General features: G+C 71.1%; 92 protein-coding genes and 5 pseudogenes (2 of these 97 cut by a window edge). 37 read left to right on the top strand and 60 right to left on the bottom strand.

The window, feature by feature from the left end; genetic code table 11:
- On the top strand, positions 1–630 hold the 3' portion of the coding sequence (locus ACFYZ3_RS09515; RefSeq protein WP_388515022.1) for a lipase maturation factor family protein. The gene continues 783 nt to the left of window position 1, outside the view; only the last 630 of its 1,413 coding nucleotides appear in the window; its start codon lies off the left edge, out of view; its stop codon occupies positions 628–630.
- Positions 631–655: 25 nt separating this feature from the next.
- Here ACFYZ3_RS09515 and ACFYZ3_RS09510 read toward each other — a convergent pair whose 3' ends face one another.
- The 5 genes from ACFYZ3_RS09510 to ACFYZ3_RS09490 form a co-directional block, all read right to left on the bottom strand.
- Positions 656–3,679, bottom strand: a complete 3,024-nt coding sequence (locus tag ACFYZ3_RS09510) for an alpha-mannosidase (RefSeq protein WP_388515021.1) — start codon at positions 3,677–3,679, stop codon at positions 656–658.
- Positions 3,680–3,817: 138 nt separating this feature from the next.
- On the bottom strand, positions 3,818–5,065 hold the full coding sequence (locus ACFYZ3_RS09505) for a glycosyl hydrolase (RefSeq protein ID WP_388515019.1): 1,248 nt from the start codon (positions 5,063–5,065) through the stop codon (positions 3,818–3,820).
- A gap of 31 nt (positions 5,066–5,096) precedes the next feature.
- Positions 5,097–6,017, bottom strand: coding sequence for a carbohydrate ABC transporter permease (locus ACFYZ3_RS09500; RefSeq protein WP_388515018.1), 921 nt, complete (start codon positions 6,015–6,017; stop codon positions 5,097–5,099).
- A complete protein-coding gene (locus tag ACFYZ3_RS09495) occupies positions 6,014–6,946 on the bottom strand; it encodes a carbohydrate ABC transporter permease (RefSeq protein ID WP_388515017.1) in 933 nt (310 codons plus the stop codon). Before ACFYZ3_RS09495 ends, ACFYZ3_RS09500 begins: the two co-directional genes overlap by 4 nt.
- A gap of 6 nt (positions 6,947–6,952) precedes the next feature.
- Positions 6,953–8,245, bottom strand: coding sequence for an ABC transporter substrate-binding protein (locus tag ACFYZ3_RS09490; protein ID WP_388515016.1), 1,293 nt, complete (start codon positions 8,243–8,245; stop codon positions 6,953–6,955).
- 233 nt (positions 8,246–8,478) lie between these two features.
- Between ACFYZ3_RS09490 and ACFYZ3_RS09485 the strand changes: the two genes are divergently transcribed.
- Together ACFYZ3_RS09485 and ACFYZ3_RS09480 are read left to right on the top strand one after the other, a co-directional pair.
- A complete protein-coding gene (locus ACFYZ3_RS09485) occupies positions 8,479–9,528 on the top strand; it encodes a LacI family DNA-binding transcriptional regulator (protein WP_388515014.1) in 1,050 nt (349 codons plus the stop codon).
- A 102-nt stretch (positions 9,529–9,630) separates the two neighbouring features.
- The gene (locus tag ACFYZ3_RS09480) at positions 9,631–10,974 is read left to right on the top strand and encodes an amidase (RefSeq protein WP_388515013.1); all 1,344 of its coding nucleotides are present in this window, start codon (positions 9,631–9,633) and stop codon (positions 10,972–10,974) included.
- 7 nt (positions 10,975–10,981) lie between these two features.
- Here the strand turns inward: ACFYZ3_RS09480 and ACFYZ3_RS09475 are convergent, their stop codons facing one another.
- Both ACFYZ3_RS09475 and ACFYZ3_RS09470 read right to left on the bottom strand, forming a co-directional pair.
- Positions 10,982–11,464 carry a GNAT family N-acetyltransferase gene (locus ACFYZ3_RS09475; RefSeq protein ID WP_388515012.1) on the bottom strand — a complete coding sequence of 161 codons (483 nt, stop codon included), beginning with the start codon at positions 11,462–11,464 and terminating at the stop codon, positions 10,982–10,984.
- A 55-nt stretch (positions 11,465–11,519) separates the two neighbouring features.
- Positions 11,520–11,696: a hypothetical protein gene (locus ACFYZ3_RS09470; RefSeq protein ID WP_087805276.1), complete on the bottom strand. Its 177-nt coding sequence runs from the start codon at positions 11,694–11,696 to the stop codon at positions 11,520–11,522.
- 474 nt (positions 11,697–12,170) lie between these two features.
- Between ACFYZ3_RS09470 and ACFYZ3_RS09465 the strand changes: the two genes are divergently transcribed.
- The gene (locus ACFYZ3_RS09465) at positions 12,171–12,614 is read left to right on the top strand and encodes a hypothetical protein (RefSeq protein ID WP_388515011.1); all 444 of its coding nucleotides are present in this window, start codon (positions 12,171–12,173) and stop codon (positions 12,612–12,614) included.
- Positions 12,615–12,663: 49 nt separating this feature from the next.
- On the opposite strand, the gene ACFYZ3_RS09460 is transcribed toward ACFYZ3_RS09465, so the two are convergent.
- From ACFYZ3_RS09460 to ACFYZ3_RS09395, 14 genes are all read right to left on the bottom strand, one after another.
- Positions 12,664–14,166: an SDR family NAD(P)-dependent oxidoreductase gene (locus ACFYZ3_RS09460; protein WP_388515010.1), complete on the bottom strand. Its 1,503-nt coding sequence runs from the start codon at positions 14,164–14,166 to the stop codon at positions 12,664–12,666.
- Positions 14,167–14,267: 101 nt separating this feature from the next.
- Positions 14,268–15,608 (bottom strand): wax ester/triacylglycerol synthase family O-acyltransferase, encoded by a 1,341-nt coding sequence (locus tag ACFYZ3_RS09455; protein ID WP_388515009.1) that lies wholly within the window; start codon positions 15,606–15,608, stop codon positions 14,268–14,270.
- 198 nt (positions 15,609–15,806) lie between these two features.
- Positions 15,807–18,125 (bottom strand): GH92 family glycosyl hydrolase, encoded by a 2,319-nt coding sequence (locus tag ACFYZ3_RS09450; protein ID WP_388515008.1) that lies wholly within the window; start codon positions 18,123–18,125, stop codon positions 15,807–15,809.
- A gap of 58 nt (positions 18,126–18,183) precedes the next feature.
- Positions 18,184–20,799 carry a PA14 domain-containing protein gene (locus tag ACFYZ3_RS09445; protein ID WP_388515007.1) on the bottom strand — a complete coding sequence of 872 codons (2,616 nt, stop codon included), beginning with the start codon at positions 20,797–20,799 and terminating at the stop codon, positions 18,184–18,186.
- Between the two features lie 199 nt (positions 20,800–20,998).
- Positions 20,999–22,219: a glucose-1-phosphate adenylyltransferase gene (glgC, locus tag ACFYZ3_RS09440; protein ID WP_388515006.1), complete on the bottom strand. Its 1,221-nt coding sequence runs from the start codon at positions 22,217–22,219 to the stop codon at positions 20,999–21,001.
- 50 nt (positions 22,220–22,269) lie between these two features.
- Entirely contained in the window at positions 22,270–23,433 is a 1,164-nt protein-coding gene (glgA, locus tag ACFYZ3_RS09435; RefSeq protein WP_388515005.1) for a glycogen synthase, read from the bottom strand.
- Between the two features lie 37 nt (positions 23,434–23,470).
- On the bottom strand, positions 23,471–24,568 hold the full coding sequence (locus tag ACFYZ3_RS09430) for a (2Fe-2S)-binding protein (protein WP_388515004.1): 1,098 nt from the start codon (positions 24,566–24,568) through the stop codon (positions 23,471–23,473).
- Positions 24,569–24,676: 108 nt separating this feature from the next.
- The gene (locus ACFYZ3_RS09425; RefSeq protein ID WP_388515003.1) at positions 24,677–25,810 is read right to left on the bottom strand and encodes an epoxide hydrolase family protein; all 1,134 of its coding nucleotides are present in this window, start codon (positions 25,808–25,810) and stop codon (positions 24,677–24,679) included.
- Positions 25,811–25,829: 19 nt separating this feature from the next.
- Positions 25,830–26,522: an NADPH-dependent F420 reductase gene (locus ACFYZ3_RS09420; RefSeq protein ID WP_388515969.1), complete on the bottom strand. Its 693-nt coding sequence runs from the start codon at positions 26,520–26,522 to the stop codon at positions 25,830–25,832.
- A 42-nt stretch (positions 26,523–26,564) separates the two neighbouring features.
- Positions 26,565–27,575 carry an SDR family oxidoreductase gene (locus tag ACFYZ3_RS09415; protein WP_388515001.1) on the bottom strand — a complete coding sequence of 337 codons (1,011 nt, stop codon included), beginning with the start codon at positions 27,573–27,575 and terminating at the stop codon, positions 26,565–26,567.
- 67 nt (positions 27,576–27,642) lie between these two features.
- The gene (locus ACFYZ3_RS09410) at positions 27,643–28,266 is read right to left on the bottom strand and encodes an NADPH-dependent F420 reductase (protein ID WP_388514999.1); all 624 of its coding nucleotides are present in this window, start codon (positions 28,264–28,266) and stop codon (positions 27,643–27,645) included.
- Positions 28,267–28,321: 55 nt separating this feature from the next.
- A complete protein-coding gene (locus ACFYZ3_RS09405; RefSeq protein WP_388514998.1) occupies positions 28,322–29,224 on the bottom strand; it encodes a TIGR03619 family F420-dependent LLM class oxidoreductase in 903 nt (300 codons plus the stop codon).
- Between the two features lie 110 nt (positions 29,225–29,334).
- Positions 29,335–29,958 (bottom strand): NADPH-dependent F420 reductase, encoded by a 624-nt coding sequence (locus ACFYZ3_RS09400; protein WP_388514996.1) that lies wholly within the window; start codon positions 29,956–29,958, stop codon positions 29,335–29,337.
- Positions 29,959–30,024: 66 nt separating this feature from the next.
- The gene (locus tag ACFYZ3_RS09395) at positions 30,025–30,759 is read right to left on the bottom strand and encodes an SDR family NAD(P)-dependent oxidoreductase (protein WP_388514995.1); all 735 of its coding nucleotides are present in this window, start codon (positions 30,757–30,759) and stop codon (positions 30,025–30,027) included.
- 219 nt (positions 30,760–30,978) lie between these two features.
- Here ACFYZ3_RS09395 and ACFYZ3_RS09390 point away from each other — a divergent pair, with 219 nt between their 5' ends.
- Both ACFYZ3_RS09390 and ACFYZ3_RS09385 read left to right on the top strand, forming a co-directional pair.
- Positions 30,979–31,890, top strand: coding sequence for a LysR substrate-binding domain-containing protein (locus ACFYZ3_RS09390; protein ID WP_388514994.1), 912 nt, complete (start codon positions 30,979–30,981; stop codon positions 31,888–31,890).
- 453 nt (positions 31,891–32,343) lie between these two features.
- Complete coding sequence (locus ACFYZ3_RS09385) at positions 32,344–33,576, top strand: DMT family transporter (RefSeq protein WP_388514992.1); 1,233 nt, start codon at positions 32,344–32,346, stop codon at positions 33,574–33,576.
- Here the strand turns inward: ACFYZ3_RS09385 and ACFYZ3_RS09380 are convergent.
- A complete protein-coding gene (locus ACFYZ3_RS09380) occupies positions 33,566–34,849 on the bottom strand; it encodes a transglycosylase family protein (protein WP_388514991.1) in 1,284 nt (427 codons plus the stop codon). The two genes, ACFYZ3_RS09385 and ACFYZ3_RS09380, sit on opposite strands and share 11 nt — an antisense overlap.
- Positions 34,850–35,166: 317 nt before the next feature.
- On the opposite strand from ACFYZ3_RS09380, the gene gndA reads away from it, so the two are divergent.
- Positions 35,167–36,606, top strand: coding sequence for an NADP-dependent phosphogluconate dehydrogenase (gndA, locus tag ACFYZ3_RS09375; protein ID WP_388514989.1), 1,440 nt, complete (start codon positions 35,167–35,169; stop codon positions 36,604–36,606).
- A gap of 439 nt (positions 36,607–37,045) precedes the next feature.
- Here gndA and ACFYZ3_RS09370 read toward each other — a convergent pair whose 3' ends face one another.
- The 3 genes from ACFYZ3_RS09370 to panD are packed head-to-tail and all read right to left on the bottom strand — an operon-like array spanning position 37,046 to position 38,561.
- On the bottom strand, positions 37,046–37,714 hold the full coding sequence (locus ACFYZ3_RS09370; RefSeq protein WP_388514988.1) for an aspartate/glutamate racemase family protein: 669 nt from the start codon (positions 37,712–37,714) through the stop codon (positions 37,046–37,048).
- A gap of 30 nt (positions 37,715–37,744) precedes the next feature.
- The gene (locus ACFYZ3_RS09365) at positions 37,745–38,089 is read right to left on the bottom strand and encodes a GNAT family N-acetyltransferase (RefSeq protein WP_361015104.1); all 345 of its coding nucleotides are present in this window, start codon (positions 38,087–38,089) and stop codon (positions 37,745–37,747) included.
- 52 nt (positions 38,090–38,141) lie between these two features.
- Complete coding sequence (panD, locus tag ACFYZ3_RS09360; protein ID WP_388514986.1) at positions 38,142–38,561, bottom strand: aspartate 1-decarboxylase; 420 nt, start codon at positions 38,559–38,561, stop codon at positions 38,142–38,144.
- 550 nt (positions 38,562–39,111) lie between these two features.
- Between panD and ACFYZ3_RS09355 the strand changes: the two genes are divergently transcribed.
- From ACFYZ3_RS09355 to ACFYZ3_RS09335, 5 genes are all read left to right on the top strand, one after another.
- On the top strand, positions 39,112–39,630 hold the full coding sequence (locus ACFYZ3_RS09355; protein ID WP_388514985.1) for a hypothetical protein: 519 nt from the start codon (positions 39,112–39,114) through the stop codon (positions 39,628–39,630).
- A gap of 42 nt (positions 39,631–39,672) precedes the next feature.
- Positions 39,673–40,332, top strand: coding sequence for a Crp/Fnr family transcriptional regulator (locus ACFYZ3_RS09350; protein ID WP_381731655.1), 660 nt, complete (start codon positions 39,673–39,675; stop codon positions 40,330–40,332).
- Positions 40,333–40,437: 105 nt separating this feature from the next.
- Entirely contained in the window at positions 40,438–41,241 is an 804-nt protein-coding gene (locus ACFYZ3_RS09345; protein WP_381731653.1) for a hypothetical protein, read from the top strand.
- A gap of 50 nt (positions 41,242–41,291) precedes the next feature.
- A complete protein-coding gene (locus ACFYZ3_RS09340) occupies positions 41,292–43,508 on the top strand; it encodes a hypothetical protein (protein ID WP_388514984.1) in 2,217 nt (738 codons plus the stop codon).
- Positions 43,505–44,194, top strand: a complete 690-nt coding sequence (locus ACFYZ3_RS09335; protein ID WP_388514982.1) for a hypothetical protein — start codon at positions 43,505–43,507, stop codon at positions 44,192–44,194. The genes ACFYZ3_RS09340 and ACFYZ3_RS09335 overlap by 4 nt, the downstream gene beginning before the upstream one ends.
- Positions 44,195–44,565: 371 nt before the next feature.
- On the opposite strand, the gene ACFYZ3_RS09330 is transcribed toward ACFYZ3_RS09335, so the two are convergent.
- Both ACFYZ3_RS09330 and ACFYZ3_RS09325 read right to left on the bottom strand, forming a co-directional pair.
- Positions 44,566–46,053: a UvrD-helicase domain-containing protein gene (locus ACFYZ3_RS09330; protein ID WP_388514981.1), complete on the bottom strand. Its 1,488-nt coding sequence runs from the start codon at positions 46,051–46,053 to the stop codon at positions 44,566–44,568.
- Positions 46,040–48,211 (bottom strand): ATP-dependent endonuclease, encoded by a 2,172-nt coding sequence (locus ACFYZ3_RS09325; RefSeq protein WP_388514979.1) that lies wholly within the window; start codon positions 48,209–48,211, stop codon positions 46,040–46,042. Before ACFYZ3_RS09325 ends, ACFYZ3_RS09330 begins: the two co-directional genes overlap by 14 nt.
- A 32-nt stretch (positions 48,212–48,243) precedes the next feature.
- Here ACFYZ3_RS09325 and ACFYZ3_RS09320 point away from each other — a divergent pair.
- A pseudogene (locus tag ACFYZ3_RS09320) lies at positions 48,244–48,594 on the top strand (transposase); the annotation flags it as partial.
- Positions 48,595–48,638: 44 nt separating this feature from the next.
- Here ACFYZ3_RS09320 and ACFYZ3_RS09315 read toward each other — a convergent pair.
- Complete coding sequence (locus ACFYZ3_RS09315) at positions 48,639–49,850, bottom strand: IS256 family transposase (RefSeq protein ID WP_388514978.1); 1,212 nt, start codon at positions 49,848–49,850, stop codon at positions 48,639–48,641.
- Between the two features lie 132 nt (positions 49,851–49,982).
- Between ACFYZ3_RS09315 and ACFYZ3_RS09310 the strand changes: the two are divergent.
- Positions 49,983–50,415: pseudogene (locus tag ACFYZ3_RS09310) on the top strand (transposase); the annotation flags it as partial.
- A gap of 8 nt (positions 50,416–50,423) precedes the next feature.
- Here ACFYZ3_RS09310 and ACFYZ3_RS09305 read toward each other — a convergent pair.
- The 3 genes from ACFYZ3_RS09305 to ACFYZ3_RS09295 all read right to left on the bottom strand — a co-directional run bounded on the left by ACFYZ3_RS09305 (position 50,424) and on the right by ACFYZ3_RS09295 (position 55,901).
- Positions 50,424–54,020, bottom strand: coding sequence for a hypothetical protein (locus ACFYZ3_RS09305; RefSeq protein WP_388514977.1), 3,597 nt, complete (start codon positions 54,018–54,020; stop codon positions 50,424–50,426).
- A gap of 48 nt (positions 54,021–54,068) precedes the next feature.
- Positions 54,069–54,506 carry a hypothetical protein gene (locus ACFYZ3_RS09300; RefSeq protein ID WP_388514976.1) on the bottom strand — a complete coding sequence of 146 codons (438 nt, stop codon included), beginning with the start codon at positions 54,504–54,506 and terminating at the stop codon, positions 54,069–54,071.
- Between the two features lie 765 nt (positions 54,507–55,271).
- Complete coding sequence (locus ACFYZ3_RS09295) at positions 55,272–55,901, bottom strand: pyridoxamine 5'-phosphate oxidase family protein (RefSeq protein ID WP_388514975.1); 630 nt, start codon at positions 55,899–55,901, stop codon at positions 55,272–55,274.
- 441 nt (positions 55,902–56,342) lie between these two features.
- Here ACFYZ3_RS09295 and ACFYZ3_RS09290 point away from each other — a divergent pair, with 441 nt between their 5' ends.
- The 3 genes from ACFYZ3_RS09290 to ACFYZ3_RS09280 all read left to right on the top strand — a co-directional run bounded on the left by ACFYZ3_RS09290 (position 56,343) and on the right by ACFYZ3_RS09280 (position 60,610).
- Positions 56,343–57,335, top strand: coding sequence for an Acg family FMN-binding oxidoreductase (locus ACFYZ3_RS09290; protein WP_388514974.1), 993 nt, complete (start codon positions 56,343–56,345; stop codon positions 57,333–57,335).
- A gap of 183 nt (positions 57,336–57,518) precedes the next feature.
- Positions 57,519–59,045 carry an AAA family ATPase gene (locus tag ACFYZ3_RS09285; protein WP_388514973.1) on the top strand — a complete coding sequence of 509 codons (1,527 nt, stop codon included), beginning with the start codon at positions 57,519–57,521 and terminating at the stop codon, positions 59,043–59,045.
- 119 nt (positions 59,046–59,164) lie between these two features.
- The gene (locus ACFYZ3_RS09280) at positions 59,165–60,610 is read left to right on the top strand and encodes an HAD-IC family P-type ATPase (protein ID WP_388514971.1); all 1,446 of its coding nucleotides are present in this window, start codon (positions 59,165–59,167) and stop codon (positions 60,608–60,610) included.
- Here the strand turns inward: ACFYZ3_RS09280 and ACFYZ3_RS09275 are convergent.
- Both ACFYZ3_RS09275 and ACFYZ3_RS09270 read right to left on the bottom strand, forming a co-directional pair.
- Positions 60,587–60,985: a DUF302 domain-containing protein gene (locus tag ACFYZ3_RS09275; RefSeq protein ID WP_388514970.1), complete on the bottom strand. Its 399-nt coding sequence runs from the start codon at positions 60,983–60,985 to the stop codon at positions 60,587–60,589. The two genes, ACFYZ3_RS09280 and ACFYZ3_RS09275, sit on opposite strands and share 24 nt — an antisense overlap.
- A 255-nt stretch (positions 60,986–61,240) precedes the next feature.
- Entirely contained in the window at positions 61,241–62,125 is an 885-nt protein-coding gene (locus ACFYZ3_RS09270; RefSeq protein WP_142201480.1) for a universal stress protein, read from the bottom strand.
- 946 nt (positions 62,126–63,071) lie between these two features.
- Between ACFYZ3_RS09270 and ACFYZ3_RS09265 the strand changes: the two genes are divergently transcribed.
- Positions 63,072–63,530: a cyclic nucleotide-binding domain-containing protein gene (locus tag ACFYZ3_RS09265; protein WP_388514968.1), complete on the top strand. Its 459-nt coding sequence runs from the start codon at positions 63,072–63,074 to the stop codon at positions 63,528–63,530.
- Between the two features lie 34 nt (positions 63,531–63,564).
- Positions 63,565–64,227, top strand: coding sequence for a CBS domain-containing protein (locus ACFYZ3_RS09260; protein ID WP_385929501.1), 663 nt, complete (start codon positions 63,565–63,567; stop codon positions 64,225–64,227).
- 215 nt (positions 64,228–64,442) lie between these two features.
- Here the strand turns inward: ACFYZ3_RS09260 and ACFYZ3_RS09255 are convergent, their stop codons facing one another.
- Positions 64,443–65,120 carry a CBS domain-containing protein gene (locus tag ACFYZ3_RS09255; RefSeq protein ID WP_385954952.1) on the bottom strand — a complete coding sequence of 226 codons (678 nt, stop codon included), beginning with the start codon at positions 65,118–65,120 and terminating at the stop codon, positions 64,443–64,445.
- A 209-nt stretch (positions 65,121–65,329) separates the two neighbouring features.
- On the opposite strand from ACFYZ3_RS09255, the gene ACFYZ3_RS09250 reads away from it, so the two are divergent.
- Together ACFYZ3_RS09250 and ACFYZ3_RS09245 are read left to right on the top strand one after the other, a co-directional pair.
- Positions 65,330–66,649: a nicotinate phosphoribosyltransferase gene (locus ACFYZ3_RS09250; protein ID WP_388514966.1), complete on the top strand. Its 1,320-nt coding sequence runs from the start codon at positions 65,330–65,332 to the stop codon at positions 66,647–66,649.
- Between the two features lie 120 nt (positions 66,650–66,769).
- Positions 66,770–67,228, top strand: coding sequence for a universal stress protein (locus ACFYZ3_RS09245; protein ID WP_388514964.1), 459 nt, complete (start codon positions 66,770–66,772; stop codon positions 67,226–67,228).
- 119 nt (positions 67,229–67,347) lie between these two features.
- Here the strand turns inward: ACFYZ3_RS09245 and ACFYZ3_RS09240 are convergent, their stop codons facing one another.
- Together ACFYZ3_RS09240 and ACFYZ3_RS09235 are read right to left on the bottom strand one after the other, a co-directional pair.
- The gene (locus ACFYZ3_RS09240; protein ID WP_388514962.1) at positions 67,348–67,932 is read right to left on the bottom strand and encodes an OsmC family protein; all 585 of its coding nucleotides are present in this window, start codon (positions 67,930–67,932) and stop codon (positions 67,348–67,350) included.
- Between the two features lie 209 nt (positions 67,933–68,141).
- Positions 68,142–69,050, bottom strand: coding sequence for a pyridoxamine 5'-phosphate oxidase family protein (locus ACFYZ3_RS09235; protein WP_388514961.1), 909 nt, complete (start codon positions 69,048–69,050; stop codon positions 68,142–68,144).
- Positions 69,051–69,208: 158 nt separating this feature from the next.
- On the opposite strand from ACFYZ3_RS09235, the pseudogene ACFYZ3_RS09230 reads away from it, so the two are divergent.
- The 3 genes and pseudogenes from ACFYZ3_RS09230 to ACFYZ3_RS09220 all read left to right on the top strand — a co-directional run.
- A pseudogene (locus ACFYZ3_RS09230) lies at positions 69,209–69,304 on the top strand (inosine-5'-monophosphate dehydrogenase); the annotation flags it as partial.
- A 574-nt stretch (positions 69,305–69,878) separates the two neighbouring features.
- Positions 69,879–70,460, top strand: coding sequence for a hypothetical protein (locus ACFYZ3_RS09225; RefSeq protein ID WP_161381647.1), 582 nt, complete (start codon positions 69,879–69,881; stop codon positions 70,458–70,460).
- Positions 70,461–71,021: 561 nt separating this feature from the next.
- A pseudogene (locus tag ACFYZ3_RS09220) lies at positions 71,022–71,283 on the top strand (universal stress protein).
- Positions 71,284–71,717: 434 nt separating this feature from the next.
- Here the strand turns inward: ACFYZ3_RS09220 and ACFYZ3_RS09215 are convergent.
- From ACFYZ3_RS09215 to ACFYZ3_RS09205, 3 genes are all read right to left on the bottom strand, one after another.
- Entirely contained in the window at positions 71,718–72,788 is a 1,071-nt protein-coding gene (locus ACFYZ3_RS09215; protein WP_061441021.1) for a zinc-dependent alcohol dehydrogenase family protein, read from the bottom strand.
- Positions 72,789–72,979: 191 nt separating this feature from the next.
- Positions 72,980–73,831 (bottom strand): universal stress protein, encoded by an 852-nt coding sequence (locus ACFYZ3_RS09210; protein WP_388514960.1) that lies wholly within the window; start codon positions 73,829–73,831, stop codon positions 72,980–72,982.
- A 26-nt stretch (positions 73,832–73,857) separates the two neighbouring features.
- Positions 73,858–74,760 carry a universal stress protein gene (locus ACFYZ3_RS09205; RefSeq protein WP_388514959.1) on the bottom strand — a complete coding sequence of 301 codons (903 nt, stop codon included), beginning with the start codon at positions 74,758–74,760 and terminating at the stop codon, positions 73,858–73,860.
- Between the two features lie 418 nt (positions 74,761–75,178).
- Between ACFYZ3_RS09205 and ACFYZ3_RS09200 the strand changes: the two genes are divergently transcribed.
- A complete protein-coding gene (locus ACFYZ3_RS09200; RefSeq protein WP_161380922.1) occupies positions 75,179–75,712 on the top strand; it encodes an ester cyclase in 534 nt (177 codons plus the stop codon).
- Between the two features lie 39 nt (positions 75,713–75,751).
- On the opposite strand, the gene ACFYZ3_RS09195 is transcribed toward ACFYZ3_RS09200, so the two are convergent.
- Complete coding sequence (locus ACFYZ3_RS09195) at positions 75,752–76,354, bottom strand: DUF4383 domain-containing protein (RefSeq protein WP_210914330.1); 603 nt, start codon at positions 76,352–76,354, stop codon at positions 75,752–75,754.
- A 165-nt stretch (positions 76,355–76,519) separates the two neighbouring features.
- Between ACFYZ3_RS09195 and ACFYZ3_RS09190 the strand changes: the two genes are divergently transcribed.
- The 8 genes from ACFYZ3_RS09190 (at position 76,520) to ACFYZ3_RS09155 (ending at position 86,832) form a co-directional block, all read left to right on the top strand.
- Positions 76,520–77,458: a hypothetical protein gene (locus tag ACFYZ3_RS09190; protein WP_210914328.1), complete on the top strand. Its 939-nt coding sequence runs from the start codon at positions 76,520–76,522 to the stop codon at positions 77,456–77,458.
- 14 nt (positions 77,459–77,472) lie between these two features.
- Positions 77,473–79,077 (top strand): SDR family oxidoreductase, encoded by a 1,605-nt coding sequence (locus ACFYZ3_RS09185; RefSeq protein WP_388515968.1) that lies wholly within the window; start codon positions 77,473–77,475, stop codon positions 79,075–79,077.
- 37 nt (positions 79,078–79,114) lie between these two features.
- Entirely contained in the window at positions 79,115–80,488 is a 1,374-nt protein-coding gene (locus ACFYZ3_RS09180; RefSeq protein WP_388514957.1) for a cryptochrome/photolyase family protein, read from the top strand.
- Positions 80,489–80,499: 11 nt separating this feature from the next.
- Complete coding sequence (locus ACFYZ3_RS09175) at positions 80,500–81,996, top strand: cryptochrome/photolyase family protein (RefSeq protein ID WP_383253424.1); 1,497 nt, start codon at positions 80,500–80,502, stop codon at positions 81,994–81,996.
- 136 nt (positions 81,997–82,132) lie between these two features.
- Positions 82,133–83,275 carry a polyprenyl synthetase family protein gene (locus ACFYZ3_RS09170; protein ID WP_383253422.1) on the top strand — a complete coding sequence of 381 codons (1,143 nt, stop codon included), beginning with the start codon at positions 82,133–82,135 and terminating at the stop codon, positions 83,273–83,275.
- Entirely contained in the window at positions 83,272–84,843 is a 1,572-nt protein-coding gene (locus ACFYZ3_RS09165; RefSeq protein ID WP_164457512.1) for a phytoene desaturase, read from the top strand. Before ACFYZ3_RS09170 ends, ACFYZ3_RS09165 begins: the two co-directional genes overlap by 4 nt.
- The gene (locus ACFYZ3_RS09160) at positions 84,830–85,825 is read left to right on the top strand and encodes a phytoene/squalene synthase family protein (RefSeq protein WP_388514955.1); all 996 of its coding nucleotides are present in this window, start codon (positions 84,830–84,832) and stop codon (positions 85,823–85,825) included. Before ACFYZ3_RS09165 ends, ACFYZ3_RS09160 begins: the two co-directional genes overlap by 14 nt.
- On the top strand, positions 85,822–86,832 hold the full coding sequence (locus ACFYZ3_RS09155; protein ID WP_385952393.1) for a DUF5914 domain-containing protein: 1,011 nt from the start codon (positions 85,822–85,824) through the stop codon (positions 86,830–86,832). Before ACFYZ3_RS09160 ends, ACFYZ3_RS09155 begins: the two co-directional genes overlap by 4 nt.
- A gap of 13 nt (positions 86,833–86,845) precedes the next feature.
- On the opposite strand, the gene ACFYZ3_RS09150 is transcribed toward ACFYZ3_RS09155, so the two are convergent.
- The 5 genes from ACFYZ3_RS09150 to ACFYZ3_RS09130 form a co-directional block, all read right to left on the bottom strand.
- Complete coding sequence (locus ACFYZ3_RS09150) at positions 86,846–88,414, bottom strand: FAD-dependent oxidoreductase (RefSeq protein WP_388514954.1); 1,569 nt, start codon at positions 88,412–88,414, stop codon at positions 86,846–86,848.
- Positions 88,411–89,151: a class I SAM-dependent methyltransferase gene (locus ACFYZ3_RS09145; RefSeq protein ID WP_383253415.1), complete on the bottom strand. Its 741-nt coding sequence runs from the start codon at positions 89,149–89,151 to the stop codon at positions 88,411–88,413. The genes ACFYZ3_RS09150 and ACFYZ3_RS09145 overlap by 4 nt, the downstream gene beginning before the upstream one ends.
- Positions 89,148–90,365: a lycopene cyclase family protein gene (locus ACFYZ3_RS09140; protein WP_388515966.1), complete on the bottom strand. Its 1,218-nt coding sequence runs from the start codon at positions 90,363–90,365 to the stop codon at positions 89,148–89,150. Before ACFYZ3_RS09140 ends, ACFYZ3_RS09145 begins: the two co-directional genes overlap by 4 nt.
- A gap of 239 nt (positions 90,366–90,604) precedes the next feature.
- Positions 90,605–91,864 carry an NAD(P)/FAD-dependent oxidoreductase gene (locus ACFYZ3_RS09135; RefSeq protein WP_388514953.1) on the bottom strand — a complete coding sequence of 420 codons (1,260 nt, stop codon included), beginning with the start codon at positions 91,862–91,864 and terminating at the stop codon, positions 90,605–90,607.
- A 226-nt stretch (positions 91,865–92,090) separates the two neighbouring features.
- Positions 92,091–93,098, bottom strand: a complete 1,008-nt coding sequence (locus ACFYZ3_RS09130) for a MerR family transcriptional regulator (protein WP_388514951.1) — start codon at positions 93,096–93,098, stop codon at positions 92,091–92,093.
- 161 nt (positions 93,099–93,259) lie between these two features.
- Between ACFYZ3_RS09130 and ACFYZ3_RS09125 the strand changes: the two genes are divergently transcribed.
- Together ACFYZ3_RS09125 and ACFYZ3_RS09120 are read left to right on the top strand one after the other, a co-directional pair.
- Positions 93,260–93,868: a sigma-70 family RNA polymerase sigma factor gene (locus ACFYZ3_RS09125; protein WP_383253410.1), complete on the top strand. Its 609-nt coding sequence runs from the start codon at positions 93,260–93,262 to the stop codon at positions 93,866–93,868.
- A gap of 105 nt (positions 93,869–93,973) precedes the next feature.
- A pseudogene (locus ACFYZ3_RS09120) lies at positions 93,974–94,830 on the top strand (DUF4397 domain-containing protein).
- An 881-nt stretch (positions 94,831–95,711) separates the two neighbouring features.
- Here the strand turns inward: ACFYZ3_RS09120 and ACFYZ3_RS09115 are convergent.
- The 8 genes from ACFYZ3_RS09115 to ACFYZ3_RS09080 all read right to left on the bottom strand — a co-directional run bounded on the left by ACFYZ3_RS09115 (position 95,712) and on the right by ACFYZ3_RS09080 (position 104,061).
- Positions 95,712–96,152 (bottom strand): pyridoxamine 5'-phosphate oxidase family protein, encoded by a 441-nt coding sequence (locus ACFYZ3_RS09115; protein WP_388514949.1) that lies wholly within the window; start codon positions 96,150–96,152, stop codon positions 95,712–95,714.
- Between the two features lie 177 nt (positions 96,153–96,329).
- Entirely contained in the window at positions 96,330–96,848 is a 519-nt protein-coding gene (locus tag ACFYZ3_RS09110) for a flavodoxin domain-containing protein (RefSeq protein ID WP_142201463.1), read from the bottom strand.
- Positions 96,849–96,864: 16 nt separating this feature from the next.
- Positions 96,865–97,596, bottom strand: coding sequence for a CBS domain-containing protein (locus tag ACFYZ3_RS09105; protein ID WP_388514948.1), 732 nt, complete (start codon positions 97,594–97,596; stop codon positions 96,865–96,867).
- Between the two features lie 12 nt (positions 97,597–97,608).
- Positions 97,609–100,305, bottom strand: coding sequence for a GNAT family N-acetyltransferase (locus tag ACFYZ3_RS09100; RefSeq protein ID WP_388514947.1), 2,697 nt, complete (start codon positions 100,303–100,305; stop codon positions 97,609–97,611).
- A 148-nt stretch (positions 100,306–100,453) separates the two neighbouring features.
- The gene (locus tag ACFYZ3_RS09095; protein ID WP_164457501.1) at positions 100,454–101,317 is read right to left on the bottom strand and encodes a universal stress protein; all 864 of its coding nucleotides are present in this window, start codon (positions 101,315–101,317) and stop codon (positions 100,454–100,456) included.
- Positions 101,318–101,322: 5 nt separating this feature from the next.
- Positions 101,323–102,345, bottom strand: coding sequence for an alcohol dehydrogenase AdhP (gene adhP, locus ACFYZ3_RS09090; RefSeq protein WP_388514946.1), 1,023 nt, complete (start codon positions 102,343–102,345; stop codon positions 101,323–101,325).
- A 38-nt stretch (positions 102,346–102,383) separates the two neighbouring features.
- Complete coding sequence (locus ACFYZ3_RS09085) at positions 102,384–103,289, bottom strand: universal stress protein (RefSeq protein ID WP_164457499.1); 906 nt, start codon at positions 103,287–103,289, stop codon at positions 102,384–102,386.
- 151 nt (positions 103,290–103,440) lie between these two features.
- Entirely contained in the window at positions 103,441–104,061 is a 621-nt protein-coding gene (locus tag ACFYZ3_RS09080) for a DoxX family membrane protein (protein ID WP_167307126.1), read from the bottom strand.
- A gap of 271 nt (positions 104,062–104,332) precedes the next feature.
- On the opposite strand from ACFYZ3_RS09080, the gene ACFYZ3_RS09075 reads away from it, so the two are divergent.
- A complete protein-coding gene (locus tag ACFYZ3_RS09075; RefSeq protein WP_388514943.1) occupies positions 104,333–105,316 on the top strand; it encodes an Acg family FMN-binding oxidoreductase in 984 nt (327 codons plus the stop codon).
- 94 nt (positions 105,317–105,410) lie between these two features.
- Here ACFYZ3_RS09075 and ACFYZ3_RS09070 read toward each other — a convergent pair whose 3' ends face one another.
- From ACFYZ3_RS09070 to ACFYZ3_RS09040, 7 genes are all read right to left on the bottom strand, one after another.
- Positions 105,411–106,079: an OsmC family protein gene (locus tag ACFYZ3_RS09070; RefSeq protein WP_388514942.1), complete on the bottom strand. Its 669-nt coding sequence runs from the start codon at positions 106,077–106,079 to the stop codon at positions 105,411–105,413.
- 245 nt (positions 106,080–106,324) lie between these two features.
- On the bottom strand, positions 106,325–108,082 hold the full coding sequence (locus ACFYZ3_RS09065; protein WP_388514940.1) for a GAF domain-containing protein: 1,758 nt from the start codon (positions 108,080–108,082) through the stop codon (positions 106,325–106,327).
- Positions 108,083–108,203: 121 nt separating this feature from the next.
- Positions 108,204–109,229 (bottom strand): type I glyceraldehyde-3-phosphate dehydrogenase, encoded by a 1,026-nt coding sequence (gap, locus tag ACFYZ3_RS09060; RefSeq protein ID WP_383253391.1) that lies wholly within the window; start codon positions 109,227–109,229, stop codon positions 108,204–108,206.
- A gap of 163 nt (positions 109,230–109,392) precedes the next feature.
- Positions 109,393–110,091, bottom strand: coding sequence for a response regulator (locus tag ACFYZ3_RS09055; protein ID WP_383253389.1), 699 nt, complete (start codon positions 110,089–110,091; stop codon positions 109,393–109,395).
- 92 nt (positions 110,092–110,183) lie between these two features.
- Positions 110,184–110,936 carry a pyruvate formate-lyase-activating protein gene (gene pflA, locus ACFYZ3_RS09050; protein ID WP_383253730.1) on the bottom strand — a complete coding sequence of 251 codons (753 nt, stop codon included), beginning with the start codon at positions 110,934–110,936 and terminating at the stop codon, positions 110,184–110,186.
- A 5-nt stretch (positions 110,937–110,941) separates the two neighbouring features.
- Positions 110,942–113,200 carry a formate C-acetyltransferase gene (gene pflB / locus ACFYZ3_RS09045; protein ID WP_388514939.1) on the bottom strand — a complete coding sequence of 753 codons (2,259 nt, stop codon included), beginning with the start codon at positions 113,198–113,200 and terminating at the stop codon, positions 110,942–110,944.
- Positions 113,201–113,342: 142 nt separating this feature from the next.
- The gene (locus tag ACFYZ3_RS09040; RefSeq protein WP_388514937.1) at positions 113,343–114,287 is read right to left on the bottom strand and encodes a universal stress protein; all 945 of its coding nucleotides are present in this window, start codon (positions 114,285–114,287) and stop codon (positions 113,343–113,345) included.
- 232 nt (positions 114,288–114,519) lie between these two features.
- Between ACFYZ3_RS09040 and ppdK the strand changes: the two genes are divergently transcribed.
- Positions 114,520–115,066 carry the start of a pyruvate, phosphate dikinase gene (gene ppdK / locus ACFYZ3_RS09035; RefSeq protein WP_388514936.1) on the top strand. Its footprint extends 2,156 nt past the window's final position, so 547 of the gene's 2,703 nt are visible here — the first part of the coding sequence; it begins with the start codon at positions 114,520–114,522; its stop codon lies off the right edge, out of view.

The following is a 115,066-nucleotide window of genomic DNA, read 5'->3' as shown; positions in this document are numbered from 1 at the left end:
CTGGCCCTGTCGGTGGTCCGCTTCCCGGCCGATGCCCCGGCCGTGGCCGCCGCGCCGCTCTGGTACGAGGCCGTGGTCCTGGCGGTGGCGGCGCTGCTGGTGTTCCTGAGCCATCGGCCGGTGCGCAACATGATCTCCCGCCGCCAGGTGATGAACCGCTCCTTCGACTCGCTCCACCTGGTCAACACCTACGGCGCCTTCGGCTCCGTCAGCCGGGTCCGCTACGAGGTGGTGATCGAGGGCACCGCCGACGAGGTCGCCCGGAAGGACGGCGACTGGCGGGAGTACGAGTTCAAGGGCAAACCCGGCGACCCGCGACGCTGGCCGCGCCAGTTCGCGCCGTACCACCTGCGGCTGGACTGGCTGATGTGGTTCGCCGCGCTGTCGCCGTCGTACGCCGGGTCGTGGTTCGGCACGCTGGTGGAACGGCTGCTGGAGAACGACCGCGCCACGCTGCGGCTGCTGCGCCGCTCCCCTTTCCCGCCGGACGCGCCGCCGCGCTTCGTGCGCGCCCGGCTGTTCCGCTACCGGTACACGACCTGGCGGGAGCTGCGGGAGACGGGCGCGTGCTGGGAGCGGACGTATGTGCGGGAGTACCTGCCGCCGACCCGGCTCACCCCTTTCCGGTGAGCCGGGCCCGTCGGAGGCGGCGGCGCTAGGCGCGCTTGAGCCGCAGGGTCATCAGCTGGAACGGACGCAGGCCTACGGCGATCCGGTCGCCGTCCGCCCGGGGGGCCTCCGTGTCCGCGAGCGGGCGTTCCAGCAGGTCGGTCACCTGCACGTCCGTGACCGCGAAGCCGGCCGTCAGCGTGGCGCGGGCCCGGCCGCCGTGGGCCTCGTGGAAGCGGACCACGACGTCGCCGCTGCCGTCGTCGGCGAGCTTGACGGCGGTGACGACGACCGCGTCCCGGTCGACCGTGACGAGCGGGGCGACCTCCGGGGCGCCGCCCGTGACGCGCCGCTCGGGCAGGTTGATCCGCCAGCCCTCGCGCACGGCGTCGCCGATGCCCGCGCCCGGCACCAGCGCGTGCCGGAAGCGGTGCACGCCCTGGTCGGTCTCGGGGTCGGGGAAACGCGGGGCGCGCAGCAGGGAGAGCCGGACCGTGGTGGTCGTACCGGCGTCGGCGTCGCCGCGGACGGTACGGGTGACGTCGTGGCCGTACGTCGAGTCGTTGACGAGTGCGACGCCCCAGCCGGGCTCCTCCAGGTGGATGAAGCGGTGGTTGCACGCCTCGAACTTGGCGGCCTCCCAGCTGGTGTTGGTGTGGGTGGGCCGGTGGAAGTGCCCGAACTGGGTCTCCGACGCGTACCGTTCGGCGTGCACGTCGAGCGGGAAGGCGAGCTTGAGGAACTTCTCCGTCTCGTGCCAGTCGACCTCGGTGTCCACCTCGAGACGCCGCTCCCCCGGCGCCAGGGTCAGCACCTGGGTGACGCGGGAGGAACCGAAGGAGCGGACGATCCGCACCGAGGCACCGTCGTCGCCGGGGACGACCTCGTCGGCGTCGGTGAGGTCGGTGACCGTGTTGCGGTAGAACTCGTCGACGTCCCAGGCGTCCCACATGTTCGGGAAGTCGGGGTGGAGCTGGAGCAGGTTGCCCGCCCCGCCCGGCGCGATCGTCTCGCGGTCGGCGGCGAGGTCGTACGCCGACACCACCAGGCCCCGCTCGTCGATCTCGACCCGCAGCAGGCCGTTGTCCAGGACGTGGCCGCCGCCGGGCCGGGGGCTCAGGTCCGTGCGTCCCTCGGTCGCGGGGGACGTGGCGGCGCCCGCCGGTACCCCGGCCCGCGCGTGCGGTGCGGAGTTGAAGACCAGCGAGGTGTCGCCCTCGCCGGCCAGGGCGCGCTGGGCGGCGTCGATGATGCCGTTCAGTTCGGTGGCGACCTTGTCGTAGGTGGCGCGGGCCTCGCGGTGCACCCAGGCGATGGAGGAGCCGGGCAGGATGTCGTGGAACTGGTGCAGCAGGACCGTCTTCCAGATCCGGTCCAGGTCGTCGTACGGGTAGGGGAACCCGGCGCGCACGGCGGCCGTGGCCGCCCACAGCTCGGCCTCCCGCAGCAGGTGTTCGCTGCGGCGGTTGCCCTGCTTGGTCTTGGCCTGGCTGGTGAGGGTGGCGCGGTGCAGTTCGAGGTACAGCTCGCCGACCCAGACCGGCGGCGCCGGGTTCTCGGCCTCGGCCTTCTCGAAGAAGGCGTGCGGGGTCTCCCACTCGACCGTCGCCGAGCCTTCGAGGTTCCGCAGCCGGGCCGCCTTGGCGACCATCTCGCGGGTGGTGCCGCCGCCACCGTCGCCCCAGCCGGTGGGGGCCAGGGAGTGCCGGGCGACGCCCTTGTCCTTGAAGTTCTTCGCCGCGTGGGCGATCTCGCTGCCCTTCATCGAGCAGTTGTAGGTGTCGACGGGCGGGAAGTGGGTGAAGATTCGGGTGCCGTCGATGCCTTCCCAGCGGAAGGTGTGGTGCGGGAACTTGTTCGTCTGCGACCAGGAGATCTTCTGCGTCAGCAGGTACTTGGCCCCCGCGGCCTTGATGATCTGCGGCAGGCCCGCCGCGAAGCCGAAGGTGTCCGGCAGCCACGCCTCGTCGTTCTCGACGCCGAACTCGTCGAGGAAGAAGCGCTTGCCGTGCACGAACTGCCGGGCCATCGCCTCCGAGCCGGGCATGTTGGTGTCGGACTCCACCCACATGCCGCCGGCCGGCACGAACCGCCCGTCGGCCACGGCCTTCTTGACCCGCGCCCACACCTCGGGCCGGTGGTCGCGCACCCACGCCCACTGCTGGGCCTGGGACATGGCGAAGACGAAGTCCGGCTCGTCCTCCAGGAGGGCGGTCATGTTGGAGGTGGTGCGGGCCACCTTGCGCACGGTCTCGCGCAGCGGCCACAGCCACGCCGAGTCGATGTGCGCGTGCCCGACGGCGCTGATGCGGTGCGCGGAGGGCACGGCGGGGGCGGCCAGCACTTCGGTGAGGCGGGAACGGGCCTGCTCGGCCGTGCCGCCCACGTCCTGGAGGTCGATGGCGTCCAGTGCCTTGTCGACGGCGCGCAGGATCTCCCAGCGGCGCGGAGAGTCCACCGGCAGTTCGGCCATCAGCTCGCCGAGGACCTCCAGGTCGAGCACCAGGTTCCACACGGTCTCGTCGAGGACGGCGAGGTCCATGCGGGTGAGGGTGTACTGCGGTTCGCTGCCCGCGGTGTCCTTGTCGCCGAGCCGGGTCGGCACGAAGGGGTGGTAGTCGAGGATGACGGGGTTGGAGGCCGCCTCGACGTGCAGGCGCACCTGCTCGCCGCCCTCGACGGGGGCGCCGATCCGCACCCACTGGTTCCGCGGGTTGAGGCCCTTCACCGGGGTGCCGTCGGGGCGGTAGACCAGGCCCTCGCACTGGAAGCCGGGCATGTTCTCGTCGAAGCCGAGGTCGAGGACCGCCTCGACGGTCTTCCCGGCCCACTCCTTCGGCACGCTGCCGGTGACGCGGAACCAGCTGGTGCCCCAGGGCGCGCCCCAGCGGGCGCCGACCTCGATGGGCCGCGGTTCGGCCGCGAGTCCCTCCTCGACGGGGACGGGCTCGCCGGGCACGTCCCAGACCGCCACGTCCAGCGGTACGGACTCGGGGTAGAGGGCGGGGCGGACACGCTCGTCGAGGACGCGCTTGAGGCGGGCTTCGACCAGGTTGCGGTCGTCATGCATGCGGGTGCTCCGGGGTCGGGGGGCGGGTGATTGCCTGGGGTTGGGCGGGCGGTGGCGGGGGCCGACGTCAGGTACAGCTCCCCAGCGGGAGGCCCTTCGAATCGTGCGGCTCTCTCGTTCCGCCGCGCGGGGCGGGCGTCACGGGACGGGGACCTGGTCGGGGGCGACGACCTCGGTGATGCCGCGGGAGGCGAGATGCCCGGGGTCGGCGGCGCGGGTGTCGAGGACGGTGGTGGGACGGGCGCCGTCGGCGACCAGCCGGAAGAAGGCGTCGAAGACGGCTCCGCCGGGGGCGCAGGCCGAGCGCGCGGCGGGGTCGGCCGGAACGGCGAGGGCCGTGGTGCGCGGGGCCGGGGCGGGGCGGGTACCCGCGCGGGCCGCACGTGCCGCGTTCGCCAGGACCCGGGCCGTGTCCTTGGGACGCCGGTCGTTGGTGAGGAGCCCGAGTCCGTACTCCAGCTCCGGGAAGTCGGCCAGCGCCCGGGACACGTCGTGGGAGCACCACCAGGTGACGCCCCACAGGTCCGGGCAGTCCAGGGCGTTCTCGACGGTCGCCTCGGTGAAGGCGGCGGCGTGCTCGGCGGGGACCAGGGGTGCGGGGGCGCCGACCTCCTGGAGCCAGACGGGGCGGTGCGGGTCGTCGGCCCAGGCCTTGCTCAGCTCCACGAGGTAGGCGGCGTGGTGCTCGCTGGGCACGGAGGCGCGGCCGTGCCGCTGGGCGGTACCGTTGAAGACCCAGGAGTGCACCGCCGTGACGGCGCCCCGCCGGGCGGCCTGGGCCGGGGTGAAGGGCTGGTCGTCCTGGTACCAGGTGGCGTCGTACTCTGCGTGCAGGTGCATGCGGCCCGGGGCGCCCTCCTCGCAGGCGGCCAGCATCCGCTCCAGCCAGGCGTCGATCTGGGCGCTGGTGGCGCGGTCCGGGTCGGGGTGGGGCCCGGCGGAGAACTGGTTGACCTCGTTGCCGAGGGTCATGCCGAGGAAGTTGGACCGTCCGGCCAGCGCGGCGGCGAGGGCGCGCAGGTAGGCGGCCTGGCCCTCGACGACGTCGGGATCGGTGAACAGGTTGCGCCGGTGCCAGGTGCGGGTCCAGGCCGGCACGTAGTCGAAGCTGCTCAGATGGCCCTGGAGGCCGTCCACGTTGACGTCGAGGCCGCGTTCACCGGCCGCGTCGACCAGCGCCACCAGGTGCTCGACCGCCCGCTCGCGGATCAGGGTGCGGTTGGGCTGGAAGTAGGGCCACAGCGGGAAGACGCGGACGTGGTCCACGTCCAGCGCGGCGATGGAGTCCAGGTCGGCGCGTACGGAGTCGAGGTCGAAGTCGAGCCAGTGGTGGAACCACCCCTCGCTCGGGGTGTAGTTGACGCCGAAGCGCACGGCAGAAGGCATGCGGTGTCCTTGAGAGGGGGAAGCGGGTGGTTCAGCCCTTGACGGCGCCCTCGCCCACGCCGCGGAAGAAGTACCGCTGGAGGCAGGCGAAGAGGACGATGAGCGGTGCCACGGCGATGATCGTGCCGGCGGCGACGAGGCGTTCGTCGTTGGCGAAGGTGCCGTGCAGGTAGTTCAGGCCGATGGTCAGGGTGAACCTGGACGGGTCGCTCAGCACGATCAGGGGCCACAGGAAGTCGTCCCAGGCGCCCATGAAGGCGAAGATCGCGACGACGGCGAGGGTGCCCTTCACCGCGGGCAGCGCGATCCGGTAGAACCGCTGCCAGACGTTGGCGCCGTCGACGAAGGCGGCCTCCTCGATCTCGTAGGGGAGGTTGAGGAAGGCGTTGCGCATCAGCAGCACGTTGAGGGCGCTGACGCAGCCCGGCAGCACCACGCCGACCAGGGTGTTGTTGAGGCCCAGCTCCCGCATGGTGGTGAACTGGGCGATGATGATGCCCTCCACCGGCACGAGCATGGCCAGGATGAACACCAGCGTGGCGACGCGCCGGCCGCGGTAGCGCAGGCGGGCCAGGGCGTATCCGGCGAGGGCGGCGCCGACGCAGTTGGTGACGACGTTGGCGGCGGCGACCTTCAGCGAGTTCAGGGCGTAGTCCCACACGGGGATGGTGTCGGCGACCCGCTCGTAGTTGTGCAGGGTGGGGTCGGCGGGCAGGAACTTCGGCGGGGAGCTGAAGATGTCCTCCGTGGGGCCCTTGAGCGAGGTCGACAGCTGCCACAGGAACGGCCCGATGGTCAGGGCGAGGACACCGAGCAGCAGCAGGTAGCGCAGGGCCAGTTCCCAGCCGCGTACGCGGCGGCCGTGCTCGTCGGTGATGCGCGGTTCCCGCTTCCGTTCCCGGTCGGTGGCCCGGGTCCGTTCGGCGGGCCGGGTCTTCTCGGCGATGCTCACGCATCCTCCTTCCGGTCGGCGCGCAGGACGAGCAGCATCAGGACGACGGTGACGACGAAGACGACCACGGAGATGGCGGAGGCGTAGCCGACCCGGCCGGTGAGGCCGGTGCCGGTGCGCTGGACCAGCATCACGAGGGTGGTGTCCTCGCCGGCCGGTCCGCCGCTGGGGCCCGCCATCAGGTACACCTCGGAGAAGACCTTGAAGGCGGCGACCGAGGAGAGCGCCGCGACCAGGACCATGGTGGAGCGGACCGCGGGCACCGTGACGGTGAGGAAGCGGCGGACCGCGCCCGCGCCGTCCACGGCGGCGGCCTCGTGCAGTTCGCGGGGCACGTTGGCCAGCGCCGCCAGGTAAATGATCATGTAGTAGCCGAGGCCCTTCCAGACCGTGACGCCCATCGCGCTGAGCAGGATCAGCCACTGGTCGCTGAGGAAGCCGACCGGGCTGGCACCGAGCGTCTCCAGCAGGGAGTTGACCAGTCCGCGCTCGTCGAGGAGCCAGACCCAGATCAGCCCGACGACGACGATCGAGGCGACGACCGGGGTGTAGAAGGCCGAGCGGAAGAAGGTGATGCCGGGGATGTTCTTCTGCACCAGCATCGCGAGCAGCAGCGGCAGCAGGACCAGCGCGGGGACGACCCCGAGGACGTACAGGGAGCTGTTGCGCAGGCCGATCCAGAACATGTCGTCGTGGAGCAGTTCGCGGAAGTTGGCGAGTCCGACGAACTCGCCCGCAACCAGCGTGCGGCGGTCGGTGAAGGAGTTGACGAGCGTGGAGACGAACGGGTACAGGATGAACGCGCCGGTGATCAGCAGACCGGGTGCGGCGAACAGCCAGGGGCTGGCGGGCAGCTGCCGCCGCACGCGCCGGGCGCCGCCGCCCTTGCGGGCGTCCGGTGTGCCGGTGGTGAGGGTGGGACTCGCCATGATGTCTCAGCCCTGCTGCTGGAGGAGCCGGTCGCACGCCTTGACAGCGTTGTCGAGGGCTTCCTTCGGGCTCTGCTTGCCCTGGAGCGCCTTGGCGACCTCGTTGCGCAGCTCGGTCTTCATCTGCTCGCTGAACAGCACGGGCGTGTAGTTGACGGCCGTCTTCAGCGACTTGGCGGCGGCGACCCGGACACGGGTCTCGTCGGTGCCGTCCTCCTTGGTGAAGTACGGGTCGTCCAGCGAACCGGCGGTGCTCGGGAAGATGGCGACCTGCTTGGCGAACGACATCTGGTGCGCCGCGTCGGTGACGTAGTGCGCGAAGGCGACCGCGGCCGGCTTGCGCTGGCTCTGCGCGTTGACCATCAGGCCCATCACGTACATGTTGACGTGGCCGGTGCTGGTGATCTGGTCGGTGATGCCGATGTTCTTGTACAGGTTCGGCGCCTGCTTCTTGAAGTTGGCGAGGTCGAGCGCGCTGCCCGGGTTCATGGCGACGGCGCCGGTGAGGAACTTCTTCCCGGAGGACTCGGGGGTGGCGGTCAGCGCCTGCGGGTCCAGGGCCTTGGCGTCGTACAGCTCCTTGTAGCGGGTGAGGAGTTGGACGCCCTTGGCGTCGTTGAACGCGAAGGCGGTGCCCTCCTTGTTCATGAGCGGGACGCCGTAGCGGCCGAAGTCCTCGATGGTGGGCACGTTGGCGAGCGTGGCGACCTCGCCGTCGGTCTTGTCGGCGATGCTCAGGGCGGCGTCGAAGACCTCGTCGTACGTCTTCGGCGGCTGCTCGGGGTCGAGCCCGGCCTTCTCGAAGAGGGACTTGTTGTAGAAGAGGGGGCCGGTGTTGAGGTACCAGGGGAAGGCGTACGTGCCGTCCATGCCCGGTATCCGGTGGCTGGCCCAGGCGCCTTCCAGGTACTCCTTCTCGTACTGCCCGGCGGCCTTGTCCAGGTCGAGGGCGAGGCCCGCCTTGGCGAGCGGTGCGACCAGGTCCGGGGAGACGTTGACGACGTCGGGCAGGGTGCCGCCGGCGGCGTCGGCGCTGATCTTGTCGGCGTAGCCCTCGCCGGGCTGGTCCACCCACTTGACGTGGGTGTCGGGGTACTTCTTCTCGAAGTCGGCGATCAGACCCTCGAAGTAGTCCTTGAAGTTGGCCCGCAGGTTCCAGGTCTGGAAGGTGATGTCGCCCTCGACCTTGCCCGAGGCGTCGGTCGAAGAACCGCCGTCGCCTCCGGAACCGCAGGCGCTGAGCGGCAGGACGAGGGCGGCGACGGCGGCGACGGCGAATGTTCTGCGCGAGGTGGGCACGGTGACACGTCTCCCTGAAGGACGTCGGCGGTGGGATGCCAGCGACCATGCACGGCGATTCCGCGGAAAGTCAATGGATTCACGCCAACTAAAGCAGACCGCACAGCATTAGCCCAGGTCAGAGCGGTATGAGCGGGCTCTTGCCAGGAACTACTAATGCGCTTTAGGATCTTCACACTCAAGCGCTTTAGCTGAGACAGCTCTCACCGCTCGCACCGAGGAAAGGAGCGCGCATGCCGGCCAAGCGGCCCGCCGCGCGCCGGCCGACGATGAAGGACATCGCGCGCCGGGCCGGGGTCTCCGAGAGCGCGGTGTCGTTCGCGCTGAACGACCGGCCGGGGGTCTCCGAGATCACCCGGGACCGGGTGCGCCGGGTGGCCGAGCAGCTCGGCTGGCGGCCCAGTACGGCGGCGCGCGCGCTGTCCGGGGAGGGCGCGGCGACGGTCGGCTTTGTGCTGGCGCGGCCCGCGCACACCCTCGGCGTGGACTCCTTCTTCCTGCAACTGGTCTCGGGCATCCAGGAGGTGCTGGCGGAGCGGCACCTGGGGCTGCTGTTCCAGGTGGCCGAGGACGTCGAGGACGAGTGCGCGGTGTACCGGCGCTGGTGGGCCGAACACCGGGTGGACGGTGTCCTCGTGGTGGACCCGCGCACCGACGATCCGCGCCCGGACCTGCTCGACGAACTCGGCCTGCCCGCCGTGGTGATCGGCGGGGCGCCGGACGAGCGCCACCCGGGGCTGTCGACGGTGTGGGCGGACGACGCGGGTGCGATGGCCGCGCTGGTGGACGCGCTGCACGCGCTCGGGCACCGGCGCATCGTGCACATCGCCGGGCTGCCGGGCCTCGCCCACACCGAACGCCGTATCCGCGCCCTGCGTGCGGAGGCGGGGCGGCGCGGTCTGGGCGAGGTCGAGTCGGTGACCACCGACTACTCGGACGCCGAGGGCGCGGCCGTCACCCGCCGCGTCCTGGAGGCGCCCACTCCCCCGACCGCCCTGATCTACGACAACGACGTGATGGCCGTCGCCGGGGTCGCCGCCGCGGCCGGACTCGGCTTCTCGGTACCGGCGGACGTGTCCGTGGTGGCCTGGGAGGACTCGGCGCTGTGCCGCATGGTCAAACCGTGGCTGTCCGCCCTGTCCCGGGACAGCGTGGAGTTCGGCCGCACGGCGGCGACGGAGCTGACCGCCCTGCTCGACGGCGGCCCGGCCCGGACGGTGCGGGTACCGGTGCCGCGACTGATCGAGCGGGACAGCACGGGAGTGGTGCGGCCGCCGGCCTGACGGTCCGCGCTCTCGACGTGCGCGCCCGGGACGGGCAGAGTGCTGTCCTGCGTACTCACCAGTAATGCCGCATCCCCGTTCCCGCACCCCTAGGAGCCCTCCGTGACCGACTGGGCCGGCCGCACCGCCGTCGAGATCGCCGCCGCCGTACGGGAGAAGCGGGCCACGCCCCGCGAGGTGGTGGCGGAGCACCTGGCCCGCATCGAGCGGCTCGACGGCCGCGTCGGCGCCTTCCGCGCGGTGCGCGCCGAGGCGGCGATCGCCGAGGCGGAGGAGGTGGGTGCCCGGGGTGACCTGGGCGAACTGCCGCTGGCCGGCGTGCCGGTCGCGGTCAAGGACAATCTCGCGGTGCGCGGGGAGAGCACGCGCGTCGGCTCGGCCGCCACGCCGCACACGCCCGCGGACGCCGACCACGTCACCGTGGCCCGGCTGCGGGCGGCCGGCGCGGTGGTGGTGGGCGTGACGAACGTGCCGGAGCTGTGTGTGTTCGGCACCACGGAGGGGGTGCTCGGCACGGCCCGCAACCCGTGGGACCCGTCCCGCTCCGCGGGCGGTTCGTCGGGCGGCAGCGCCGCCGCGGTCGCCGCCGGGATGGTGCCTCTCGCCCTCGGCAACGACGGCATGGGCTCGCTGCGCATCCCCGCGGCCAACTGCGGACTCGTCACCCTCAAGCCGGGCCGGGGCATGGTGCCCGCCGGCATCGGCGAGGGCGACTGGTTCGGCATGTCGGAGAACGGGCCGCTGGCCACGACGGTCGCGGACGCCCGCCTGATGCTCTCGGTCCTCGCGGACGGCCCCCTGCCGGACCGCGAGGACTCCGGCGCCCTCCGTGTCGCCGCCTCCCTGCGCAGCCCCCTGGCGGGCGTCCCCGTCTCCCGACCGTACGCGCGGGCCGTGCGCGAGGCGGCCGGAGTACTGATGAAGGCGGGGCACCAGGTGCGGCGGGCGGACCCGCCCTATCCGGCGTCCCTGGGCGTGACGGCTCTGACCCACTGGACGGCCGGCACGTCGGTGGACGCGCGGCACCTGGACCGGCGGCTGCTGACCAGGCGCACGCGGGTGCACGCGGCCCTCGGGCGGCGCTTCGTGGGCCGGGTGGCGGCGGGCGCGGGCCGGGAGCGGCTGCGCGGACGGCTGGAGCCGTTCTTCGCCGGGTACGACGTCCTGCTCACCCCGGCGCTGGCCCGCCGCTCCCCCGCGGCGGGGCCCTGGCACGAGCGGGGCTGGCTGCGCAACGTGGTGGCGAACTCGGCGTACTCGCCGTTCACTCCGCCCTGGAACCTGACCGGGTGGCCCGCGATGTCGGTGCCGTTCGGCACGCTGGACTCGGGCGCGCCCTGCGCCGTACAGCTGGTGGGGCGTCCGGGTTCGGAGGCGGCGCTGCTGGAGCTGGCGGAACGGATCGAGGCGCTGCGGCCCTGGCGGCGGACGGCGCCGCTGGACTGAACGGGTCCTACAGGGCGCGATGCATGATGTGCAGGCCGACCCGCCCGTGCCTCGGGTGGTCGAAGGCGTCCGGCACCGTGCCGAGGATCGTGAAGCCGAGGGAGGTCCACAGCCGGACGGCGGGGTTGGTCTCGACGACGGCGTTGAAGACCATGCCCCGGAATCCGTCGGCCCTGGCGGCATCCAGGACGTACTCGGCGAGGGCCCGGCCGGTGCCGCGGCCCGCCCGGCCGGGGTCGACCATGAAGCCCGCGTTGGCGATGCGGGCGGCGGGGCCGCCGTAGTTCGGGGTGAGGTAGGCGGAGGCGACGACGGCGCCGGTGTCGTCCTCGGCGACGTAGACGCGTTTGGCGGGGCTCATCCACAGGGCCCGGGCGTCCTCCTCGGAGGTGTCCGGGTCCCAGGCGTAGGTCTCCGAGGCGGCGACGATGCGGTGCCAGAAGGGCCAGATGTGCGGCCAGTCGCCGGCTGTGGCTTCCCTGATCAGCATGGGCGTGAGTGTGCCACGCCCATGCGTGCGGCGGTCTCGGCGGGTGGCGGGCGGGTCAGTCCACGCTCGGCAGGATGTGCGGCTCGGCGAGGTCCTCCTCGTAGCCCGCGAGGCGGATGGGGGCGGAGCGCGCCCACACGTCGAGGCTGCCGATCTCGCCGGGCCGGCGGCCTGCCCGCCCGGTGCGTTCCTCGGTGCGTTGCTCTGGGGTCGTCGTCGTTTCCGGTGTCACCGCGCACTCCTTATGTGTCGGGTCACCCTCGGGGCCTGCCGACGCCAGTCTCCTGTCCGGCACCCGGCGCCCGCTCGAGTGTGGGTCGAATGCAGTTCGGACGCGGTGGCGCCGGAAACTCGTGCGGAAGCAGGCCGTTGTGAACCGGCTTGTCCCATGACGGACCTGGGTGTGGGTAGTGCCCTGTGCTGCCGTCCGTCCGGACCAGACTAACCAAATGAGCGGGGGTGCGCTCTATGGGGCTCAAAAGATGGGAGAACCATTGCCCTTCGCTCCGCGCGCAGTTGACCCGAGTCTGCCCCGATTCCTCCGCTTCCGCACGGTGCGCAACTCACCCGTTCGGCCTACATCGGCGTCCGCACCTTCGAATGTCGGCGGCACCGGGTCGCGCAGTTAAGTTGCCGTTGGCTGCGGCGCAAGCTCGCCATGGTCTCCTGCTCGTCGGCAACGGCTGTCTCGTGGGAGGACCGAGGCATGGAACTGCGCAGCGTCGAGGAGCTGATGGACCTGCTGTACGCCTGCCGGGGCGCACGGCCCGCCGACGGGGCCGGCGGCGGGCCCGGGGATCCGCACGGGCACGCGCTGCGCACGGCCGCGCTGCTGCGTCGGCGCCGCCCGGCGGACAAGGAGCTCCAGGTCGCGGGGCTGGTGTCGCCGGTGGGCCGGCTGCTGTGGCCCGGCAGCCCGGCCGCCAGGACCGCCGACGCGGTACGGCCGCTGCTCGGCGCCCGCGTCGCCCGCCTGGTGCGCCGCCAGGCCCGCCCGGAGGCCTGGGACCACGACGACGACCTGGTCAGCCTGCGTCAGGCCGACGAGGAGGCGCGCACCGCCGTCTTCGACGCCGGGGTCCTGGAGGACTGGCGCACGGTGCTGGAGCTGACGGCGGCGCGGAACTCGCGGCTGGGCGCGGTCGACTGAGGCACCGTCCGGTGCGGACCGGCCGGCCCCGGCCGCCCGGAGGGACCGGTCACCACTTGCCGGGCGCGTAGTCCTTGAGGAAGACGCCGTACAGGTCCTCGCCCGCCTCGCCGCGCACGATGGGGTCGTAGACGCGGGCGGCGCCGTCGATCAGGTCGAGCGGGGCGTGGAAGCCCTCGTCGGCCAGGCGCAGTTTGTCGTAGTGCGGGCGCTCGTCGGTGATCCAGCCGGTGTCGACGGAGGTCATCAGGATCCGGTCGGTGTCGAACATCTCCTGGGCGCTGGTCCGGGTCACCATGTTCATGGCGGCCTTGGCGGCGTTGGTGTTCGGGTGCCCGGCGCCCTTGTAGCCGCGGGCGAACACGCCCTCCATCGCCGAGACGTTGACGACGTAGGCACGCCCCGCGGGCGCCTTGCGCGCGGCCTCGGCCATCGACGCACGCAGCGCGCTGATGAGGATGAACGGCGACGTGTAGTTGCACAGCTGGGTCTCCAGCAGTTCCACCGGGGAGATCTGCTCGATGGTCTGGACCCAGGTGTTGGAGTCGACGACGTCGGGCACCAGCCCGCCCGCGTCGATGGCGGTGCCCTCGCGGTGCCGGACCACGCTGGCGTTTCCGGCCACCAGGGCGAGGTCGGCCACCTGCTGCGCGTCGAGCCCCGAATTGCCCAGCGGCAGCGCGGCCAGGCCGTCCACCGCGCCGGAGTTGAAGGCGCCGATGACCTGGTGCGCGGGCAGTTCACCGGCGGGCAGCGGGGCGCTCTCGCCCTCGACCAGCGCGGCGTACGCGGAGGGCAGGCGGCGCACGGTCTGGGTGGCGTTGTTGATCAGGATGTCGAGCGGGCCCTGCTCCGTGACCCGCTCGGCCAGGGCCACGGCCTGGGCGGGGTCGCGCAGGTCGATGCCGACGACCTCCAGGCGGTGCAGCCAGTCCGCGGAGTCGTCCATCGCCTTGAAGCGGCGGATGGCGTCCTTGGGGAAGCGGGTGGTGATCGTGGTGTGGGCGCCGTCGCGCAGCAGCCTGAGCGCGATGTACATGCCGATCTTGGCGCGGCCGCCGGTGAGCAGCGCGCGCTTGCCGTCGAGGTCGGCGCGGGCGTCGCGGCGGGCCCGGTTCTCGGCGGCGCAGTCCTGGCAGAGCTGGTGGTAGAAGTAGTCGACCTCGGTGTAGCGCTGCTTGCAGACGTAGCAGGAGCGGGGCCGCTGGAGTATTCCCGCGATCGTGCCCTGCTCGGTGCGCGAGGAGGGCAGCAGGCCCTCGGTCTCGTCGTCGATGCGCTCGGCCGACCCGGTGGCGGTGGCCTCGGTGACCGCCTTGTCGTGGGCGGTCTTGGCGGCGCGGCGCTCCTGGCGGCGGCGCTGCTTGACCGTGCGGTAGATGTGCGAGGTGGCCCGGCGGACCGCGATCGCGTCGGGGTGGTCGACGTCCAGCTCGTCGAGTTCCTTCAGTACGTCGAGGCAGACCGCGAGCCGTTCGGGGTCGATGCCGGGGCCGTACGCGGACGCCGCCACCTCGTCCGTGGTCGCCGCACCGTCCTGTGTCACCGTCATCGCCGCTGCCGTCCTGGTCACCGTTGCGGCGCTCCGGGAGGCGACCGCTGTCGAACAGCGGATTTTATTCAGCGGGCGGCCCGGATCCAAACCCGCCGGGGTCAGGGACGGCACGCCGTGAGCAACGTCTCCACCTCCTCGGCCACCGCGAGCGCGAACCGGTCGAGGTCCGGCACCGCCTTCGCGTCGGCGACCAGGCCGTAGTGGACCCGCCCGCGGTACGTCGAGACGGCCACCGCCAGGGAGTGGCCGCGGGCCAGCGGCGCCAGCGGGTAGACCTCGGTGAGCGGGTGGCCGCCGAGCCGCAGCCCGAGGCTGGGCAGGGGCACGCTGGTGACCAGGATGTCGAACCAGAGCCGGGCGGCCCCGGAGACCAGCGGCCCGCCGAGCCGGTGGCCGAGCGCCGGGACGTGGTCGGCGAGCAGGGCGACGGCTCCGGCGCCGCGGCCGGGCCCGGCGTCCTTGTGGCGGTCCATGGCGGCGCGGACCGTGCCGAGGCGGGAGAGCGGGTCGGGGTCGCCGACCGGAAGCCGTATCAGGTACCCGGAGAGCCGGTTGCCCTGCGGGTGGGCGCTGCGCGGGCGGCGCTTGGAGACGGGGATCAGGGCCCGGGGCGCGACGCCCTCGCTGCCGTCGCCGCGCTCGTCCAGCCAGCGGCGCAGGGCGCCCGCGACGACCGCGATCAGTACGTCGTTGACGGTGCCGCCGGTGGTCTTGCGTACGTGGTGCACGTCGTCGAGGTCGACGGCCACCCCCGCGGTCCGGCGGGTGCCGGAGGACTCCGCGGTGAGCGCGGGCGAGGAACGCACGTCGAGGGTGGACAGCGCCGCGGCGGCACCGATGTCCAGGGCGCGCCCGGCGTCGGACAGGGCGCCGCGCAGCCGGTCCGGCAGGGCGCGCACGTCCGGCAGGAGCCCGCGCGACGGCTGCTCGGGGCGGGGCCGGGGCGCCGGCAGGTCCATCGGGTCGAGGACGCCCGCGGCCAGGGTCAGGGCGCGCAGGCCGTCGGCCAGGGCGTGGTGGAACTTGAACAGCACGGCGAAGGCCCCGCCGTCCGCGCCCGGCAGCACGTGCGCCTCCCACGGGGGCCGTCCGCGCTCCAGGGGGCGTTCCATCAGGCGCCCGGCCCGGGCGTGGAAGTCGGTGGTCGGGGCGTGCAGCCGCACGTGGTCGAGCGGGTCGAAGCGGGGGTCGGGCTCGCGGGTCGCGCCGCCGAACGCGAACGGCCGGCGCAGGGCCAGCGGCGGCTGCCAGGTGTCCCGGATCCTCATCCGCAGTCCGGGCACCGCGGGGGCGCGGGCCGCGAGCAGGTCCGCCGCGAGGGCGCCCGCGGTGGGCGAGTCGGCCTCGAAGACGCCGAGCGCGCCCAGGTGCATGGGGTGCTCGGCGGACTCGATGTTCCAGAACGCCAGGTCGAGGGGAGCGAGCGGATCGGGAGTCAAGGGCTTGCCTCGCAAGGACGACGCGTGAGCGGCGGATGGGCAGCGGATGGACTACGGGTGGACAAGCAGTCAATCGCTCTCCGACGATTACGGTCAAGTACGATCAGGCTACGCACAGTTAACAGGAGATTAAAGTCCCGCCCCTTTCGGCAGGGGCGGGACTGCTGTGACTCATGGGGCGCCTGTGCTCGTGTCGGCTCAGGTCAGCGGCGGCGGCACCGCCTCTGCACCGGTACCCCACCCGGACGGCTGCGGGCCGACCGTGAACGCGAGCGACCGCACGGAGCGCAGGGCGTCCGTCGTCAGCCACGTCCGGGCGTAGGCCGAACCGTCGGTGCGGGCCGACTGGACGTACCGGTCGGTGTCCGAGGTGCCGGGCGCGGTGATCGTCAGGCCGCCGCGCGGGTAGTAGCGGCGGTCGAGGGTCAGGTCGACGCGGTCGAAGACCGGGGTGGACAGGCCCCAGGTGTCGTAGCCGGGCTGGATCGGGAAGATCCCGATCGAGGACAGCACGTTCCAGGCGGACATGGTCCCGAGGTCGTCATTGCCGGTCATGCCGGTCGGCGTGTCCGTGAACAGGGTCAGCGCCGCGTGCACCACGTCGGTCGTCTTCCAGGGCTGCCCGGTCGACAGGTAGGTGTACGGGGCGATGAGGTCGGGCTCGTTCTGCGGGTTGTACTTGTCGGCGTTGTAGTAGTCGTACGGCCCGTTCACCCACACCTCGCGGGCGGTCTTCGCCGGGTCCGCGAGGAGCTGGTCGTAGGCGAAGAAGGAGTCGAGCCGCTCGTTGGCCGCCTCGGTCCCGCCGATGAGGTCGATCATGCCGGGCAGGTCCTGCGGCACCAGCCACTGGTACTGCCAGGACGTGCCCTCGTGGAAGCCCTCGCTCTGCGCCGGGTCGGCCGGGCCGGTGAAGGCGCCCTCGGCGTCGCGGGCGCGGAAGAAGCCGGTCGAGGGGTCGAAGACGTTGCGGTAGCTCTGGGCGCGCTCGGCGTACCGCTTCGCGTCCGCCTCGTGGCCGAGGTCGCGGGCCATGCGGGAGAGCATGGCGTCGGACAGGGCGTACTCCAGGGTGGCGGAGGCGCCGTGGTCGTAGTCGGAGTCGCCCGGCTTGGCGTGCGGGCGGCCCTTGACGTACGGCGCGAAGCCGTCGGCGAGGTACTCCCGGTTGGCCTCCCGGCCGACGGCCGGCGAGTCGGCGGGCGGGACCCCGTCCGCGTTCTTCTTCAGCGCCCGGTAGGCCTTCTCCTCCCAGCCGTGCAGGAGGCCCTGCTGGTAGGCGTTGGTGAGGAAGGGGGTCACCGGGTCGCCCGTCATGATGTTGGTCTCGACGGTGCCGTAGCCCCACTTGGGCAGCCAGCCGCTCTCCTCGTCGATCTTGATGACGGAGATCGCCATGTCCCGGGCCTCGCGGGGTGCGAGCAGGGCGAGGAGCTGGGACTGGGTGCGGTAGGTGTCCCACAGGGACCAGTTCTGGTAGTACGTGAAGCCCTTGGCGCGGTGGATCTCCTGGTCCCAGCCGGTGTAGCGGCCGTCGACGTCGCTGCCGACGTTCGGGGCGAGGAAGGACCGGTACAGGGACGAGTAGAAGGTGCGGCGCAGCGTGTCGTCGCCGCCCCGGACCCTGACGTCGTCCAGCCGCTTCTCCCAGGTGCGCTCGGCACCGCGGCGCACGGCGTCGAAGGAGTGCCCGCCCTCGGCGCGCAGGTTGAGCGCGGCGCCGCGCGCGTCCACGTAGGACAGGGCGGTGGTGGCCTCGACGGTGCGGTCCTTCGTGGTGTCGAAGCGGACGTAGGCGCCGTCGCCACCGCTCTTCGCGCCCGCCGTCACGGTGCCGTCTTCCCAGGTGCCGTAGGAGGCGAAGGGACGGTCGAAGCGGGTGATCGTGTAGACCGTGTACGGCTTCGTGTCCTGGCAGAAGCCGCTGCCGGTGATCGCGGTGCGCACGGTGCGGCTGTCCAGCACCTCGACCTTGGTGCTGATGTTCCTGTGCAGCGGCTGGCCGGCGTTGAGCAGCACGTTGGCCTTGTCGGTGGCCGGGAAGGTGTAGCGCTGCACGCCGGTGCGTTCGGTGGCGGTCAGCTCCGCGTCGACGCCGGAGTCGAGGCCGACCCGGTAGTAGCCGGGGCCCGCCTCCTCGTCGTCGTGGCTGAAGGAGGCGGCGTACTTCGCGTAGTCCGTCTCGGTGACGTCCCCGGTGGTCGGCAGCACCGGCAGGTCGCCGCCGAGTCCGCAGCCGACGCCGGAGAGGTGGACCAGGGAGAAGCCGCGGATGTGGGTGTCGGAGTGGTCGTAGCCGGTGTTGTGGCCGGTGTCCGGCGAGAACTGCACCATGCCGAAGGGCACGGCGGCGCCGGGATAGGTGTTGCCCTCGTTCTCCGTGCCGATGAACGGGTTCACGAGGTCGGTCAGGTTCTGGTCGGTCGTCGGGGCGGCCTGCGCCGCCGGGGCGGTGAGCAGCGCGGACGCTGCCACCACCCCGGCCACGCACAGCCGCAGACGCCGGGTGCCTCTCATGTGCGGTGACCTCCGGAAGGTCTGCTGTGTCGTGCGGTTCTGCTGCGGGTGCGGGTGATCAGACGGTGCAGCCCGCCGGGGTGGGCTGGGACGCGTCGTGGATGAGGGCCTCCTGGGCGGCCTTCACCCGCTCGACGTCCGGCTTGAGCACCTTGCGGTCGTACGTCGTCAGGCCGTTCAGCTCGCCCTCGACGTCCGAGATCTGGGTGTAGACGGCGCCGTTGCTGCCCCGGCAGACCAGGGCGCGCACCTCGTCGAGCTTGGTGAGGTAGTCGTCCGTGTACGTCTGCGGGTCGACGTCGACGTACGACTGCTGCACGGACCAGGCGTGGCCGGGCACCGCGAGGCCGAGGCCGCCGTACTCGCCGGTGACCAGGGCGCGTTGGCCGTCCGGGGACGGCGGCAGGGCGGGGCTCGGGTAGCCGTGCTCGTCCATGATGTCGCCGGCGCCGCCGTCGGCCCCGAGGTTCAGGCCCGACTGGTTGTTGACGAGCCGGGTCGGGTCCCAGGCCTTGGCCTGCGCGGCGACGCGGCCGATGTCGTACTGGCCCCAGCCCTCGTTGAAGGTGACCCACATGATGATCGACGGGTGGCTGACGTGCTCGTCGATCATCTCCTTCATCTCCCGCTCGTACTCCGCGCGGGCGGCGGTGGACGGGTTCTTCCCGGCGGTCATCGCGGGCATGTCCTGCCACACCATCAGGCCCAGCTTGTCGGCCCAGTAGAACCAGCGGTCGGGCTCGACCTTGATGTGCTTGCGCACCGAGTTGAAGCCGAGCTGCTTGTGCAGCCTGAGGTCGTACGCGAGGGCCTCGTCGGTGGGCGCGGTGTGCAGTCCGTCCGGCCAGAAGCCCTGGTCGAGGGTGGCCATCAGGAAGGTCGGCTTCCCGTTGAGCATGGTGCGCGGAACGCCGTTGACCTTCTCGACGGCGATGGAGCGCATCCCGAAGTAGCTCTCGACGTGGTCGCGTCCGACGGTGACCTTGAGGTCGTAGAGGAACGGGTCGTCGGGCGACCACAGGCGCGGGTCGCGGATCTTGAGGGTCAGGGGCTCGCCGGTGCGGCCGCTGACCGTGGCGACCTTGCGGTGCCCGGCGTACGCCGTGGCCCTGACGCGCACGCCGTCGCGTACGCCCTTGGGCTCGACGGTCAGGGTGCTCGCCGCGCCGTCGACGTGCGGAGTGAGCTTGAGGGAGTCCACGTGGTCGCGGGCGACCGGCTCCATCCAGACGGTCTGCCAGATGCCGGAGCTGGGCGTGTACCAGATGCCGCTCGGGTCCAGGCGCTGCTTGCCGAGCGGCGGGTTCTCGCCGTTCGCGGCGTCGGTCGGGTCGTAGACGCCGACGATCAGCTCCTGGGTGCGGCCGGGCTTGAGGGCGTCGGTGACGTCGGCGCTGAACTTGTCGTAACCGCCCTTGTGGTCGGCGACCTTGATGCCGTTGACGTACACCTCGGACTGCCAGTCGACGGCGCCGAAGTTCAGCTTCAGCCGCTGGGCGGAGCCGATGTGCCAGTCGCGGGGCACGGTGAAGGTGCGGCGGTACCACATGCGGTCCTCGTGCCGCTGGATGCCGGAGAGCTGCGACTCCACCGGGTACGGGACGAGGATGCGCTCCTTGAGGTTCTTGCCGACCGGCGGCTGCTCGCCCGCCTCGGCGGCGGCGAACTGCCAGCGGCCGTTGAGGTTCTGCCACTCGTCGCGGGTCAGCTGCGGGCGCGGGTACTCCGGGAGGGCGTTGTGCGGCCCGACCTCGTCGGCCCAGTCGGTGCGCAGTTCGTAGGTGGACTCGTTGCCGCCGCTGCTCCAGAAGGCGTTGACAACGTTGCCTTCGGTGTCGGTGAGGCCGCCTTCCCCGTCGTAGCGGACGTCGGCGGTGCCGGGGGCGTCGCCGTTCTTGTTGCCGACGACGGGCTGGTCGAGGGCGACGAGCAGGGCACTCGGGTCGGCGGGGTCCAGCTTCGTCTCGCCGAGCGGCCACGTGGCGCCGCCGATCACCGCTTCGAGGTGGTCGGTGAGACCGGCCGGGGGCGCCGCGAGCGGGCTCGCGAAGTCCAGCTTGAGGGTGCGGCCGGTGGACTGGACGGTGGTCGCCGTCGCGCCGTTGTAGTCGAAGCCGTCGGGCAGGCGGAACGCCGACTGCGGGATCGCCTCCTTGCTGCCGCCGGGCTCGGTCCAGCGCAGGTGGAGGTTGGAGCCGCCGTAGTGCTCGAAGTACTCCAGCTTGATGTCGTAGGACTGGCCGGCCGTCAGCTCGATGGGCTGGGCGGTCTGTTCGCGGTCCCAGTCGTCGACCCAGTGGTCGATGGCGAGCTGTCCGCCGACCCAGAGGCGGAAGCCGTTGTCGCCGATGATCGAGAAGGTGTGGGCGCCGGTCTTCTCCGGGACGAGCTTGCCGGTCCAGCGGACGTTCACGTCGTCCGACTGCCCGGTGGCGAAGGCGAGTCGCGGCTCCAGGGTGTTGAAGTCGACCTGCTGGTCGAAGCCGGTGGCCTTCAGCTCGTGGAAGTCGAAGGCGCCGGGGGCGGACTGGGTGTAGTACTCGCCCTTCAGGCCGTGGACCTCCGCGGCCAAGTCGTCGGCCGCGTTGGCGGCCGGTACGGCGGCGAGTCCGGCGACGCCGAGCGCGGCGGCCAGCAACAGGGCGAGTTTGTCTCTGAGTCGTTTGGTGCGCACTGACCCTCTCCTCGAGAACGGGTGGTGGCTGATGGCTCAGGACATCGATGTCATACATCGATGTAACGGCAGCGGTGCAGAGGCATGACAACACGGATTCCGCTTGGCGTCCAGGGACATGACAACGGCCCCGGACTCCACGCGCGTATCACGGGTGCCGCGCGCTCCCGGGGCCGCGGTCCGCCGGGCCGTCCGTGCCTCACGGCACCCGCTGCCCCTTGCCCAGTGCGATCACACCGCCCTTGGAGACGGTGTACAACTCGCCGTCCCGCTGCGGGTTGACGCCGATCGTCGCGCCCGGCGGCACCTGCACGTTCTTGTCCAGTACCGCTCCGCGCACCACCGCGCCCCGGCCGATGTGCACGTTGTCGTGCAGCACCGAGCCCTGCACGACGGCGCCCGGGTCGACCACCACCCCCGGGGAGAGCACGGACCGGGTGACCTGTCCCCGGATCAGGCAGCCCGCGCTGATGATCGACTCACTGGCGATGCCCCCGGCGTTGAAGCGGGCGGGCGAGAGCTGGGTGGAGTGGGTGTAGACCGGCCAGTCGCGGTTGTAGAGGTTGAACGCGGGCCGCTCGGCGATGAGGTCCATGTGTGCGTCGTAGTAGGCGTCCAGCGTGCCCACGTCCCGCCAGTACCCCTGGTCGCGGGTGGTCTCCCCCGGGACGTGGTTGGCGCTGAAGTCGTACAGCGCGGCCTCGCCCCGGTCGGTGAGCTGGGGCAGGATCGAACCGCCCATGTCGTGCACGGAGTTCTCGTCCTCGGCGTCCCGGTGCAGGGCCTCGACGAGGGCCTTGGTGGTGAAGACGTAGTTGCCCATCGAGGCGAAGACGCACCCGGGGTCGTCGGCCAGGCCGGGAGGGTCGGCGGGCTTCTCCAGGAAGCCGGTGACGGTCTGCCCGTCCGAGCCCGGCGTGATCACGCCGAAGGACGGCGACTCGGCGCGCGGGACCCTTATCCCGGCGACCGTGACACCCGCCCCGGACTCGATGTGCTGGGCGAGCATCTGGCGCGGGTCCATCCGGTACACGTGGTCGGCGCCGAACACCGCGACGTACTCGGGCTGTTCGTCGTACACCAGGTTCAGGGACTGCAGGATCGCGTCGGCGCTGCCGAGGAACCAGCGCGGGCCGAGGCGCTGCTGGGCGGGGACCGGAGTGACGTAGTTGCCGAGCAGGCTGGACATCCGCCAGGTGGTGGTGATGTGCCGGTCCAGGGAGTGCGACTTGTACTGCGTGAGGACGCAGATCCGCAGGATGTCGCCGTTGACCAGGTTGGACAGCACGAAGTCGACGAGCCGGTAGGTGCCGCCGAAGGTGACCGCGGGTTTGGCGCGGTCCGCGGTCAGGGGCATCAGGCGTTTGCCCTCTCCGCCCGCCAGCACGATGCCGAGCACCGAAGGACCTCCACGACGCATGGCCGCTCCCCTCACCCTCGTTCACCCTCGGCCGCCCCGGGTGGGGCGGCTCAAGCCCGCTTGAGGATCTCCTCGTAGAGCCGGACCGTGCGGCGCGCGACCGCGTCCCAGCCGAACTCCTCCACCGCGCGCTCCCGGCCCGCCTCACCCATCCGCCGGGCGGCCGCCGGATCGCCGAGGACGGAGTCCAGGGCGCGCGCGAGACCCGTCTCGAAGGCCTCGTCCGCACCGTCCTCCCTCGGGACGAGTACCCCCGTCACGCCGTCGGCCACGACCTCGGGGATGCCGCCCACCCGGGAGGCCACCACCGGGGTGCCGCAGGCCATCGCCTCCAGGTTGACGATGCCGAGGGGCTCGTAGACGGAGGGGCAGACGAAGACGGCCGCGTGCGTCAGGAGCTGGATCACTTCCGTGCGCGGCAGCATGCGCGGGATCCAGTGCACGCCCTCGCGGGCGCGGCCGAGTTCGGCGAAGAGGTCGCGGAACTCCTGGTCGATCCCGGGGGTGTCCGGGGCGCCCGCGCACAGCACGACCTGCGCGGCGGGGTCGATGTCCCGGACCGCGCGCAGCAGCTGGGGCACGCCCTTCTGACGGGTGATGCGGCCGACGAACAGGACGTACGGGCGGGAGCGGTCCAGGCCGACCCTCTCCAGCACGTCGGTGCCGTGGTCGGGCCGGTAGAGCCGGGTGTCGATGCCGTTGTGCACGACGTGGACCCGGGAGGCGTCGAGGTCCGGGTAGCAGCCGAGGATGTCCTCGCGCATGGCGCCGGAGACGGCGATCACCGCGTCGGCCGCCTCGAACGCGGTGCGTTCGGCCCAGCCGGACAGCGCGTAGCCCCCGCCAAGCTGCTCGGCCTTCCAGGGGCGCAGGGGCTCCAGGGAGTGGGCGGTCACCACGTGCGGGACGCCGTGCAGGAGCTTGGCGAGGTGGCCGCCGAGGTTGGCGTACCAGGTGTGGGAGTGCACCAGTTCGCGCCCTTCGAGGGCGGCGGTCATGGCGAGGTCCACGGAGAAGGTGCGCAGCGCGTCGTTGGCGCCGTCGAGCGCGGACCAGGGGCGGTGGCGCAGCACGCCGTCGCTGCGGCCCTCGCCCCAGCTGTGCACGTCCAGATCGACGAGGCGGGCGAGCTCCCGGGCGAGGAACTCGACATGGACTCCGGCGCCGCCGTAGACGTCCGGCGGGAACTCACGGGTCAGCAGTCCCACGCGCACCCGGAACCTCCCGTCTCGGCGGCTGGTTCCCTCATGGTCACCCAGAGCGGGCGCCTGGGGAAGAGCGCGGAGGGCGCGGAGGGGGCGGGGAGCTGCCGGGCTCCGGCGGGCGGGCGGGCTCCGGCGGGCGTGGCGAGCGGGCGGGCTCCGGCGGGCGTGGCGAGCGGGCGGGCTCCGGCGGGCGTGGCGAGCGGGCGGGCTCCGGCGGGCGTGGCGAGCGGGCGGGTCCCGGCGGACTCGGGAAGCAGCAGTCGCCGCAGACGCCCCCGCCCGGCACCCGGTAGTACAGGCAGCAGCTGCGGCGCCGGAAGGACGTGCCGGTGAGCGTCCCGGTGCCGGCGAGCAGGGGGTGGGCCAGCAGCCCGGCGGTGAGCGACCGGGCGCGGGCAGCGGTGTCCGTACGGCCGTGTCGGCGGGCCCAGCGGTCCAGTTCCCGGCCGGCGCCGGCCAGGGCGGAGGCCGCGTTGCCGCGCAGCAGTCCGGTCGCGACGCCGTAGCGGGTGTGCACGGCCTCGGTGAGGGGGCCCAGGTGGGTGGTGAGGACGACGTCCGCGACGGTGCCGCCGTCCCCCGGCCGGGCGCGCACCTCGGTGAGCCACAGGTCGTCGGGTGCGGTGGCCTCGGGGTCCCAGTGCAGCAGGCGGGGGTCGAGGTCCGGGACATGTCCGTACAGGACGGCGCAGGCCAGGGTCACCGACCACAGGCGGGCCGCGAGTCCCTGCTGGGCGACGGAGGCGGCGACCCGAATCTCGGGGGCGCCGAGCGCGCTGGCGACCCTGCGCACGCGACGGTCCAGCGGGTCGGAGCGGTGAACCGGAACTTGAACGTCCGCCGCCGCGTTCACGTGTCCGGGTGCGTAGGCGTGTGCGAGGGGCGCAGCCTCGGCGGTCCGCCCCGACGGCAGCGGAGGCGGGGCGTGCAGGACGAAGAAGCCGCCGAGCGGGCGGAGGGCGGAGAGGGCGGGGTCGAGGTCCACGGAGAGCAGTAGTATCAGTGCCCCCAGGAGTTCCTGGCCAAGCCGTTGGACGTGGCGGCACCGGTCTGGTCCGGGGCTGCTGATCGAGCCGCGGTCGAAGAACCAGCCGGACTGGGAACGGGCGGCGGCTTCGGCGGCAACGGCTCGATCGGCGACCACAGTTCATCCCCCACGATTCACGGCCGCGACTGGCGGTTTCCCGGCCCCGGACATACGAGCGCAGAACGCCCCGACGGCATCATGATCAGCCGTTCTTGTCGGAGCCGGTCAGCGCAGTCCGCGGAAGAACTTGGTGATGTCGTCGGCGAGCAGTTCGGGCTCTTCGTGGGCGGCGAAGTGCCCGCCGCGTGGCATCGACGTGTACCGGGTGATGTTGTAGGTGCGTTCGGCCCAGGAGCGCGGTGGCCGGGTGAGGTCGGCGGGGAAGACGGCGACGGCGGTGGGTACGTCGACCTTCTCGACGCGCCGGGTCAGGCCACGGACGTACTCGTGGTAGGGCCGGAACGACGTCGAGATCGTGCCTGTGAACCAGTACAGGGACGCCTGGGTGAGGACGAAGTCGTCGGTGAACCGGGACGACAGGTCGCCGCCCGAGTCGCTCCAGGCGCGGTACTTCTCGACGATCCAGGCCAGCAGGCCGGTCGGAGAGTCGGACAGGGCGTGGGCCAGGGTGAGCGGGCGGGTGCTCTGCTGGTGCTGGTAGCCGCCCTCCTCCGCGCTCCAGGTGGCGACCTGGTCGAGGTATGCCTGTTCTTCCAGGGTGAGGCTGGTGGCGTCGTACTCCTGGGGTTCGGCGACGGCGAGCAGGTGGATGCCGGCCAACGACTCCGCGTAGGCCTCCCCCAGGCGCGAGGTGATCCCCGCGCCCAGGTCACCGCCATGGGCGGCGTACCGGTCGAAGCCGAGCTCGTCCCGCATGAGCCGGTGCCAGATCTGGTGAGTCTGGAGCGTCGGCGGGAGGGCCGGGCGTTGTGGCGAGAACGCGTAGCCGGGCAGCGAGGGGACGACGACCGTGAACGCGTCGGACGCGTCGCCCCCGTGCTTCGACGGCTCCGCGAGACGCCGGGCGAGGTCGGTGAGCTCCAGGAAGGTGCTGGGCCAGCCGTGGGTCAGAACGATCGGCAGGGCGCCGGGCCGCTCGCCGTCGAACCGGAGGTAGTGGACGGGCGTGCCGCCGATGACGGCCGTGTGGTGCGGCAGGGCGTTGATCCCCGCCTCGTGGGTGCGCCAGTCATAGCCGGTGGCCCAGTACTCCGCCAGGCGGCGCACCTCAGTGGTGTCGGCGCCCGCCTCCCAGCCATCGACGGGCCACCGGGTGGGCCACCGGGTGGCGCGTAGCCGCGCGCGCAGGTCTTCGAGTTCTGCATCGGTCACCGCGATCACGGGCGACGGTGCGGTCATGTGCCTCTCCTGGTCGTGCTCACGCGCTGGTCGTTGGGCCGGCTTCGTGCGGTTGGCGCTTCGCGTTGGCCAGTGCCGCGCGGATGACGCCCGGACCGGTCGGCCGGCCCATCTCGTTCGAGGGCGGCCCGTACGGGGTCCCCCACACCGGTGTGCCCGTCGCCTGCCGCCAGCTGTCGGCCAGGAGTCCCGCGTCCACCACGCCGTACCCGATGGAATCGATGAACTCGGTGGCTGCCGCCTTCGCCGGCGCGGAGTCCCCGGCGATCGGCAGGTATGAGCGGTCGGTCGCCCCCGCCGGGCGGGCGAGCGACAGCAGGTGCTTGAAGTAGATGTTGTTGAAGGCTTTCACGAGGATGGCGTCCGGGACGTATCGCAGCAGCAGCTCGCTCGAGGTGAGCGACGTGCCGTCGAGCTCGGGGATGTGCCCGTCGCGCTCGGGGCCGTAGTTGCACGTGTCGATGACGGTCTTCCCGGCCAGCGGTGCGGCGGGCAGGTCGGGGAAGGCCGTGACCGGCACCGTGACCACGACGATGTCACCGGCCGCCGCGGCCTCCTCGCTCGCCGCCGCCGACGCCCGGGGCCCCAGTTCCGCGACCGTGTCCGCGAGCGACCCGGGACCGCGCGAGTTGCTGAGCACGACCCGGTGTCCGGCCGCGACAGCGAGCCGTGCGATCGTGCTGCCGACGGACCCGCTTCCGATGAATCCCACAGTTGTCATGTTCTCGAACATCCCTCCATAGGAGCCTTGTCCTCACGACGAGCGGGACTCGTTGCGAAGAGGTTCCTGCCTTTGGACGTGCCCTCGGATGGCGGGGACGTCGGTTGACGGAAAGTAGTGGCCGTTGTCCAGGTCGGCGAGGAGGCGGGGCTGGGCGGGTTCCCAGCCGAGGGTCTTGCGGGTGATGAGGTTGGACGTCGGGTAGCTCTGCGTGACGATGTTGGTGAGGAACCCGAAGTGTCCCGGCAGCATCAGTTCGTCCAGCGGCACACTCACCGCGGGCAGACCCAGGCGGTTGCCGATGGCCTCGGCGATCTCGCGGACCGGGATGCCCCCGTCCTCGACCGCGTGCCAGTAGCTGCCGGCCGGGCCCTTCTCCAGCGCCAGGCGGAACAGGGAAGCGGCGTCGCGGATGTGCACGGCGTTCCACAGGTTCGAGCCGTCCCCGGGGTACCCGGCGAAGCCTCTCTCCTTCGCCAGGGCGATCAGGGTGGGGAGGAAACCGGCACGATCGGCCGTGCTGTGGGCGATGTTGGCGATCCGCACGACGGAAGACCGCACTCCCCGTTCGGCGAGGCCGATGACCGTGGTCTCGACGGCGTTACGGGCCCGGAGGGTGCCCTTGTGCTCATCGCCGACGGGGAGGGCAGGGTCCTCCTCGGTGGAGGGCCGGCCCAGATACCGTCCGGTCCCGGGCGAGCCGATGCTCCCTGCCGCGACCAGCGGCTTTCCGGTTCCCGCGAGTGCCTCGCCGTAGGCGAGCACGACCGGGAGCTCGGCGGCGGCCACGGCGTCGATCCCGCCGGACGGCAGCAGGTCCTGCCGGTGCGCGACGTGGATGACGCCGTCGGAGTCCGCAGCCGCCTCCTTGAGCCCGTCGAGGTCCTGGAGGTCGCCGCGGTGGACCTTCGCACCGAGCGCGGACAGGGTCGCCGCGGCCGCGTCCGACCGGGCCAGGCCGGTCACCTCGTGCCCTGCGGCGACGAGTTCGGAAATGATGTGCGAACCGGAGTGGCCGGTCCCGCCGGTGACGAAGACGTGCATCGTACTCCTCCTGGTGAGTGATGTGGCGTGAGTGGTACGGCGGAAGAAGGGCTGGTGTGGGGTGCGCTCAGCCGGGAAAGTCGACGCCGAGGGCGACGTCGAAGGTGCCCGCGCCGTTGCGGGCCAGGCCCATCAGCAGCGGCCCGACCCCTTCCAGCCAGCGAGCCATCTCCAGGCCGCCGACATCGAGCGGGCGCAGTCCGAGGCTCTCGATGAACAACGACACGTTCGCCTTGGCGCCCGCGTCGTCTCCGGCGAACAACACGTCCAACGGTCGCTCCTGGACCAGGACGTGGCCGAAGACGGTGTTGAACGCCTTCACGACGTGCGCGCTCGCCGGGGCCGCCTTGGCGATCTCCTGCGCACCGGATGTGCCGTCGGGGGTGACGAGCCCGGTGGCGTCGGCGTTGAAGGTGTTGGAGATGTCGATGATGACCTTGCCGGCCAGGGCGTCTCCGTACTGGGCGACGACGGGCACAGCGCTGGTGTACGGCACGGCGAGGACGACGATGTCGCCCGCGGGGACCGTGCCGAACGTCCCCGTCGTGGCACCGCCGCCGAGTTCGGCGGCCAGGCCCTTCGCCTTGGCCGGGTCGCGGCCGATGAGCTCGACGGAGTGGCCGCCCGAGACCGCGCGTGCGGCGATGGCGTGGGCCATGCCCCCGAGGCCGATGAAGCTGATGCTACTCATGGTGAGTGCTCTCTTTCTTGGGTGGTCGTTTCTCGGATGGTCGTTTCTCGGGTGGTCACAACCGGCCGGTGCGCTCGATCACCTGGGCGGCGAAGTCGAGCAGCTGGTCCAGGCCGGTGAACATCGCGAAGGCATCGAAGTACGCCTCGTCAACGCCTGAGTCGGCGTACCGCTTCAGCTGGTCCGCGACCGACTCGACGGACGTGCCCGGCTCAAGGTTGATCCGCATGGCCGTCTTGAGCGCGTCGGGATCGCGGCCGGCGTCTTCCGCCGCTCGCCGCGCGATCGACCACAGGCGGCTTGCGCCCTCGTCCTGACTGCTGATCGACGCGGCGGGCGCCGGCCCCTCGACCCCGAGCCAGCCGACCCCACTGCGGCCGACTCGGCGCATCGCGGCCTCGCTGGCACCACCGATCCAGATGGGCGGCCCACCCGCCTGGACCGGCCGGAGACCGGCGTGGACCGGTGGCATGGTGAAGAACTCGCTGTCCCAGGAGACGGGACTGGTCGTCCACCACGCGTGCAAGAACGCCAGCGTGTCATCGAGCATCTTGCCGCGCCGCCGCCAGTCCGCGTTGCGGGCGACGTCGTACTCCTGCTTCATCCACCCCAGTCCCACACCGACGCCGAGGCGGCCGTCGCTGAGCACGTCGAGCGTGGTCAGCTGCCGGGCCAGGTGCGGCGGCTCGTAGTAGAACGTGCTGAGCGTGCTGGTGTTCAGGCGCACTCGGCCGGTCGCCGCCGCGGCGACGGTCAACAGCAGCACGGGGTCGAAGGAGCGGGCCATCTGCGGCCCTCGGGCCAGATAGTCACTGCCCACATCGACGGGCGTGACCAGGCGATCGCCGACCCACAGGGCGTCGTAGCCAAGGTCCTCGAGTCCGCGGACGAAGGCACTCAGGGCAAAGGCGTCGCTGACGGAGGGCCCGACAAGGGGAATCATGAAACCGAGTTGCATTGCGATGAGCCTCCTCGGGCGACACTTCTTCGCCACTGTCCGTTTCCGACATCTGCCAGTCGGCGGTCCATCAACCCGTCAGAGCGCACCGCGCTCCGTCCGCCGACCGCTCAGCCGATGACTTCGTTGACGCCGAGGGCGAAGTTTCCGTGGCCGACTCCGTTGCCCGCGAGGCCTACCGTGAGCACGCCCGCGCCTTCCAGCCAGTGCGCCATCTTCAGGCCGCCGACATGCATCGGGCGCAGTCCGAGGCTCTCGATGAACGCCGCCACGTCCGCCTGGGCCTGCGGGTCGTCGCCGGCGAAGAAGACGTCGGGCCGGCCGTTCTCCAGGACGCCGCGGAAGATGGTGTTGAAGGCCTTGAAGACCCTGGCGTCGGCCGGGGCGACCTTGGCGATTTCCTGCGCGATCGATGTCGGCCCGCTGTGGGCCAGGCCGTCGAACGCCGCGTTGAAGGGGTTGCTGATGTCGACGATGGTCTTGCCCGCGAGTGCGTCTCCGTACTCGGCGACGGTGGAGACGACACCGGCATACAACACGGCCGTGATGACGATGTCCCCGGCCGGGACAGCGTCCCACTTGCCTGTCGTGGTGCCGCTGCCCAGAGCCTTGGCCAGGGCGTCGGCCTTGGACTGATCGCGTGCCATGATCTCGACGACGTTGCCGCCCGCTACCGCGCGCGTGCCGATCGTGCGGGCCATGTTTCCCGCACCGATGAAGGTGATGCTGCTCATGAGCTGTGCCTCTTTCTTTCTTGAGGCGCCCGTCCCTGAGACGCCGCTACGACTCGTTCGTGTGGTTCAGATGGCGGTCGTGCCACCGTCGGCGACCAGTTCCAGGCCGTTGACGTAGCTGGAGTCGTCGGAGGCGAGGAACAGGGCGATGCTGGCGATCTCTTCGGGACGGCCCATCGTTCCGCGGGGAATGAGGGACTCGAACGAAGCCCTGGTCGCCTCGTCGAACAGCTCTTCCTGCTTGGCGGTGGCGACCTGTCCGGGGGTCAGGACGTTGACCCGGATCTTGCGGTCGCGCAGCTCGTTGAGCCACACACGGGCCCATGCCTGTTGCACGGCTTTGCTGCCCGCGTAGAGGCTCCAGCCGGGGAAGGCGCCGAGTGAGGCGTTGGAACCGGTCATGAGGATCGAGCCGTGGTCGTTGATCAGCGGCAGGGCCTTCTGCACGGTGAACAGGGTGCCGCGGGCGTTGAGCGAGAAGGAGCGTTCGAACTGTTCCTCGGTGATCTCGCCCAGGGCCGCAGGTTCGCCGAACCCGGCGCTGGCCCACAGCACGTCGATCGAGCCCTTCTCCTGCTTGACGGTGTCGTACAGGCGCTCCAGGTCGTCGAGATCGGACGCATCACCCTGGACGGCGGTGACGTTGCGGCCGATCAGCTTGACGGCCTCATCCAGGGCTTCCTGCCGTCGGGCCTGGATGAAGACGTACGCTCCTTCCGCGACGAACAGCTGGGCCCCGGCCAGTGCCAGGCCGGTGGATCCACCGGTGATCACCGCTACCTTGCCATCGAGCTTTCCCACAGCCACTCCTTTGAATTAACAGATTTCCGAAACGGGAACGGAAAGGACCCAACTCTTGATGCGCTCTTCCTGGTTGGAACCCCGTTGCCAAATGCCGTTCCGGAATTCCTGTACCGAGTTTTCCCGGCCCGATTAACGATGGCACCGGCCAGATCATGTGTCCAAGACCTGTTTCAACCGCGGTGATACCGTTGAGGCATTGCCGGACCGGGAGGCCCCATGGATCTGGACCTGCGCAAGCTGCGCTACTTCGTCGCCGTCGCCGACCGGTTGCACTTCGGCCGCGCCGCCGATGAGCTGCACATCGCGCAACCGGCGCTCAGCCGGCAGATCCGCGCACTGGAACAGGATCTCGGCGCCTCGCTGTTCACCAGGGACAGTCACGGCGTCACGCTGACCGACGCGGGCCGGCAGCTGCTGGACGACGCGGGTCCGCTGCTCGCCTCCGCGCACGCGGTCCGGCGCCGGGTCACCGTGGCAGAACGCGGCGGCCAGCGGCTGGTGGTCGGCTTCCGGGCAGGTGTCCCGGTCATCCCGGCGACGCGGGTGTTCGAGGCGCAGCATCCGGACGTGGTCGTGGACGTGCAGCGCATGGAATGGGACGACCAGGCCTCGATGCTGCTCGACGGCCGCGTCGACGTCGCCTATGTACGGCTGCCCGTCGCCGAGACAGGCCTGCGCCTGACTCCGCTCTACACCGAGCCCCTCATGGTGGCGCTGCCCGCCGGTCACCGGCTGGCCGGCAAGGATGAGGTCACCGAGGCCGACCTGGCCGGTGAGCCGCTGATCTGGCATGCCGACGCGAGTACGCAGCCCACCCGGCGCCCCCACCCGGACTCCGGACTCCGGGTGCGCGGCGTGGAGGAGAAGCTCGAGCACGTCGCGGCCGGCCGCGGCATCTCGTTCGTGGGGCGTTCGGAGGCCGTGTTCTTCTCACGTCCGGACATCAGCTACGTGCTCGTCCCGGACCTGGCGCCCGACCAGGTATGTGTCGCAATGGCGGCATCGCGCACCTCACCGGTGGCCGAAAATTTCTTTGCCGCGGCCCAGACGACGGCCGAGATCACGGCAGAATGCGGGAACTACGAAATGTGGCGAATTGCGAGCGACGCCGCTTCAAAGCGCGACTGAGCAGCTCGGCCGAAATCAGCCGGACCCGGCCTCCTGTACCCGCATGTCCTGTTCGTTCGTGGCCTGATGCAACATTCGGCTCGGCTGTCGAAATGCTCTTCGGTCGCGCCGTTCGGTCTCGGAGGCGTCGCGGTACTCGTCGTCCGGGCGCAGTCGACGGCGCCGACCCGGGTGCAGTTGGTGGTGCCGGACCACGTCCTCGTCGTCGACGGACCGGGCATCCCACTCGCCGCGTCGCTGACCGGCGGAAACCGAGGCCGGGTCAGGGGTCGGGGACCCAAGTCGCCCACCCTGGGGAGGACGGCGGCGCCGTCGTACTCCATCGGTAGTAGGACCCAAAGAATGCTCAGGGACGACGACGGGAAGACCCTGAGACGGCATCGTGTTGTGCATGGATGACGACCGTTCGCCGCGCCGGGCCCAGCGCCCCCGCCTCACGCAGAGGAGCAGCCGATGAGCGCCCTCGCGTTGTCCGTGCTGCTGTCGCTCGTCTCCGCCGTGGCCTACGCGGGCGGCGCGATCGTGCAGGAGCAGGTCGCGGCGTCGTCCCCAGGTGCTCAGTACGCTCCCTTGCGCCGGCCCGCCTGGTGGGCGGCGGTCTCGCTCAACGGCCTGGGCGGTCTGCTGCACGTGGTCGCCCTCGCGCTCGGTCCGCTGAGTCTGGTGCAGCCGCTGGGAGCGCTCACCATCGTCTTCGCGCTGCCCATGGCGGCGCTCTTCGTGGGCCGCAGGGCCGGTGCGACGGCCTGGCGGGGCGCGCTGATGGCCACGGTGGGTCTCGCCGGTCTGCTGTCCCTGGTCGGTGCCTCCGACGCGCAGTCGCTGGACACGGCGCAGCGGGTCGGGTCGGCGCTGGTCACCGGTGGCGCGATCGTCGCGCTGATGATCGCCGGCCGGGCCGCGCACCGTCACCCGGCGGTCCGCAGCATCCTGCTGGCGACCGCGTCCGGCATAGCGTTCGGAATGTCCTCGGTCTTCACCAAGACAGTCGCGGTCGACTGGAACGGCGGGGTGTCGGCCGGTGATCTGCCGTCGCTGGCCGTGATCGGTGTACTGGCCACGGCAGGCATGGTGCTGTCTCAGGCCTCCTACCGGGGCGCCGGTCTCGCCGCCCCGCTGGCCACGCTGACGGTCGTGAACCCGGTGGTGGCCGCCGTCGTCGGCATCACGATGTTCGGCGAGACGTTCCGTTACGGCACGGCCGGTACCGTCCTCGCCCTGAGCTGCGGTGTGGTGGCCGCCGGTGGACTGATCATGCTGACGACGGAGCGCATCGCGAGGGAGGGCGCCGACCCCGACGGGTCCACGGCCCTGGCCGGGGAGACGGTGGCCCTTTCGGAGGCCCGGGCGGCAGCGATCGGGACCGCGGCGCCCGAGGCCGAGCCCGTGCAGGCGCCCGCGCCCGTGCACGGGGCTGGGCCGGTGCACGCGGCTGGGCCGGTCGAGGGCGTCCCGGGCCGGGAGCCGGTGGCACCGGTACCGCAGGCGGCCCGGCTGTCCGACAAGGTCTTCGTGCCGTCACCGGTGGCACCGCCGGTCCCGGACGCCGCCCCCGCCGAGGAAGCGTACGAATCCCGGATACCGGAGGAGAGCGACGACACGACGTTCCTCTACGGCCCCTTCTACGGCGGTCCGTTCGTCCCGCCGTCCGTGCTCGACCCCCGACGGGTCCGGATCAGATCCTGACGCCGCCGGCCCGCAGGTACGCCACCGGGTCGACGTCCGAACCGAAGCCGGGCCCGGTCCGCACCTCGAAGTGCAGATGCGGGCCCGTGACATTGCCCGTCGAGCCGGACCGGCCGAGGCGCTGACCGACGCCCACCGACTGACCGCTCTTCACGGAGATCGCCGAGAGGTGCGCGTACTGGGAGTAGCGGCCGTCCCCGTGCCGGACCACCACCTGGTAGCCGTACGAACCGCCCCACCCCGCACTGACCACCCGGCCGTCCGCGACCGACTTGACGGAGGTGCCGGTGGGGACGGGGAAGTCGACGCCCGTGTGGTAGCCCTTGGACCAGGAGGAGCCCGCCTGGTGGTACGGCGTGCCGGTGGCGGCGTCGACGGGCGCCACGACGGCTCGGTCGGCGGTGGCCTTGCCGGCCGCCTTGGCCTTGCCGCTGTCGGAGGACGACTCCTTCGGCGCCTTCCGCTGCTCCTGGTGCTTCTGCTCCTGCCGCTTCTGCTGCTTCGGTTCTTGCTTCTGCTCTTGCTTCCGCTCCTGCTTCTGCTCTTTCCGCTGCTGCTTCTGCTGCTTGTCCTGCCGTCTTCCCGCCTCGGTGCCGGACGCCTTGGTGGTCCCCTGGCCCCGCAGTGACAGGCGCTGGCCGGGCAGGATCAGGTCGGGGTCGGAGCCGATCGCGCTGCGGTTGGCCTCGTACAGGCGCTGCCAGCCGCCGCGGACCTCATGGGTGTCGGCGATGCCGGAGAGGGTGTCGCCGGTGACCACCGTGTACATCCGGGCCTTGCCCGCCCGGGACTGCGGGGTGGTCTGCGGCTGGACGTCCTTCACCGAGCCCGACTTCTTCTGCTTCTCCTGCGCCGGCACCGCGGACCCGGCCGGCCGGATGTCGGGCGGGTCGCCGCCCCGGGTCAGTCCGGCCCGCTCCGAGCACACCGGCCAGGCGCCGGGGCCCTGCGTGTCCAGCACCTTCTCGGCGACGGCGATCTGCTGTTCCTTGGTGGCCAGGTCGGCCCGCGGGGCGTACCGCGTGCCGCCGAAGGCCTCCCAGGTGGACTGGGTGAACTGCAAGCCGCCGTAGTAGCCGTTGCCGGTGTTGATGTCCCAGTCGTCGGTGGACTCGCAGGCGGCGACCTTGTCCCAGGTCTCCACGTCGGCCGCGTGGGCCGTGCCGGTGCCGACGAGGGGGAGGGCCAGTCCCGCACCCCCCGCGGTGACGGTCAGTGAGGCGCGGTTGATCCTGTTCGGCTGATACCGGCGGTGCCGGCCGCGTACGGCCATGGAGGTCCCCCTCGACATTGCGTCAGGAGGGGCAAAAGTAAGCGCCGCGAACAGGCCATGACAAGACGGCAACCGGCCGGTTGGTCACCCCGAGTGGCCGGGAACGGGTGGCCGTTGGCCGGATGAGAGGTCACCCCGCTGAGGCACCCGGCCCCTTCCGCCCGTACTGAAGTTCCGGGGCGAGAACGGGAAGCAGAAAGTGCGGCGTGCGTCCCGGCACGTCAGCATGGTCGAGCGGCGAAACCGGCGATACTGGCGGGCACCGGCACCACCTACACAGGGCACCACGGACACCAAGGTCACTAGGAGCCAACCCAATGAGCACTACAGCGCAGATCGGCGTCACGGGTCTCGCGGTCATGGGCCGCAACCTCGCCCGCAACTTCGCCCGCAACGGCTACACGGTCGCGGTGCACAACCGGACCGCGTCGCGCACGCACGCGCTGGTGGAGGAGTTCGGGAGCGAGGGCGATTTCGTCGCGACCGAGACCGCCAAGGAGTTCGTGGCCGCGCTGGAGCGCCCGCGACGCCTGGTGATCATGGTGAAGGCCGGTGACCCGACCGACGCGGTGATCCGGGAGTTCGCCCCGCTCCTGGAGCCCGGCGACATGATCATCGACGGCGGCAACGCGCACTTCGCGGACACCCGGCGCCGGGAGCGCGAACTGCGCGAGCAGGGCATCCATTTCGTGGGCACCGGCATCTCCGGCGGCGAGGAGGGCGCGCTGCACGGGCCGAGCATCATGCCGGGTGGCTCGAAGGAGTCGTACGAGTCCCTGGGCCCGATGCTGGAGAAGATCTCGGCGAAGGCGGCGGACGAGGCGCCCTGTGTGACGCACGTCGGTCCGGACGGCGCCGGGCACTTCGTGAAGATGGTGCACAACGGCATCGAGTACGCCGACATGCAGTTGATCGGCGAGGCGTACCAGCTGCTGCGCGACGTCGCCGGGTACTCCCCCGCGCAGATCGCGGAGATCTTCCGGACCTGGAACACCGGCCGCCTGGACTCGTACCTGATCGAGATCACGGCGGAGGTGCTGTCGCACGTGGACGGGGAGACGGGCAAGCCGTTCGTGGACGTGGTGGTCGACCAGGCGGAGCAGAAGGGCACCGGCCGCTGGACGGTGCAGATCGCGCTGGACCTGGGCGTGCCGGTGTCGGGCATCGCGGAGGCCGTCTTCGCGCGGTCCCTGTCCGGCCACGCGGCGCTGCGTGACGCCTCTCGCGGCCTGGCCGGCCCGAAGGCGTCCCCGCTCGGCGAGTCGGAGGCGGCCGCCTTCGCCGACCGCGTCGAGCAGGCGCTGTACGCCTCGAAGATCGTGTCGTACACGCAGGGCTTCCACGAGATCGCTGCGGGCAGCGAGGAGTACGGCTGGGACATCGATCTCGGCGCGGTCTCCGCGATCTGGCGGGGCGGCTGCATCATCCGGGCGGCCTTCCTGGACCGCATCCGGGCCGCGTACGACGCCCGGCCGGACCTGCCGAGCCTGCTGTCGGACGAGACGTTCGCCCAGGAGATCGCCGCGGCGCAGGACGACTGGCGCGAGGTCCTGGTCGCCGCGACCCGGCAGGGCGTGCCGACACCGGGCTTCTCCGCCGCCCTCGCCTACTACGACGCCCTGCGCGCCGAGCGGCTCCCCGCCGCGCTGACCCAGGGACAGCGGGACTTCTTCGGGGCGCACACGTACCGCAGGACGGACCGGGACGGCGCCTTCCACACGCTGTGGGGCGGCGACCGGTCGGAGGTCACGGCGTAGCCCCTCCCTCTGGGCCCGTCCCGGCGTGTGCCGCCCCTCGCTCAGGTGAGGGGCGGCCCCGGCTCGGGGTCGGGCACGGGCTCGGGCCCCGGCGGGATCGGCGACGGCGAGGGACCGGGAGGGGCGGGCGGCGGCTGCGGGCCGGGGCCCGGAGGCTGGGGCGTGGGTTGCGGGCCGGGGCCCGGCGGCTGAGGTGTGGGTTCCGGGCCGGGGCCCGGGGGCGGCGGCGGAGGGGTCGGCTCCGGACCGGGGACCGGTGGTGAGGCCGGATCCGGCTGCGGATGTGGGGGCTCCGGGTCCGGACCAGGAGTGGGTCCCGGAGTGGGCCCGGGCGGGACGGGATCCGGATACGGGTTCGTCATGGCGCTGTCCTCCGGCCAGTCGGTCGACGTCGGCTCTCTGGACCTGTCCCCCGCCTACCCGACGGCCGCCTCTCCACTCACTCGGCCGTAGGAACCGCCGGACCCGAGTGGCCCAGCCGTGCGGCCGCCGCCCCGGCCGCCAGTCCCGGAGCCGGGCTGGCCAGCACGGGGACACGGGCCCGGGTCGCCTCCCTGGCCGGCGCCATGGACGCCTGGGCCAGGACGATCACGTCGGCGCCGGTCACGGAGTCGGCCGCCTCGGCGACCCGGCGCAGATAGCCCTCGCCGTCACCGGCCTCGAACCGCGCCCAGGCACCGTCCACCAGCCGCGTCCGCACCTCCACGGGACGGTCCGCGCGCCGTGCCTCCTCCTCGATCAGTGCCGCCGTCGGCGCGAGCGTGCTCTCCAGAGCGGCGAGGACGAGGACACGCGGACCCGCGGCCACCGCGGCGGCGGCCATGGGCCGGTCCACGCGCAGCACCGGCACGCCGGCCACGGCGGCTGCCGCCTCGGCGACACCACCGATGGTCGAGCAGGTGCACAGCACGGCGCGCGCCCCTTCCGCCACCGCCCGCGTCAGCACGGCCGCGACGGACGCGGCCACCGCCTCGGGCCCGTCCCGCCGGGCCCGCTCCAGCAGCCCGGCGTCGATGTGATGCCGCAGTTCAAGGCCCGGGTGCGCCGCGTCACGCAGCGCGTCGAAGACCGGAACGTGAACGGCCGAGGTGTGCAAGAGCGCCAGCACGCACGTCCCCCCGTCTCTCTTGGTCCGCGGTCAGAACAGCTCGGGATGCGCCACGAGCCACTCCTTGGCGGCGCGCAGCAGCTCCGGGTCGGCGGCGGGTGCCTCGTCCGGGTGGCGCTCGGCCCACTTCACGACGTACGGGCACAGCGGGGCGACGGTGACGCCCTCCCGTCGGGCGATCCCGTACAGCTCACGCGCCAGGGAACCGGCGATGCCCTGGCCCTCGTGGGCCGGTTCGACGATCGTGTGGACGGGGACGAGGGCCCGCTCGGGGGCATCGAGCTCGAAGTACTCGATGCGGCCGACGACCTCTCCGGCCGCGACCGCCTCCAGCCGCCCCGCCGTCCGGTCGTCACGGATCTCGATGTCGCTCACGGCCACACGCTCCTTGTCCCCCGCGGGGTCAGCAGTTCAGTACACCGGTACGTCAGGCCGACGCGGCCTGAGGGCTGCGTTCCTGGTCCGAGCCCGGTACCGGCTCGGACGCGTCGGCACCCAGGGCGACGATACGGTTGTCGCCGTCCACGTGCACGACCCGGGGCCGCAGCGACCGGGCCTCGGCGTCGTCGACCTGGGCATAGCTGATGAGGATCACCAGGTCACCGGGGTGCACGAGGTGCGCCGCGGCCCCGTTGATCCCGATCACCCCGGACCCGCGCTCCCCCTCGATGACGTACGTCTCGAGCCGGGCCCCGTTGGTGATGTCCACGATGTGCACGAGCTCACCGGGCAGCAGATCGGCGGCGTCCAGCAGATCCGCGTCGATGGTCACCGAACCGACGTAGTGCAGGTCGGCCTGGGTGACGGTGGCGCGGTGGATCTTGGACTTGAGAACAGTGCGCAGCACTTTGGACTCCTTGTGACGGCTCCCCGCCGCTTTCTGCAGGTCAGGGGCGTTGTTCACTGTACACCGACAATCCTCACACTCGAAGATACTGAGGAACATCGATCCCCCTTGGGTGAGAAGGTTCCCCACCTGCGCTTCCGCGTAGAACCGGCTGTTCTGCCATCGCCGTCCAAGAACCCGCTCAAGCACCTGCCTCGGAGTATGCGAGGACTCATGCTGACCAGATGCTGACTTACCTGACGATGCACCAGGTAAGCACTGCGTTGAGCACGGAGCCATCCTCTGCATCGACCTGGAAGTCGTTCAACGAACCCGGCAGCCTGGGGCTTCATCCGGTCCCAAAGCATTAGGCGGTCGGTGAACCCTCGCCACTGGCTGCCCCACCGACGCCTGTGGAGCACTCGATCCAGGCGGCCTCGTGCTCTAAACCAAACCAGGCTCCCGACTGTGACCGATCGATCGCGATCGCTACCACCTGGTGGGCAGCTGCGTTCCGGCCGCCTGCCCAGACTGCTACTCCAAGCCGCAAGGCAACGACAAGGAGTAGGCAGTGGAAGAACCCGAGTCGCAGAACGTCCCGCTGCACGTCTCAACAACAACCGGCGTCCCTGCGAGTGATGGCAACAGGATGTTCGTCGAGGTGCAGCGCGCGGATACGAAAGCAACAGCACTGAGTGGAGTAGCCGGTGCCCTACTTGCGATCACGGCAGGGACGGCGCTGTCCGCACCGGTGAACTCGTCGCACATGCTCAGCGTGGCTGTGGCGCTAGTGGGCGCACTGCTCGGGGCAGCCCTGGTATTCGCACTGATGGCCCTGCGCCCCATCTTCCCGAAGGACGACGGGCTCGTTTGGCGTGAGGAGTTCGTCGGCGGAGGCAGCGGAAGCAGGCACTCGTCGGCAGCCCTACCGCCACATCCGGTGAGCTGCGCCGAGATACCTGAACGTGAGGCCGCCCTGACCACCCTTGCGCGCCGAAAGTTCCGGGCGGTCAAGGTGGCCGTCGATCTCACCGTGGCCGCAATCAGTGTGGCCGGATTGGTCCTGTTGCTCACCTTCCTCGCCTCCTGAAAATCTCATCCTCTATGGGTTAGTCCCTACGTTTGGGGGGATATGTATCAGTCGCACCTGGCAGTGATCGGCGAGAGTCTGTGGTCGCAGTTGCGTGCCCTTGCTCCCATGCGGGTGCGCCCGGCCCGCAGCGTCCTCCTGCGGCAGGGGGATCCCGGTACCCATGTGGTCTTGCTGGCTTCGGGGTCGACCCTCGTGACGTTGACGGGGCCGAACGGGGAACGGGCCTTGCTCGCGATACGCGGCCCTGGTGAACTGCTCGGCGAACTGGCCGTCCTGGATGCGCAGCCCCGCTCGGCTTCTGTGATCGCTGCGGAATCCTGCCACGTGCATCTCATTCCGGCTCCCGATTTCCTTTCATTTGTCGAGAGCAACGGCCTACTCAACCCGTTGCTACGCCATGCGATCGCGCGGGTCAGGGAGTCCGAGGCCGTCAGGCTCGAACTCGCCACCGCGTGTGTTCCCGTACGCCTGGCCGGTGCCCTTCGCCGACTCGTGGATGCCGCTGCAACGAGTCAGCCAGCGGTCAGTGTCCGACTGACTCAGGAAGAGCTCTCCCAGATGATCGGTGCGTCCCGCAACGCCGTCGGTACGGCGATCAAGCCGTGGCGGGAAGAGGGCTGGCTGGAGACGGATCCGGGCGGCGGACTGCTGATCCACGACATCACATCGATCACGGCCCACGCCCGCAGCACGATGTGACCGGCCGCACCCGGGCGGTGCCCAGTAGTGGGCACCAGAGCGTGCCCGGGCCGATCAGCATGGGGCACTCGATTCTTCCGTCGTGACCGAAAGGTCGGTGACAGCGTGCCCAATGCCTCACCTTCGTCCGTCGACGTGCCACCGGAGCAGGCGCTCCTGGCCGTGGATATGCAGGGCTACAGCCAGATTCCGGAAGCGAAGATGGCGCCCGTCCGTTCCGATCTGGATGACGTCCTCACCAATGTGCTGACCCACGTTGGCCTGCAGGATCCACGAGACCGGCCCGGTGCATTCAAGGACACCGGAGATGGAGCCATCTTCGTCATGCCGGCCAAGGACATCGCACGGCTGGTCGACCCGGTGCTGGAACACCTGCACACAGCGCTCGTCCGCTACGACCGTGAACGGCTCGCCAACGCACCCGCGATCCGACTGCGTGCCGCTGTGCATGTCGGCCCGCTCTCCCTGCTCGACCATCGTGGCGATGCCATCAACGAGGTGTGCCGACTGCTCGACAGCCAGGTCGTGCGCGCGGGCCTCACCGTGGCCCGGGAACACCGAGGCGGTTTTCTGGCCGCCGTCGTCTCGGAGGCGGCGTTCCGGCGGACCATCCGCGCGGGACGCACGCCGGACCTCGACGAGGAACGCTTCCTTCGTGCCACGGCGCGGGTGCACGGCAAGACATTCGAGGAGCCGTGCTGGCTGTTCGTACCCGAGATGACACCGCAAGCCCTCGCACCGCTCATCAGCCCGGAGCCCCTCGGAGGCGGAGGTGGAACAGCCGCGCCGACGTCGTCGGCCGGTTCAAACAGTCCGACTGGCGCCATCTTCCAGTTCAACGGCGAAATGACCGATACCACCGTGATCAACACGGTCGGAACGATGCGCATCGACCGGCGCCGGATCTGACCGTACCCGTGCCCTCGCACCGAGCCGCATCGAAAGGAACCAGAGAGCGCATGTCCGATGACCGTTCCCCTTTTTCGCGCCGCTCTCCCGACGAGCTCGACTCTCCGTCGACGGGAGCGGATGGCACGGCTCCGCATCCGCCGGACCCAACCAGTAGCGCCCCTGAAGGCACGGAGACCGTTGGCGCTGACCGGGCCGCCCCGGCAGCGTTCGTCGTGCCCCCCGTACCGGACACTGGGCCGGCACCGATCACGGTGAACCGTCCGGAGTTTTTCGTCAACCACGCCGACAAGATCATCAACGAGACCCGCAAACCGGGCATCCTCGAAGGCTCCACGCTTTCTCGTCACAGGATCAAGCAGGAGCCGATCGCCCGCGAAGGCCAATGGGCAGAGACGTGGCAGCAGGCTCTGGATCCGGCGGGGTTACACCCGCGGAAGCAGGTACTGATCATCGTCGCCCCGCGGTCGTACGGATCGACCACCCTGGCCCTGCACCTCCTCGCCGAGCACACGGGCGAGGAGGCCGACATCGTGAAACTGGACGCAGACTGGAAGACACCCAAAGTGGGCTGGCTTCCCGCCGAGGAGCGCCACGCCTACCAGGTCGACCTCAAGGACCCTGAGCACGACCGGATCTCGGCCGATTTCCTCACCATGTTGGAAGAGCATGCCGGGCTTCTGGAAAGACTCGGCTCCTACCTCGTCCTGAACGTGGCCAAGGATCTCTGGACTCATCACTACGCCTCGGTCCAATCCGGCATTCACGTCGTCCACGTCACCGAGCCGCCGCCGGCCCAGGGTGTCGTGGAAGCCCGGCTGAGGGCTCGCGAGGCCGCTGGGCTGATTGCTTACCTTCACTCCGTCGACAAGAGCAAGGCTTCGATAAGCCGTCTCGACGCCGTGGAAGCGGTTCACACCGCGGACTCGATCATGCTGGCGTGGCGGGAACACGAACGGCTGACTGACACGTCGCTCCCCATGGACGTCCCGTCGTCATGGTCCGCGCTCGATGCCGGACTGCTCGAACGGATCACGTCCGCCATGTCCGACTGGCGAGACAAACTCGACACCCTGTTCGGAGAGACGGTCTCCGGGCATGGAGGCAAGGACACGTCGCTGCCACTGGAAGACCGCTGCCTCCTCCTGGCCCTGGCTGTGTGCCAATCCGCGCCAATGCCCGTAGTGGCCAAGGCCGCCCGCGACCTGCAGCGCATCATCAGCGCCGATGTCGCCAGCGGCAGCGACTTCGCCTCGTCGACAAGTGCGGCATTCGCCGGCCGCGGGTTGCGCCGCCGTGTTGTCGATGTCGGCGCCGGAGTTAGCAGCAACGACGAAGCCATCTTCGACCAACCCGGCTACGGCAGGGCCATCCTGACCTACGTCTGGGACAACTACGAGGTCATGCGCGATCCCTTGCTCAAGTGGCTTATGTCTGGGGACAACAGCGAGGCGAACGAGCACGTCGTGGATGCCATCGCCGCTCTGACCCTGCGGCACGGGAACGTCGACCACCTCGTACAGCTCGGCTCCAAGAGCTACCCAGTGAAGGAAGAACTCCTCAGCGCCCTTTTGGTCCAGGCAGTACAGGACGAGCATATCGGCCGCCAAGCGTGGGGCATTCTGTACGGCTGGGCTTCGGGCAAGGAACGGGCGGCTACGGTGGTCGCCGCCTGCCGACAAGTCCTGAACTCCCCGGACGTCACGTCTTCTCAGGCCAGGATGGCCATGGTCCGGCTGCGGCGAGCCGCCAACAGTGGGCACGAATCAGCCTGGCCTGAGGCCCTCGCAGTCTTCATCGAGCAGGCTCAGCACCCCGCCGGGGTGGCGCGGCTCATCACCGAAGTACGAACATGGCAGCAGTCAGGTCGGTCCCGCGGGGCCGGCACCGCAGCCTTCCTGGCCCTGATGTCCGTACCAGGCACCACCATCCCGTGGCTGCTATCCGATGAAGTCCCTTCCGAAGTGAACGTGAAGCGGGCTTTGCAGGATCTATTGGGAGACATCGATACGGCTCCCGACGCCATCAACCGCCTCACCACATGGGTCAGGCAGTCAGCGACCGACCCCGACACCTACGCCCGCGTCCGCGACGGCTTGCTCCCCGTCCTACGCGGCCAAAAGATCTTCAAGGCTTCCGTGAGCCTGATGCAGGCACTGGAGCACGTCTCGGTCGACGGGGAGACGAACGCGGCCAATGACTTCTGGGACCGTCTCGTAGACCCACGTGTCCGCACAGTGTTTCAGCTCAACAGGGATTCGGCGTGAGGTGGTTCTGGCAGCGCCGGGCCCGTACGATCCACTGCGCCCAGCCACGGATGCTCCGCTGCGCGACCCCCGGTATCAACTTCGAGGCCACGTTCACGATCGAGTGGCGCCCCGCGTTACGGACCCGGCTCAATCTCGAAGACCTCGTCCTCAGCCAGACCCTAACGCGGGCCAGCGAGGTTGCGCAGCTCTTCCCAGCCGTCGACGTGCGCACCGCGCAGGACACCATCAACGCCGAGCTCGGCGCCCCGGAACACACCCGCGCCACCGGGTACCGGTGCCTGGCTGCCCGTGTGGAACTGGCGCTCTCGGAGAGCGCACGGGAAGACCTTGCTCAACAGCAGGCAGACGAGGCACGGGTACGGCGTCTGCGGTTCCTCCGCACAAACCTGTACGAGCAGCCCGACCTTTTCGTGCTGGACCGGATCGAAAAGCAAGGCGATTGGCCGGGCGCTCAGCAGGTTGCCGAATGGCAGCGCCTGGCACGGTGGATGGTCGCTGCTGACGAATGGTGGCAGCCCATTCTCGACCAGTGGGAAGAGGTCGGCCAAGGCTTCAACGACATTGAGCTACAGAACCGGGCCATGCTCGCGCTCTGCGACGCGCTCCAGAAGCTGAAGGGCGATGACTCGCCGGACGACTCCTCCGTCGCTTCTAGTACTGCGGAAGGGCGGCGCAAGGAATGAGCCCCGCGCTGTGGCGGATCGTCCTGGACCCCCTATCTTCCTGGCGTGCACTTCGCCTGCGACGCGAAGCGGGCAGCCAATTGTCATTCGACGCAGCCTGGCGGCAGGCACGGATGCTGGCTGCTCCAGACGAGATGGTCTACCGGCTGCACGGCCACCAGTTCCCCATCGAGGATGAAGGAGACCCGGCACAACCGGACAGAGGAACGTACCGTCTCCCGTGATGGTGACGGTGAAGGCGTCCCATCCTCCACGCTTCCGCCTGTCGGCGGCGCCTGAGCCCCAACGAGAAAGCGAGTCTCAGAGCGATGGCCGTGTCCAGGCGGCCTGTGGGGAGCTGGCGTCAGTTCCGCTCTCGACGCAGTAGGCCGTCATAGTTCGTTTGCCGGGACAAGTACGGTGCGTGTTCTGGCCCGAGTGAGAGCTACGTAGAGCTTGCGATGGTCTTCGCTGTCCGCGCGGAGGCCTTGTCGTAGTACTGCGCACTCCGCATCAGTCAGTCGGACTCCGACGACGTCCCATTCTCGGCCCTTGGCCTGATGGGCGGTGAGGCCAGGAACCAGGCGCGAGGAGTTACGGAGGCGAGTACTCAGGTTCTTCAACCGCGCTATGTGGGTGGCGTGTGGCCTTTTGGGGAGAGGGCGGTCGGTTTCGGTGGCAACAGCCGCGTTAAGGGCGGACCAGACTTTAGCTGTGTCGGTCGTGCCCTCAAGGTCGTCAACGATGGACTGAAGGAGAGGGCGCAGGCGTTGCGCCGCGTCGTGGGTGATGCCGAGGGTGATGAGAGCGTCGGCGTGGAAGGTGGCGTCTTCACCGAACATACGCTGGGTGACTTTGCTGAGCACCAGGGTGCAGGCTGCTTCTTGAACGTTTCCAGTGGTTGACTTGTAGGCGAGGGGCAGGACGTGAGCGCCTGCCTCCCACAGGCTCTTCCATTGCAGAGCGATTAGGACATCCGCGGTCTCGGCCGGGCCCTTGGGGAGTATCTGGCCCAGTCCTGCGCGCAGTTCGGCGGCCAGCAGTGCTTGTCGCGGGCTCGTCCATCGAAACGAGGTGTGCAGGTCCCGCTGGACAAAGCGGGCTTCTTGCGTCAGGGCGGGGACTTCTTCGGGGCGCGCGCCGCGGAAGGCGTAGAGGGCCTGCCACGGATCGCCGACAACGGTGACTTCCAGACCTGCGTCGGCGGCGAGTCGTACGAGGGCTAGGTCGAGTGCGTTGGCGTCAAAGATTTCGTCGACGATCAGAGCTCGCGCTGTCTGGGCGAGGCGGGTGCGCACCACGTCGCGTACGCCGGGCGCGTCCAGGGCTGTTTCGAAGACGTGGCGTGCGTCCTGGTGGGTGCAGTACCCCTCGCTCAGCGCCGTGCGGACGTCGTCTGCGTTGGGCCTGTTTGCTTTGCTGGCACGGCGCACGGTCTGGGCCACGACCTGTCCTGTCCTCAAGACGACGGTGGGCTCCCAGTCGCTCCACCGAGTAGGCAGCAGGACCCGCCAGTGGTCGACGACCGTGAGCTCGCGGTGGTCTGCGGGCCAGCGCACGTGGCCGGTGTGCAGAAGGTGGGTGAGCAGCTCACACACGATGGTGTCGAGTGTGACGACGCGGTGCGGCCAGTCAAGGACGCTGTGCCCCCAGTGGCGCAGCACACGGTCGCGGAGCTCGGCGGTTGCGGAGCGGGTGAAGCTGACGGCGACAACCGCCCGTTGGTCATTGCCATTGAAACGCTGGACGCCGAAGCGTTGAGCGGCCACGGTGGTCTTGCCGGAACCGGGGGCAGCTTCGATGTAGACGCGACGGTGCGGCGTCGCCGCCGCGATCAGTTGCTCTGTGGTGAGCGAGTCGGCGGTGTCAGCTCTGGTCATCGTCGCCATCCCCGTACGGGGGGTTCCCCCAGGGAGCGTCTGCCCACGGGTCAGGGTTCCGAGTTGCGACTGCCCAGGGATCGGGGTCTGCGAAATGTGTCGGAGCGGTGGGCCACCCTCCGGTCGGCACAGACTCCGGTGGCGGGGCCGGTGCGTCGAACGGCGCGATGTCAGGAACGGCAGGAGACACGCCAGAGGAGACGGCCTCGCGCTCTGCTTCATCCGTCTTCGAACCGTCGTCGCCACGCGGGTCTGCGGGGTGGGGGAAGAGAAAGTCGAACAGCTGCTGTAGATGGTCCGGGACGTGGACGGGGTCACCGCGGTCGATCGCGTCGCTCAGGCGGAAGGCCAGTGCGTCGGCGAAGGCCGCCTTGTCCTTCTTGTGCGGCCCCTCAGAGGTATCAGGGGCTCCCTTCTTCCCTTTCCGTTTGCTCTTGAAGAGATCATGCACCGTTTGCGGGGTGATCGGTACAGGAGTCGCTGCGTCGATGTCACGCAACGCTGTCTTGATGAGCTGCTCGTTTCCCTGCGTGATGGACGGCTCCAGCGTCGGGTGGCTGATGAAGGCCTGTACGACCGCCGGATCGTGCTCGTCGAGCCAGCTGGGGGGTTCGGGCTGCTCGGCGAACGGCTTGTCACTGTCCCGCAGCACCGCCAGCCGGGTACAGATCTCTGAGCCCTTCGTCGCCAAGAGGCGAGAGGTCCATGGTCCCACCTTGGTTCCGACATGCATGATGCTGAGCGCCTCGACAAAGGCGCGCTTCGCCTCGTCCGTGCCGGCCCAGGCTCGGCCGAAGTCCCGCAGCAGGGCTGCCTCGGTCACGCCCTCGACGACGACGAGCCGTTCGGCGAACAGCGCGGCAGAGCGGCTGGCGTCCATGTGCAGGCGGGCCATGCGCAGCGTCTTGCCCCGCTCGGTCATAGCAATCCCCGCGATGGGCCGGCAGACCCGCTGGCCCTCCGGCGTGCGCCGCACGACGACGAGGTCTTCGGGGGCGCAGGAGGTGATGATGTCGGTAGCGTGACTGGACAGCACGATCTGGAGTTCGGGACGCTCCCGCACGGTTTTCCGCAGATAGCGCACCAGAGCATGCTGCAGTTGAGGATGAAGATGGGCTTCGGGTTCCTCGATGACGACGGTGGCGTGGAACTGGGCGCGAGGGAAAAAGGAGTCTGCCTCGGACTCGGCCTCTGCCGTGGCCTGTGTGTTTCTCTCCCTGGCCAGTCGTTCCTCATCGGCCGGGGACAATCCCTCGACATCTTCGGCTGGGTCCGGCGCCTTCGCTGCAGCCGCAGCGCGGGCAGCAGAGTCGGGTATCGCAGCCAGCGTCACCGCCATATGCAGCAGGTTTACGTAACCCAGGCCCGAGACCTCCAGTGGGCGGGCCGACGAGCGCCCTTCGACAACCGCCAGCATCAGTTCCAGCACCCGCGCGAGGTAGGAATCGTCTATCACTTGACCCCGCACGAATGGCCACTGACGCTGCACCCCGGACGTAAGCGCGGCGAGATGCGCGCTGACGCGCTCCTCAACGGCCGCGATGAGCCCGTCCTTGGCAAGGTTCTCCAAAAGTCGGGAGGCCTTCACCCGCAGTGGCACCAGGCTGCGGCTGCCGTCGAGACGCTCCTGCTGGGCTCGGAGCAGCTCGATAAGTATCCGAGTCTCACGACGAGCCAGCTCGTCCAGCGGATGCCGCCAAGCCGGCAGGTAGATGAACTTGAACGGGTCAGTCCCCAGCCCGCGTTGCAATATGCGGTCGTGGTCGACCCGGGCACGGACTGTGCCCAGGTTTCGCTCGAGGTCCGAGAACCACTTTTGGGCGACGCCGTCAGCAGGACTGTGCCAGGTGTCGCGGATGTGCTGCCCCAAGGGGCCCTCGGCCTCCATCGCGGGTTCCAGCCGGTACTGCACCTCGACCCCCGGCGTGCCACCGGTGCCCAACACGGCCGAACTCTGCCGGGGCAGCAGGGGAAACCGGCTGGTGTGCGCCAGGTACAACGAATCGGTGATCGTCGTCTTTCCAGCCCCGTTGGCTCCGATCAGGACACTGAAACGCCCGGGCAATTGACAATCGATCTCCCCTTCGGCGCTCGCCCGCAGACCAGCAACCCTCACGCGGTTCAAATACAACAGTTCCCCCAGACGCTGATGGTGCAACAGCTCTTATCATCCCTGCCACGACCGCTGCCCCCAGCCCCGCACCCCCGCGGCGGCCGGGCGCAGACGACTCGCCGTTCTCGGCCTGTCGGGATTTGCCCGAACGCTACGGCCCGCGGAAGACGGTCTACGAACGCTTCCGCTACTGGTCGGCCGATGGCACCTGGGACAGCCTGTTGGCCAACGTCCAGCAGCATTGCGATGCCGTGGGCGCCGTCGACTTGCAGATCGTGACTCCACCACCGTGCGGGCCCACCAGCATGCGGCGGGGCCCGAAAAGGGGGCTCTGGCCGGGCGAGGCGATCGGCCGGTCTCGCGGCGGACTGACAACAAGGATCCCTCTTGCCTGCGACGGACACGGCCGCCTCCTTGCCTTTGCCATCGCCCTCACCGCCAGGGGTCATGTCCCTCGTCGTGGTGTAGGCGATCAGTCGTTTGATCTGGCCGGCAGGACGATCGTGTCGTCGGAGTAGAGGGCGTCCATGCTCTCGTTGGAGAGGTAGCGTCGGGGGAAGGCGATCCATTCGTCGTGGAGTTCGGCGAGGACTGCGGTCGCGAGGCGGAGGACCGCGGGCGGGTTCGGGAAGACCTGGACGACGTCGGTGCGGCGTTTGATCTCCCGGTTCAGCCGCTCCAGCGGGTTCGTGGACTGGATCTTCTTCCAGTGCTGGTGGGGGAAGTCCGCGAACGCGGTCAGGTCTTCCTTGGCCTCCAGCAGCATCTCTCTGACCTTGGGGAACTGTCGGCCGAGCATGTCGGCGACGGTGTCGAGCTGGGTGCGGACCGCGTCCGCGGTGGGCTGGGCGAAGACGGTGCGGATCGTCGCGGCGACCATCTCCGCGGACCCCTTTGGGATCACGGCGAAGACGTTGCGGACGAAGTGGACCCGGCAACGCTGCCAGGAGCCGAGCATGACCTTGCGGATCGCTTTGACCAGGCCGCTGTGGCTGTCGGAGATGACCAGGCGGACGCCACTCAGTCCGCGTTCGCGCAGGTGACGCAGGAACTGGGCCCAGAAGGCTTCGGTCTCGCTGTCGCCGACCATGACACCGACGACCTCGCGGCCGCCGTCCTGCGTGACGCCGGTGGCGATGACGATGGCCTGGGAGACGATGCGGTGGTCGACGCGGGCTTTGACATAGGTGGCGTCGAGGAAGAGGTAGGGGAACCGGATGTGGTCCAGCGGGCGGGTGCGGAAGGCGTCCAGCTGTTCGTCCAGGTCCGCGCAGATTCGGGAGACCTCACTTTTCGATATCCCGGTGTCGGAGCCGAGGGCTTTGACCAGGTCGTCGACGGAGCGGGTGGAGACGCCGTGGACGTATGCCTCCATGATGACCGCGTAGAGGGCCTGGTCGATGCGCCGTCGGCGCTCGAGCAAGCTGGGGAAGAAACTGCCCGCCCGCAGCTTCGGGATCGCGAGCTCGAGGTCGCCGGCCTGCGTGGTCACCGTCTTCTCCCGGTGGCCGTTGCGCCAGGTGGTGCGGGTGTCGGTGTGTTCGCCCCATTCGGCGCCGATCTTTGTGGTGGCCTCGGCTTCGATCAGTTCCTGCAGCAGCCGTTCGGCGACCTCGCGGACGAGTTCAAGACCATCGGCCGAACGTAGTGACTCAAGCAGGCGAAGTAGGTCATGCTGGGACAAGGCCACCGTGCACCCCCTGGGGTCGAACTGCCCGTTCGCTCCGGACAGTTGCACGGTGGCCTGCCAGTTGAGCAGGGAGCAGTCACCAGCAGACGGTGCACCCGAGGGAGCAGAACCCGCGCACTCAGGCGCGGAGATCCCCTACACCACACAGCGGGACGTCATCCCGCCAGGAACGTCAACGACTGCACCCAGTTCGAGGCATTAATGGCCCGCATCAGGATCGCGCGCCCCGGGCCGGCCACGGTCCAGACCGGAGCAGGTCGCCGCAGACAAGGGCTACTCGTCCGTGAAGATCCGCGCCTACCTGCCCAGGCGATGCACCAGGGCGGCCATCCCGGAACGGATCGACCAGATCAACGGCCGTATCCGGCGCGGTGAGCGACGCTACTACCTCGACCGTGCCGCCTGCCGGCGCCGCACTGTCGTCGAACGCTGCTGCAACAAGCTCAAGCACCTCAAGGCCCTGGCCACCCGGTACAACAAACGCGGCCGCCACTACCAAGCCATGGTCACCCTCGCCTGCCTACAACTCTGGCTCCCTGACATTACGGACACGGCCTAAGATTTGTTCTACCGGACGCGCACCAAGACGCGGACACTGTGCCGGGGGTCCTTGCCAAGACGGTCCAGAAGTCCCGCGACTACTGGTGGAGCGTCGGGGCCTGCATGAGCTGTCGCCGCTTCGGCCAGAGTACGGCGCACTCGGACGCTCGGGTCTGCGGCAAGACGAGCCGTGGTATCGGCAAAGCGCTGGGGCTGCTGCATACACAGCACTGCGCTGAGCTGCCGAGCCGTGACATGGCTGTGGTTGGCCAGAGAGCGGGCGTCAATGTCCCCTGTGACGTCGCTTGGGAGGCTGTTGAGTGTCAGGGCTGCTTCCTGGACGTCATGGGCATCGTCGCTGCGCAGGAGTTCAACTGCCTGTTCTTTGACCCATTCCTGCTCGTCAGCTGTTGTCGCTGAGGCAGCAGCCAGGCGCAGTCCGGGGCCGCGCAGCGACGCGGATCCCAGGTTGATCTTCAAGGTACTGAGGGGGTGGGCCTGGCCCGTGAACTCGTCGAGTCGGCTTCCGTCGAGCGCGCCCAGGGCAAAGGGCTGACTCGCACGGAAGATGGTGCCCTTGGTCTCCGACTCTTGGTCGACGACGAGATTGCGGGCGCCGGTCAAAGCGTCCTGCCGGTTGGACGCCGACTCTCGTCGATCACGCGCCACGGCAAGGAGCTTGTTCAGGCAGGCTCGCTGATCATCGGAGGCGAGGTGACAGACCATGGCCGAGTCGGGAACCATCGTGCTGCCCAGGGACATGGAGTTGGGCTCCGGCTCAGGCCGACTCAGGATGCGATCCCGAGCCGTCCTGGCGCGCTCCTGCACGTCGGGATGGCCGGGGGTGAGGGCGGCCTGGATCACGTTGGACAGGTAGTGTTCCCGCTTGACCAGCTCGTCGGCTCGCCCGCGCAGGGTGTTCTGTTCGTCATCGCTCAGCGGGCTGCAGGAGGCAGTGCCGACAGCCGAGCTGTCGCCCTGCGGCCAGGCGCCCAGTAGGCGCAGCGTCTGATCCCTTAGAAGTACGTTCAGAGCTTTGTCGGTGTGGACGTCGGCGAGATCGAACAGCCTGGTGAGGGCGCGCATGGCGAGTTCGGGGTGTGCCATGGCGATGGCCACGCATGCGGTCGCGTGCTCGTCGTCGGTGTAACTGAACTGATGGGGTTGGCGGGGGACGTCGGAGCTGAGCAGGTCCAGCAGTGCTGCGGCCTGTTCAGGTGAGCTGCGCGAGGCGAGAGCGCAGGCGCTCTTCGCGGCCTGCACGGCCAGGGACCGTGTAGGCGAATCGACGAGTTCACCAGCCCTGCCGCGTACGGCCAGGTCCAGCATCTCCTCGAACAGCTCGTGGGCCGCCGCGTCCTCGCCCAGGTCGGCTTGTGCCGCAATGAGGGCTGCCCGTGCACGCAGGACCCACCACGGTTGGCTCACGCCGGGCACCAGGGGAAGCAGTTCATCTCCCATGCCCTTGGTGAGCTGTTCGAGCTTCTCGCTGCTTCCGGCGCGCTGGTAGTAGGCCGCGGCCAGGGCGGGTTCGCTGTGGTCGCGGTAGAGGTCCGCGAGCACCGTCACGGCTTCGCTCTCGTCCGCCCAACTCCCGGTGACCACGCTGTCGGCCAGCCAGCGCCGGGCCGCAAGGACCGCCTCGGTGGGCTTGCCCCTCACCAGCGCCGACATCGCCTGTGCTCTGGGGTCCCGGATGCGGTCCAACAGGCGACCGGTGCCCGTCGTGCGCAGCGCCTGGGCAAGGCGATGCTCGTCATCGATCTCGGTCATCCACGGTCCGTACCGTGCGTTGGCCGCTCGGATGGCGTAAAGCCAGTCGGCGGCCTCTTCGGCAAGTCCCGCGTGGATGCCGTCCTGGACGGCATCCCTCCAGTTCTCCACTGCTTCCTCTGCCCGGCCTTCGAGGGCGCAGCGTCGCGCCTCGCGCGCACTGACGAGTGCTGCGTGCCGGCCCTTCATCCGGTGCCATCTGGCCTCGCGGAGCAGCTCCTGCCGTTGCGCGATGTCGTATTCGGCTCGCAGCAGACGCAGGCGCACAACAATGTCCTGCGTCTGTTCCGTTACTGGCTGGTCTTTTGCCTGTGCGAGGGCTGCGCTGATGAGGCCGTCGAGTTCCTCGAGCGTATGGAACTCGGTGGCGAGCCGGTACTCGCCGAGCATGAGGACCAGAAGCGGCCGGTAGTCGGGAACGCGTTTGTCGCCGGCTTCCAGGGCGGGGGCCAGACGGCTCATGGTCAGAGGGTGGGCGATGTCCTGGACGGCCGCGTTGATGAGAGCGGCGTGACGTGCCGTGACCGAAGCCTCTGGCGTGCCGGAGCTGGCCGCGTCGCGGGCGAACTGCTCCAGCTGGTGGGCCAGGATCCGTGCCTGATCGCTGTCTCCGTGGTGGAGTGCGGCTGCGGCAAGTTCGGCCGCCAAGCCGGCTGCCTCGTCGAACAGACCGCCCTCTTGGAGCGCCTCGAGCTGCTTTCTCCGCAAGACGGTGGCATGTCCCCGGTACCCGGCGACGTACAGCCGGTTCGCCAAGTCTCCGTAGAGCCTGGCTGACTCCGCCGGTGCCTCGGTCCGCCTGCTGTCCGCGGCCCGCAGCATCGGCGCCACATCGTCGGTGTTGAGGGGCCCGACGAGGACCCTCTCGGCTTGCTCCTGCCGGTCCGGCGGTGGAGCCGGCACCCCTGGCAGCGGAGAGCCCGTGCAGAAGTCGGCCGCCGTCTCCCGCGTCCAGAACTGGGCGACGATGTCGCCGCAGTAGCGCAGGTGCTGGTTGATCTGCTCGGCTCCCCACAGGTCCAAGTCGAGATCAGAATATTGGAGCTGAAGCGCGGCCAGCTCGTCGGCCAGCTGCGTGGCCTCGGTGGAGGCAGAAGTCGCCACAATCAGATGGCCGGCATCGAAGGGACGCCGACCGACGGCGAACTTCTCGACCGCCTTGCGCAGGTCCCTTGCGGTGAACGCCGCGTAGTCCTTGCACTGGATGACCGTGTAGTCACCCGTCGGCTCCCGACCAGCCAGGTCGATGCCGTGCTGCTCTTGCCCCTGGACCCCGTAACGCCGAAAGCGGATGTCCCGCAGGCCCAGCACACGGCGGGCCAGGGCCAGCATCAGCTTCTCGAAACGGTCCCAGCCAAGATGCAGATCCAGATCCGCCCCCGCAGGCGTGCGCCCTGGGGAACCGGCCGGAGGAGGAGTGCGCAGGTTCGGATCTCCGGCACATGGCGCCCAGACGTTCGCGGCCGGTCCACGATCACCGCTGGTGCCCTCAGACTCTCGCAGTGTGCCGGATTCGGAGAGGTTCGGCTTTGTCACAACTGCATCGTCGCACCCGGCACTGACAACGCCCGGGACACGGACAGGCGCGCGAAGGCGCACGACGATGCGGAAGCGCACGATCAGGCGCTGATAGCTCAGGGATCGGCGGTGGACGCTGGCTTCAGTCGGCGTGTCGCTGCGTGGGATCGAGCGGCTCAAGACAGCGCGTACGAGGGGCAGCCGAAGGCGGGCCGTGGTGCGCTGGTCGGGGTGGGGCCCATCCAGGGGTGCGGGGGTGACCTTGTCGTCGCCTGCGACAGCCAGAGCCTGCTTCAGATGGGCCAGGTCCGGAATGACCACCCTCGGTCGCACGTACTCCGGCTCCTGCACTCCCTTGATCGGTCATCCACCATCGCACCCTTATCGTAGGCGTCCCGCAGAATCGTCTTGAGGGTGCGCAGGCGGACGAGCGCGTCGGCAGCGCTCTATCAACGTCCATATCGTTCCGCGCCTGGGTTCACGGAAGCTGATATTCGTCACGCCGCTCGTTGTGGAGCGTTTCCTGGACGAGTTGGAGGCCGACGGTGTCGGCGAGGCAATCAGGTCAACATATTCGGTCATCCGGCGCTGCCGGGGCAGCCACTGCTTCGCGTATTCCGACACCGTCTTCTGCCCCAGCTCCCGGCGGACTTCCGCGACAGACGGCGCCGTGCGCTTCTTCTCCAGGTAGATCTGCGTGAGGCGTTCGATCGCATCGTCCTGCGTGTCGAACCCGCCCTCCTCGACCTGCTTCCCCGGCCATTGCGGAAACGGATCGTGTACGGGTGCGGGCACCGCGCCGGCCTGGCACAGCCGCATTCCTTGAAGGACGACCCCACACCGCGAGCGAGCTGACGAGCCACGAAGCAACCCTTCCGAGCGGGAGCGAGGCATCTGCGCCCAGGCCACCGCCTCGGCGGTCACCAGGTCAGCAAGCTAGGACGCTTGCGCGCCCAATGCTGACCACTTGCTGACTTGAGCGACCTGATCACGCCTCTGAGCTGCGCAAATGCCCAAATACTAGATCTTGGACTTGAGAACAGTGCGCAGCACTTTGGACTCCTATGTGACGGCTCCCCGCCGCTTTCTGCAGGTCAGGGGCGTTGTTCACTGTACACCGACACCCCTCGCACTCGAAGATGCTGAGGAATATAGATCCCTCTTGGCAAGAAGGTTCAAAAAGGTTCCCCGCCTGCGCTTCCGCGGAGAATCCGGCTGACACCTGCCTCGGGAAGTGCAGGACCCATGCTGACCAGATGCTGACTTACCTGACGATGCGCCAGGCAGGCACTTCGTTGCACACGGAGGCATCCTCTGTATCGGCCTGGAAGCCGTCCAACGCACCCGTCAGCCTGGGACTTCACCCGGCGCCCGAAGATCAAGGCGGTCGAGTGGGCCTGCGACTGGCTGATGCCTCACCGGCGCCTGTGAAACACCCGATCCGGGCAACCGTGATGCGAACCAGGTCCCGGTTGTTACCAGTTGCCGCTTGGTATACAGATGCCGCGCATCCGCAGAACCGGACCGCCGGTGCGCAAGGCCCGAAACCCGCATCGGGCAAGGGCCGGCGGACACGGGCGACGCCTACGCTTCCCGCAGGGACTGGATGACGCGGCCGCTGACCTGGTGCGGCAGGACACGGACCCACAAGTCGCGCCTTCCCCCCGCCCAGGGGCCGGCCCCGCGCCTTCGTGCCAGGGCCTCCAGCGACTCGTGTTCAGTCGGGTGCTCGGCGGTGCCTGCCAGCAGGACGCTCCAGCCCAAGCCGGTCTGCTCGTCGACGTGGTCGGCCTCGAAGGCGACTGGCTCTCCGGCTCGGATTCCCGCCACGCCGGCCGGATCCGTGCGGTAGACGACGCTTCGCCCGTCCACGAGGAAGTTGACCGGTACCACCACCGGAGCTTCCTTGCCCGGGTCGGCCGTGTAGGAGATCCGGCCGATCCCGTGCGTTCCCAGCCGCTGCCAGCACTCCTGCTCGGACAGCCGCACCAGGACCGGATGTGCGGCCGGCCCTCCCCGACCCTGCGGTGCGTCGGTCCGGCCGGTCGTCAGCTCTTCGTAGGACACCTCCAACACGACCGCGAGCCGTGCGAGCGCCCCGGGGTCGAAGTCGCCGGCCCGGCTCTCGATCTCCCCCAAATACGTCGTGGACATGCCCGCCCGCCTGGCCAGCTCGTCGCGAGAGATGCCCAGCTGCTGGCGCCTCACCGCCATCCGGTCGGCCATACGGCCGGCCTCGGAGGAGGGCTGAGCCCTGTCACCTGACCGTTCTGGATCGGCGTGCACGACTGTCCGCTCCGTTCCTTCCGCCTTCCTCCAAGAGGAACAGAAGCACCGTCCGTTCGCCAGCGCAGTGAACCGCGGCGGAGTCGACCGCACGGCGTGCGGCCGGACCCGTTCCCGCACGGGACTCGTGCGCGCCGAAGGTCCCGCGGGCCGGGGCCGGGCGGAACCGATGGGTGGCCCGTATGGCCTTTCCCGCTGACCGCACGCTCGATGAACGCTGGAGGTGGCGAAGTAAGTCGTGCGGCGAGACGACCGCGAGACGGTCCTGCGGGCGCCGCGAGCACAGAACGGAAGCCGACGGAAGGCAACCTCAGCACCCTGATGTCCGGTCGGGGGGCCGGGCCGTCGGCGGGTCACCAGGAGGGCTCCATGGTTCAGGTTCAACTCGACCGGCAGACAGTGACCACCTTGGTGGCCGAAGCCACGGCAGCCCCGTCCATGCACAACGCGCAACCGTGGCGTTTCCGTTTCCTCGCAGCCGAACGTCTCGTACTGTTGCGCGCCGACCCGGATCGGGCCATGCCCCGGTCCGACCCCGGGAACCGGGCGCTGCACATCGGCTGCGGGGCGGCGCTCTTCAACCTTCGCGTCGCCGCGGTGCACGCGTCCCTGGTGCCACGTACCCGATTGCTTCCCGACCCGCGGGACCCGCTGCTTCTCGCGTCCGTTCAGCTGGCCGATCTGTCGGAGGCACCGCAGGAGAAGGATCTGTGGCGGCTGCACCCGGCGATACGACAGCGGCGCACAAGCCGTCACCCGTTCTCCGAGAAAGACGTCCCCGAGAGCGTCCGGGCCACGTTGCAAGCGGCCGCGGCTCGAGAAGGGGCGACTTTGCTCTTCCCTGGTCCGTGGCATGTCGAAACCCTGCTCGAACTGGTCCGCGATGCCGAGAGCCGCGATCTGGTGCGCGCGGAAGGGAACGAGGACCTGGTGCGCTGGACAAGGCTGGGCAGTGGGGTGGACACCGCTGTCGACGGCGTCCCCGCGTACGCCTTCGGGCCGCGCAGGCGGGACGGCAAGGCCCCGGTGCGCGACTTTTCCGGACGTGGGCAGGTGCCCGATCGAGGAGATGCGGACTTCGAGCGCACTTTCCGTCTGGCTCTGCTCGGTACCCGCAGTGACGGACCCAGGGACTGGCTGATGGCCGGCCAGGCACTGGAACGCGTTCTGCTGGAGAGCACCCTGGCGGGTCTGTCCACGTCCTTGACCTCGCATCCGCTGGAGGACCGGGAGCTGCGCCTGCTGGCCCGGGACCCCGGATCAGGGGTCGGCCATGTACAGATGGTGCTTCGTCTGGGCTACGGGCCGAAGGGGCCGGCCACGCCTCGACGGCCCGTACCGGATGTATTGAGTATTGGCTGAGGGACGCTCTCCCCCACTCGGGCCGGCCGGCACGGGCGACGCACTGGGCCGGCCACGCCCGGATGCAGCACGAAGGGCGATGAGGTACCCCTCAAGGGAGAACGCAGCATGTTCACACAGAGCGGAGGCTGCCTGTGATGACGTCAACCGTCGGTGCGGGCCCTGCCGCACGAAAGGTTCGCTGTGCCTGAGCCGGGGCGCCGCGAGGATCCGGCCGTGGCACAGCGCGCGGACGTCCGCGAGACGCACACCGCGGTGGTCTTCTTCGTGGAAGATCGCGTGTACAAGCGCAAGAAGCCGGTGGATCTGGGGTTCCTGGACTACACCACCCTGTCGTCGCGTCGCGCCGTGTGCGAGCGCGAGATCGACCTCAACCGGCGGTTCTCTCCGGACGTGTACATGGGCCTGGGCGAGCTCCGTACCCCGGGTGAGCAAGAGGCCGAGCCGCTCGTGGTGATGCGGCGCATGCCCGATGATCGCCGCCTGTCTCACCTCGTACGGACGGGAGCACCCGTCGATGAGGCGCTACGGGCAGTCGCCAGGCAACTGGCCGCATGGCACGCCACCGCGCCCCGTGGTCCCGGCATCGCGGACCAGGGCACCCGGGACGCCCTGGCGTCGCGTTGGGAGGCCGGCTTCGCGCAAGTCGACAGCATGGCGATCGAGGGTCCGACGCCGGGCGGGACGGCGGAGGTCGAACGGCTGGTCCGTCGCTATCTCGCGGGACGCAAGCCCCTGTTCGATCTGCGCATCGATCAGGGGCGAGTGCTCGACGGGCACGGTGACCTCCTCGCCGACGACATCTTCTGCCTCGATGACGGGCCGCGGATCCTCGACTGCCTGGAGTTCGACGACCGTCTCCGGTACGTCGACGGTCTCGACGACGCCGCGTTCCTGGCCATGGACCTCGAACTGCTCGGTGCGCCCGAGTCCGCGGCGTTCTTCCTCACCCAGTACAGCGAGTACTCGGGTGACCCCGCGCCGCCGTCCTTGTGGCACCATTACGTCGCCTACCGTGCCTTCGTCCGAGCCAAGGTGTCCCTGATCCAGGCGCGGCAGGGCGCGCCCGGCGCGCAGGCGGCGGCGATGCGGCTCGTCCTGATGGCGCTGCGCCATCTGAGGGCCTCGGCCGTCGGCCTGACGCTCGTCGCCGGACTGCCGGGCACGGGGAAGTCCACGCTGTCCGGCGCGCTGGCCGACCGTCTCGGAGCGGTACTGCTCAGCAGTGACCGCCTGCGCAAGGAGATGGCGGGGCTCTCCGCGCAGCAGACCGCCGCGGCCGACTACGGCGAGGGGCTGTACACCCCCGAGTGGACGGCCAGGACCTACGCCGAACTACTGGAGCGGGCAGCGGCCCTTCTGGCCATGGGCGAATCCGTGGTTCTGGACGCCACGTGGGTCGACTCGGCCCAGCGTGAGGCGGCACGGCGCACCGCCGAGAACGCCGGCGCCGACCTCGTGGCCCTGCACTGCCACGTGCCCGGCGCCGTGGCAGCTGCCCGTCTGACCACCCGTACCTCCGGCGCGTCCGATGCCGACCTCGGCGTGGCCGACGCCATGGCGGCCGAAGAACAGCCATGGGCCGAGGCGGTCGGCGTCGACACCAGCGGCTCCCTGGGCTCCGCGGTCGCCCAGGCTCTGGCAGCTGTCCGGCCCTGGGGTCCGGACCAGGCCAAGGTGTTCCGGCGTCCCTATATGGAGCCGGGCTGACGTACGACAACGTCCGACCGTCCCTGTGAGGGGCCGATCGTCACTCGCCCCGGTGGACACGCCGCGCTTCCATGGAAGGAGCGGAACGACGTTGACGCGCCGCACGGACCGAGGTGCCCATGAACCGCTTCCTCCTCGTCGCGCGAGTGCGCAGCTCGACGGCGGCGCTCGCATCCCCCCGACTCGAGCACGGCCTCCTCGTTGTCACGACTGCGGCTCTGGTGGGTGGGGGCGTCGCCCATTTCCTCGACGCCACCGGCCTGGCGGCCCTCTTCTGGGGGCTGGGCACCGTGTCCGCCTTCGTCCCCGCGGTGGGCTGGGTACTGGTCGCACTCCGGCGCGGGCACGCGGGCGTGGACCTGATCGCCGTACTCGCGCTCGGGGGCACCCTGGCCGTCGGTGAGTACCTGGCCGGGACCTTGATCGCGCTCATGCTGGCCACGGGCCGCACTCTGGAGGTAGCTGCTCAGCGCCGTGCCTCCCACGACCTGCACTCCCTGCTCGCGCACGCCCCTCACTCGGCACGCCGTCGCACCGACGACGTGGTCAGGGTGCCGCTGGGAGAGGTCGCTCCCGGGGACGCACTGGTCGTCGGTCCGGGTGAGGTCGTCCCGGTCGACGGCCGCGTCGAAAACGCCGAAGCGGTCCTCGACGAGTCGGTGCTCACCGGTGAACCACTCCAGGCCACGCGGCACCGGGGTGAGGTGGCACGCAGCGGCGCGGTCAACGCCGGCGGCGCGTTCGAGCTGCGCGCCACCGCCACCGAACAGGACAGCACCTACGCCGGCATCGTGCGCGTCGCCCGCCAGGCCGGCGCGGAATCGGCGCCGGTGGTGCGGCTGGCGGACCGGTACGCTGCCTGGTTCCTTCCGCTGGCCCTCGCCACGGCGGCACTGGCGTGGCTGGTCAGTGGCTCCGCGGTGCGCGCGGTCGCCGTTCTGGTGGTCGCCACCCCCTGCCCCCTGCTGCTGGCCGCTCCGGTCGCCGTCGTCTCCGGTCTCTCCCGTGCCTCTCGCCGCGGTGTGGTCGTCCGGGACGGTGGAGCACTGGAGAACCTGGGCCGGGCCCGCACCCTCCTGCTGGACAAGACGGGGACCCTGACCGTGGGCCGCCCTTGCGTCCGGGACGTGGTGGCCGCACCGGGTCACGTGCCGACGGAGGTCTTGCGAACGGCCGCCTCGCTGGACCAGGCACACCGGCTGCTCACCGAGCGGCTCCTGCCGCACGAGTACGCCGAGGAGCATGAGCTCCACCCGGCCCTCGCCCCGTCCCTCGGTGGCCCCGAGTCCACCGCCACGATGAGCCGCGCGCACACCGAGATCGGACGTCTGTCCCGCCGCATCGCCAGCCACCTGCAGCTCGCCCGCGCCAACGGCGGCCTGGCCCCCGAACAGCTGGACGACCTCCGCTCCTGCCTGTACGGCCTCAACACCGTGCTGCGCCTGCACTTCACCCAGGAGGAGGAGAGCTACTTCTCCTTGGCCCCGTGGCGTGGGCCCCACGCCGAACCGGCTGTGCTTCCAATGCCCTGCCCGCGGCGGTCAGGGCGCCGATGGCCCGAGTGAACTCAGTACCGCCTCGAGACGGCGGCCGGCCTCCTCGGCGACCGGCGCCATGGCGTCGAGACCCGTGAGGGTGACCATGGTTTCGGGGTCGATGGCCTCCACAATCACCCGGTCGCCGTCGCCACGAACGACGACGTTGCAGGGCAGGAGGAGCCCTACGGAGCGGTCGGCGTCCAGCGCTCGGTGCGCCAGAGGCGGATTGCAGGCTCCGAGGATCAAATAGGGCTCCATGTCCTGGTCCAGCTTGGCCTTGAGGGTGGCCTGTACGTCGATCTCGGTCAAGACTCCGAAACCCTGGTCGGCCAGGGCCTGGCGGACGTCCTGCTGCACCTGCTCGAAGGGCCCTTCCAGCGTGATGGCACGGCCGTAACGCATGGTCTTCCTCCCGGCTTCCGAGGCTATTGGGGTACCCGGCGCGCGGACTTCTTCACGCGCGCCCCATGGGGTTGGTTCAAGCAGGTCAGGCGCAGGCTGAGGGTGGCGCGGACAAGCCGGTGAGGCCGTCGGAACGCCGTCGACGGGCTACGCGCGGTCTCCCCCGGACCGGCAGACGTACGTCCGGACCACGCGGCTCACTTGTGTGAGGGTCCCCGACGCGGCCTCGGGTTCCGAGGCCGCACATCGAAGGCGTCAGGTCGTCTGTGGCACCACGGCGACCGGGCAGGCCGCGTGCTGCAGCAGCGTGTGGGTGACCCGCCCGAGCTGAAGACCGAAGTGTCCCGACCTGTGGCGTGCCCCAAGGACGACGAGGTCGGCGGCGGCCGTCTGGTGGACGAGCACCTTGCGGGCCGGCCCTTCGATCGTCGTCTTGCGCACCCTCACGCCCGGGTGTTCCGCAGCGGCTTCGGCCACCAAAGTGTCGATCAGAGCGGATGCCCGTTGCTCGTGCTGATCCTCGGAGTCTCCGCTCGGTGCCCCGTCGTCGGCGTTCTCGTACGCCGGGCACCGCCAGGCCCGTACGACATCCAGCTCGCAACCTCGTACATCGGCCTCTCGGAAAGCGAACCGCACGGCCGCACCGCTGGTGTCGGGGTCGCCGGCGCCCAGCAGGACACGCTCGTGGGAGCCGGACAGCGCCGACTTCTCACCCCTGACGACGACCACCGGGCAGTCGGACCGGGAGGCGACGGCGAGGCTGACCGAGCCGAGGAGGGCCCCCTTCAGCTCGCCACGACCCCGTGATCCGGTGACCACGGCGGCGGCGTGCCTGCCTTCGGCCAGGAGGGCGGACACCGCTTCGGCCGGCACCGTGTCGGTTTCGACCGTGAGGCTGGGATCGTATCGCCGGACGCGCTCCGCAGCGGTGCCGACAATGTTCTCAGCCATCACCTGCTCGGAGGGGCGCTCTCGGCCCATCGCCGGCAGTGCTCCCTCGTACCGCTCCCAGAGAGAGGCATAGATCAAGCGCAACGTGAGCCCATGGCGCTGTGCCTCGTCGACCGCCCAGTCGATGGCCAGGAGGCTGCCGTCCGAGCCGTCGACGCCTACCACCAGGGGAAGTGCCATCTTCCCCACCGCCCTTCTCTCTTCTCGCCGGTTCGCGCAGCCGGGGCTGCACCTTCACGGTGACACCGGGCGCCCGGGTCCGGCAGGGGCGATCGGGTCACTACGAGGGACCTTCGGCCCCAGTGACCGGTTCTCCGGCGGGAGTGTGTCCGCCGCGCTCCGCGGGCCATCACGACGGAAGGCGGATGGACAGATGGTCACCTTCGCGTTGTCCCCCGTCGCCAGTCACGGAGCTGGGCCGGTCGACCCACCCGTACAGGCCGACTCGGCCCCGTACCGAGGTCGGCGGACCCATGGCCCGCAGCAGGCCCCCGGAGGGATCATGCAGACAGGGGCAGCGCGAGACGAGGCGATCGTGATGCAACGGATCCAGGTGACAAAGCGGCCCCGACCGCCACGACGGCCGGATCCTCCTGACCTGCGCACGCCGTCGGGCCGACGGATGCCCTACTTAGGGCCTGTCCCCCGGCTCAGGTCCCGGCGAAGAACGTGGTGCGCCATCGGCGTACGCGGGATCTGGTGCGTGCCTGTGCGAGGCGCGTAGGGCGGCAGCATGACGGGGCCGGTCGGCCCTTCCACCCCGGCGATCCGCGTGGTGTGCTGGAGGTGGCGGGAAGGACAGCAGGGACACGGGGAAACGGTCGGAATCCGTGCACCGTGCGATCAGGATCCGCGAGAAGCGGATGCCCTTCCCGCTCTTGACGCGCCCTGGCTGCACCTCCCCTGCGCGGCATCTCCGGCGGCCCGGATCCTCTCCCTCTGCCCGGGCCGGGCTCCTCTCGTCGTGGCACCCGGATGGCCCCACTTGCCCGGGGCCGACGGCCCCTTGGCAGTGCCCGGAAGGCCCGTGGTGCCAGGGGCGCACACGCGACAGGCTGGTACCGGGGAAGAGCAGCCGCACATGGCAGCCGCCCGAACGACCGCTCCCCGAGGGCCGCGGGAAGGAGACGAAACGATGACCTCCACAACCACCCTCCCGATAGCCATGCCGGCGCAGCACCGCGAACGCCTGCTGCGGCTCGCGCGCGAAGTCTCGTTCCCGTCGAGTGCGCGGCTGTTCGAAGAGGGCCAGCCGGCCGATCGCTTCTGGATCATCCGCACCGGAACGGTCGTTCTGGACATCCGCGTCCCCGATGGCCGTAACGCCGTCGTCGACTCGCTGGGCCACGGCGAACTGCTCGGCTGGTCCTGGCACTTCCCGCCGTACCAGTGGCATCTGGGCGCCGAGGCACTCAGCCCGGTACGGGCCTGGGAGTTCGACGCGAAGACCGTCCTGACCGTGAGTGCCGAGCACCCCGGGTTCGGCCGGGCGGTCGCGACCTGGGTCGGACAGGTGGTGGCCGACCGCCTGCAGAAGACGCGCATCCGTCTGTTGGACCTGTACGCCCCGCACGGCAGCGGAATCCTGCCGTGAGTAGGGCTCCTGAGACCGAGCCGAGGAGGAAGCCATGCTCAACAGCCCTCACACGGTGAGTGACGTGATGACGCACACGGCCGTGGCCGTGGGTCCACAGGCTCCGTTCAAGGACATCATCGCGCTCATGGACCAGTGGAAGGTCAGCGCCCTGCCCGTACTCGAGGGCGAGGGACGAGTGATCGGTCTCGTTTCCGAGGCCGACCTGCTGCCCAAGGAGGAGTTCCGGGACAGTGACCCGGACCGCTTCACTCAGATGCGCCGCCTTACCGATCTGGCCAAGGCGGGCGGTCTGACCGCGGCGGACGTGATGACGGCCCCGGCCGTCACCGTCCACCCCGACGCCACCCTCGCCCAAGCCGCGCGCATCATGGCGCAACGGAAGGTCAAGCGGCTGCCCGTCGTCAACGCCGAGGGACTTCTCGAGGGTGTCGTCAGCCGAGCCGACCTGTTGAAGGTGTTCCTGCGCACGGACGACGACATCGCCGAAGAGGTCGGCCAGGAGGTCGTCGCACCGCTCTTCCCCTCACCGGCGGACGCCGTCCGGGTGGAGGTGTCGGACGGCCTCGTCACTCTCAGAGGAAGGGTCAAGGACACCTCGTTGGTGCCCGTGACCGCCCGCCTGGTGCGCGCCGTGGAGGGTGTCGTCGACGTCCGGTGGGACCCGACGGACGTCGAAGCCCCTACCGAGAGGTGAAGGGACTCATCGAGTACCTGACCAGCGCGAACTCAGTCAGGCCTGCGCCGATGGCGATTCGCGTCTACGCGTACGGCGATCACCGACCCGGAGTCCGTCTCGTACCGGTACGCACCCGTGGTGAGCTTGTCGAGAGCTGACGGACCGCCGCCGGCGATGTCCATGGTGCGACGGACAGGGCGCGAGTGGCCGGGTGTTCGCCTTCGCCCCACCCATCACCTGCCCTCCGACGCGTGCCTGTGCTCCTCCTGCATGAGATCCGGTTCCGTGACCGGGCGGTGCCGGGGGCCAGTCAGCGCGCACCGCACGTCCACGACGCCCTCGACCGAGCGCACCAGCCGTTCGGCCAGCGGAACGAGCGAGGTGTCCGGCACCCGGCCGGTGAGGGTGACGACTCCCTCGTGCACCTCCACACGCACCGATCCGAGTCCTTCCGGGAACCGGCTCCCGACGATCTCCCGGCGGACCTCCTCGGCGATGTCGGGATCGGACCGCAGGAACACCCTGAGCAGGTCCGCGCGGCTGACGATGCCCTGGAGTACGCCTTCCTGGTCGACGACGGGGAGGCGCTTGACCCTGTGACGTGCCATGAGGCGGGCAGCCCGGGCCACAGGTGCCTCCGGCTGGACGGTCACGGCGGGAGTGGTCATCAGGTCCTCCGCGGTGACAGCCCGCGCCTTCGCCAGTGCCCCGGGGGTCCGGCTCCGGGGGCCGCGCTTGTGGTCGCTGTCGCGGAATTCCTCCTTGCGCAGCACGTCGGCCTCGGAGACGACACCGATTACATGGCTTCCGGAGTCGATGACGGGAAGTGCACTGATCCGCTGCGTCTCCATGGTCCTGACGATGTCCTTGAACGTCGCTCCACCGGCCAGGGCGATAACCCTGCGGGTCATGACGTCGTCGACTCTGCAGACGTGGCCGTCCATGGCTTCCTCCCACCCGGGTGGAGAGTGTCCCGACACCTACAGGGTCCGTCACCGTTGCCGCGGACGCATGGGGCCGAGTGGCCACGGGGAGTGGCCGGCCGGCCCTTCCCCACGCCCCGGGGCGCCGGTGAGGCTTGTGGTGACCGGGCACGAGTGGCTACGGGCGGGTGAGGACCATGTCGGATGTGACCACTACGGACCTGTACGAAGTCACCATGGCCCTGTCCTACCTACTCGAAGACATGAGCCGGCCCGCGACGTTCAGTCTGTTCGTGCGTGACCTGCCCCCCGAACGCGGGTTTCTCGTCAGCGCGGGCATCGTACCGGCGCTCGACTACCTCGGCGCCTTCCGCGTCACCTCGGCGGACGTGGAGGACTTCGCCTCCGCGCTGCACCGGCCGTACGCCGACCTCTCCCCGCTGTGCGGGACGACGTTCACCGGCGAGGTCCGCGCCATACCCGAGGGACGTGTCGTGTTCGCCGGAGAACCACTGCTGGAAGTCACCGCGCCGCTCGCGCAGGCCCAGCTCGTGGAGACCTTCCTGCTCAACCAGGTCTCGCATCAGACGGCCGTGGCGTCGAAGGCGGTGCGGTCCGTCCTGGCCGCCGCGGGGCGTCCGGTGATCGACTTCTCCCTGCGCCGCACCCACGGGACCTCCGCCGGAATGCAGGCCGCGCGCACGGCGTCGCTCACGGGTTTCGCGGGAACCAGCAACGTGGCGGCGGCGGTCCGCTGGGGGCTGCCCGCGTCCGGAACGATGGCGCACTCGTACGTCGAAGCCTTTCCCGACGAGGAGGCCGCCTTCCGCGCCTTCGCCCGCGCCCACCCGGGGCCGGTGACGTTCCTGGTGGACACGTACGACTCGGTACGCGGGGTCCGGACAGCGGCTCGTGTCCTGCGCGACCTCGGGCGGGGGCCGGGGTGCGCCGTACGGCTGGACAGCGGTGACCTCGGTGATCTCGCCCGTCGTGCGCGCGCCGAACTGGACCGTGCCGCCCTGCCCGGCGTCCGTGTCGTCGCCAGCGGCGGCCTGGACGAGTACGGGGTGGACGCCCTCGTCCGTTGCGGAGCGCCCATCGACGTGTACGCGGTCGGCACCCGTGTCGGCACGTCAGCCGACGCTCCGTATCTGGACTCGGCGTACAAGCTCGTGCAGTACGACGGCCGCCCGGTCATGAAACTGTCGTCCGCCAAGGTGACGTCGCCAGGACGCAAACAGGTCTTCCGGCGCCGGGGTGGTGACGACGTCATCGCCCTGTGGGACGAACCGGGTCCGGCCGGGGCGGAGCCACTGCTGCGCACGCTCATGCGTGACGGCCGGCGTCTCGGCCCACCGGACACCCTGCCGGAGGGACACGCCCGGCTGACGGCGGACCTGGCGAGCCTGCCCGCCGGTGCTGTGCGTATCCGGGCTCCCCGGCCGGCAAGAGCCGTGTTCTCCGAACGGCTGTCCGAGCTGACCGCGGACCTCACCGAGCGCCTCCGCTCGTCCTAGCCTCCGCCTGCGTGGCCGTGGCCCTGGCACGAAGTCGGGCCGGCCCTCTCTCCGCTGGCGCGGTGGCGTGCTACCGGGCAGCGTGGACAGGGGCGGACGACGCTTGTGAGTGAGGTGACCATGCAGTCCTCTGAGCCGACAGTACGGGTGGTCGTGGGGGTGGACGGGTCTCCGTCCTCCTATGCCGCGCTGCGCTGGGCCGATCGGTACGCACGTTCCGTCGGTGGTGTGGTGGAGGCGATCCACGTCTGGGACACACCGTCCGCCGTCGGTTTCACCGGTCCGGCCATCGATCCCGACTTCGACCTGGAGCAGGCGCGCGAGCGTTTCGCGGCGGAGCTGGACGTCATCTTCGCCAAGGAACGGCCGCCGGGTTTGCGGGAGGTCATCGTGGAGGGCGACCCGTCCGAGACCCTGATCCGCGCTTCACAGGGGGCCGAACTCCTCGTGGTCGGCCGCCGGGGCAGGGGCGCGTTCGCGCGGGCGATGCTGGGCTCGGTGAGCCAGCGCTGCGCTCAGCACGCGGCCTGCCCCGTCGTCGTCGTCCGCCAGGAAACGGAGACCGACCCGGCTCACTGATCCGTCTCCCCGGCGGACCGTTGGGCGACTGAGCCGGTGGCCACCCGGAAACGCGGGGTCCTCGCACCGTCGGCCGCGAGGCGGTCACGACGGGCGGGAATCGTCTTACCCGCTCAGATTCAGCGTGCGCTCGTCTCCGTGCCGAGGTCGGTCTCCCCGGAAGGTGTCCCGCGCACCTCCAGCATCACCTCGGGCGCCTGGACCAAGGTGTTGGTCACGGTGCAGTGCGACACCACCGCACGCAGGGCGGCCAGCCTCTCCGCCGGCAGGCTGGGGGCCGTCACGGTCAGGCGCAACGACGCCACGCGCGGCGGCCGGTCGTCCGCCATGCGGAACCCGGCACGGACGGAGAAGCCGTCCCGACCGGCACCGTGCCGGTCCAGGAAGCGCCCCGCGTAGTGCGCGGCGCACGAAGCCACCGCCGCCACGAACAGCTCCACGGGCGTGGGAGCGGTGTCCTTTCCTCCGTCGGCGAGCGGTTGGTCGACGGTCAGGACATGCCCGCGGACCCGGACCTCGTAGGCGTCTGCGACGACCGGCACCACATCGACGACTCCGGGTGCGGCACTGGGCTCCGGTTCCACGGCGGCTGCCTGGAACAGCAGCAGACCGGCGAGACGCCTGGCCTCCTCTGCCGTGAGCGACGTCCACAGTTCGTCCTCGTCGTAGGAGGCGAAGGACGTGTCCAGGACGACGCGCCCCATCCGCTTGGGCAGCCCCCGGGGAGTGAACCGGGTGACATTGATCGTACGACCACAGTGTGTGTGCAGTTTCCTCTCGTCTCCCGCCGGGTTTCGCCGGTCGGCCTCACCGCGTCGGCCGGTCCCGGTCCGGTCCGGTCCGACGCCACCCGGGGCGCGTGTTTCCGGGACCGCAGGGCCCCGCCTCGTGCGCCGTGCGAGCACCACCAGTCTCAGGAGCCGGACACGGAAGTGATACGGCGTCCTGTCAGACGTTCCGTCTCCACGGCGAGCCACATGGTGCGTCGTCCGCCGGGCCATGGCTCGGTGTGCGCGTGCTCCGCCAGCCGACGTGCCTCCTCCGCATCCGTCACGGCCCGGCATCGACCGACCACGAGAACGCTCCATCCCTGACTCATGGGTTCGTCGATGTGGTCAACCTCGAAGGCCACCTGGCTGTCCACGGCCGCGGCAGTGGCCGCGTCGGGGTCGGTACGGAACGCGATGTCTCCCTCCGACACCACATAGTTGAGGGGGAAGACCGCTGGGCCGTCGGGTGTGTTCAGCGCGAGGCGGCCCACTCCGTGCGTCGAGAGCAGGGCGCGGCACTCCTCCTCGTCGAGGTCGCGCAGCATCGGGTCGCGAAGTGCCACTCCCCGCCCCGGTGGACGGTCGGCGCCACCTCCCTGCAGCTCGACGTAGGTCGTACCCAGGGCATCGGCCAGTCGCACGAGGCTGCCGAATCCCGGATCCGCGGTGTGCGTCTCCAGGTAGGCCAGGTACTGCGGCGCCATCCGGGCCCGTTGGGCCACCTGCTCCAGGCTCAGCCCCTTGCGTCGGCGCGCCGCGGCCAGGCGTCGACCGACGTCGCCGGCCTCGGCAGCGGCCAGGGGGGATTCGACCCCTTCGCCACGGGGCACGCCCGAAGGCGCTCCCTCCGCCCCCCTCACTTCTTCCGACCCACGGTTCACACGTGCGTCGGGGCCGGGGAACACCAGAGTGACATCCCCGGTGTCGGACCAGCGCACGTCGTAGGGCGGAGTTCCGTCGTCGTGGTGGAGGCCGACTATCTCCCCGTCCCGCCGCGTGACGCCGGTGGACGGGCTTTCGACGATCAGCCGGTCGCCGAGGTGTGCGTACATGACCGCGCCCTCTCCGTCGAAGGGGTTCCTCACTCCAGCCTCGCGCGCGGGCGCCGCGCCCACCAGACGGCCGACGGTCCCGGCGGACCTGCCGAACGGCCCTCGTCGTCGGTACGAAGTTGCCAAGTCAGGGGCAGCACCGAGCGATAGGAGATCTCATGCCCCGGCCCGTTGTCCGCGGTCGAACTGACACCTCTTTCAAGGCGGTCGCCGAGGCCCTGACCCACAACGACGTCACCGCCGTCCCAGTGGTGGACGACATCGGTCGCCCAGTCGACGTCGTGTCGCAGGCGGATCTGGTCCGCAAGGTCGCTCGGCGCCCCGATCCCGCCGAGCCGACGGACCGCTCTGCCGGTGAGAATGTCACGGTCGAGGAGCTGGACGACGCCCTGCCGGAGGAGATGTCCCGCGACGTCCTGATCCGGATGCCGGGTCTGGCACCCACCGACATGACGGTGCACGTGGAAGAAGGCCAGGTGACCGTCGAGGGCCGCTTGGACAATCAGCAGCTCGTTCCCGTCATCGAGCGGCCGCGCCTGGGCGTCGACGGCGTCGTCTCGGTCGACCTGCACGTGTCCGGCCGAGGAGGCCGCACGCGACGTCGAACCCCTCAGCCGAGCGCGCCCCGAACACGCTGCAGCCGGGAACGCCATGAGTCGGAATCCGACGGTCCACGCCGGAGCGGCGACCCCGCTCCGCCCCCTGGCCCTCAGCCCCGAGAGGTCCGGGGCCGGTCGACCCACCGGGTCCCGAGGCGGTGCCCGAACGGCCCCTGGTTCACAGACCGCCGCTGCGTGAGGCTGAAGACGACAGCCGGAGGTGGTCACGATGCGCACAGGCACAACCATTCGGCGGTCCCTGTGGCGTTGGCGCCGCAATCCGCTGCGCCGCCGCGAGGACGTACTCGAGGCCTGGATCCTCCTGATCGTCTGGCTCGTCATCGCCCTCGCGGGTCCCGTGGCCGGAGTGCTGGGGGCACACGCCGCGGCACACAGCGCCGCACAACGACGCGCGGAGCGGCACTCCGCGACCGCCACCCTCGTTTCGGACGTGTCCAGCAGTTCCCTGTCCACGGGGACGACCGGAGGCCGGATCGACGCCACCGTGCGGTGGACGGCACCCGACGGCACCCGGCACTCGGGCAAGATCCCCGTCGACGAGGGTATGAAGGCGGGCTCGAGGGTCACGGTCTGGACGGATCGCCAGAACCACCTGACAACGGCGCCGCCCGCCGCCACCCAGGCGGGGGTGGACGCGGCGTTCATGGGTGCCGCGTCCTCCTTCGCCGTCGTCACGGCGGCAGCCGCCGGCTACTACGGCGTGCGAATCATCCTCAACCGCCGCCGTCGCGCCGCGTGGGAGCACGAGTGGCGGGACGTCGGTTCCCAGTGGGGACGCGCGGCCAGTTGAACCAGGGCACGTCGTGCGGCGTTCCGCGGATGCGGCGTCGAAGGTGCTCGGGTGGTGAGGAGCCCGCGAGGCGGAAGGAGGAATGATGATCGGTCTCATGGGCATGGGCGCGGACGGTTCGGCGCCAGGTCTCGAAGCAGTCGTATGGACGGCACGTGAGGCGGAAGTCTGCGACCTGACGCTTCGGGCCGTCCACTGCGCCGGCCCCGGCCCGCGCGTCTGCCCCTGGATGCCTCCCTGCCCAATTCGGCCCGAGATCACTTCAGGCTGGGGCGGACGCGGAGGAAGCGCTCCTCCGGGCTCGCGCCGAGGCTCCGCGCTGCTGGCCGAGGGGGCCCCGCATGGGTTCCGGCGGAGCAGCCGCACGACGCCACCCTTGTGGTAGTCGGTTTACGGCAGTCGGGAGCCGCACGTGAACTGTTCTCCTCCGCCCCTGTCTCACTGCCGCTGAGCGGGCGGTCGGCATGCCCGGTCGTCGTCCTGCGCGAGGACGAGCACACGACTCAACAACCGCCGTACTTCGCCGTCGGCGTGGATGGCAGCGCCGACTCGGCTGCCGCCATGGACTTCGCGTTCGACGAGGCGGAACTGCGCGGCGCGAACCTGCGCGCCTTGTACGTCTGGCACACCCCCGCCCCATGAGGTGGTCGAAGGACGCCCGGTCCAGGAACTGAGCAGGGCCGCTGAGCACGCCCTCGGTCTGGTCGTGGGCGCCCGGGGCCACGGCGGCTTCCGCGGCATGCTCCTGGGCTCCGTCAGTCAGGGCGTCCTGCACCACGCCTACTGCCCGGTGCTCCTCGTCCCCCACCGGCGGCACCAGTGACCCTCCTGAAGCTCACCATCAGGGAAGGTGCCCGGTCATGACGGCTGCCGTGGTGGTGGGGGCGGGCGGCTTCCCGTCGAGCTTCGCAGCGGTGGGGACGGCGGCCCGGCAGGCGGAATCACGTGGCACCGCACTGCGACTGGTGCACGCCTCCGGCTGGCCGATGCCGAACGGCCGGCGCACCCAGCGGCCCCCAGGCGTGGAGACCACCCACCACCTCACGGTGGGTAAGCCTGTGGTGGTCCTGGAGATCGAGCCTCATACGTCTCTCGCGTATGCGTGTGGCGGGTACGCCTTCCTTCTCCAGTCCGGACGAAGATCGAGACCGCGCACGCCGGTCTTCCTGCGGATTGCCCCGCGGGTGGCCGGCTCCGACGCGTCCGGCGGCGCGCCCGGCGAACGCGCCGCCGGACGCGTCGGACGGCCGGGCCGTGTCAGACCGCGTCCGCGGCGACGACTTCCCGCCGGGGGCCACCCAGGACCACCTTCAGCGCCCCCGTGTCGGCGGCCGCGGAGAAGACCTCGTACGCCTCCTCCATGCGATCGAGCGGGAAGGTGTGGGTCACCAGCTGGCCGGTGGGGAGCCGTCCGGCCGCGGTCATGCGCAGCAGCGTCGGCGTGGAGCGGGTGTCGACCAGGCCGGTGGTGACGGTGACGTTCTTGATCCACAGGTCTTCCAGGTGCAGGGTCGCCGGCCTGCCGTGCACGCCGACGTTGGCGACGTGCCCGCCCGGGCGCACCATCCGGGTGCACATCTCGAAGGTCTCCGCAACGCCCACTGCCTCGATGACGACATCGGCGCCGAGGCCCCCGGTCAGGTCGGCGACCAGCTGCTCCGGGTCCTCGCGGGCGTCCGCCACGGCCTCGGCCCCGAGCTTGCGGGCGGCCTCCAGCCGGGCGGTGGCCAGGTCCACGACGACGATCCGCTCGGGTGCGAACAGCCGTGCCGTGGCGACCGCGGCGAGTCCTACGGGGCCGGCGCCCACCACGACGACCGTGTCGCCGGGACGGACGCGCCCGTTGAGCACACCCACCTCGTAGGCCGTCGGGAAGATGTCGGCGAGCAGCACGGCGTCCTCGTCGGTGACCGCGCCCGGCAGCGGGTGCACGGAGAGATCCGCGTACGGGACTCGCACGTACTCCGCCTGAGTGCCGTTGATCAGATGGCCGAGGATCCAGCCGCCCCCGCCGAGGCACTGGCCGTAGACGCCCTCACGGCAGTAACGGCACCGTCCGCAGGCGGTGATGCAGGACACCAGGGCGCGGTCGCCCGGCCGTACGGTGCGTACGTCCGTGCCGACCTCGACGATCTCGCCGACCGCTTCGTGACCGAGGACGGTTCCGGGCCGCACCTCGGGGACGTCCCCTTTCAGAATGTGCAGGTCCGTCCCGCAGATGGTGACGGCGTCGACCCGCACGATGGCGTCGGTGGGCTCCTTCAGTTCCGGATCGGGTGTGTCCTCCCAAGCGGACCGGCCCGGACCGTGGAATACGTAGCCTTTCATCGTGATGCTCACTCTCCTAGCGCTCGGGAGCATCCGGGGCCACGGTGACCGGTCCGCGCCGGGCGGGCCCCACGACCGTCGGTACGACGGGGATTGCCCCACAACTCCAGACTGTCCCCGGCAGCACGGACGCCGCTTGGGCCGGTCGGCCCCCGCCCGCCGCCTGTCGGCCCTCGGCCCGCTCGGCGTGCTCACGTCCGCTCCGGCACGACGACGACCGGGCAGGCCGAGCGATGCAGGACGGCGTGGGCGACCCGGCCGAGCCGCCCCTGGGTGCGACGGCCGATCACCAGCAGGCTGGCTTCCGCCGAAGCGGCGGGCAGCACCGCGCGTGCCGGGCCCTCGACGGTGTGCCGGCGCACGGCGACGTCGGGCGGTGCGTCTTCCAGGGCTGCTTCCAGTTCCCTGGCTGCCCGCTCCTCGTACAGCCGGGCGGGTTCTCCCGTCAGCAAGGGATGGTCGATCGTCTCGTGGGCGGGACAGCGCCAGGCCCGAACGGCCGCAAGGGGCACGTGACGCAGACGTGCTTCCGTGAAGGCGAGGCGCAGGACGGACGCCGCCGGCTCGCCGACACCGACGACGACGCGGCCGTCCCGTCCTCCGAGGGCGCGGTTGTCGTGGTTGCCGCGCAGCACGACGACCGGGCAGTCGCTCCCGGCGGCCACGGTCCGGCTCACGGAGCCCAGCAGCCTGTCGGCGATGCCACTGCGGCCTCGGCTGCCCACGATGATCATGGACGCGTTGCGCCCCGCGCAGACCAGGGCGTGCTCGGCCTCGTCGAACACCGTCTCGGTGGTGACGACGAGATCGGGATGCCGTCGCCGGGCACGCCGGGCGGCGGCGTCGAGGATGTCGTCGGCCCTCGTGTCGGCGGGGGTCCCGTCCAGCTCGCGGGCGAGGGCGGCGCCCTCGTACCGCTCCCACAGGGTCCCGCAGACCACCAGGAGGGGAACTGTGTGCAGGGTGGCCTCGTCGGCCGCCCAGTCGACGGCTCGCAGGCTGGGCTCCGAGCCGTCGACCCCGACCACCAGAGGCAGATACATGACGCCCTCCTCTCGACCGAAATGCGTCAGGGATGCGCCACGACGGCGACGGGTGCACCGACGTGGTGCAGCACCGCGCGGGCGACCGCACCGATGTGCGCGCCGAGCGGGGCGGGCCGGATGCGCCGCCCGACGACCACCAGGGACGCCTCCTGCGAGGCGTCGACCAGAAGGTGGGCGGGGCTGCCGGGGCGGGACACCTCGACGACCTCGACATCCGGGTACGTCTGCCGCCAGGGCAGGAGCAGCCGGGTGAGGTCCGCGGCCTTCCTGCGGGCCACCCCCTGGTCGGCCACCACACCCGCGGCCAGTGAAGGGTGGTAGGGCGGTGGCTGCCAGCCGCTGACCACGTGCACGGCCGTGCCGCGGCGCTGTGCCTCGTCGAAGGCGAAGGCGAGCACACCGTCGTCGGGACTGCTGACGTCGAGTCCGACGACGACCGGCCGGAAGGCGGTGGCCGCGGACGGCACACCGACGCAATCCGTGACGTGTTCGTCGGCCTCCTGCTCACCCGCACGCACGAGAACCACGAGAGCCTCGCTGCGGGCGATCACGGACTGTCCGACGGAACCGGCCAGGAAGCCGCCGAGTCCGCTGGGCGCGCGCGTGCCCAGGACCAGCAGTTCCACCCCGTCGGCGTCCCTGACCAGCGTGTCCGCCGGTGGGCCGGACCGCTGGTCACTGGTCACCACGACACCGGGGTGGCGCAGCCGGAGCCCGTCGCCCACCTTCTGTGGGACACGCTCCGTCCAGTACTGGTGGGTCTTCGCGCCGAGGACGGGATCCTGGGCCAGGACCGCGGGAGCCGGCTCCCACACATGGAGCAGGCGTACCGGCAGGTCGCGCAACTCGGCCTCACGGGCCGCCCACTCGGCGGCGGCGTGGCTCTGGGGCGATCCGTCGATTCCCACCGTGATCGTGCGGGTCATGTCGCACACCTCCCGTGTCGGCCCTTCCGACTCCAGCGTGTCGCGCAACGGAGGCGCCGGGGTAGGGGCCACTCGTCCCCGGACACGACCGAGGGTCCCTTCGGCCGATCCGTGCGGCCGAACCGCAGGTCGGCATCGGTCCCGACGCCCGGCGGACCGCCTTCCCGCTCAGCCCTTGCCGGTCGTCCAGGTCTGTCCGTCCGGCATCACCGCGAAGGCGGCGACGCCAGGCAGGGTGCCCACCGCCCGGGTAGCCCCGGCCGGCACGGGAGCGCAACGTCGCAAGGGCCACGGACCGTGGCCGCCGGGGTGCACCGGACGTGCTGAGGATCCAGTCTGAAAAGGATTCGGCAGTGATTCCGTCAGGCACTCCGCCGGGCTTTGGGCGCGTGCCCTCCACCGACTTCAGGACGCGGCCGTGAATGCAACAGCGCACCGCGTCGACCCGGTCGACGTGGCCCGAGCGGCGTTCCGGTCCGTGGCCGCCGGGCATCTGGACCACTTCACCGATCTCCTCCACGAGGATGTCGTCTTCGACGTCGTCCCCGTGGGTCTGCGCCGGGGCCGGCAGGCTGTGCGGCGCTACTTCGAGGAGGTCCGCCTGGCCATGCCCGACCTGGTGATGACCATGGAACACGCCGTCGGAGACGACCGGTACGCAGCGGTGGAATGGCGCATGACCGGTACCTTCGACGGAGCGCCCTACCAGGGTCTCGCCCCCACGAAACGGCACATCGCCCTGCAGGGTGTCGACTTCGTCGAAGTCGACACCGGACGCATCAGGCGTTCTCGAACCATCTTCGACGGCGCCGAACTGGGCCGCCAGATCGGCCTCCTGCCCTCCCGCGGTTCAGCGGCCGACCGTGCCACGACCAGGGCGTTCAACGTGAAGACGCAGCTGACCGACCGCTGGCGGGAGCGTCACGCGCGTCAACGCAGCCACGCTCCGTAGCCCCCGCCGGGCGCCTCGGCCCCGCACGCGGACCGGCCGTCAGCGCATCCCGTTCCTGGGAGGACGCCGGGCGGGTGATCGTGGTGCCCTCGCGCCCTCGGGGTCCAGTCCTGCGGGCAGAGCGTGCCCGCCCCGTTCCGCGTCCGGCAGGGCGGCGGCCGCCTCTCGTTCCCGGGCCGCCTGCTCGGGATGACGACGCTGCCAGTAGGGGTTGTCGTGCGACAGCTTGCTGGACACCCGGCCGTACATGCCGAACGTGGCGATGACCAGTCCCATGACGAAGCTGAAGATCACGTTGGTCATCCCGAAGTCGAGGACGTTGGCGCGACGGTCCAGTACGAAGACGTGGAAGAACCCGCTCAGGACGAAGAGCGCGCCGACCGTCATGTTGAGGACCGAGGCGAAGTTGCCGCCGACCGCCGCGCCGGCGAGCAGCGTCAGACCGACGACGGCGGAGATCACGCTGAGCGCTACGTTGGTGGTCATGCCGGCGATCGTGTCGCCCGCGGTGTCGAACGGGCTCAGCGCGTCCGCGAAGCCGAGACATGCGAAGACCAGCAGGACCAGCCCGCAGAAGCCCGCACCGTAGCGGTAGACGGTGGCCAGATGGTGATCGACGGGCATTTCGTCTTTTAGCCTCATGTCCATTGTTTCCCCGTATGCGCTTGCTTCGGATGCATGTCCGGCGACAGGGCCCCGGGCTGGTACCGGGGCGTGCATCCGCCGCGGGCCCCGCGTGCGAAGTGGGCAGTGACGACCTGGTGCGCGCAGCGGCCGCACCGTCCGGCCTGCCGGCAGGAGACGCTCATGCACGAGGTGGCGACGGACCAGGCGTTCGACGCGCGCGGCCGGCGGCACGACGACGGCGTCGGTGACCGTCCGGCGCCGGAGCCGGTGATACGGCAGGTACCGCTCACCTGGCGCGGCCTGGGTCTGGACACGATGGCGTCGCTGCTGGTGGAGTCCTTCGCCCGCCTCGGCAGTCGCTGCTTCGCGGCCCGTTGCCAGTGGCCCCGCCTGCATCCGCTGAACGAACGCGCGCTGGGCGCGGTGACGCACCATCCGCTGATCATGGCGGAGTCCGCCCGGCAGCTCGCCCTCGCACTGGAGTACGGCCGTCCTCCGGGAACGGTTCGTGCTCGGCTCGAACCCGTCTCGGTCCGCCTGGGACTGCGGCTGCGGTCGTGGCCCGTGGAGCGGGGCGGCGCCACCGACGTGGACGTGCGGATGAGCGTGAGCGATCTGGTGACCGTGGCCGGTCGGCCCGTGTCCCATCGCGTCACGGCCGAGTTCCTGCACACGGGGAAATCCTTCGGGTCGTGCACCATGCGGTTCGCCCGCCCGGCGGGCTCGGCGGTACCCGTGGAGGGAGCACCGCTTCCGGGTCTGCTGCATCCCCCGGCGGCCGCGGTCGGTGCCACGGCCGACGGTGACGTGATGCTGGCACGGGGCCCTCGGGGACGACTGGTGACCGCCCCGCGCGACCCCGGGCACCCGGTGCTCCTGGCCGGCCGGCCGGCGCGCATGCCCCTGTTGGCGGTCCTGGAGGCGGGGCGGCAGGCGGTTCTGCTGGAGAGTGGGATGACGGCTGCCGCGGTGATCGGGTTGCGGGCGGACGTGTGCGCACCGGTGCCGTCGCGCGGTGCCCTGATCGAGACCTCGGCGGAACCGGGCGGATCCCGGTTCCTGGTCACGGCCTCGGGCCGCCCCGCCGCGACGGGCGCGGTGACGTTGTGGAGCAAGTGATCGGCAGTCCCGGCATGGTGTGGTGGACGGACCGGAAGGAAAGAGCCGTGGCGGCGAACGGACGGCAGGACCAGGAACGACTGCTCTGTCTGGTGACCGGCGCCTCCGGGTACGTCGGCGGACGCCTCGTGCCGGAGTTGCTGGGGGCCGGTCACCGGGTGCGGTGTCTGGCCCGCACCCCGGCCAAACTCCGTGACCAGCCCTGGGCGTCCGATGTCGAGAGCGTGCGGGGAGACGTCACCGACCCGCGTTCCGTCGCCGAGGCCATACGCGGCGTCGACGTCGCCTACTACCTGGTGCACGCCCTCGGGTCGGGCTCCGGCTTCGAGGACACCGACCGTCGCGCGGCGCGCGTCTTCGCCCAGCAGGCGTACGAGGCGGGCGTGCGGAGGATCGTCTACCTGGGTGGTCTGACTCCGCGAGGCGTTCCCGAGCGCACGCTCTCCCCTCATCTGCGGTCACGCGCCGAGGTCGGCCGCATCTTCCTCGACGCCCCCGTGCCCGCCACCGTGCTGCGGGCCGCGGTGGTCATCGGATCGGGGTCGGCGTCCTTCGAGATGCTGCGCTACCTGACCGAGCGGCTTCCCGTCATGGTGACGCCCAGCTGGGTGCACACCCGCACCCAGCCCATCGCGATCCGCGACGTGTTGCACTACCTGGTCGGGTCGGCCACCATGCCGGACAACGTCGACCGCGCCTTCGACGTCGGAGGGCCGGACGTGCTCACCTACCGCGAGATGATGCGCCGCTACGCCACCGTGAGCGGGCTCCGGCGGCGGATCATCGTGCCCGTTCCGGTGCTCACTCCCGGGCTGTCCAGCCACTGGGTCGGCCTCGTCACGCCGGTACCGGCCGCCCTCGCCCGGCCCCTGACGGAGTCCCTGCGTCATGAGGTGGTGTGCCAGGAGCACGACATCGCCCGGTACGTCCCCGACGCTCCCGGCCGGCCCCTGCCGTTCGACGAAGCCCTGGCGCTGGCCCTGCGTCGGGTCCGGGAGGCCCAGGTGGCCACGCGCTGGTCGTCCGCCTCGGTCCCCGGAGCGCCTAGTGATCCGCTGCCCACCGACCCCGACTGGGCCGGCGGCAGTCTGTACCAGGACGAGCGGGAACTGCGGGTCGACGCGTCTCCGGAAGCCCTGTGGAAAGTGGTGGAGGGCATCGGCGGGGACAACGGCTGGTACTCCTTCCCGCTGGCCTGGGCCGTCCGCGGCTGGCTGGACCGGTTCGTCGGCGGTGTCGGGCTGCGCCGCGGCCGGCGGGACGCCCAGCACCTGCGGGTCGGCGACTCGCTGGACTTCTGGCGGGTCGAGGAGATCGAACCGGGACGGCTGCTGCGGCTGCGTGCGGAGATGCGGCTGCCGGGACTGGCGTGGCTGGAGATGCACGTCGAGACGGACGCGGAAGGCCGTACCCGCTATCGGCAGCGTGCCCTGTTCCATCCGCGCGGGCTGCTCGGCCACGCCTACTGGTGGTCCGTGTTCCCCTTCCATGCCGTTGTCTTCGGCGGCATGGCACGCAACATCGGTCAGGCCGCCGTCAAGGGTATGACCACCCGCAGGAGTGATGACCGATCGTGGCGCATCCGGCGTCGACGCGCCCCGCGAAGTGTGGAGCACTGAGCCTTCGTCCAAGCACCACTGCGCCAGGAGTGACGCCATGACCGTCGCGGTCGTCCTGTTCACCTCGGACCTGCGTCTGCACGATCATCCGCCTCTGCACGCCGCGCTCGAAGCGGCGGACGAGGTGGTGCCGCTGTTCGTCCTCGACGCCGGCATCCACGCGGCGGGGTTCGACGCCCCCAACCGCAGGGCCTTCCTCGCCGACTGTCTCAGCGACCTCGACTCCTCGCTGCGCCACCGCGGTGGCCGGCTCGTGGTCCGCAACGGACCGGTCGTCCGGGAGGTCCGCGCGGTCGCCGCCCAGTGCGGGGCCGCCGAGGTGCACGTGGCCGCAGGTGTCACCGCGTACGCCCAGCGCCGGGAGGAAGGGCTGCGCGAGGAGCTGGGCGAGGACGGCGTCGCACTGCGCGTGCACGAGACGGTGATCACCGCCGTCGCCCCGGGGGCGGTGACGCCCTCCGGCTCGGACCACTTCGCGGTGTTCACTCCCTACTTCCGCCGCTGGTCGCAGGTCTCGTCGAGAAAGCCCCTGGCCGCTCCGCGCACCGTGCGGGTACCGGACGGAGTCCGCGGCGAGCCGCTGCCCGACCGCGCGGACGTGGCCGGTGCCTCGCCCGGTCTTCCGGCCGGAGGGGAGACGGCCGGGCGCGACCGGTTCGCACGGTGGTCGCGCTCCGGACTGTCCCGCTACGAGGAGCGGCACGACGACCTCGCGGACGATGGCACATCCCGGCTGTCGCCGTACCTCCACTTCGGTGCGCTCTCCCCGCTGGAACTCGTCCACCGGGCCCGCGCGCACGGCGGGCCCGGCGCGGAGGCGTTCGTCCGCCAGGTGTGCTGGCGGGCCTTCCACCACCAGGTGCTGGCGGCCCGGCCCGAGGCGTCGGTGAAGGACTACCGCACCCGGCACGACCGCTGGCGTGACGAGGAGGACGCCGCCGAGGACATCGCCGCCTGGCGGGGCGGACGGACGGGTTACCCGGTCGTCGACGCGGCCATGCGCCAGTTGCGTCACCAGGGCTGGATGCACAACTGGGCACGGTTGCTGGTGGCGAGTTTCCTGACCAAGACGCTGTACGTCGACTGGCGGATCGGCGCCCGGCACTTCCTGGACCTCCTCGTGGACGGCGATGTCGTCAACAACCAGCTCAACTGGCAGTGGGTCGCCGGCACCGGCACCGACACCCGCCTCCACCGCGTCCTCAATCCGCTCGTCCAGGCCAAGCGGTTCGACCCGGACGGCACCTACGTACGGCGCTGGGTCCCCGAACTCAGGAGCGTGACCGGCAGGAAGGTGCACGAACCCTGGCGCCTGGCGGCAGCGGAACGAGGAGAACTCGACTACCCGGACCCGCTCGTCGACCTCGCCGACGGACTCGCGCGCTTCAAGCACGCCCGCGGCCGGGACTGAGGGGACGCGTCGTGCACTGGCTCTTCGGTGACCAACTGGGTCCGCACTTCCTCACGCCGGGCGAAGGGGGACCCGGACCGGAAACCCCGTTGCTCATGATCGAGGCGCGCTCCGTCTTCCGGCGGCGCCGGTTCCACCGGGCCAAGGCCCACCTGGTGCTGTCCGCGATGCGCCACCGCGCGGCCGAACTGGGCGACCGCGTCACGTACGTGCGTGCCGACACCTACCGTCAGGGCCTCGAACGGGCGGCGCGCGGGCGCCCGGTCGGCGTCCACCACCCCACCTCGCACGCGGCCCTGCGCCTGGTGCGTACCCTGCCCGGAGTGACGGTGGGACCCGCCCGCGGCTTCCTCGTGCCGATGGCCGACTTCGCCGCCTGGGCCGACGGCCACGGCGGCAGGCGCCTGCGGCAGGAGGACTTCTACCGCTGGGTACGCCGCGGGCACGATCTGCTCATGGACGGCGAGCAGCCCGCGGCAGGACGGTGGAACCTCGATCACGACAACCGGGAACCCCCGCCCCGCGAGGCCACCTCACTCCAGGTCGGCCGCCCGTACCGGCCCCGCGAGGACGACATCGACGAAGAGGTCCGCCACGACCTCGACCGCTGGGAGCGCGAGGGCGACGTCTCCTTCGTCGGACGGGACGGGCCCCGCCTGTTCCCCGCCACCCGGGCGGAGGCGCGACGTGCACTGCGGCGTTTCGTCGAACGCCGGCTCGCCACGTTCGGGCCCTACGAGGACGCCATGCTCGCCGCCGACCCCGCCATGAGCCACAGCCTCCTCTCGTCCTCCCTGAACCTCGGCCTGCTCGACCCGGCCGAGTGCGTCGAACGGGCGGAGCGCGCCTGGCGCGAGGGTCTGGCGCCGCTGAACAGCGTGGAGGGCTTCGTGCGGCAGATCGCCGGCTGGCGCGAGTACGTCTGGCAGGTGTACTGGTACTTCGGCGAGGAATACCGAAGCTCCAACGCGCTCCGGCACACCGCGCCGCTGCCGGACTGGTGGAGCGTCCTGGACGCGGACGCCGTGCGGGCGAACTGCCTGCGCACGGTCTTGGCCCAGGTGCGGGACACGGGCTGGACGCACCACATCCCCCGGCTGATGGTGCTCGGCAGTCACGCGCTCCAGCGGGGCTGGGACCCCGCCGCCGTCACGGACTGGTTCCACCGCTGCTTCGTGGACGGCTACGACTGGGTCATGCTGCCCAACGTCGTCGGCATGTCCCAGTACGCCGACGGCGGCCGGATGACCACCAAGCCCTACACGTCGGGCGGCGCGTACGTGAACCGCATGAGCGACCTCTGCGGCCCGTGCGTCTACCGGCCCGGCGACCGCACCGGCGAGCGCGCGTGTCCGTACACCGCCGGCTACTGGGCGTTCCTCGACCGGCACCGGGAACTGCTGGCCGGCAATCAGCGCGTGGCCCGGCCGGTACGGCAGTTGGACCGGCTCGCCGACCTTCCGGAGGTACGCGAACAGGAGCGTGCGCGGGGTGACACACCGCCTTGAACCTCTCACCGTTGCGCCGGTGGGGTGAAGTCGGACCGGACCCTGCGCCGGAGCGGGCAGAAGTCAGTGCATCCGCAACAGGGCACCCGGTGGAAGCAGTGGCGTGCGGACAACCAAGAGTGAGAAGGGGCTGCGCATGCCTGGACTGCCGCCGATGGTGGCCCCACCGGCCGAACGGGTCGACGACCCCCTCACCGCGTCTGACGCGGCGAACGCGGTCGGCACCGTCCTCGAGCAGGTACTGGACGAACGACTGCGGCACTCCCGTGCCGTCGACCCCGTCTTCGCCCGGGAGCTGGCCGACCGTCTCGCGGCGCTGACCGCGCGGGGCGGAAAGCGGCTGCGTACCGCGTTCGCCCACTGCGGCTGGCTCGCCGCGGGCGGCTCGGGAGACGCCACGGCCGTCCTGCGAACGGGAGCCGCACTCGAACTGCTCCAGGCGTGCGCTCTCGTCCACGACGACGTGATGGACGGCTCGGTGCGGCGACGAGGTACACCGGCCCTGCACGTCGACCTGGCCCGCAGGCACTGGGCAGCGGGCATGCACGGCTCGTCGGAGTCCTTCGGCACCTCCGCCGCCGTCCTGACCGGTGACCTGGCCCTCGCCTGGGCGGACGACCTGCTGGCCGAGACGGCACTCGGTACGCCGCACGGCACGCGCCTGCACGGCGAGTGGCGGGCGATGCGCACCGAGATGGTCGCCGGGCAGTACCGCGACCTGCACGCCCAGGCCGCCCGGTCCTCCGGCGTCGACGAGGCGCTGACCATCGCCACCTTGAAGAGCGCCCTGTACACCGTCGCGCGGCCCCTCGCGCTGGGAGCCGTGCTGGCCGGAGCCGACGGGGACGCACTGGACGCGCTGCGGGCGGCCGGCCGGTGCGCCGGGCTGGCCTTCCAACTGCGCGACGACCTCCTGGGCGCCTTCGGCGACCCCACGCTGACCGGGAAACCGGCCGACGACGACCTGCGCTCCCGCAAGCTCACCTACCTGCTCGCCGTCGCCGTCCGGCTCGCCGATGCCGCCGATGACCACTTGTCGGCCGCGGCGCTGGCTCCGGACGCGGACCCGAAGTCCGACAGGGCCGTCCGGCAGGTGCGGTCCGCGCTGGTGCGCACCGGTGCCCGGGACCTGGTCGAGGCGAAGATCGGGGAGCTGACGGACATGAGCCTCGCGCACTTCGACCGCTGCGGCGCGCGCCCGGCCGTGCGGCACGAGTTCGCCGCGCTGGTCGGGCGGGCAACGGGCGCGGTCCCGCGTGGTGACGGGGAGGTCGCGTGAAGCGGGTACCGGGGCCGACCGACCACGTCGTCGTGGTCGGGGCCGGGCTGTCCGGGCTGGCGTGCGCCCTGCACCTGCTGGGTGCGGGCCGCAGGGTCACCGTCGTCGAACGGGACGCCGGCCCCGGCGGCCGGGCCGGCCGGGTGCGGCGGGCCGGCTACGCGATGGACACCGGTCCCACGGTGCTGACCATGCCGCACCTGGCCGACGAGGCGTTCGCCGCCGTCGGGGACAGCCTCCACCGCCGCGTCGAGCTGACGGCTCTGGATCCGGCCTACCGGGCCTGTTTCGCGGACGGGTCCTCACTCGACGTGCACACCGACGGCGAGGCGATGGAGGCCGAGGTGCGCCGCTTCGCCGGACCTGCGCAGGCGGCCGGTTACCGCGACCTGCGGCAGTGGCTCGAACGGCTGTACCGGGTGCAGATGCGCCGTTTCATCGACACCAACTTCGACTCTCCCCTCCAGTTGCTGCACCCGGACCTGGCCCGGTTGGCGGCGCTGGGGGGATTCGGACGCCTGGACGGCCGCATCGGCCGCTTCCTGTCCGACGAGCGCCTGCGCCGCGTCTTCTCCTTCCAGGCGCTGTACGCCGGGGTGGCCCCCGCCCGCGCACTCGCTGCCTACGCGGTGATCGCCTACATGGACACGGTGGCCGGCGTCTGGTTCCCCAAGGGCGGCATGCACGCACTGCCCCGAGCCATGGCCGACGCGGCGGCGGACGCGGGTGCCGATCTGCGCTGGAGGGCCGAAGTGGACACGCTGGAGCGGTCCGCGGGCCGGGTACGGTCCGTCCGCCTGGCCTCCGGCGAGCGCATCGCCTGCGACGCCGTGGTGCTGACGTGCGAACTGCCCGCCGCCTACGGGCTGCTGGGACGGGCACCCCGGCGTCCGGTACGGCTGCGGCACTCACCGTCCGCCGTGATCCTGCACGCGGGCACCGACCGCACCTGGCCGCACCTCGCCCACCACACCATCTCCTTCGGCGCCGCGTGGGAGCGCACCTTCGAGGAGCTGACCCGTACCGGAGAACTGATGAGCGACCCCTCCCTGCTGATCACCCGACCCACCACCCACGACCCGGCCCTGGCACCGCCCGGGCGCCACCTCCACTACGTCCTGGCGCCCTGTCCCAACACCCACGTCGGTCCGGAGGCAGCCGCGTGGCGTGACCTCGGCCCGCGCTACCGCGACAGCCTGGTCGGCGTACTGGAAAAGCGGGGGCTGGAGGGGTTCGCGGACAGTGTCCAGGAGGAGCTCCTGGTGACGCCGCTCGACTGGGACGCGCAGGGCCATGCGGCGGGCAGCCCCTTCTCGGTCTCCCACACCTTCGCCCAGACCGGCCCCTTCCGCCCGCGCAACCTCGTACGAGGGCTGGACAACGTGGTGCTCGCGGGCTGCGGGACCACCCCGGGAGTCGGCGTTCCGACCGTACTGCTCAGCGGCAAACTCGCCGCCGCGCGTATCACCGGCGGCGCCCGCTCCCGGCCCGCCCGAACGCGTCGGTACCCGGCCGTTCCCGCCGCGTATCCCGCCCCGGCCCCGGCAGGTACCGATGAGCCGTCGTGAACTGGACGCGGCGGGGATCACCGATCCCCTGCTGCGCGCCGCCTACACCCGGTGCCGCCGGCTCAACGCCCGCCACGGCAAGACCTACTTCCTGGCCACCCGCCTGCTGCCACTCGAACGCCGCTCCGCCGTGCACGCCCTGTACGGCTTCGCCCGCTGGGCGGACGACATCGTGGACGACCTCGACCGGCACCGCACACCCGAGGAACGCGACCGGTTGCTGCGGCGCCTGGAGAGCGACCTGGCCGACGGGCTGCTCACCCGGGCGGGCCGCGAACCCGTGGTCAGGGCCGTCGCGGACACCGCCGGCCGGTACGGCATCGATCATGCGCTCTTCGCCGACTTCCTGTCCTCGATGCGGGCCGACCTGACCGTCACCCACTACCCGACCTTCGCCGATCTGCAGGGGTACGTGCACGGTTCGGCGGCGGTCATCGGCCTGCAGATGCTGCCGGTCCTCGGCACGGTCACGGCCCGGGAGGAGGCAGCGCCGCACGCGGCGGCGCTCGGCGTGGCGTTCCAGCTCACCAACTTCCTGCGCGACGTCGGCGAGGATCTCGACCGCGGGCGGGTCTACCTGCCCGGTGACCTGCTGGCCGCGCACGGCGTGGACCGGCCCCTGCTGGAGTGGAGCAGGCGTACCGGGCGCCGCGACCGCCGCATCCGGGCCGCTCTCATGGCGGCGGAGGCCATGACGCGGCGCGTGTACCGGACGGCGGAGCCGGGCATCACCATGCTCGATCCGCGGGTGCGTCCCTGCATCCGTGCCGCGTTCACCCTCTACGGCGGGATTCTCGACGCGATCGCCGAGCAGGATTACGGCGTGCTGCACCGTCGTGCGGTGGTGTCGCGTCGGCGTCGGGCGGCAACGGCCGCTGCCGGGGTGCTGCGCGTAGCCGGTGCCCGGTTGCGTGCTCGTACCGAGGACCGCGTGGCACGGGCAGGAGCGTCGGCAGTCGAACGGAAGGGTCAGGTGCGGTGAGTGGTCGAGGGAACGGCAAGCGGTGGTCGCCACCCTTGCGCCGACGTGCTTCCGGTCCCCACTGGGCGGCTCAGACTCCGACGTGGCGACAGGCACGTCCCGCGCTCATCGCCGACGCGCTCAAGAGGGCGTCCGCCCGTCCGTCCGGCAACTGGTTCGTGGTCGGCGCCTCCCGGAACGTGCGCGCGGGCGACCGGCCCTACGGCCGGACGGTCGGTGGTGTGGAGGTCGTGCTGTGGCGGTCGGAGGACGGCGAGCCCCATGCCGGTGAGGGCATCTGCCCGCACCTGGGCGCTCCGCTGCGCGACAGCCGGGTGGTGTGCGGCACGCTGGTCTGCCACTGGCACGGGCTCGCCCTGGACGGTTCCGCGTCCGCGGGCTGGCGGCCGTTCCCGGTGCACGACGACGGCGTACTCGTCTGGGTGCGGCTGGACGAGGTGGGCGGCGAGGAGCCCGGCGAGCGGCCCGTCGTGCCCGCCCGGCCCGTGACGGGCCGTGGGGTGGACGCGGTGTTCACGGCGGTGGGGCGGTGCGAACCGCAGGACGTGGTGGCCAACCGTCTCGATCCCTGGCACGGCTCGTGGTTCCATCCGTACTCGTTCGTCGACCTTTCGGTGGTGCGTGAGCCGCAGGGGGACGAGGACGACGCCTTCGTCGTCGACGTCTCCTTCCGGGTTGCTGGGCGGCTCGTGGTGCCGGTGCGGGCCGAGTTCACCGCGCCGGAGCCGCGCACGGTCGTCATGCGCATCACCGACGGGGAGGGCGCCACGTCCGTGGTGGAGACGCACGCGACGCCGCTGACCGGGCCGGACCACGAGCGTCCGCGCACCGCCGTGGTCGAGGCGGTCGTCGCCGCCTCGGACCGGCCTGGCTTCGCCGTGGCCCGGGCCGCGGCCCCCGTGCTGCGCCCGCTGATGCGCCGTACGGCCGGACGGCTGTGGCGCGACGACCTTGCCTACGCCGAACGGCGCTGGACGTTGCGCAGCACCGGTCGGTTTCCCGGCTGAGGGCGGCCGCCGGTCAGGGCGCCGAGAGGCGCCCTGCGGCGGCCCCGAGCGCTCGCAGCACGGGCGACCGCCCGGTCCGGGGAACCGTCCACAGGGTCTGGCCGCGCACTCCACGGTCGGCGAGCAGGGCGTTCGCGGCCAGAAAGCCGGTGGTGGCGGCGCGTTCCATGAGGGCGACGGGCAGGTCGCAGCGGATTCCGTCGCCGGCCAGGGTCAGCCACGGGTGGGGGGTGCGCACGGTGGGGCGCAGCCGGTGGGAGCCGACCTCGAACAGCGGGCAGTCCGAGCGCCACTCGTGCCGGGCGTCGACGACGCGCGCCCCACGGGTTTCCGGGTACACCTCGTGCAGCCGGTCGACGAGTTCGTCCTGCACCTGCTTCGGTTCGGCCGCCGGGTCCACGGCGTAGGCGTGCAGTTCCACGACCGATCCCCCGCTCCGCGCGGCCCAGCGGGCGGCCTCGCCCTCGTACCGCTCCAGGACACTGACGTTGTCCAGTCCGTCGAAGCCGCTGGTGCCGAGGAACCCGGGCCGGTCGGCGTCGACCGGCCGGTCGAGCCAGAGCCGCGAGACGAGGAACGGCGGCGCGGTGCGCAGGGCCGTGATGCCGTCCCGCCAGGCGTCGGTGCCCAAGCCGGGTGACGCTGCGACGGTCTGCCGCAGCCCCGCGGTGTCGAGGGCCAGTACCACCGCCTGGTGGCGGTCGGCACCGGTGTCCGTGATCACGTCCGCTCCGCCGCCGTCGCGCGGACGGACCCCTTGCACAGGGGTTCCGGTGCGCACGTCCACTCCGAGGCGCCGGAGGTAGTCGCCCAGCGGGTCCCACAGTGCCTGGGGGAAGGGTTCGTCCGGTACGTCGAAGAGCAGGCCCTCGGCCGATCCGAGGAAGTAGATGTGGAACATCAGCAGCAGTTCCGCGGCGGACAGGCGCCGCGGATCGGCGAAGAAGCTGCGGGAGAACACCTCGAAGGCCAGGTGGTGCGCCGCTTCGGGGAAGCGCACGCCTTCCAGGAAGCCGGTGGCGGTGACGGTGTCGAAGCGTTCGTAGACCTCGGGCACGCGCACGTCGAGGAGCGGCAGTGCGGCCCGCGCGTCCATCGCGGCGAGGTCCCGCCACCCGAAGGTGGGGCTGAGCGCGACGAAACCGAGCGCGCTGAACGGCGGGGTCCGCGGGACACGGGCGAAGCTGTCGGTCAGACCGCCGCTGTGCCGCAGCGGGTAGTCGGGCAGCGGGGTGAGGCGCTCCAGGCCGGGGTCCGTGCGGCGGAGCAGTCCGCGGAGGTTGTAGTACTGGCGGAAGAAGGCGTGGAACCCTCGGGTCATGGTCACGGCGCTGCCGTCCGCCAGCGTGGTGCGCCGGCCGGAGAGCCGGCCACCGAGTGAGTCCCCTTTCTCGTACAGGGTCACGCGGGCGCCGCGTTCGGCCATGAGGGTGGCCGCGGCCAGACCGGCGATCCCGCCGCCGATCACCGCCACGGACGGCTCGTCACCGCGTCGGAATCGGTCCGCACCGGGTGCGGGGAAGACGATCTCGGCCTTGCGGTCGCGGCCCCGTCGGGCGGCGGTGGTACGGCGGGCGGTCACCGGACGCGCTCCTCTGTCGTCTTGGGCTCGCCGTTGCGGGCGAGGAAGGTGTGCACGATGCCCGTCTGCCATCCGGCGACGGGGGCGACGCGCACCGAGGTCAGGCCCGCCCGGGTCATGCGGGCGGCGAATTCCGGGGCGGTGTCGAAGGCGAGGACGCTGTGCCGGAGATGGCGGTAGAGGGCGCGGTCGCCGGTGAGCGTGCCGGCGGGGACGACGAGCCCGCGGCACACCGCCGACCACAGGGCCCGGTGCACCGGTGAGCCGCTGAGGCTGTACTCGTGGGTGGCGAAGCGTCCGCCCAGCCGCAGGAGTCCGCGCACGCCGGCCAGGACCGCGTCCGGGTCGGTGACGTTGCGGAACAGGTAGGCGGCGAAGACCGCGTCGAAAGGGCTCTCGCCCTCGCGGGCCGCACCGATTTCCTCGGCGGTCAGGTGGAGGAAGCGCACGCGTGCGGGCCACGGTTTGGCAAGTGCTCGGCGCAGCATGCCCGCGGACGCGTCCACGGCCGTGATCCGGGCCCGTGGGGCGGCCCTGAGCAGGGCCGCGGTGGAGGCGCCGGTGCCGCATCCGAGGTCGAGCAGGTGCAGTCCGGCCCCGTCGTCCGGGAGCGCGAGGCGTCGGGCCGAGCGCAGCAGGCCGGTGCGGTAGCCGGGGTTGAGGGCCGTGAGGTGGTCGTAGGTGTGGGAGGCGTGGTCGAAGGCGCGGGCCAGGTCGTGGTCGCGCAGGAGTGTCATCGGTTGCTTCCTCCGGTTCGGGCGGCGGGCCGGGAACGGCGGGGCAGGAACGGCACTTCGGCCGCGGTGCGCAGCATCGGCCGGACGGGGGTGCGCAGCCCGATGCCCCACTCCTCCCGGAGCGAGGTCGTGCCGTCGAGGAACCTCAGCAGACGCTCGGCAGGGACCCGGCGGAACAGGTCGGTGAAGAAGCGCGGCCCGTCGATGCGACCGGTGTCCAGGGCGCGCAGCAGGATCGCGTCCATGGCCAGTGCCCGCAGCCCGTGCGGTGCCGGGAAGCGGTCGTGTCCGTCACGCAGGGCGGCGGCGATGGCCCTGCTGTGGCGTTGCACCGCGGCGAAGGTGTAGCCGGTGGCGGGACGGGTGGCACCGCCCGCGGTCCCGATGCGGAACACGGCGTGCCCGGCACGCCGTGGAAAGCGGGCGTCGGTCATGGGGATGACGCCCTGCTCCGTCCGTTCCACGGTGAGTCGGCCGAGTCCGAGGATGTCGCGGCAGTAGCGTCCGAGTGCCGACTCGTACGCCGCGGTGGTCAGCACCTCGCGGGAGAACTCGGTATACTCCACGAGCGCCCGGTCCGGCGCCAGCGGCAGGACGTAGCCGAAGGCGAGCCCGTGGGCCGGCTGCGGAACCCGGAAGTCCATCAGATCCACGACCGCGGGATCGAACCGGTCGGTGTCGGTGCGCACGAACCAGCCGCGGAAGTGCTGGAGCAGCCGCGTACGCGCCGGCGGCAGACCGGGCAGCGGCCGCGAGTCGAAGACCCTGCGGGCGTGCAGCGTCAGAAACCGGCCTCCCGGCAGCGCACACCGGACCTCCGCGCCCGCGGGTACGGCGCGCACCGCTTCCGCCGTCCCTCGCAGAAGGCGCGCACCCTCCGTACGGGCCAGGCGGCCGTGGACCAGTCGCTCGAAGTCCGCGGAGCGCACCATGCGGTAGGTGAACGGGGCCGGATCGACGGTGACCGAACCGCCGTCCGCGCCGTGCAGACGCAGTACGGACCAGGAGGCGCTGACCGCCTCTTCGAGGCCGTCGGTGCCCGCCCCCCAGTAGCACCAGGTGCGCCCCGCGGGGCGCAGCGGGCCGTCCGGCGGCTCCACCAGGGTCACGGCGGTGGCCGTGCCGCTCTCCGTCAGCCGGTGAGCGAGGCTGAGACCGGCCGCACCGCCACCGAGGACGAGCACGCCCGAGTCCTCGGTGCAGCGGGGTGTCACCACGTTCGCCGTTCGACGACCGGGCTTCCGTCGGAGCCCGGGTGCCGCAGCCCGCCGTGCACCTCGGAGCCGGTGGCCGGCGTGCCCGGACGGGCCCCTGCCGCTCCTGCCGCCAGGACACGCGCGACAAGCACACCCCTCGGATCCACGTCTCACCCCTCAGTACGGACAGCTATTCCGTCCGGTCGCCATGGCTTCGGGACCGAGGCCGTCCATGGATGCGGCCGGGCACCACTTCATCACTGGCGTCGCCCCTGCGGTTCCAGGTCCGCCCGTACCTCCCGCGCCGCGCGCGTACCCGATGCCAGGGCACCCTGAACGGAGCCGGTCGCCCGGTGGTCCCCGCACACGTACCTCCCTGGGCCGCGGCGGGTGGTTCGGCTCAGCGGCCAGGGCGGAAGCATCGCGGGCAGCGCGCCGTCGACGGTGCGGGCGGCGATCTGCTCCCAGCCGCTCGTGTCGGTGCCGTACAGCTCGGCCAGCCGCCGGAGCACCGCCTGGGCCCTGCCGGGGAGGTCCGTGCCCAGCACGGAGGTGGAGACCAGTGCGGTGCCGGGGGGCGCGTACGTGGGAGCGACTTGGCTGAGGACGCAGGTGTTCAGGATCGCTCCGGTGCTGTCCACCATGAGGATCGGTTCGGCCGTCGGCGGACTGTCGGTGGCGTGGTAGTAGGTGGTGACGGTGCGCGTGGCCGGAACGGTCAGGTCCGGGAGCAGGCCGACGGCGGTCGCCGGGTCCGTCGCCACCACGACCGCCCGGGCCGGCACCTCACCACCGTCGCCGAGCAGCACTCCGGCGTCCGTGATCTCCGCGACGGGCGTACCGAGGCGCAGGACGCCGTCGGGCAGGCCCTCGGCGAGCTGGGCCGGTACGGCGCCGATGCCCTCAGCCGGCAGGCACAGGGAGCCTCGGGCCATGCTCCGCCAGACGAGGTGGAAGAACCGGGCGGAGGTCTCGAGCCGGTCCTCCAGGAAGACGCCGGACAGGAACGGCCGCAGGATGCCGGCGATCGCGGCGTCCGACAGTCCCGCCCCGGACAGGGCTGCCGCGGTGGAGCGGTCCCGGCGTCGTCGAGTGACGGACACGGGCAGTACGGCGTCCCGTGCGGTGAGTGCCGCCAGCGCGGTCAGGTCGCGGGCCGACAGGGCTCGCCCCGGCAGCAGGGTCCCCGCCGCACGGGGCTCCCTGGTCGGATCGGCGAGGCGGACGGGCCCGCTCGGAGTGTGCGCGACGACGCCCGCGGTGAACCGTCTCAATCGCAGGCCCTGCAGCTCCAAACGCCGCTTCACCTGCGGGTAGGAGGTGTTGAACACCTGGAACCCACGGTCCAGCAGGAAGCCGTCCCGCCGGTCCGTGCGCATCCGGCCGCCGACGCCGTCGGACGCCTCCAGCAGTGTCACCCGCCATCCGGCGCGGCACAGGTCGAGGGCGCACGCGAGGCCTGCCAGGCCCGCACCGACGACGACCGCGTCCGCTGCCCGGCGATGTCCGTCGCTCATCTGTCTCCTCACTCGACGTCATGTCCGTGCTGTCCAGGCGCTGCAGGCCGACCGTTCGGCCCCTCCGCCTCGGCCGACGTCCCGGACCGTTCGGCACGGGCCGGGGACCGAAACCCGGTGCGAGTCGCGGCGAAACGCCCGCCGGCCGACGACCGCCAGGTCAGCGGACCACGTCACCCGGCCGATGCCCAGCCGCCACGACGAAGGACAGCCGGACGACAACACCTCACGGGTACACCGACGACTCCAGAGCGGCGACCGCTTCGGCAAGCCCCGACGGACGCGCCAGACCGGCCACCGCCTGGCCCGACCATCCGGGGCCCAGGGTGAGGACGACGGGCCGCCGCCGGGCGCCGCGCACGCCCCACTCCATGGCGGCCACGTGCTGAGCCAGCGGCCGGCTGGCGGTGGTGCGGGACTGCGACCACAGCGCCACCGCGGCCGGCCCGGTCCTGCGCACCGCCGCGACGAGCGACTCGACGGGCAGCGCACCGCCGAACATCCGCACCGGGATTCCTCGCTCCGTGAGTGCCGCCGACAATACCTCCAACGGCAGCGTGTGGTTCTCCCCGGGCACGCAGGCAAGCACCGTGGTGCCACCGGGGCGGTCCTCGACCGTGCGGGGTGTGGCGCGCCGGAGCGCCCCGGACACGTGCCAGGACAGGAAGTGCTCGACCTCGACGTACTTCTCGCCGGACATGTCCCACTTGCGGCCGACGGCCTGGAGCGTGGGCACGATCACCTCGGTCCAGGCGGCGACCAGCCCGTGTTCGGCGATTGCGGCGAGCAGCAGTTCGTCCAGGACGGCGGCATCCAGGCGCAAAGCGGCTCTCGCGATCCCCCGGCACTCCTGTCGCACGTCGCCCAACTGCAGGCCGCTCCCCGCCCGGCTCCGACGCCCGGCGGAAGCACGACGAGCCGCGTCGGCACCTCGGGGCCGGGCAGTCGCCGTCGGGGCCTCTTCACTGCGCGCGAGCCGTGCCGACTCGGCCGGTGGCAGTCCGGTCGCCGTCAAGGCGCACATCCGCTCCAGCCTCGCCACGTCCTTCGCCGTCCAGCGCCGGTGGCGTCCATCCGTGTGCGCGTCCGGTCCCAGCCCGTACCGGCGGTCCCACGTGCGGACCGTGGTGGGCGCCACGCCCAGACGCCGGGCCACCTCGCCGGTCGTCAACCCGCCCCGGCGCGGACCGCCGTCGTCGACCGGGGCGTCACTGTCTCCCGTATGCGTGCTCACACATCCACTATACGACGCACAAACGACGCGAGTTGCCTGCGTCGTTTGTGCGTCCAACACTGGAGCGACGCACCCGTCAGCCACGCAGGGCAGACCGGCGACGTGCCGCTCGACGGACGGCCCTTCCCGTCCCCGTACGGCGCCCGGCAGGAGGAACGGCCATGAACACGCGCACACGACCGACCACCACCTTGCTCCCGCCCGTGGAGGAGACGCAGTACGAGGAGGAACTGGCTCAGGGCCTCGTCAAAGCCGACGAGGAGGCGTTCGCGGCCATCTACCGGCGCTGGGGATCACTCGTGCACACCATGGCCACCCGGTCCCTCGGCGACACTCATGAGGCCGAGGACGTGACCCAACAGGTCTTCGTCGGCGCGTGGCGCGGGCGGCGCGGCTTCCGGCCCGAACGGGGCACACTCGGCGCCTGGCTCGTCGGCATCACGCGCCGCAAGATCGTCGACGCGCTGGCGGCCCGGACACGGCGCCTGTCCCTGGTCGAGTCGGCCGGACAGGACGTCACGCCCGCCCGTCTCGTCCAGCCGGCACCGGACGAGGTACTCGACCGCGTACTGCTCGTGGAGGCCCTGTCCCGCTTGCCGCAGGCCCAGCGAGAGGTACTGTGCATGGCTTTCTACGAGGACCTGACACAGGCCCAGATCGCGGAACGCACGGGGGTCCCCCTGGGCACGGTCAAGAGCCACGCCCGCCGCGGCCTGCATCGGCTGCGCACGGCAGTGGAGCCGGGCATCACGCATGACCCATGCGTCTGAACAGGTGGAGCGGAGATGCACCGGGCGCATCCACGACCCCGGTCACCCGCGAAACACCTCTGAGACTGCCCAGCGGGCGGAAACTCCCACGAAGGAATGATCCACATGACTTCCCGGACCACCATCGCCGTCGCCGCCACGGCCGGGACCTGTGCCCTGGCCCTCGGCCTGACCGCACCCGCCGCCATGGCTGCTCCCGAACAGGCGCAGGACACGGGCCTGGTGTCCGTCTTCCACGGCATCCCCGGCATGACGGTCGACGTCTACGCCAACGGCGACGAACTGCTCAGCGACTTCAAAACCGGCACGGTGACCGATCCGCGGTCCCTCGACGCGGGGACCTACGACATCGAGGTCTTCGAGGCCGGTCAGGATCCCGACGGCGCACCGGCCCTCGAGAAGGAAGTGAAGGTGACCGAAGGCGGCAACGCGACCGTCGCCGCCCATCTTTCGACCGACGGCGAGCCCCGGCTGACGACGTTCACCAATGACGTCTCGAAGACGGACGCCGGCAAGGCGCGCCTCACGGTGCGCCACGTCGCGGCCGCGCCCGCCGTGGACGTACGGGCAGGCGGGCAGCCCCTCTTCACCGACCTGGCGAACCCCGACGAGGACACCGCGTCCGTCGACGCGGGCACCGTGAACGCCGACGTCGTGCTCGCCGGCACGGACACCGTGGCCATCGGGCCGGCCGAACTGGATCTCAAGGAGGGCACGACCAACGTCGTCTACGCCTGGGGCAGCGCCGAGGACAAGAGTCTGGCGCTGGCCGCCCAGACCCTCAGCGGCATGGAATCGGCGCCCAACGCGGCTCACCAGGGCGGCAACGGTGCGGCAGCAACCCCGAACTCGTCCGACCACTGGCAGGCATGGGCCGCGATGCCGGGGCGATCGCGCTGACCGGCGTCCTGGTGGGCCACCGAGCCAACGGCCAGCGGGGCGGACACCGTGCGAACGACTGACCGGGCCGGCGACGGCGGCTGCCGCACGGACAGCCGTCTTCGCCGCCTCCGCCCGGAGGGTCGCCGCCCGACACCGCAGTCGCGGCCGCATCGCCCGACCGCGGCGGCCCCCGTCCTCACACGGATCATGTGTGCGCCGCCATTCGAGTCCGCGCGCGGGCGCTACCCCGACTTCTTCGTCGTCACCGCGGAGCCGGCGCGCGAGTGACCATGCCCCGCCCACGCGAGAGCGGCGTGTACGGGATGGACGACGAAGCCCGAGACACAGGAGAGCGCAGTGGGTCACGTGCACCCGTCGCACCTGGTGGAGCTCGCACTCGGTCACACGAGTGGCGACGCGGACGTCGGCGCCTTGCGGCATGCCGCTTCATGCCCGCGCTGCGGCGAGGAACTGCTGCGGTTGACCCGCGTGGTGACCGCTGCGCGCGGCGCGGAAGCATCGGACCTGCCAGTGGCTCCGCCCGAGCGCGTGTGGCAGCGCATCGCGCTCGAGGTACCCAAGAAGACCGACGGGCGGACCCCTGTTCGGGAACATCCCGCTCACGGGTCTGCCCACGAGAAGACTCGCAGGTGCCGGCACCGGTGGACGGACCGCGTGGGCCAGGGCCTCCTGGGACTGGCTCTGGCTGCCACCCTCCTGCTCCGGCGGTGGCGGGCCAGGGCCCGTTCGGGGGCTGATCGGGAGTCCGACGCTGAGGCGGGACGCATGTGGTGAGCGACGTCATGAATCCCACGGTCGCGACCGTGGGACCCGGCTGCCTTGTCCAAGGACGTCGTCGCTCGCCCCCGTGCGGCAAGGATGACCAAGCACGGCCGCCGCCCGGTGATGGCACCTTTCTCCGCATCCGCCCGCGCGTGGCGGCCCGTTGCCGGCGGTGGGTTCAGGACGGCAGTTTCAGTCCGTACAGGGTGCGTCCGCCGACCAGCTCCCGGCCGGTGACCAGTTCCGGCTCGACGCGCACGAAGACCTCCACGGGCCAGGGCACCCAGGAACGGGGGCCGGTGCGGATCAGTTGCTCGTGTTCCTCGGGATCGGTGACCACCGAGGCGAGGCCGGTGACGACGACGCTCCAGCCGGAGTGCGTCGCGGTGTCGACTTCGTCGGCCTCGAAAGCGACTATGACGCCGTCGATGGCGCGGACCAGCTCCGAGGCGGCCGACGTGCGCAACAGCACGGCACCGCTCTCCTCCAGGAGGAAGTTGACCGGCAGGACGGCGGGCAGGGCGTCGCGGGTGTGCACGATCCGGCCCACGGACGCGTCGGCCAGCCGCTGCAGGCTTTCCTGCCGGCTCAACTCGCGGAATCCGTCGTTGCGGTACATCAGTCGGTCGTCTTTCCGTGTGTCGTCCGGTGCGCGGACTCCCATCCTCAACGAGGTGAGCGGCGGTGGCGAGGGCCGACAGTCCCTGATCTGTCGCAGGACGACCTTCGTCCCAATGAGGGGTCTGAGGGGCGGTTTCGCCCGCGGCACGCGCCGAACCGTGTGGGCCGTATCTACTCACGAACGCTGTGCACGGTGTGTCATGGCACCAAGCTCCTTCGCCACACCAGCCGCCCAGTGCTCGATTGCGGCGAAGTCGCGGAAGTCACCGCCCTTGCCGTCGCGAAGGATCATGCGGGCGATGCGGCCATGCGCGCCTTCGGTGAGGCAACCGCCGAAGGTGACATGCCCTCGGGCGTCGAGCCTGGCCATGGCCCTCTTCACCCCCGGCACGGGCGGAATGTCCCGCCGCGAGGCCGTCGAGTCGAGCGGTCCGGAGCTGAAGAACCACACCGGCCGGTGCGCCAGAGCTCCGCGGTGCCGCCGTACGAAGCGCCTGGCGTCCTTGTGCCAGCGCCCGGCGTACAGGGCTCCGCCGACCACCACAGCCTCATAGCGGTCCAGCTCCGTCACCGACCGGGCGGGCAGCACCTCGGCCGTGATCCCCGTCGTCCGCAGCACCTCCGCCACGGTCTCGGCGATCTCCTGCGTCGATCCGTTGGCCGTCCCGTGGGCGACCAGCACCTTCTGCTCCATGGTGGTCCGCCTCCTCTCACAAGCGCCGCAGCCAGTCGTCCGCGACGCCTCCCGGCAGGCGCGCGTCGTCCCGGAACTCGGAGTCGTCGAAGCGGTGGGTGAGCCTGTCCACGACGTCGACGACTCCGTCGGTCCTGCGGGTCATGGCCACCGCTATCTCGGTTTCGCTCTTCCGTTCCAGCTGCCCTTCCAGCGTGACGACTCCCTCCGTGACGGTGACGTCGACGCTGCCGTTGACCAGCCACAGTCCGCGTTGCAGCACCTCGTGGATCACTTCCTCGCGGATCTCCGCGTCGGGTCGCAGGAAGGTCCGCAGCAGGTCGTGCCGGGTGACGATGCCGACCAGGCGGTCGTCCTCGTCGAGTACCGGGAGCCGGTTCACCCGGTGCTCGACCATGGTGCGGGCGGCCTCCACAATGGTGTCCTCGGCGTGCACGCTGACGGCGGGCGCGGTCATCAGGCGGCCGACCGTGCGCGCCCGGGCCTTGGCTGCCTGCCGACGGGCGCGGGGTGTCAGCCGTGCGAGGCTGAACCGCGGGGGCGGCTCGTAGGCGAGCGGCATCGCGGCCTGATGGAGCATCAGGTCCGTCTCGGAGACGACGCCAATGACGTGCTGGTCGTCGTCCACCACGGGCAGTCCGCTGACGCGGTGTTCCGAGAGCAGCCGGGCGACGGCCTTGAAGGGGGTGCCGTACTCGGCGTGGATCACCTGGGTGGTCATCACGGAGCCGACCTTCTGGTTCCTCATGTCTGTTCCTCCTCAGCGCAGTCGGCGCAGGTAGGGATCCTGCGGCCGACGGGGCAGCAGGCGTATCCGCGCGTCGAGAACGGTGATCCCGCCGGGCGTGGCGAGGACCGGGTTGCAGTCGGCCTCGGCGAGCTGCGGCAGGTCCACGGCCATCCGGGACAGCCGGTGGAGTACCTGTTCCAGCCCCTCCAGGTCGACGGGGCCGCCGCCCTGCGTGCCGAAGAGCAGGGGGGCGCAGCGCGGGCCGGTGATCAGGTCGTGCACGTCCTGACCGGTGAGTGGGGCGAGGCGGGCGGCGTGGTCGGCGAGCACCTCGGTCGCCGTGCCCCCCAGGCCGAAGACGACGACGGGGCCGAAGACGCCGTCCTGGACGACGCCGGCGAACAGCTCGGTGCCGCGGGGTGCGAGGGGCTGGACGACGACTCCGGTCATGAGTCCTTCGAAGCGGGTTCGCAGGTCCTGGAAGGCCGTGCGTACTTGGGCCTCGTCACGCAGGTCGAGGTGTACGGCGTGCTGGAGGCTCTTGTGCACGAGTCCGGGCCAGTGTGCCTTGAGGACCACTCGGCCGTCGGTGCCGCGCAGGCGGTCGGCGGCGCGTACGGCGTCGTCCTCGGTCTCGGCCCAGGCCCAGGGCTGCTGGGGGATGCCGTAGCAGGAGAGGAGTTCGGCGCAGGCCCGCGGGTCGAGCCAGCCTCCTTCCGGTCGCCGGCCGAGGAACTCGTTGGCCAGGGCGTGCGCGCGGGAGGTGTCGATGCCGTCCGGATCCGGCACCGTGCCGACGGGCCGGGCGAGCCAGGCGGCCCGTCGGGCGGCGTGGGCCAGCGACCGTGCCGCCGCCTGCGGTTCGGCGTACGAGGGGATCGCCTCGCCGTCGGTGACGGGCAGCAGGGTGACCGGCAGGTCCTGTTCCAGGCGTACGACGATGACGGGCTTGGCCCGGCGGCCGGGACCCCGGGTGACGGCCCGGACCAGGTCGTCGCCCGTCGCGGCGGCGACCGCGGTGGGGACGAGGGCCACCAGGACCGCGTCGACGGACGGGTGACCCACGAGCCGCTCGACGCAGGTGTGCAACGCGTCCTCGGTCACGGCGGCGGTGGCGTCCACGGGATTGCCGACGCTCGCTCCGGCGGGCAGCGCGGCGAGCAGGTGGTCGGCCAGTTCGGGGCTGGGCGGGTTGAGGGCCAGGCCGGCTTCGGCACAGGCGTCGGCGGCCAGGACTCCCGCGCCGCCGGCGTTGGTGAGCACGGCGACGCGGGGGCCGGCCGGCAGGGGCTGTGCGTGCAGCAGGGCCGCCGCTTCCAGCAGCTCGCCCACGGAGCGGGTCGCGGTGACGCCGGCCTGAGTGAACAGGGCCTGGCGGGTCATCGTGCCGGTGGCCGCGGCGGCGGTGTGCGAGGCGGCGGCGCGGCGGCCGGCGTCGGTGCGGCCGGCGTCGACGGTCAGTACCGGCATGCGCCGGGTGACGCGTCGGGCGGTGCGGGAGAAGGCCCGCGGGTTGCCGAAGGACTCCAGGTGGAGCAGGGCGAGGTCGGTGTAGCCGTCGCTCTCCCACCACTGGAGGAGGTCGTTGCCGCTGACGTCGTACTTGTCGCCGAGCGAGGCGAACGTGGAGACGCCGATGCCCAACCGGGACAGTCCCTCCAGCAGGGCGATGCCGATACCGCCGGACTGTACGGCGACACCCGCGGTCCCCGCGCGGGGGTGTGCGGCGGCGAAGGTGGCGTCGAAACGGTACCCGGGGGCGGTGTTGGCCACGCCGAGGCAGTTGGGGCCGACCAGGCGCATCCCATGGGTCCGGCATGCGGTGAGCAGGGCCTCGGCCTGCTCCGTGTCCACTCCGGCGGAGACCACGACGAGGGCGCGTACGCCCGCCTTGCCGCACTCCTCGGCGACGTCCGGCACGGTCGCGGCCGGGCTCGCCACGACGACCAGGTCGGGGGCGGCGGGAAGGGCGCCGACGGAGGGATAGGACGGTACGCCGAGAAGGGCGGTGGTGGCGGGGTTGACCGCGAACAGGCGGCCGGTGAAGCCGTCCTCGTGAAGGTGGTGCAGCAGGGCGCGTCCCACCGAGGCGGGACGGCGGCCGGCCCCGACGACGGCGATGGACCGCGGCTTCAGCAGCGGCTCCAGGCTGGCCACGTCGGCGGTCCGCCCCCGGGCCTCCGAGGCCGTCAGGTAGGTCTCGTCGACGTGCAGATCGATGGTGCAGTGCGCCTCTGGACCGTCGAAGTGCCGGATCACGGTGAGGCCGAGGTCGGCGAAGAGCCGCAGTACCTCGTGGTTGTCGCTGAGGGCGTCGGCGGTGAAGGCGGTGATGCCGTCGGTCCGGGCGGCCGAGACGAGGTGCTCCACGAGCAGGGTCCCCACCCCCCGGTGGTGCAGGCCGTCGGCGACCGCGACGGCGAGTTCGGCGGTGTGCGGCGCGTCGTCGGCGGCGTGGTACTCGGCGAGGCCGATGACCTGTCCGGCGCGTTCGGCGAGCAGGGCCCGGTGCCCGGGCCGGGCCGGCGCGCACACGGTGTCCGCGGCCGGGCCGGCGGAGCGGGAGCCGGCCGAGAAGAAGCGCAGGCGGCGGTTGTCCGGTGACATCTCCGTGTAGAGCCCCTCCAGTTGGTCGTGGTCCCTGGGCTCGACAGGGCGGAGGCGGACGGTGGTGCCGTCCGTGAGCAGCGCGTGAACTGCGGGGCGGTGTGGCGTGTCGTCCTTCATGGCGGTTCTCCTTCGAGCCGCTCGGGTCCTTTGGCCTGTCGAGCGTCTGTCACGACGTCGGTCGCGCCCAGGGACCGACCGGGGGTGCCCGCAGGGCCGGTCGGTCCCCGGTCTCCCGCCGGTCGTCCCGGGCGGCGCCTCCGGGCGGTCACTCCGTGTCGGGTACGACCGCGACCGGACAGGCGGCGTGGTGCAGGAGCGTGTGGGCGACGCGGCCGAGGCGGTGCCCGAACTGCCCGGGACGTCGTCGGCCGACGACCAGCAGGTCCGCCTCGTGCGAGGCGGTCAGCAGCACTCGGCGGGCGGGTCCCTCGGCCGTGTGGCGGCGCAGGCGTACGTCAGCCGGGGCGTCGGCGAGCGCGGCCTCCAGTTCCTTGGCCGCCCGTTCCTCGTGCACCCGCTCGGGCGTGCCCGCGAGCAGCGGGTGGTCGACCGTGTCGTGGGTGGGGCATCGCCACGCCCGTACCGCGTCCAGGGCGGCTCCGCGCCGCCGGGCCTCCTCGTAGGCGAGGCGCACCGCCGCGGTGGGGGCGTCGGCCACGCCGACGACTATGCGGCCGCGCCGGCCGCCGGCGGCCCGGTTGTCGTGGTTTCCGCGGATCACGATGACCGGACAGTCCGCCGTGGTGGCCACGGCCAGGCTGACGGAGCCGAGCAGGAGGTCGGCGAGTTCGCCGCGCCCGCGGGTGCCCACGATCAGGGCGGAGGCGTTGCGCGCTTCGCGCAGGAGGACGTACTCCGGTTCTTCGGCCACCGCCGCGGTGGTGACGGCGAGGTCCGGGTGGTGACGACGGGCTCGGCGGGTGGCGACGACGAGGATGTCGTCGGTGGTGACGTGACCGGACGGCTTGCCGAGTTCGCGGGCGAGGGAGGCGCCCTCGTAGCGGTCCCAGCGGTAGGCGTGGACAATCCGCAGGGGTACTCCGTGCAGGGCGGCCTCGTCGGCCACCCAGTCGACGGCCCGCAGGCTCGACTCGGAGCCGTCGACCCCGACGACCATGGGCAGGACCATCGTTCTCAGCCTCCCGCGTTGAGATCGAACACGATCCGGGCCTTGACCTGGCCGCCGAGGACCTCGTCGATGCAGTCGTTCACGGCGGCGAGCGGACGGGTCTCCCGGATGACCTTCGTGCGGCCCTCGGCGTGGAGCTGGAAGACCTCGGCGAGATCCTGCCGGGTGCCGACGATGGAGCCGATGACCGAGGTGCCGTTGAGGACCGTGTCGAAGATCGGGACCTGGAGGGTGCCGTGCGCCGGCAGGGCCACCATGACGAGTTTCCCGCCGCGCCTCAGACCGGAGTTGACGGCCTGGAAAGCGGCCGGGTTCACCGCGAGGGCGAGGGCGGCGTGCGCAGCGCCGTGTCGTTTCAGCGCGGCGCCGACGTCCTGGGTGCGGGCGTCGATGACGATGTCCGCACCGAGCTCCCGGGCCAGTTGCAGCTTGTCGTCGGTGACGTCGATCGCGGCGACCCGGGCCCCGGCGATCTTCGCGTACTGCACCGCTAGGTGCCCGAGTCCGCCCACGCCCGAGACGGCGACGAGCTGGGCGGGCCGGACGTCCGCGACCTTCAGCGCCTTGTAGGTGGTGACGCCCGCGCAGGTGAGCGGGGCGGCGTCGAGGGCGCTGACGCCCTCGGGCACCGGCTGGGCGAAGTCGGCCCAGGCCAGCATCTTCTCGGCGTACCCGCCGTCGCAGCCGTACCCGGTGTTGACCTGGTCCTCGCACAGGGTCTCCCAGCCGGACCGGCAGTGCTCGCACCGTCCGCACGCCTTGCCGAGCCAGGGCACGGCGACGCGTTGTCCGACGGCGAGGTGGGTAACGCCGGCGCCCAGCTTCTCGACCAGGCCGACGCCCTCGTGCCCGGGGACGAACGGCGGGGTGGGCTTGACCGGCCAGTCGCCGTGCGCGGCGTGGATGTCGGTGTGGCACAGGCCGGATGCCTCGACGGCTACGAGCACCTGCCCCGGACCGGGCTCCGGATCGGGCCTGTCCTCGATGACCAGGGGCTTGCCGAACTCCCGGACGACCGCTGCCTTCATGGTGCTGCTCCTTCTGTGCTCGTCTTCGGTGGGCCGCGTCAGTCGTGCGCGACGACGGCGACGGGGGTGGTGGCGTGGTGCATGACCGCGTGGGCGACGGCGCCGATGTGCACGCCGAACGGATTGCGGCGGATGCGGCGGCCGACGACGACGAGGGAGGCGTCGCGGGCTGCGTCGATGAGGTGCTCCGCGGGACTGCCGAGGCGGCAGGTCTCGGTCACCTCGACGTCCGGGTACTTCTCCCGCCAGGGCAGCAGTGCTTCGGTGAGTGCTTCGGCCTGGGCGCGGGCCAGTTCCTCGCGCGGGTCGAATCCGGCGGCGATGCTGTAGGTGTAGGAAGACGGCAGGTTCCAGGCCCTCACGGCGATGAGCGGGGCCCGACGGCGCCGCGACTCCTCGAAGGCGAAGGAGAGGACCGTCTCGTCGGGGCTGCCGGTGTCCAGTCCCACGACCACCGGCCGGAAGCCCGTGGCGGCCGACGGTATGCCGGTGGGGTCCTTGAGGTGCTCGTCGGCGGCCTGTTCGCCGGCTCGGACGAGGATCACCGGCGCCTCGGCACGGGCGATCACGGACTGACCGACGGATCCGACGAGGAAACCCGTGAGCCCGCTCAGGGCACGCGATCCCAGCACCAGCAGTTCCGCGTCACGGGCGGCGGCGAGCAGGACGTCTGCCGGGGTGCCGGTCGCCTGCTCCGTGGACACCTCGACCCCGGGGTGCCGCAGCCTCAAGCCCTCGGCCGTGTCCCGGGGGATCCGCTCGGTCCAGTGCTGGTGGGTCTCGGCGCCGAGGAGCGGAGCCTGGGCCATGGGTTCCGGTACCGGCTGCCACACGTGAAGCAGCCGTACCGGCACCTGGCGCAACGCGGCTTCGCGGGCCGCCCACTCTGCGGCTGCCCGGCTCTCGGGCGAGCCGTCGAGTCCTACGGTGATCGTGCGGGCCATGCCGGCCACCTCCTGTGTCATTGGTTCCGTTCTCAGCGTCTCTTCGGGCGGTCCCGGGCGGCAGGGCCTGTGGTCCCGGGGTGGGGCCGACGGTCCCTGCCGGCAGGCTGGTGGGGCGGGTCCGTGGGTGGTCCCGCCCCACCAGTCGTGTTCAGCGCAGCCACGCGTGGTCGCGAACGATGGGGAGCCTGGCCCACCACCGGCCCAGACCCAGCGCGTCACCCGCCGACACCACGGCCAGGGCGATAAGCACCACCGCGTACACCAGGTGGTAGTCGGCGAACGGGTTCGTCGACATGCTCGCCGACCCATCGGACAGGTGCTTGGCCGGCGGCCACTCCGCCACCCACATCAACGCCATCATCACCGTCCCCGCGAAGGCCGCCAGACGCAGCGCCACCCCCGCGGTCAGGGCCAGCCCGATCCCCAGCAGACCCAGCATGAACAGCCAGTCCGCCCACGCCGCCCCGGCCCACGAGTGGAACGTCGACTCCATCGGACCGACCGCCACATGCCCCAGGAAACCCTCCGTCGGCGAACCCCCGTCGACCCAGCCCTTGCCGGACGCGGTGGCGTAACCGAAACCGAACGTCTTGTCCAGGAACGCCCACAGGAACACGAACCCCATCAGCACCCGGGCCGACGCGAAGACACAGGCCCGAGCGGTAAGCGCGCCGGCCTCCACCGACCCGGGCGCGGAAACCGCGCCGTTACGGCGGAACGACGGCAGACGGAAACCCGAACTACGGTGCGTGGACTGGTGCACGGCCATGACAGCGACTCCTTCAGAGAAGATCCGGCTGGTTCCTGACACCACTCACTCTCCCGAACCCCACCACCCCGCACCCGACGCCGAAGGTCCACACCCCACGGACTCAACAGCCCCAATCCACAGGGACCTTCGGCCACCACGGAACGACGAGGCCCAACGGTGCCGGGCGGTGACCGTACGACCCCTTACGGGCGCACCGACGGGGACCAAGGCTGAGAAGGGTTCACTCAGCAGCCCAGCCGCCTTCGGACATGGGCGGGAAGGAGTCCCGATGAGCACGCCGACCCTCGCCGCCCCGGCCGTGGAGCGGCTGGTCGCGGCTGCCGTGGCCGCGCCGTCCCTGCACAACACCCAGCCCTGGCGCTTCCGGCTCGATACCGACACCCGCACGGTACGGATCGACGCCGCCGCTGACCGGGCGCTGCGCCACACCGATCCGGTGGGGCGGGCGGTGCACCTGTCGGTGGGCTGCGCGGTCCTCAATCTGCGCGTCGCGGCCGCCCACTTCGGCTGGGAGCCGGTGCCCCGGCTGCTCCCGTGCCCTGACCGTCCCGCTCTGCTCGCCACGGTCCGGCTCGCCGAAGCGGTGCGTGGTGCGCCGTCGACCGGCTTGTACGAGGCGGTGTGGCGCCGGCACAGCAGTCGTTTCCCCTTCCCCGGGCGACCGCTGCCGTCGCACCTGGTCGCCGAGCTGGCCGAGGCCGCCCATCTGGAGGGTGCGACCCTGCGTTTCCCGGGGCGCAAGGACACCGAACGGGTGTTGCGCGCCACGCGTGAAGCGGAGTGGCGCAACCGGGCGGACGCCGACCGCGCGGCCGAGAGCCGCCGACTCGTCGGTAGCCCGCACTCACAGTCGCTGGGACTTCCGTCAGCGGCCGTGGGCCCGCAGGACGCGCTGGACCGCATGCCGATGCGGGACTTCGGGGCCCACCGGCACCCGGAGGTGCTGCCCTCCCGTGCCTTCGAGACGCGTCCGACGCTCGCGCTGCTGTCCACGGCGCACGACCGGCGGACGGACTGGCTGCGGGCCGACGAGGCCCTGGAACAGGTGCTTCTACTGGCTACTCGGCGCGGGGTGCGCGCGTCGCTTCTTCACCAGGCCATGGAGTGGCCCGATCTTCGCCGGGTCCTTGACGGTCTGCCGGCCGACGGTCCTCGCGTGTACACGCAGATGGTGATCCGGCTCGGGTACGGGCCCGAGGGTCCCGCGTCACCGCGCCGCCCGGTCGAGGAGGTAGTGGAAGCCGACGAGTGAGCACGCGTGCCGCCCGGTCCCGTCCACGACGCGACCGGGCGTTGCTCTGCCGAAGTCGGTCAGCGTGAACACACCGTGCCCTTCTGCCGCGCTGTCACCCCGCGTCGACGTGCCCGTGTTCCATGACCGGTGGGGTCTCCGCACTTTCCGGCTCGCAACCGACGTGCACCCGCATGTCGGGAGCGTCGGCCAGTGTGTTGCTCACCGTGCAGTGCGAGACGACCGCACCCAGGGCGGCCAGCCGCTCGGCGGGCAGCGACGGGGCGTGGACGGTCATCGACAGGGAGGCGACCCGTGCGGGGCGGTCGTCGGCCATGCGGAAGTCCGCCCGGACGGTCAGGCCGTCCCGGGTGAGGCCATGCCGGTCCAGGTACCGACCCGCGTAGTGCGCGGTGCAGGAGGCCACGGACGCGATGAAGAGTTCCACGGGCGTGGGTGCCGTGTCCCTGCCACCGTCGGTTCGTGGCTGGTCGACGGTCAGGACGTGTCCCCGTACTCGCAGTTCGAAGGCATCGCCGGCGACAGGGGTCACGTCGACGCGTCCGGCCGGCCCGTCGGGGGCGGGGTCCACGGCGGCGGCCTGGAAGAGCAGCAGACCGGCCAGGCGCCGCGCCTCCTCGGCCGTCAGCGACAGCCACGGGGCCCGGCTGTCGTACGGGGCAGGGGCAGTGTCCAGGACGACGCGTCCCATGGGAGCCGGGAGATCCTGGGGCGCGAGTCGTGTGACGTTGATGGTGCGTCCGCAACGGCTGGTCATCTTCATGACGTCTCCCGGCCGGGTGCCTTGCCCTCGAGCCTGAAGCGTGCTCGACGCGGCTGCTCCGCCCACCCGAGCCGGGCGGCGGGCCGGGCCGGCCCCGGTCGTCCGCCTCGGCACCTCAATGGGACCGCAGTCGCGGTCCGCCGTCATGGGCCGGGGGACCCGCGCGCCGGGTGCCGATGGTCCTGGTGCGCCAGTCCCCGTTCGGCAGGGGCCTCAACGCGGCGCTCGCCCGCAGGCACCGTGCGTCACCGGGCGGGCCGGCCGGGCTCCGCCGTGTCCGGGGACTGCGCCAGCGGCGCGTGCCACACCAGCCGGGTTCCCTTGCCGCCGGGGCTTTCCAGCTCCAGGTCGCCGCCGAGCTTCCGCGCTCGCTCGGCCATGTTGGTCAGACCGCTGCGGCGGCCTCCGTCCGGGATGCCGACGCCGTTGTCCGTGACCGTCAGGCGGACCTGCTTGCCGTCCGTCTCCAGCACGACGTCGGTGCGGTCGGCGCCGGCGTGCCGGGCGACGTTGGTCAGGGATTCGGTGAGGACGGCCATGACGTGGTCGGCTGTCTCGCTGGGCACGTGCGTGTCGAGCAGGCCCTCCATGCGGACGCTGGGAGCAAAGCCGAGGAGCGGAGCGGCCTCGCCGATCGCGCGCACCGCACGGGAGCGCAGGCCGGGCGCCGCGTCATCGTCGCGGGAGCGGAGGCCGAAGATCGTCGACCTGATGATCTTGATGGTCTCGTCGAGGTCGTCCACCGCCCGCAGGATCCGCTCCGAGGCCATGGAGTCCTGGACGCGGCGACCGGCGCTCTGCAGGGTCATGCCGGTGGCGAAAAGCCGTTGGATGGCCAGGTCGTGCAGGTCGCGGGCGATCCGGTCGCGGTCCTCCAGCAGGGTGATCTGTTCGACGTCCGCGCGTCGTTCCGCCAGTTCCATCGCGACGGCGGCCTGGGCGGCGAAGACCTGGAGCGGCTCGGTCTCCTTCTCGGAGAACTCCCGGCCGCCGGACTGCCGGACCAGCAGCACCACACCGCGGGCCTCGTCGCCCGTGCCGATCGGCACGGCGACGGCCGGTCCGAGCCCTTCGAATCGTGGCGGACCGGCTGAGACCCGGGAGTCGTACGAGACGTCCGGGCTGCTGACCGGTGCCCGCTGGACGAACGCCTGCCCGATGAGCGTGCCCTCCGTGGGCAGTACGATCCCGCGCCATACGTCGGCCTCCTGGCCGACGGCGAGTTCGACGGCGAGGTTGTCGGTCCCGCTCACCGGCATGGCCACCACGCTCAGGGCGGAAGCGGTGATCTCCCTGGCGCGTTCGGCGATCAACGGCAGCACCCCGCCCTGGTCCGCGCCGGACATCAGGGTGTGGGTGATCTCGGCGTTCACCTGGAGCCAGCGTTCGCGCAGCCGGGACTCCTCGTAGAGACGGGCGTTGTCGATCGCGACGCCGGCCGCCACTGCCAGCGTCGCCAGCACCGACTCGTCGTCCTCGTCGAACTGCTGCCCGCCGCGCTTCTCCGTCAGGTACAGGTTGCCGAAGACGTGGTCGCGCACCCGGATCGGCACGCCCAGGAAGGTGTTCATCGGCGGGTGGTGGGCCGGGAACCCGTAGGAGGCAGGGTGGTCGGAGAGCTTGGCCAGGCGCAGCGGCTCGGGGTGGCGGATCAGCTCGCCCAGGATGCCGTGCCCCTCCGGGTAAGGGCCGATGCGCGCGATCTGGTCCGCGTCGACACCCACCGTGTGGAAGGCGGACAGCCGCTTGCCGTCCGGACCGATCACCCCGAGCGCCGCGTACTCCGCGTCGACCAGGGCCGCCGCGGCCTCGACGATGCTGCGCAGCGCCTGCTCCAGGTCGAGCTCGCGGCCGACCGACAGCACGGCCTCCAGGAGGCTGTGCACCCGGTCCCGGGTGCCGCGCGCCGCGTCCAGCCGGGCCTGCAACTCCCCCAGCAGCTCGTCCAGCCGCAGCTGGGGCAGCCGTACCCGTGCCTCGTGGGCCTCCTCGGCGTTCTCCACCGCTGCTCCTCCAACGCCTCACCGCATGTCGGCAGCCTCACCGTGCATCTGCCACGGTAGCGGCTCGAACGGGGTGACGATAAGAGATCAGCGCGGCCGCGGGGCCGACTGGCCCGAACCGTCAGCCTCGGGGCAGCCGGGCCACGACGTACGAGGTGAGGTCGAGCAGGCGGTTCGTGTAGCCCCACTCGTTGTCGTACCAGCCGAAGACCTTGACCAGGTCTCCGTGGGCCTGGGTGAGGGGGGCGTCCAGGACGCAGGAGGCGGGGTCGCCGACCACGTCGCGGGAGACGATCGGGGCGTCGGACACCCGCAGGACGTCCTTCAGCGGTCCCTCGGCGGCCTCGCGGTAGGCGGCGTTGATCTCCTCCGCGCTCACCGCCCGCTCGAGGACCACGGTCAGGTCGGTCAGCGAGCCGTCCTCCACCGGAACGCGCACGGCGCTGCCGTCCAGCGTGCCCGCCAGCTCGGGCAGGACCAGGCCGACGGCGCGGGCGGCGCCGGTGGTGGTGGGGATGATGTTGACCGCCGCCGAACGGCCCCGGCGCAGGTCCTTGTGGGGGCCGTCCAGGACCACCTGGTCGTTGGTGTAGCCGTGGATCGTGGTCATCAGTCCCTTGACGACGCCGAAGTGCTCGTCGAGGACCTTGACCATGGGGGCCACGCAGTTGGTGGTGCACGAGGCGTTGGAGATCACGTGGTGGTTCTCCGGGTCGTACGTGCCCTCGTTGACGCCCATGACGATCGTGGCGTCGACGTCCTTGCCGGGCACGGACAGGAGTACCTTGCGCGCGCCGGCCGCCAGGTGCAGGCCGGCCTGGTCGCGGGTGCGGAAGCGGCCGGTGGACTCGATCACCACTTCCACGCCGAGGCCGCCCCAGTCCAGCGCGGCCGGGTCACGCTCGGCGGTCACCGCGATGCGGTGTCCGTCCACGGTCAGCGAGGTCTCGTCGTGCTCGACGGGGCGGTTCAGCCGGCCGTACGTCGAGTCGTACGTCAGCAGGTGCGCGAGCGCCGCCGGGGAGGTGACGTCGTTGACCGCCACCACCTCCAGCGGCGCTGCCGCGGCGCCGGTGCGTTCCAAGACGCAACGCAGGTAGTTCCGGCCGATCCGGCCGAAGCCGTTGATACCCACTCGCACGGTCATGTCTTCCGTCCTCCCCTTGGTGCGGCGATGCCCGGCGGTGTTCCGGGACCGCTCTCAGCCTGCCGCCCGGGAGTCCGTGCGGGTATGGGCCGGGCGGGGGCGGGCCGTGGGGACCTTCGGCCCCACGGGACCGGGTGCGGGGCCGACCGAGGGACTCGGCCCGTTACTGGCCTTCGGGGCGCATCCGGTCGCGTGCCTGGGTGGCGATGACGGCGGCCTGGATACGGCGTTCCACGCCGAGCTTGGCGAGCAGGCGGGAGATGTGGTTCTTGACCGTCTTCTCGGCCAGGTAGAGCCGCTGGCCGATCTGCCGGTTGGTGAGCCCTTCGCCGATCAGTTCGAGGATCTCGCGTTCCCGGTCGGTGAGACCCGGCAGCATTTCCGGCTCCTCGGCCGGCTGCTGTCCGCCGCCCCGCAGCCGTGCCATCAGCTTGGTCGTGGCGCTGGCGTCCAGCAGCGACTGGCCGCGGGCCACCGTGCGCACGGCCGAGACCAGGTCCGAGCCCTGGATCTGCTTGAGGACGTATCCGGCCGCCCCCGCCATGATCGAGTCCAGCAGCGCCTCCTCGTCGTCGAAGGAGGTCAGCATCAGGCAGGCCAGGTCCGGCATCTGCGACCGCAGCTCGCGGCAGACGGTCACGCCGTCTCCATCGGGCAGGCGCACGTCGAGGACGGCCACGTCGGGGCGCAGGGCGGGGACCCGGACCAGCGCCTGTTCCACCGTCGCGGCTTCTCCGACCACGGTGATGTCCGGTTCGTCGTCCAGCAGGTCGTGCACCCCGCGTCGTACCACTTCGTGGTCGTCCAGGAGGAAGACCCTGATCGGGCTTCCCGTGCTCTCGCCCTGCTCACTGTGCGCCATCGAATGCTCCTCGCAATGCCTCGGCCTGTGCCAGAATCCTTCCTTCCCAGGATGGCCGAGGACCAGGGCCGGTCGGCCCCATTTCGCCTGCATCAGTGGGCCATGAGGCCGCGCTCACGGAACTGGCCCCGTACCCGGTCCACCAGCACCCGATCGGGGACCGGTGCGTCACGCAGGGGGAAGGGGATGCCCAGGGCGTCGTACTTGGCGGCGCCGAGCTTGTGGAACGGCAGGATGTCGACCCGCTCCACGCAGGCGAGGCCGGAAAGGAATCCGGCGAGTCCGTCTACGGCCTCCTCGTCGTCGGTCCAGCCGGGCACCAGGACGTACCTGATCCACATGCGCTTGCCCAGCCCGTCGAGACGGGTGGCGAAGTTCAGGGTGGGGGCGAGGGCGCCGCCGGTCAGCTTCCGGTACGTCGGGACGTCGAACGACTTGATGTCCAGCAGTACCAGGTCGGTGTCGGCCAGGAGCGTGTCCGTGGCGCGGGCGCCGAGGAAGCCGGAGGTGTCGAGGGCGGTGTGCAGGCCGGCCTCCTTGCAGCGGCGCAGGACCGCCGCGGTGAAGGCCGGCTGGAGCAGGGGTTCGCCGCCGGTGAGGGTCACTCCCCCGCCGGCCGTGACGAGGAAGTCCCGGTACTTGTCGATCTCCGCCATCACCTCGTCGACGGTGGCCTCCCGGCCGTCTCGCATGTGCCAGGTGTCGGGGTTGGCGCAGTAGAGGCAGCGCAGAGGGCAGCCGCTGGCGAAGAGGACGAAGCGGGTCCCAGGACCGTCCACGCCGGTGGACAGGTCCCAGGAGTGGATGCGGCCGGTGACCGATCCCGCTGCCACGGTCGGGGGCATCGTGCTCACAGCGATCCGTGGAAGGTGCGGCTGATCACGTCGAGCTGCTGCTCGCGGGTCAGGCGGACGAAGTTCACCGCGTAGCCGGAGACCCTGATCGTCAGCTCGGGGTACTTCTCCGGGTGTTCCATCGCGTCCTCCAGCACGGCGCGGTCCAGCACGTTGACGTTCATGTGGAAGCCGCCGGCGGACATGTAGGCGTCGAGGATGCCGACCAGGTGACCGGCCCGCTCCTCGGGGACGTGGCCCAGCCCTTCCGGGGTGATCGTGGTGGTCAGGGAGATGCCGTCGCGTGCCGCCTCGTAGGGCAGCTTGGCCACCGACAGGGCGGAGGCGGCCACGCCGTGCTTGTCACGGCCGTTCATCGGGTTGGCGCCGGGGGCGAAGGGCTGGCCGGCCCGGCGGCCGTCGGGGGTGTTGCCGGTGTGCTTGCCGTACACGACGTTGGAGGTGATGGTCAGCACCGACTGCGTGTGCTCGGCATCGCGGTAGGTGGGGTGCTTGCGTACCTTCGCCATGAAGGACTTCACCAGCTCGACGGCGATCGCGTCGGCGCGGTCGTCGTTGTTGCCGTACGCCGGAAAGTCGCCCTCGGTGTGGAAGTCCACGGCCAGTCCGGTCGCGTCACGGATGACCTTCACGCGGGCGTGCTTGACGGCGGAGAGGCTGTCGGCGGCGACGGACAGGCCGGCGATGCCGCAGGCCATGAAGCGGTGCACCGGGTGGTCGTGCAGGGCCATCTCGATGCGCTCGTAGGCGTACTTGTCGTGCATGTAGTGGATGACGTTGAGTGCGTCGACGTAGGTCTGGGCCAGCCAGTCCAGTACGCGGTCGTAGGCGTCCGACAGTTGGTCGTAGTCCAGGTACTCGCCGGACAGCGGCGGCATCTCCGGGGTGATCTGGTCGCCGGTCATCTCGTCCCGGCCGCCGTTGACGGCGTACAGCAGGGCCTTGGCGAGGTTGACGCGGGCGCCGAAGAACTGCATCTGCTTGCCCACCGCCATCGCGGAGACGCAGCAGGCGATGGCGGTGTCGTCCCCGGTGCGTGGGCGCATCAGGTCGTCGGACTCGTACTGGACGGCGCTGGTGTCGATGGACACCTGGGCGCAGAACTCCTTGAAGCCGGCCGGCAGGCGGGGCGACCACAGGACGGTCAGGTTCGGTTCCGGTGCGGGGCCGAGGTTGTAGAGGGTCTGCAGGAAGCGGAAGGAGGTGCGGGTCACCAGCGGGCGGCCGTCCGCGCCGATGCCGCCGATGGACTCCGTCACCCAGGTCGGGTCGCCGGAGAACAGGGCGTCGTACTCGGGGGTGCGCAGGAAGCGCACGATGCGCAGCTTGATGACGAAGTCGTCGATCAGCTCCTGGGCCCGCCTCTCGTCGAGGAGCCCCTGGTCGAGGTCGCGCTGGAGGTAGACGTCCAGGAAGGTGGAGGTACGGCCCAGCGACATGGCCGCGCCGTTCTGCTCCTTCACCGCGGCGAGGAAGCCGAGGTAGAGCCACTGGACGGCCTCGTGCGCGGTGGCCGCGGGCCGGGTGACGTCACAGCCGTAGGACGCGGCCATCTCGGCCAGCTCTCCCAGCGCCCGGATCTGCTCGGCGAGTTCCTCGCGGTCGCGGACGACCTCGGCGGTGGACGGCCGGGCGTCCAGCAGGGCCCGCTCGGCACGCTTGGCCTCGGTGAGCCGGTCGGTGCCATAGAGGGCGACGCGGCGGTAGTCCCCGATGATCCTGCCGCGGCCGTAGGCGTCGGGCAGTCCGGTGATGATGCCGACCTTGCGGGCGGCGCGCATGGCGGGGGTGTAGCCGTCGAAGACGCCCGCGTTGTGGGTCTTGCGGTAGGTGTCGAACACCTTCGTGACGAACGGGTCGGGCTCGTAGCCGTACGCCTTCAGCCCGTTCTCCACCATGCGCAGGCCGCCGTTGGGCATGATCGCCCGCTTCAGCGGGGCGTCCGTCTGCAGGCCGACGATCAGCTCGCGGTCGCGGTCGATGTAGCCGGGTGCGTGCGAGGTGATGGTGGAGGGGGTGGCGGCGTCCACGCCGAGCACGCCCCTGCGCCGCTCCTCCGGGAACAGCGCGCTGACCTTCTCCCAGACCGCACGAGTGCGGTCCGTGGGGCAGGCCAGGAAGGAGGCGTCGCCCTCGTAGGGCGTGTAGTTGGCTTGGATGAAGTCGCGCACGTCGATGCGCTCACGCCACCCGCTCCCGGCGAACTGCCGCCAGGCGTCGGCGGTCCGGGGGCCGGCTGTCACCGTCGTGGTCATCACAGGTCCTCTCGTCGTACGGTCTTGTCACTGTCGATGCTCGTCGTGCGGGTGCGCGGCGAGGAGTGCCGGACAGGGCACCGGGTGGTCCCGTGCGGGCCCGACCGGCCGGGACCTTCGGCCCCGACCGGCCACCGTGGTGTCAGCCGTGCGGAACCACGGCGACGGGACATCCGACGTGGTGCAGGACAGCGTGCGTGACCGGCCCCGTGAAGACACCGACCCGGTGATCGAGCCCGCGGCGGCCCACCACCAGGAGGCCCCCGTCCTGAGCGGCCCGCACCAGAACCACCGCGGCGCGCCCCTCGGTGACTGTCTCGGTCACGGGAACGGTCGGGTACTTCTCCCGCCAGGGACGCAGCACCGCCGCCACGGTGCGCTCCTCATCCGCCAGCGCCTGAGCATGCGGCCACGAAACGGGAGCCGGGCCCTCCGGGGTCGCGGACACCAGTGGCACGGACGGAACGGGGGCGGGCCGGAAGGCGGTCCGGAAAGCGTGGACCACGGACAGGCCGGTGCCACGCCGGCGGGCGGCGTCGAAGGCGAACTCGATCAGTTCGTCGCAAGGACGGTCCGTCTGCAGCCCCAGGACCACGTGACGGTAGGGCGTCTGTGGTATCTCCTCGGGGGCGACGCCGTCGGTGGACGGCAGGTGCTCGTCGGCGGCGGACCGTCCCGCGCGGACCAGGACGACCGGGCGGGCGGACCGGCCGACGACTCGCTGGGACACGGAGCCCGTGAGAAAGCCGCCCACAGGCCCGAGGCCGCGGGAACCGAGGACCAGCAGGTCGGTGTCGGCCGCGGCCTCGAGCAGGCCGGCCACCGTGGAGTCGCACACGAGTCGGTCGGTGATCCGTAGCCATGGGTGGGCGGCCCGGACACTGCGTACGGCCTCGCCCAGGAGCTGCTCGGCCCACTCGCGCTCGGTGCTGTCCATGGGGACATACGGCGCGGGTCGGGCGTGGCGGTGCCAGACGTGGATCACGCCGAGTCCGGTTCCTCGCCGCTGAGCCTCCTGGGCAGCCCAGTGTGCGGCGGCTAGTCCCTCGGTCGATCCGTCGATCCCCACCACGATGTCGCGCGGCATGACGTGTCCCCTCCCTGGTCGTCGAAATCCGATGGCTTCGAGCCTCGGCCCGGCCGTGCCGGTGGTCCACGGGCCGTACAGCCCCGGCAGGGCGCCGATGGTCCCTCCGGAATGGCAAGGGCTCATCGGGGGCCGACCGGTCCCTCACGCGGGACGGCCGGCACCTCGCGTCGTGCCCGCCCCCGTCCGACGCTGGAATCATTACGCCCCAACGCTTGAGGAGCGCAGCGTCATGGTCCGTTACGTGTACGACTTCACCGAGTGCGGCCGTGACATGGCCGATCTCCTCGGCGGCAAGGGATCGAACCTGGCGGAGATGACCCGGCTCGGGCTCCCCGTACCGCCGGGATTCACCGTCACCACCGAGGCGTGCCGCGCCTTCCTGGAGACGGGCAGCGAACCCGCGGGCCTGTGGGAGGAGGTCTCCGCGCACCTGGCGGGCCTCGAAGCCTCCGCCGGCCGTTCGCTGGGGCAGCCGGACGACCCGCTGCTGCTGTCCGTCCGCTCCGGCGCGAAGTTCTCCATGCCCGGCATGATGGAGACGATCCTCGACATCGGCCTCAACGACGACTCCGTCCTCGGGCTTGCCAAGGTCTCCGGCAACGAACGCTTCGCCTGGGACTCCTACCGCCGCCTCGTCCAGATGTTCGGCAGCACGGTCATGGGCGTCGACTCCTCCCGCTTCGAGCGGTCCCTCGCCCTTCTCAAGGACCTGCGCGGCGTCCAGGACGATGTGCACCTGACGGCATCCGACCTGGCCGAGCTGGTCGAGACGTACA

It is taken from the genome of Streptomyces sp. NPDC001599 (assembly GCF_042893535.1).
Lineage (GTDB): Bacteria > Actinomycetota > Actinomycetes > Streptomycetales > Streptomycetaceae > Streptomyces.
The sequence above is the reverse complement of the archived record's forward strand: the minus strand, read 5'-3'. Positions and strand labels throughout refer to the sequence as shown.

What these genes read in the sequence shown, in the direction of transcription:
- adhP (WP_388514946.1), bottom strand. Translation starts at nt 102,345, where the DNA reads ATGAAGGCAGCGGTCGTCCGGGAGTTCGGCAAGCCCCTGGTCATCGAG.
- ACFYZ3_RS09385 (WP_388514992.1), top strand. Translation starts at nt 32,344, where the DNA reads ATGAGCGCCCTCGCGTTGTCCGTGCTGCTGTCGCTCGTCTCCGCCGTG.
- ACFYZ3_RS09425 (WP_388515003.1), bottom strand. Translation starts at nt 25,810, where the DNA reads ATGACCGCACCGTCGCCCGTGATCGCGGTGACCGATGCAGAACTCGAA.
- ACFYZ3_RS09465 (WP_388515011.1), top strand. Translation starts at nt 12,171, where the DNA reads ATGGAACTGCGCAGCGTCGAGGAGCTGATGGACCTGCTGTACGCCTGC.
- ACFYZ3_RS09085 (WP_164457499.1), bottom strand. Translation starts at nt 103,289, where the DNA reads ATGGCCCGCACGATCACCGTAGGACTCGACGGCTCGCCCGAGAGCCGG.
- ACFYZ3_RS09340 (WP_388514984.1), top strand. Translation starts at nt 41,292, where the DNA reads ATGTCCGATGACCGTTCCCCTTTTTCGCGCCGCTCTCCCGACGAGCTC.
- ACFYZ3_RS09205 (WP_388514959.1), bottom strand. Translation starts at nt 74,760, where the DNA reads ATGACCCGCACGATCACGGTGGGAATCGACGGATCGCCCCAGAGCCAC.
- ACFYZ3_RS09235 (WP_388514961.1), bottom strand. Translation starts at nt 69,050, where the DNA reads ATGTACGCACACCTCGGCGACCGGCTGATCGTCGAAAGCCCGTCCACC.
- ACFYZ3_RS09095 (WP_164457501.1), bottom strand. Translation starts at nt 101,317, where the DNA reads ATGGTCCTGCCCATGGTCGTCGGGGTCGACGGCTCCGAGTCGAGCCTG.
- ACFYZ3_RS09250 (WP_388514966.1), top strand. Translation starts at nt 65,330, where the DNA reads ATGTCGGATGTGACCACTACGGACCTGTACGAAGTCACCATGGCCCTG.
- glgC (WP_388515006.1), bottom strand. Translation starts at nt 22,219, where the DNA reads ATGCGTCGTGGAGGTCCTTCGGTGCTCGGCATCGTGCTGGCGGGCGGA.
- ACFYZ3_RS09240 (WP_388514962.1), bottom strand. Translation starts at nt 67,932, where the DNA reads ATGGGGCGCGTCGTCCTGGACACGTCCTTCGCCTCCTACGACGAGGAC.
- pflA (WP_383253730.1), bottom strand. Translation starts at nt 110,936, where the DNA reads ATGCCCCCGACCGTGGCAGCGGGATCGGTCACCGGCCGCATCCACTCC.
- ACFYZ3_RS09215 (WP_061441021.1), bottom strand. Translation starts at nt 72,788, where the DNA reads ATGAAAGGCTACGTATTCCACGGTCCGGGCCGGTCCGCTTGGGAGGAC.
- ACFYZ3_RS09275 (WP_388514970.1), bottom strand. Translation starts at nt 60,985, where the DNA reads ATGCGTTACGGCCGTGCCATCACGCTGGAAGGGCCCTTCGAGCAGGTG.
- ACFYZ3_RS09070 (WP_388514942.1), bottom strand. Translation starts at nt 106,079, where the DNA reads ATGAAGATGACCAGCCGTTGCGGACGCACCATCAACGTCACACGACTC.
- ACFYZ3_RS09510 (WP_388515021.1), bottom strand. Translation starts at nt 3,679, where the DNA reads ATGCATGACGACCGCAACCTGGTCGAAGCCCGCCTCAAGCGCGTCCTC.
- ACFYZ3_RS09495 (WP_388515017.1), bottom strand. Translation starts at nt 6,946, where the DNA reads ATGGCGAGTCCCACCCTCACCACCGGCACACCGGACGCCCGCAAGGGC.
- ACFYZ3_RS09080 (WP_167307126.1), bottom strand. Translation starts at nt 104,061, where the DNA reads ATGGCCGTGCACCAGTCCACGCACCGTAGTTCGGGTTTCCGTCTGCCG.
- ACFYZ3_RS09185 (WP_388515968.1), top strand. Translation starts at nt 77,473, where the DNA reads ATGGTGTGGTGGACGGACCGGAAGGAAAGAGCCGTGGCGGCGAACGGA.
- ACFYZ3_RS09210 (WP_388514960.1), bottom strand. Translation starts at nt 73,831, where the DNA reads ATGTATCTGCCTCTGGTGGTCGGGGTCGACGGCTCGGAGCCCAGCCTG.
- ACFYZ3_RS09145 (WP_383253415.1), bottom strand. Translation starts at nt 89,151, where the DNA reads ATGACACTCCTGCGCGACCACGACCTGGCCCGCGCCTTCGACCACGCC.
- ACFYZ3_RS09350 (WP_381731655.1), top strand. Translation starts at nt 39,673, where the DNA reads ATGTATCAGTCGCACCTGGCAGTGATCGGCGAGAGTCTGTGGTCGCAG.
- ACFYZ3_RS09245 (WP_388514964.1), top strand. Translation starts at nt 66,770, where the DNA reads ATGCAGTCCTCTGAGCCGACAGTACGGGTGGTCGTGGGGGTGGACGGG.
- ACFYZ3_RS09105 (WP_388514948.1), bottom strand. Translation starts at nt 97,596, where the DNA reads ATGAGGAACCAGAAGGTCGGCTCCGTGATGACCACCCAGGTGATCCAC.
- ACFYZ3_RS09260 (WP_385929501.1), top strand. Translation starts at nt 63,565, where the DNA reads ATGCTCAACAGCCCTCACACGGTGAGTGACGTGATGACGCACACGGCC.
- pflB (WP_388514939.1), bottom strand. Translation starts at nt 113,200, where the DNA reads ATGACCACGACGGTGACAGCCGGCCCCCGGACCGCCGACGCCTGGCGG.
- ACFYZ3_RS09115 (WP_388514949.1), bottom strand. Translation starts at nt 96,152, where the DNA reads ATGTACCGCAACGACGGATTCCGCGAGTTGAGCCGGCAGGAAAGCCTG.
- ACFYZ3_RS09125 (WP_383253410.1), top strand. Translation starts at nt 93,260, where the DNA reads ATGAACACGCGCACACGACCGACCACCACCTTGCTCCCGCCCGTGGAG.
- ACFYZ3_RS09415 (WP_388515001.1), bottom strand. Translation starts at nt 27,575, where the DNA reads ATGCACGTCTTCGTCACCGGCGGGACCGGCCACTCCGGTTCGCACATC.
- ACFYZ3_RS09380 (WP_388514991.1), bottom strand. Translation starts at nt 34,849, where the DNA reads ATGGCCGTACGCGGCCGGCACCGCCGGTATCAGCCGAACAGGATCAAC.
- ACFYZ3_RS09255 (WP_385954952.1), bottom strand. Translation starts at nt 65,120, where the DNA reads ATGACCCGCAGGGTTATCGCCCTGGCCGGTGGAGCGACGTTCAAGGAC.
- ACFYZ3_RS09485 (WP_388515014.1), top strand. Translation starts at nt 8,479, where the DNA reads ATGCCGGCCAAGCGGCCCGCCGCGCGCCGGCCGACGATGAAGGACATC.
- ACFYZ3_RS09400 (WP_388514996.1), bottom strand. Translation starts at nt 29,958, where the DNA reads ATGAGCAGCATCACCTTCATCGGTGCGGGAAACATGGCCCGCACGATC.
- ACFYZ3_RS09135 (WP_388514953.1), bottom strand. Translation starts at nt 91,864, where the DNA reads ATGAGCGACGGACATCGCCGGGCAGCGGACGCGGTCGTCGTCGGTGCG.
- ACFYZ3_RS09265 (WP_388514968.1), top strand. Translation starts at nt 63,072, where the DNA reads ATGACCTCCACAACCACCCTCCCGATAGCCATGCCGGCGCAGCACCGC.
- gndA (WP_388514989.1), top strand. Translation starts at nt 35,167, where the DNA reads ATGAGCACTACAGCGCAGATCGGCGTCACGGGTCTCGCGGTCATGGGC.
- ACFYZ3_RS09180 (WP_388514957.1), top strand. Translation starts at nt 79,115, where the DNA reads ATGACCGTCGCGGTCGTCCTGTTCACCTCGGACCTGCGTCTGCACGAT.
- ACFYZ3_RS09330 (WP_388514981.1), bottom strand. Translation starts at nt 46,053, where the DNA reads ATGACCAGAGCTGACACCGCCGACTCGCTCACCACAGAGCAACTGATC.
- ACFYZ3_RS09505 (WP_388515019.1), bottom strand. Translation starts at nt 5,065, where the DNA reads ATGCCTTCTGCCGTGCGCTTCGGCGTCAACTACACCCCGAGCGAGGGG.
- ACFYZ3_RS09300 (WP_388514976.1), bottom strand. Translation starts at nt 54,506, where the DNA reads ATGCGGCTGTGCCAGGCCGGCGCGGTGCCCGCACCCGTACACGATCCG.
- ACFYZ3_RS09055 (WP_383253389.1), bottom strand. Translation starts at nt 110,091, where the DNA reads ATGGCGCACAGTGAGCAGGGCGAGAGCACGGGAAGCCCGATCAGGGTC.
- ACFYZ3_RS09410 (WP_388514999.1), bottom strand. Translation starts at nt 28,266, where the DNA reads ATGAGTAGCATCAGCTTCATCGGCCTCGGGGGCATGGCCCACGCCATC.
- ACFYZ3_RS09290 (WP_388514974.1), top strand. Translation starts at nt 56,343, where the DNA reads ATGGTTCAGGTTCAACTCGACCGGCAGACAGTGACCACCTTGGTGGCC.
- ACFYZ3_RS09195 (WP_210914330.1), bottom strand. Translation starts at nt 76,354, where the DNA reads ATGAGGCTAAAAGACGAAATGCCCGTCGATCACCATCTGGCCACCGTC.
- ACFYZ3_RS09040 (WP_388514937.1), bottom strand. Translation starts at nt 114,287, where the DNA reads ATGCCGCGCGACATCGTGGTGGGGATCGACGGATCGACCGAGGGACTA.
- ACFYZ3_RS09160 (WP_388514955.1), top strand. Translation starts at nt 84,830, where the DNA reads ATGAGCCGTCGTGAACTGGACGCGGCGGGGATCACCGATCCCCTGCTG.
- ACFYZ3_RS09075 (WP_388514943.1), top strand. Translation starts at nt 104,333, where the DNA reads ATGAGCACGCCGACCCTCGCCGCCCCGGCCGTGGAGCGGCTGGTCGCG.
- ACFYZ3_RS09110 (WP_142201463.1), bottom strand. Translation starts at nt 96,848, where the DNA reads ATGGAGCAGAAGGTGCTGGTCGCCCACGGGACGGCCAACGGATCGACG.
- gap (WP_383253391.1), bottom strand. Translation starts at nt 109,229, where the DNA reads ATGACCGTGCGAGTGGGTATCAACGGCTTCGGCCGGATCGGCCGGAAC.
- ACFYZ3_RS09475 (WP_388515012.1), bottom strand. Translation starts at nt 11,464, where the DNA reads ATGCTGATCAGGGAAGCCACAGCCGGCGACTGGCCGCACATCTGGCCC.
- ACFYZ3_RS09460 (WP_388515010.1), bottom strand. Translation starts at nt 14,166, where the DNA reads ATGACGGTGACACAGGACGGTGCGGCGACCACGGACGAGGTGGCGGCG.
- ACFYZ3_RS09225 (WP_161381647.1), top strand. Translation starts at nt 69,879, where the DNA reads ATGCGCACAGGCACAACCATTCGGCGGTCCCTGTGGCGTTGGCGCCGC.
- ACFYZ3_RS09405 (WP_388514998.1), bottom strand. Translation starts at nt 29,224, where the DNA reads ATGCAACTCGGTTTCATGATTCCCCTTGTCGGGCCCTCCGTCAGCGAC.
- ACFYZ3_RS09190 (WP_210914328.1), top strand. Translation starts at nt 76,520, where the DNA reads ATGCACGAGGTGGCGACGGACCAGGCGTTCGACGCGCGCGGCCGGCGG.
- ACFYZ3_RS09390 (WP_388514994.1), top strand. Translation starts at nt 30,979, where the DNA reads ATGGATCTGGACCTGCGCAAGCTGCGCTACTTCGTCGCCGTCGCCGAC.
- ACFYZ3_RS09100 (WP_388514947.1), bottom strand. Translation starts at nt 100,305, where the DNA reads ATGAAGGACGACACGCCACACCGCCCCGCAGTTCACGCGCTGCTCACG.
- ACFYZ3_RS09170 (WP_383253422.1), top strand. Translation starts at nt 82,133, where the DNA reads ATGCCTGGACTGCCGCCGATGGTGGCCCCACCGGCCGAACGGGTCGAC.
- ACFYZ3_RS09450 (WP_388515008.1), bottom strand. Translation starts at nt 18,125, where the DNA reads ATGAGAGGCACCCGGCGTCTGCGGCTGTGCGTGGCCGGGGTGGTGGCA.
- ACFYZ3_RS09280 (WP_388514971.1), top strand. Translation starts at nt 59,165, where the DNA reads ATGAACCGCTTCCTCCTCGTCGCGCGAGTGCGCAGCTCGACGGCGGCG.
- ACFYZ3_RS09295 (WP_388514975.1), bottom strand. Translation starts at nt 55,901, where the DNA reads ATGGCGGTGAGGCGCCAGCAGCTGGGCATCTCTCGCGACGAGCTGGCC.